We start from the raw sequence: 115,343 nt of genomic DNA on the forward strand, positions 1-115,343 counted from the left end.
GTAAATCCAGTTCAACTGGAGTGTAGCCTGACGTTTCCGCTGTTTCTGGCGCTGTTTGATCGAAACTTCTCTGTATTGCTTTCACGCAAACATTCGCTCCGGACAAGCCTGACTCAGGATACAGCTGCTCAAACTTCCGTAGACCGAGATAGAATTTCCATGCACATCAACCAATCCGCCCAACAACCGCCTGGCGTTGCAATGGAGAGTTTTCGGACAGCTTCCGACGCGTCCCTTGCTTCTAGTTCTGTGCGGTCTGTCAGCACTACCTCGTGCCGCGATCTACAAGCTATTACCGATTATCTGAAACATCACGTGTTCGCTGCGCACAGGTTTTCGGTAATAGGCTCACCGGATGAGCGTGATGCCGCTCTTGCACACAACGAGCAGATCGATGCGTTGGTAAAGACACGCGCCAACCGCCTTTACTCCGAAGGGGAGACCCCCGCAACCATCGCCGAAACATTCGCCAAGGCGGAAAAGTTCGACCGTTTGGCGACGACCGCATCAAGTGCTTTTGAGAACACGCCATTTGCCGCTGCCTCGGTGCTTCAGTACATGCAGCCTGCGATCAACAAGGGCGATTGGCTACCAACGCCGCTCAAGCCGCTGACCCCGCTCATTTCCGGAGCGCTGTCGGGTGCCATGGACCAGGTGGGCACCAAAATGATGGATCGTGCGAGGGGTGATCTGCATTACCTGAGCACTTCGCCGGACAAGTTGCATGATGCGATGGCCGCATCGGTGAAGCGCCACTCGCCTGCGCTTGGTCGACAGGTTGTGGACATGGGGATTGCAGTGCAGACGTTCTCGGCGCTAAATGTGGTGCGTACCGTATTGGCTCCAGCGCTAGCGTCCAGACCGTCGGTGCAGGGTGCTGTTGATTTTGGCGTATCTACGGCGGGTGGCTTGGTTGCGAATGCAGGCTTTGGCGACCGCATGCTCAGTGTGCAATCGCGCGATCACCTGCGTGGCGGGGCATTCGTACTTGGCATGAAAGATAAAGAGCCCAAGGCCGCGTTGAGTGAAGAAACTGATTGGCTTGATGCTTACAAAGCGATCAAGTCGGCCAGCTACTCAGGTGCGGCGCTCAATGCGGGCAAGCGGATGGCCGGCCTGCCACTGGACGTCGCGACCGACGGGCTCAAGGCGGTGAGAAGTCTGGTGTCGGCCACCAGCCTGACAAAAAATGGCCTGGCCCTAGCCGGTGGTTACGCCGGGGTAAGTAAGTTGCAGAAAATGGCGACGAAAAATATCACTGATCCGGCGACCAAGGCTGCGGTTAGTCAGCTGAGCAACCTGGTGGGTTCGGTAGGCGTTTTCGCAGGCTGGACCACCGCTGGACTGGCGACTGACCCTGCGGTTAAGAAAGCCGAGTCGTTTATACAGGATAAGGTGAAATCGACTGCATCCAGTACCACAAGCTATGTTGCCGACCAGACCGTCAAACTGGCGAAAACAGTCAAGGACATGAGCGGGGAGGCGATCTCCAGTACCGGTGCCAGCTTGCGCAGTACTGTCAATAACCTGCGTCATCGCTCCGCTCCGGAAGCTGACATCGAAGAAGGTGGGATTTCGGCGTTTTCTCGAAATGAAACACCGTTTCAGCTCAGGCGTTTGTAAGCGGTCTTTGGGTTGTAACTTGCGTTTTACGTCTTGAAGTGTGAAGTCATTTTTTGCAAGTCGTGCCCCAGGGACGCCAGCTCAATCGTCGCCGTTGCGCTTTGCTCGCTCGCTATCGCGGACTGATCTGCCACATCACGAACACTGAGAATGCTGCGATTGATTTCTTCAGCCACGGCACTTTGTTGCTCTGCGGCAGTTGATATTTGCAGGCTCATTTCCTGAATCGTGCCTATGGAGTGGTTGATTTGGGTGATTGCCTGCTCGGCCTTTTGCGCCAGTTCAACAGTGCCCAATGTGCGTTCGCGGCTGGATACCATCAATGTGGCGGCGGCTTGCGTACCTTGCTGCAAGGCAAGGATCAGCGTTTCGATTTCCTTGGTGGAGTCTTGCGTACGCTGAGCAAGTGAACGCACTTCGTCTGCGACCACCGCAAACCCACGACCCTGCTCGCCTGCACGCGCAGCTTCGATGGCCGCGTTCAACGCCAGCAAGTTGGTTTGCTCGGCAACCGCCTTGATCACGTCAATGACTTTGCCAATCTTCTCACTGTCCTGAGTCAATACACTCATGGCGCCACCCAGTTCTTCGATTGCCTGGGAGAGCTCGCTGATTTGCGTCGTGGCCTGCCTGACCACTGCGCCGCCATGACGGGCCTGCTCTTCGGCCAGGGTTGCAGCAGCTGACGCATCGGTGGTGTTACGCGCCACCTCCTGAACCGTGGATGCCATCTCATGCATCGCGGTGGCCACCTGATCCACTTCGATTTTTTGCTGACGAACGCCTGCGCTAGTCTGCTCGCTCATGGCTGACAGCTTTTCAGCGGACATCGAGATCCGGGTCACACCGCCGCCGATGCCATGCACCAGCGTATTCAGGTTTTGCGCCATGTCCTGCATGGCATTTTGAAGGTCGCCCAGCTCATCGCGACGCGTCGACTTGGCCAGCGCTGTGAGGTCGCCTTTGGCGATACGGCGAGCCAGCTCGACGGTGAGCGCGAGCGGTGAGGTTATCTGGCGGGAGATCACGACAGAGGCAAACAGCCCCACCAACAACGCGACCAGCGTCAAAATAGCCACCTGGATAAAAGCACTGCGCTGATCGGCCCGCGCCAGTTGCTGCTGGGCGTCCATCAAGCCAGTGATGATTTTATCCATGACGTCGCTTTCCTGATCCACTTGCTGTCGCAGATTCTGCTTTTGATCAAATAGGGCCGAGACTTGAACTAGCACGTCGCGGTACTGACGCATGCCGACATACGTGTCTTCCAACTGGGAAGACAGTGCAGCGGGCAAGCTGGTGCGGGCTTTGGTGATGTCGCTCAGGAACGCGTCGGTGGTGTCCAACAGCAACTTTTTGTTGGTAACGTCTGGAACTGCGATGTATCGGCGCAACACAAGACGAAACATCGTCATACCATTTCGCAAGTCGGCCACCGTACGCAGTTCGGCTATGCGCTCGGTCCCAGGTTGCTCAAGCGCACTGGCGGTGGTGGTTTCAAGCAGTTGAGTGAAGGTGCTGACGAATTTGTCGGACAACGCCCCTAACGGTTTCAGCGCACCGCTGGTGGATTTGTCTGTGTCAACGAGACGATTGACCTTTTGATCGTAGGAAGCAGTACTGGCTTGCAACTGCGTCAGCGCTTGCTGATTCTCCTTACTGGTCAGTAACAGCAACGCCTTGGAGATGAACGCTTGCATCGCACTGAGCTGCGTACGGTAAACCTCAAGAGCCGCTTGGTCGGCGGACGCTTCGTACTGTTTCTCTGAAAGGCGCATGTCCTGCGCCGCATCGTTGAGCGTACCGATCAAGCGTGTAGTGTCCAAACGATCAACGAGGATGTTGTTACTGGTGTAACCGACGAAAGCAACGGCCAACACTGCCAGCAACAAAAAGCCAAAGCCGATCCCCAGCTTTCGTGAAACCTTGATATTGCCTAGAAATCTCGCTGCAACTGCCATTTTCAGCCTCTAACGCCACCACGCCATTGATCCGTGAGGCACAAAAATAAATTCTGGCAACCACGGTTGCCTTCAAGGGTCAGGTCTCGTCATCCAAGTCGAGGTTCAGGGTCAGCTCCAACTTAACCTAGCTTAACGAAGCATCTTTGGGGGCTGATGCGCCAAATTGAGCGCGTTCGGTGCACACCGAAACAGAGCTTTGCCTAGGTCATGCGCTGGGGGAGTGAGGTACGATTTAACGTGTCTACCATAGACATCGGCTAGGGACGCCATGAACTTTAATGAAAGTTGTACGTGTTTTATTTCTGTACATTTTTTTGGAGTTTTCGACCAATTTAGGAGACGTTTTGCCAGAACCGCCAGCGACTTTCCTTTGGTCAGCTTCTGAGAATACCTGTTATCGCTGATGCAGAATTGACCCATCTGCCAACTTGGCGTTGCCCCACAAGTATTCAGCCCAAAGTCAGACCTGCTAACGCTTTACGAAGTAGAAGCTTGGGTCAGCGGAATTTCGGCAGCTGCCAATGCTGATACATAGCTACCGGCGGAAAATATGCGAATATATCCGCACGCCTGCTCGCACCGGCTTTTGCATTACAAGGCAAGCGTTTCGGGATCGTCGTAGACGCAATCCGCCCTTGATTGGCATATGCGCCAATCGTCCACTCGTTTCATTTGGGTAAATTCCTGAAGTTTTGCAGCCCTTGAGAGGTGTTTCAAAACCACCTGAAATCTTTCCTGATCGACCAAAAAAAGGCCATTTTGACCCTTATGAAACGAGGTAAGCGCGAGGGGGCAAGTCCAAAGGCTGCGCAGCCCGTAAATTGGAGGTTTCAAAGACAGGGTCGATTTTGAAACAGTTTTCCGTGAAGTTATGGCCGGGAGCGATTGGCCTTGTCGGCTGTTTCGTACCAGTCTGTGCGATAGAGCCTATAGGCCAGGCCGGAAAAGCTGTTTTCCGCGGTAGACAGCTTCTTTTCAGCTTCGGCCAGATCGTTGGTTTGCTCGATGGGAATCCACTCGCCACTGGCCAATTGTTCTTCAACCAACCACAAAGGTTCGGGTATCTCTGGTGGGTTGGCTTGGACAGTGTCCGGAATGACAACCTGCCTAAAGCCCGCCCAAAAATGCTCTTCGCCCAGCCTACGACGCGTCAAGGCATTCACGGCATCAGCCAACCGACCTTCGGCGACGCTAAGCAGCGAGCGTGCGCGCTCGGCGGCATTCACATCCCCACTTCCCTCATGCGTAGCGCATTCATGGCGAAGGCGCCGGTAGGCATTCAGATATTCGAGCGCCAGATCATCCAAAATCTGCGTTACCGGCTCGGTCAATACTGCCGGCGGTGTAGTGCGGTTGTACTGATCGCGGGTAGTCATAAGTCTATTCCTACTTGCTGGCCAACGAACGCCACTGGAGCTTTACCAGCCTGGGTAAGGGCCTGGGCAGATTTATTTCGCCGACCTGACTGATACCAGCTCGATGTACCTGTATTTCTTGCGAGCGATCTTCAACGCATCCATTTCAGCCTGAAGGAGGCTGAGCGTATCGGCCTCGTGGGTGATCAGCTCTGTCTTGCCTTCATACTCATTGCCTACACGCAGCGTGACTATAAGTTTGGGTACAAAATTCTTGGCCGTCTTCCGCCGATCAACTGAATGCTCAGGCCTTCTGACCACAGCATGCGCTTGAGCCTGTGGGGTCGCTGAATGTCCGGCAGACCCGCAAGAGCCGAACAGTGCTTGCCGCATTTCTTCTTCGGTCATATTCATTCCGGCTTCCAGAAATGACTTTCCTACTGTCCGTCAGGGTCAACCGCGACCCACGCTTTCGCGCCGTTGTAGTCATCACCGCCTTCTGCCATGTAGACCAGCCCGGCCATGTCTACGGCGTATGCGCCTGGTCGTTCGCTTTCTGGATCACGCAGTTCGTTTTTCCAGCCATACACTTCGCCTTCCCACACCAGCACAACACCAGCGGGGTGTTCCTGGTTGCTTGCCCGCCACTTTGTGGCGGTTGCGCGTAGCGCCTCGATCAGCTGTTCCATGGGCAATTTTTCCCTGCTATTCAAAGAGTGCTTGGACTCGGGCCAGCACATCGTCAATCACCACCTCGGGAACAGATTCAATACGCTTGGCGCCTCGGGCCTCAAGGTCAACAGTGCGGATCTGGTTACACAGAACAACACCCTGAGTCTCGGTGCCTGAACAGCTCAACGGCACCGCAAAACCCGCATATCGGGCAAAGTCGCCGCCTTGTGTGATCGGTGCAATCACTGCGAGCCCCGAGGCGTTGTACGCCGCTGGCGTGAGAACCAGTGCCGGACGAAAATCGCCCTGCTGCTCACGGCCGGACGTTGGGTTCAGATTCAAGCGGACAATGTCGGCCCGAGCGTACTTCGCTCTCTTCACGCCTCACGCCCCACCGGCTGCATAGCGTTCCAGGCGGCAAGCTCTGCTGGTTCCTGTGCGTTCAGGTCGCACTGAGACATTAGGTCGGCCAGCTTGTAATGTGGTTTGGCTTTCGCAGGTTTCAGCGTCATTGATTCAGGCGTGAAATCGAGGCTCAGCACATACCCAACAGCCAAACTCATTTGCTTGAGCACGTCAGATGGCAAGCGAATCGCAGCGCTGTTGCCCCACTTTTGAATTTTTACTTCCATCATAAGCACCTCTTAATGTAGATCTACTGTAGATATACTCTCAAAAAAAGCAAGCAATATGTTTATACAATGTATCTACAATGCCAGCTCAAAGGCGCGTCGTAAAGTGCCTTGATCTACCGTGAGATACGGCTTCGTGTGACTGAGACAAGCATGGCCGAGGAGCATCTGGACCATCTCCACATCGCCGGTCGCGGCGAGTACCTTCGCTGCTAACGTGCGGCGACCGCTGTGTGACGATCCGCCCTTGATTCCCGCTTGACGATAAAGGCGACTGAAAGTCTGTTGCAGGGTGTCACAGCACCGGTATACCTCCGGACCGCTGTCGAGCATGCGATGTCTGAATGCAAGCTCGAACGCTTCACCCTTATGGCTGAGAATGAGTTTTGAGCTTGGGCGTAGGCCGAGAAAATCGTCAGATCCAGACACCCCCCAGCCACGCTGCAATCGCACATCCAACCAACGCTTTAGGGCATCGATGCACCTGGTATGCGTGAGGTAGAAGTTCCTGGCACGCGACCCTTTTGTGATCGTAGAAGATAGGTGCACTTCAGAGCGCACGGCTCCAGATGGGTATAGCACGCTGGATGTTTCAAGCTGGGCCAGCCCTGTGACGCGCAGGCCGGTTGTGTGAGTGAGCCAAAGCTGTTATCGCAGATGCAGAATTGACCCAGCTGCCGACTTGGCATTGCCCCATTAGTATTCAGCCCAAGTCAGACCTGCTAACGCTTTACGAAGTAGAAGCTTGGGTCAGCTAAATTTCGGCAGCTGGGTCAATTCTGCATCAGCGGCAACATACACCACTTTAGCTGGCCGTGGTAATGGTGATGCCTATGAACAATTCAAGGAGTTGGTTGAGCGGGCGGACGGCTTGGTTACTCAAGACGGCCAAGACCCGGTTGTAGGATGGTTCATTCACACCGGTCCGACTCTGCTCAGCATTGACCAAATTCAGAACGTGGTAGGCCACACGGTGGAAGTGACCCAACTGAACGACTAATCATCATTTAACTCGGTGCTCTGGATCAGTGCTTGCGTTGGTTCAGGTGTTGCCGCTGATGCAGAGTTGACCCAGCTGGACCAACGAACCTTTGATAGCAATTTGCCTATTTGACATGCTGGAGGGGTATGCTGCATCACCACAAGATTGGGGTGCACATATTGTTCAAAGCATTGTTGGAGCTCGTCCTTTCGCTACGCAGTACCTTCATAGAGGTCCATGAGTGGGTCGCGGTAGGAACGGCAGTTACCTGCCGCCCCCCGCACAGATCCGTACGTGCGGAACTACCGCATACGGCTCCTGCCTCGGGTATGTGACGCAAAGCGATCCTCAGGGTAAGGGTGTGCATTTCTAGGTCTCGGGATATAGAGATCGGCAAGGCGTCCGTAACGTGACCATTGAAGCCGATTACGCTGGCTGCGACGCTTAAGGGCTTGCCGCCAGAGACGGCACACCGCCAAACGAAAACCACCAAGACGTATCAGGTTCCCCGGTACCGCGTGGTAATTGAAGTAACCGCTTACCACACGTTTGAGCCATTGCCCTTGAACCCGGACAAAGTCATGACGCCGGCGACTCAACTCCTCGCGGATAGCAAGAAGCGTCGCACGCATACGCTTTTTGACGGTCAGTCGCAGTACTTGGAAGTCACCCCGTCGGCTGACACTACAACAGTGGGTGAAACCCAGGAAATCAAAAGTCTCCGGTTTTCTCAAACCTCGTTTCCTGCGATTCGTCACAGCAAAACGACCAAACTCGATCAGTCGTGTTTTCGAGGCGTTGAGCGATAGGCCGAACCTGGCCAACCGTTCCTGCAACTGCACCAGAAACTGCTGAGCCTGCACTTTCGTCCTGAACCCCACCACACTGTCATCCGCGTAGCGCACGACAATCACATCGCCGCGGGCGTGGCGCTCGCGCCACTGCCTTGCCCATAGATCCAGCACGTAGTGAAGATAGATATTTGCCAGCAGCGGCGATATCACTGCGCCTTGGGGCGTCCCCTTGGTCGCAGCCACCCTACGGCCATCCTCCACAACGCCCGCTTGAAGCCATTTGCAGATAAGCCCGAGCAAGCGCCGGTCTGCAATTCGGTGTCCCAGAAACATCAGCATCCATTCATGGTCGATCTCATCAAAGAACGACGTGATATCCGCATCAAGTATCCAGTTCACCTTTTGGCTTTTCAGCGCGACCGTTAATGCATCCAGCGCATCGTGCTGGCTACGTCCCGGCCGAAACCCATACGAGAATCCAAGAAAGTCTTCTTCATAGATCGCATTCAGAACAGTGACTACTGCTTGTTGTACGATCTTATCCTCCAGAGAGGCAATGCCCAGCGGACGCAGCCTGCCGTCAGCTTTGGGAATATAGACCCGCCGCGATGGCGTTGCTCGAAAAGCTCCTTTGTGAAGCCTTCCGTGCAACTCGGTCACACGCTGGAGAAGACCTTCCTCATAGTCTCGCCACGACAGGCCGTCCACGCCCACCGCAGCATCGCGGCGCAGCGCATAAAAGCTCTGCGCCAATAACTGTGGTGTGATGTGGTGCAGCAATGCCGTGAACTGCATGCCCTTGTTCCTGCGGGCTGCTTCACGTACACCTTCAAGTCCCATCGACGCGCAACTGATCCGGCTCTGTGTCCGGGGCACGGGAGGCCTGTCGGTGTTTCCCTTGGCTACGTCCCTTTCCTCCACTATCTCCGCAGGGCCAGGCCCTTTGTTCGACGGCTTCTCAGGTACTACGGACGTATCCGACTTCTCAGCGGCGTAGGCAGCAGGGTTACGGCTTTTGGCCTTTCCTGCTCCGCCCGGTGCTTGCGCACCGGGCACCGCTGAGATCTCCCAGTTTCTGTGCAAAGGACTTCCCGACGTGCACAGGGTCTCCGACCGCGCGGGATCAGAGCATGACTGGCGTATAACGCCATGCTCCGTATTGCCTTCTGCTTCGCATAACAGCATCGGCATCCCGAATTCCTGATTACGCGGCTCAATGGCTGGCCCATCGGTTTCCCCTGTCAACGCTTCACCCTGCACCTCGCGGTGCAACATGCATGACTCGGGGTCTGGTTGATTCGCCATTTCTTACCAGTATCGAACTTTCATCGACTATCCTCTGCCAGCTTTAACTGGCGCACTATGCGTCCGGCCAAGTCATCTACGCGCGTGCAACAGAGTTGCGCCTGTCGCTTTGACGATACGGTGACGGCTCAGTAGCCATGCACCAGAACTTTCATCCGATTGCAGCAAGGATTGGCGAAAAAATAGGCAAAATGCGGCTTCGCCGCACCGAATACAGCAATGATCCGGGCTAAGGAGCGCTTGGTACGGGCGTCTGATGTCATCCCCAATCAATTGAGCTTATTATATTAACTCTATAATAAAAACATCTTTAGGCTCGTTCAGTAGGTAGGACGCGCTGCAAGGACACCCCTTAGAGCTTGCGGTAGCTAAACTGTAATCATCTGTTTGTAGTCCTGATACCAAAAATTCATCAAATAGGACCTAGACAATCGTGCTTTCTCACTTTAGGATCCGATTCGACATCCCGACTCGGTCTTCATGATTGAGTTGACTTGCAAACTTTTTAGTGCCGCAACGCGTGAGTAAAGGTTCGCGACTAACTGCCTCAAGGAGAGAGAAAAAATGGTTTCGAAGGAAGATTATAGCCTTGCTTCAGTTGCGTTAAAAAAACTGGCTATGAACAAAGCCTGCAGAGACGCGTTCACTGAAGACTCATTGTTTTTCAAGCTATTCTCTCCTGCTGCCCAACGCTATTTTCTCGCCACGAACCGCAAAGCGCTGTTGCCTAAGCTGAACGTACTGGCAAATAAAGGCTACGCGTTGAGCGTAGAGTACGTCGGCGAAGAGAACTCGGATCCTATAGTAGTACAGAGGTTCGTTGAAGAATATTTGAGCTCGATTCAGGCATTTGCTGAAGTAGGACTGAAACCTCAGTTGAGTTTCGACCTCAGCGCAGTGGGACTTGCCCTTTCTCAGGACATTGCTTATAGAAATGCGGCAGCCATCATTTCGAAGGCTGCGAATTACGATGTTCCTGTGATGATTAGTATGGAGCACGCCGCTTCAGTGGATCAAATCCTAGAAGTTTACGGTGAGCTGGCACCTGAGTACGCAAATGTTGGTGTGACTATACAAGCATACTTGCATCGCACCATTGAAGATCTACCAAAAGTCCTTCGTTATGGACGTAAGGTGAGGCTGGTAAAAGGGGTCTACAATGAGCCTGAAACTGTCGCCTTGCCTCGTGGCGAAGCCTTGGATAAACGCTACATGGAGTTGCTGCTAATGCTCCTAAATGCAGGGGGGGGCGTCAGCGCAGCGACTCAGGATCCTGACCTTATCCCTCGTATTTTGAAGCAGTACGGTCAGTTATCAAATCTAGAACTCGAGATGCTTCATGGCGTTCAACCTGGCTTGTTGCGCCAAGTTAGGGACGCCGGACTGCCTTGCCGTATATACGGCGTCTACGGCGATAGCTGGTATTTGCACTTCCTGCATCGCTTAGCTGAGTCCCCAGAAGAAATCCTAGGTGCGCTTGCCGACTTTAGCGATCCATCTCGCGTTGTTTTCGCAGCCGATTACTGAGCAGAATTGCTTCGGTCTTTATTTTCTAGCAGCATAACCACAACCTGAACGTATCACGCGCCGCTGTGTGGAAAATGGCATGTCGTTCATGTTAAAAAAGGGAATAAAATGTTTATTGATCTCAGAAGCGACACGGTAACTAAGCCTACTGATGGGATGCGCAAGGCAATTTATAATGCAGAGGTGGGTGATGACTGTTTTGGCGAGGATCCTAGCGTCAAGGCCCTAGAGGAATACTGCGCGCAGTACTTCCAAAAAGAAGCTGCTTTATTTACGACTGGTGGAACGTTAAGTAATCAGTTAGCTATAAAGGCTATGACTCGCCCCGGTGACGAGATATTTCTAGATGCTTCTTACCATATCAACTTCTACGAAGCCGCCGCAACTTCTGCTTTTTCTGGCGTGAATTTTTCTCTTACCCGTCATGAGGACGGTCTATTCGATGTTTCGGATTTGCAGCAGTTATATGCGTCGAAATGTCGTTGGAATCAGAATTACGCACTGCCACGAGTTGTGGTAGTGGAAAATACCTTAGGGTGCAAAGGCGGAGGGGTTTTCCCTCTGGCGCAGATGAACCAAGTATTCTCCTACGCCAAAGAGATCGGGGCGTACCGTTACTTAGATGGTGCACGGATACTTCATGCCTCCATCGCAACTGGTATTGATGTCACCTCTTATACCCATGATGCTGATCTGCTTTCCATGTGTCTCTCAAAGGGATTGGGAGCACCCGTCGGCTCCATCATGATGGGCTCACACGATCTTATTCAGCAGGCCAAAAAATACCGGAAGTGGTTCGGTGGTGATCAGCACCAGAGCGGTATGATGGCCGCCGCTGGCTTGTATGCCATGCGTAACCACATCGAGCGTCTAATTGAAGATCACGAGCACGCAGCATTACTACATCGCGAGCTCAGCAGCATCGAAGAAACCCGCTCAGGCTACAAAGGCACCAATATGGTCACCTTGGACATATCCGCTCTCGGCCTAACGCCGCTGCACTTCGCAGAACTGCTACGGGAGCGAGGCGTGGGAGTGCTCCCCTACAATGACCGGGAGGTTCGCCTGATCCCTCACATCAACACTGATCGGGCACAGGTTCTTAAGGCGGCCGAACTGATCAAGACGCAAGTAAGTGAACTCATCCATGCCGTGGAGCGCGTCAAATGATCTTCAAGAAAAATGTGGTGCTGGTTGTGGACGCATATTCAATAGGGAGCTTAATCGCCCCTGCGTTTATTTCGCGCGGCTATGAGTGCATACACGTAAGGTCTACGAATAACGTTAACGAGTTCTATGAGTCTTGGTTTCGAAAAAATGATTTCATAGCTGATCTCCACTACCAATCTGACAGCGCACTCGATGAGGCGCTGAGTCAGTACAATGTACAGTTTGTGCTAGCGGGTTGTGAGTTCGGCGTCGAACTGGCTGCTTATCTTGCAGGTCATTTCAACGTGGCACGCCACAACGACCCTGCGAACGCTATTCTCTGGCGAAATAAGTATCAGATGCATGAAGCTCTGAAGAACGCTGGTGTGCGTTCTATACAGCACTTCAAGTCAGCAAACCTCCAAGAAATACAGTCTTGGATTGAACAGCACGATCTCTTTCCTGTCGTATTGAAACCAATCGACAGCGCTGGTTCTGACAACATACATATCTGTACTAAAGCTGACGAGGTTGCGAGTGCATTTGAGACTATCAAAGCCAGTCGTAACATTTTTCTCACGCAGAATAAAGAAGTGCTCGTTCAACAGTATCTAGATAACTCCGATTTTTTATCCGAGTTGAAGTCGGAAAAAGGTGAAGACGTAGATATTGAATACTGCGTGAATACGGTTAGCGTAGATGGCCAACACTTCGTCAGTGAGATCATCCGAGTTTATCGAACCCGCATCGGTGCGGCACCAGTTCACGACTATAACCAGTTGATGTGCCCGATTGATAATCACGATGTCTATCGCAGGCTCTCTGAATATATTTTTTCCGTGCTGGATGCTTTAGGTATTGAGCAGGGTGTTGGCCATAGCGAATTAATGATTGTTGACGATCAGCCTGTTTTGCTAGAGACCGCCGCACGCATGCCAGGTGGTATCGATCTATCAGCGTATACAAGAGCGTTAGGACACAACCAGCTTAATCTATGGGTAGAATCACTACTTAATCCACAAGGTTTCCTGGAGTATCGAGCTAAGCCGAGAAAAAAGCTGTTCTTCCATTCAAGCTGCGTCTTTCTCATTGCCCGATCGAGCGGTACCATTAGGCAGTTTCCTGATATTGGCGTATGGAAACACATTCCTGGACTGCACAGTATTAAGATCCAGCACGCAGGTGTGCTTAGCGAAACCAATTCGCTGGAGAACTCGCCAGGTCATGTTTTCATCTTAGACAAGGATCGCTCAGCCATTAATGACAGCATTCAGCTGCTGCGCGAGGCTGAGTCGACGATCTATCAAGGCATGCTCAAATGAAAAATAATGGTTCTAATCTGACTCTGGCCGAAGGACGCGTTTACACGCCTCCGGTTATACTTTTCTTGGCCACAACTTTCATTCTTACTCTCGCACGTGCAATGTCGCTGCCTTATTTAGTGGTCTATTGTACAGAGCGATTCGGCATGAGTGTTGCTGATGTAGGGGTTGCATTAGGCGGAGCGCTCATAGCGAGCTCCCTCTTCAGCCTGTATGGCGGATTCTTGGTAGACCGGCTTTCCAACTATCAGATCATGCTGACGGCCGGAGGACTGTTCGCGCTGGCCTTTGGCACTGCGTTTAATACCAGTTCCTTGACCGTATTCTTTGCGGCGGTTGTAGTGGTGAACTTAAGCTACGCAGTCATCGATATCGCCGTCAAATCCGGAATCAGTAGCTTAGTGGGCCAACAAAGTCGCGGCGCTGTGTTCTCGGTTAAATATACACTTACCAACATTGGCTTCGCAGTAGGTCCCTTTTTAGGTGTACTCCTGGCCCAGGTTACCCCTGGCATGCCGTTCGCGGCAGCGGGTGCAGTGGGAGTTCTGTTTGTAATTTTTTATGGGCTTCTGGGAGATAAGAGCGCCGCGATCGTTGTCGAGGCTGCGCAACAGACCAGCTTCCTTAAAGTTTTGGGTTATCTAGTCAACGACTATCGCCTGGTGTGCTTCACGCTTGGAGGTTTATTAAGCGCGATCGTCTTCGGCCAATTCTCTGCATACTTATCGCAGTATTTACTAGTGACAAGCAGCCCGGATCGGACCTATCAGATTATCAATTACCTAGTCACCACCAATGCATGTGTAGTGATTTGTTTGCAATATCTAGTTGGCTCTCGCATTAATCAAGCCAATTTGTTTCGCATGCTGTCCGCAGGAATGTTATTTTTCTTAGTTGGTTTGCTAGGCTTCAGCCAAGCTGATCATGTGTGGATGTGGGTTATAGCCATGGTCATCTTCACGATTGGTGAGATCATAATTATCCCTACAGAATACCTTTTCATTGACTTCATTGCCCCTGGGAATCTACGTGGCATTTACTACGGCGCTCAGAATCTCTCAAATCTTGGAGCAGCGCTTGGTCCGGCCCTATGCGGAGTAGCACTTTCACTATATCAGCCGCAATTTATGTTTTACTTTCTGTGCTTGTGCGTAGTGCTGGCACTAGTATTTTATTACATGGGCTATAACGCCAAGAGCGGTGAAAATGATTCACTTTAATACTGCAGGTGCGGGGCTGTTATCACAGCACGCCTTGGGGGTAATGGAGGCCTTCTTGAAGGCCGAGCATACTCAGGGGGCCTACGAGACCGAATTGGCTCACACAGAGGTCCTCGACAATGCGATCTATCAAAATATAGCTCGCCTCATTGGGGCGCAGTCGGCGGACATTGCTTTGTTTGATAGCGCGACGAAAGCATGGGTAACTGCTCTTGATGCTCTAGAATTGAATTCCGGTGACCGCGTACTGATTACGCCTTACGAATATGCAGGCAACCTTATCGCGCTGGATAATCTGCGCCGGCTTCGTGGACTGGTAATAGAGACCATACCTTTACTAGCTAACGGTGATATTGACCTAGCTTGGCTGGCAGTGCATATGAGCGATAATGTCAAGCTAGTCTCTGTGGTGCATGTGCCATCGTGCTGTGGGATCATCAATGACGTAGTGGCCATCGGAAGACTGCTTCGCGATTATCCATGCGCCTACTTCGTCGATGCCTGTCAGTCGGTGGGGATGTTTCCGATCAATGTAATGGAAATCGGTTGCCATGTCCTAACCGCTGCCGGGAGAAAGTTTTTATGTGGCCCTAGAGGTACCGGTTTCGCCTTTCTATCCACTGAATTTCGGGCCTTTGCCAGACCGCGTTTCACCGACTTGCACAGAGCACACTTCAGCTGCTCGGAGGGTGTGACCTTGTATTCACAGGACGCTCGCGCCTTTGAATATGCCGAGCGAAACGGTGCCGCACTGATGGGATTGAACGTGGCAGTCCTCGAAAGGCTCAGAGGCGGATATGCAGATGACTGCGAGGCTTATCGCTTTCTTTCCGAAGCTCTTAAAGAAGATGAGAGCCTTATACTTGTCACGCCAGGTACATTGCAGAGGGGGATTATATCATTTTTCCACAAAGAAATTTCGGCAGTGGAAGCCGTTGATTTCTTTCGCAGCCAAGGAGTCAATTGTTGGGCTGGTCATTCCTCGCATACGCCTTACTATATGACTTATCGGGCACCTGCGCGCTTCATACGTGTTTCGTTGGGTGGCTCTAGTACTATACAGCAGTCTGAGCATTTTCTCCGACTGCTGCGACAAATAAGTCGTTGAACCCAACGACCTATACTCCAGACTTTGATGTGCCCGCCGCACTGGTAGCGGCTTTTTAAAACTGTTCTGACAGTAGTGTGATGATCTTCAACGCTGCTCAATTACATGAGCTTGCTATCGCCTCGATTTAATAATAGGGAGATTCTGATGAACGATGTGAAGAAATTCAAACCGTCTGGCGAAATAAAAACACGTTTGCGTTCGTTGTATGAACAGGACAATTGGCATTGGGCTGTGGGATTTGCACAGGATCTGATAGTTATTGCAGTAGCGATTCTCCTAAGTTTTCAAACCCCATACCTCTATCCATTAACGATACTATTGATCGGGTCGCGCCAGAGGGCAATTGCTTCGTTGTTGCATGAGGCCGCGCACTTGACCTTGATGAGCAACCGACAGTTATCCCGAGTTATTGGCGAGTACTTGCTTGCTTATCCGATCTTCCAGAATTACGAAGCCTATCGCCGCTCTCACGTGAAGATGCATCATCATCATCTGGGTAATCAGCTTACCGATCCCGATCATCGCTATTACATTGACTCGGGGCTGTACGCAGTAAGTGATCGATTTGATTTTTTCCTGCACCATGTGCTCAAGAGCATTACGTTGACTAATACTTCGCGCTATTTTATCTATCTTGTAAAGAATCGTGCAGGAGATATCATCGCCAAACCTATGCAGGGAATTAAACTTCTTCTCGTGCATCTGACAATTTTTGCGATTTTTTGGATATCCGTAGGCCCATTAGGATATCTACTGTTTTGGCTCGTGCCGTATTTTACAGCTTTCCAGGTAATCGGCTGGTTTTCCGAGATTTCTGAGCATTTCGGAATGTTTGGCGTATATGACGACGAGGTAAAGATGACCCGAAATCGTTTCCCGATGCTTATCGAGCGTATTTTTATAGGCATGCACGGTGATAACTACCACCTTACCCATCATCTATTCCCAGGAGTACCTTACTGGAATCTTAGCAAAGCGCATCAGATTTTAATGGATGACCCTAGTTATTCTGAGGCTAACAACGGTTGTGGTGGTATTTTTACCGCAAGGGGCGATGCTCGCTCTAGTCTAGCGCAGATTTTCGAAGCCTATCGCAGTGGAAAAATCAGTGCGGTCGTGGTCGCACAGTGACTCACCTGATAGGAGCGTTCAGCACTGTACGCTCCGCCAGTGAAAAGCCAAAGCATTTGGAATGCGAGCTCGAGAAAATCGTGGCAGTTCTAAGCCGGAGCCTCCCCCTTAAAGCGACGGCGCCAGTTCAGCGTATCTGAATGAAATGTAAGCGGGTATGGATTTGACCAAGAACCTAAGCACCCGGTACGTCGAAGCGCTTAGTCAATTGCCACAATACCTGTAAGTTTTCGAAATAAATGCCACTGGCCGTATGCCCGTAAGCTGCTATGGTTCACCTAGCCAGGAAAAACTAGGCAGCGTTAAGGAGATGCGCGGTCATGGAATGTACCACAACCACGTTCGAGATTTACGGGCAGTACAACGCGAGGCTGGGTGTCCTGGACGCCAAGGGCAACGTCTGGTCTGGAGACATCGCGATATTCCGGATCGTCGACGATCGGGTCTACTCAATGCACGAGCAGTACCTTGGTAGACTCAAGTACGGCATGGCAATGACCGACAGGGGGGGAACTGATCTTTATTGTCAGGTAAGGCGTTGGGTATCTTAATTCCACATAGGATTTGCAACAAAGCGTTGTCCCTTAGGGGCTTCTGTGACAATTGGCCAAAAATGAACCGAACATTGCTGCCAATGTCCCACGTGCACTTCACCACTGATGTGGCCGATCCACATAACGCACGCCAGTACAGACGTAAGCGTATGGCAAACCCGCCTTGACCAGACGACTTTGCGCCGCTGCGATAATTTGTTGCATACCGTCGGGTAATAAATGTAGGTTGTACCAGTCTGCCTAACGTTCACATAAACACGTCGCTTAACAGGACCCCACATGGACGAGCTAAGAGTTTTCAGCAACGCCCACTGGACAGTGGCTCATCGGCGAGACTCACGTTACGACGGCTATTTGATAATTTCATCTGAAGATGACGGCTGCATGTTAGCGATTTGAGCGACGAAGCCATGTCATCTCTCGGTTTGGTGATGAAAACCTCGGAGCGTCTCCTGGTAAAGGTGTATTAACCCTACAAAGTAATGTTCTACAAATTGGGGTTTTCTCTTGGCTTGAACGCACATTTTCATGTCGCTCCAGTCTCCAAAGATTTGCTTGCAGAAATATCAAAACACCCCGGTTACTCCGACAATCCTGACGGTAATGACGCAATTGTTTTTGTGAGTCGAGAATACTGTGAAAGACCTCTTGCCGCTGGTGAAACAGAAAAACAGCTCTCGGCGGTTCATTTGCTCAGTGCCTCTCTGTGACGCGTGGAGCGATTCAGACAGGTCTGCTGTTTTGCGATCAAAACGGAGAGTTGCGCGACGGATATCCTATTCAGGCCGGTATCATCGAAGACCGAGCCTCGATAGAGGAGTAGGCGCGCATCATTGCCTCCGGTGGTGCCCATGTTGCACCTTAAAGCCTTTAAATCTAGGATAGCCGTGCCATCTGTCGCCTATACCGAACAAACCCTCGCTTGACATCCCCGCTGTAACCTGCTTTCAGAAAGACCCGGTGTGCCTCGACCCGGTGCGCCGAACTCATCAGCATGATTTTTGAACAGTCCGCCTCCAGGCAAATTCGCTCCACCGCCGCCAGCATCGCAGAGCCAACGCCCAGCCTCCGAAAGTCCGGGTGCACCACCAGATTTTCCACCAAGGCAAACGGCTGCTGCGCATACATTACGTCAGCGCACAGTTGAACAAGTACTGTACCTGCCACAACCTGATCGATTTCACAAACCAGCAGCGTGGCGCGATGCGTGGTCAATTCAGCTATCCCAGCGCGAGTGACATTGACTGAATCGCCGCCGACCAGTTGGTTGTAGAGTATGCCGATGCCGCAGGCATCAGAAGGTAAAGCAATTCGAATCAGCATATAAGGGAGCGCCAACCTAGGCAGATAAGAGGCGCTGAGGTTATAGCGTCCGACGTTTCAAAATCTAGACTCACAGCACTTTTTGGTAAGCGTCTGGTGAAGTCGTCTGGACAAAGCAAATGGTCTCAATACGATCAGATTTCACGAAAGAGCGACTCGCCAGTTTGCATTTTCGGTTATTGACACAGTGCTCAAATTTCAAGATTATCAATCAATGCCCCCTACAAATCTCGTTAGCATGATGCGCCCCTTGATGACTGCCTTTGGCGGACCATAGGGCGATGCGCGCTTAGAGCAGAAGCATTGACCAGAAGCCCCGCCAGAAATGGAAGGGGCTTTTTCATTCCCCTTCCAAATCATTGATGACAAGGAGAGTGAAGATGCTGTTGATTCGCCCAGCCAAACGTACTGACGCCGAGGCCGCGTTTGATATACGCCTCCAAGCGATCTGAATCGCCCCTAGTTTTATAGACACATCCGAGCGGCTGCTCCTGGCCGATTCTGTTGAAAAAGTAGCTCTCCTGTTTGGCCTGGGGCAAAATCACTCCATCGGCCAGCGGGAGAATACTCAGCATGATGGGACAGTTATCGAGTGGGCAGGAGCGGCTGTTTTACTCGTTCAACATTGAAGATCACATCCCAGCCAATCACCTCCTGCGCAGCATTGATCGATGCCTCGATCTCAGCGATCTGCGCCATTATCTCGCCGATTTTTATAGCCCAATCGGGCGCCCATCGATTGATCCCGAACTGATGATTCGCCTGTTGGTGGTGGGCTACTGCTACGGTATTCGCTCCGAACGTCGGTTGTGCGAAGAGGCTCATTTGAACCTGGCGTATCGCTGGTTCTGCCGCTTAAGCCTCGAAGACGAAGTCCCCAATCACTCTACGTTTTCCAAGAATCGGCATGGTCGCTTTCGTGACAGCTCGCTGTTTCGCTGGCTGTTCAACGAGGTGCTGCGTCGCTGCATGGATGCAGGTCTGGTCAAGGGCGAAGGGTTTGCGGTCGACGCCAGCGTCATCAAGGCAAATGCCGGTCGGCAACGTTGCGTACCTGGCGATGATGAAATCAACTGGCGCGATCCGGCGCTGAGTACTCGCGCCGTGCGTGAGTACCTTGAAGCGCTGGATGAAGAAGCGTTACCCGCGGTATCGTGCTGCTACTGCTGTACCTCGCCATCGATGCAGAAGATGACCGACCTCTGATCATCGACCAGCCGGAAGAAAACCTGGACCCGCAATCAATCTTTAAGGAGCTAGTGCACCGCTTCCGAGAGGCTAAGAAACGTCGCCAGATCATCATCGTGACACACAACGCCAACCTGGTTGTAAACACGGATGCCGACCAGGTGATCGTGGCACAATGCAGCTCACACAGACCAGGCCAGTTGCCGGTTATTTCCTACGTGAGCGGCAGCCTCGAAAACCCCTCCATCAGACAGCACGTCTGCGAAATTCTGGAAGGCGGCGAGCGGGCCTTCAAAGAGCGCGTCAAACGGCTACGGGTCTCAACCGCCCCTGAGCACTGGCGGTAACGAAGTAGCACATGCGAAAGTGGTCGAAACCTATGTCAAGCAGGGCGCTTAATTGGAAGAGCAACCGAGAGCTCCACGTTTGGGGAGGGCGGTCTACTTATGGAGATTCCCGAGTCAATTGCTCGATCCGCCGGTAGGTTTCATAGAGCGAGATCATGTCGCCTTGGCTCATTACTTGAAGTGGAGAGCTACCCTCGAAAAAAGGGTTATCGTTTTTTGAAGCGAGGGAAGCTCTGGACGTTGGCGGGATGATCATGATGACCCACAGGAGCTTTTGGGTGTCGATCATGCGCTCATAGTGGGGAACGACCCAAATGAGCGATTGCACCGAGTTGACCGCTCCACCCCCTCACTTTTCCAAGAATATGCTGGCAGGTTTATTGCGATAGTATGCTTTCCCTCCAAACGCCCCGTGGGAACCTGGCGGCCCCTGCCAGTCCCGTGATACCCCAGTCGACTTGAGCAGGGCCTCTGGTTGTACACCATTTCTGGCGAAACTTTCCAAGTCCCATTCGAAAAAGCTGACAAGCAGGAGAAATGCCGGGTTAGGCACCGTTGAGAACATGTAAAGCTTTCCTGTGTTAATCGGTCGGTTCAGCCGCGTCATTTCGTCCAAAGCAGAAATCACCCTCCTTAGTCGAAAGTGCCAGACAGACTCCACGAGGAGGTCCGCCTGCTCGGAAGCAACGGGAAACCTGCGCTTTCGCGTTGATGGGTCTGGAGGCAACCGGACTGGAAGTAATTTATTCAGGTTGGTGAGATTGACTCGCTTTTGCCCTTTTGAAATCCGATAGAGATCTTCAGCACCTGCTAGGAGCAGCGCTGCGAACGCACTGTCTCGCACATCGCAAGCCTCCTCACCCTCGATAAATTCTTGCTTTGGTTGGCTGAGCTTCGTCGCCAACCACGCATTGTCATTTTCGTTAATCCAACGCGTCGCTTGGTAGGCATGCCTCCAAAGATAGTCCAAGCTAGCATCCGTTCGAGCGGCCAAGATTGTCCCGATTATTTGACGAAACTGCTCCTTTTTATCCGCCTTTGATTTTTCCGGTTTTGAGCGTGTTTTTTTACCGGCAGCACTGTGAAGGATCAACTCTTTCTTCAGGGCGTTCTCAAATTCATCGACATTTCCAAAAAGATGCATCGCAATTATCAAATGCCGTGCAAGAGGCATATCCATTTGGCCGTTGTAGGAAGAGAACCGTATCCACGTGCTATGTTTTCCTGCTTCAAATGCCTTGTCCATGTACGACAGGATGTCATCGCCAAATCTATCTCGAATGCTGTCAAGTAACTTTCCAGTGCCAACAAATTTCCCATGTATGAATTCCCGCTTTCTACATTGCCGAATGTAGCTTGAACATAAGATGCCGCTACTTACAGGCTGTATTTTTCGCTGAAGAAGTTCGTGGGCAAACTGCGAAAAATTCTGTTCGAGCTGTGATCCATTATTAGCTGTCGCGGGCGCGAGGGCACTCCAACCGCAGAAACATGGCTCAGTCAGACTTGGGAGCAAGCGAAGCTTCCGGAAGAACGGGTGGGTGCACTGAGGGCACGCATGTATCAGCGAATCACTGTGCCGCCAACAGACAGTTACACCAGGAATATGGTGCGATCGGTGCCAGTACGCGTAACCCTGCTCAAGTAGGTCCTGCTGTACGCATGTGGGACAAAGCTTGGCCTTATTGTGGACAGATCCCTCTCGGCGGGGAACACGAGCGACCCCTCGCAGGCTGCGGCATGCATAGGCACTCTCCCCACCCTGGTTTACCCCTAGGAAGGGGCTGTACACGGGAAACGTTGTGTTCGTGCAAACCAGCTCCTCAAGATTGCTCTCTGCATCACCAGGCAACCTAGCAGCGAGCACCTCGATCTTCTTTGGCAGCATGCCGACGTTGAACAAATCCGAGCCAAACAAATCGCGGAAGGTCTCTCGCGCCGTTCTGTTACCGGAAAGAAAGTGGTACCGCGTTATACGAGAATGCAGCATCTCGTCCGGCAGCGACATGGGGAAAAAAAGCAGGTCAGACATCAGTTACCGACTTACAGGATAGGGCTAGGAAAGGACGCACATTCAGTGTTCGACATACTTGTAACACACCAAATTCTGTACCGGGGATAGAATTATTTAAAATAGTCTCTTGGACTAAAAATGTTCGTTAACACCAGATTTTCGTGAAAGTGTTATAATTCCAGCAAAATAGTGGGTACCTCCGTAAGGGAATACAGGGGGCAAGGTATGAATTGTCAACGCAAAGAATTTCTTCATTTTCGCGAGACGAGCGTTTGCAGACCCGCTAAAAAGTGAGGCGATCCAAATCCTTAGGCCTGATGCACGCGGTGCGGTACAACGCCGATCTGGTCAGGTTTCTCTGCTCACCTTCTAGCTTCGTCTCAGCCCACTGCAGACGCCGAGCGTGAAACTGCTCGGCCGACTCGCAGACCTGGTCCAGCGCTCTTGTACATAGTGGAAGCTTGGATAGCTGCTTCTCGAATCGCGACAGGGCGTGCAGCTCTCGGCCAATTCTCGTGCGCGAAATTCTGACAGGTTTTCCTGGTAAGGTCCGGAGCCGCTGTGCACAGCAGCTGATCTGCTGGGCAAGTTCCGAGTCGAGAGTGGCGAACTTGCCGGTGCTGTCCGGCCGGCCCGTATGGAAATTGCTGTGATTATCTATGTAGCCTGACAGCCAGGCCCGGTCATGTCGATAAAGCCACGAATAAGCCCGACAACGTCGAGCGTGCATGCACAGATAGTCATCCTCGAAGGATGCCCGTCGGCGCCGGCGCTCGCTTGTGAATCTCGCTTCTTGCCACGCAGCCGGGCCACCTTTGACACTACGAATCCACCGGTAAATGGAAACCTGGGAAACACCCAGCGTGCCAGCGATCTGACGTGCTTCATGGCCAGCAAGCGCCAGATCCCAAATTGCCGCCCGCAGGCCTTCCGATGGCTCAACTAAAGGCTGGACTGACACCGTTTGAGAAGGCCAGGCAGTAGTTGGCGATGGTCGCTCGTCCTCAGGCACCTGCAGCTTGCAGCTACACGAAATGTGGGCCATATCGACATTCAAAGCGTTGGCCAGCACGATATATTTAAGTGGATGGTGGGTACCTCTGGGCCTTCGAAGCAGTTTGGTAACCCAGGTCGCAGGTAACGCTGCAGGGGACTCGCGAAGAACCGAGTACTCCCAAGCATCCGGCAGCGCTTCGAAGAACCTAGTCATGTGTGCCCCCAAGCCACCCAGGTCCAAGCGGTTTTTTGCACCGAAGGCAAGATCTAACCTAATAGCGCCCTTCATAAGGCCAGCGCGCAACGCGCTCGCGGGAAGAGGACGGTGTAGTGGTCTAATGATTCCGGACACTCATTTAGGCGAGAATATCGCCAGATATAGAGGTGTCTGATGACCAAGCAACGCCGTACCTTCTCCGCTGAATTCAAACGTGAGGCCGCAGGCCTCGTGCTCGATCAAGGTTATAGCCATGTCGAAGCTTCTCGCTCGCTTGGAGTGGTCGAGTCTGCGCTGCGTCGCTGGGTTAGCCAGCTCCAGCAGGAGCGCAATGGCGTGACGCCTCAGAGCAAAGCCCTGACGCCCGAGCAGCAGAAAATTCAGGAGCTGGAAGCGCGCATCGCTCGTCTTGAGCGGGAGAAATCCATTTTAAAAAAGGCTACCGCGCTCTTGATGTCGGAAGAACACGAGCGCTTGCGCTGATCGATCAGCTAGGTGCCCATGAGCCGATCGAATTGCTGTGCGAGATGTTCGAGACACCTCGCTCGTGCTACTACGACCATTGCCAGCGGCGTCGGGCTCCAGACACCGAGCGGGTTCGTTTACTCAGTCGAGTCAATGAGCTGTTCGGGCAAAGTCGAAGCGCTGCTGGCAGCCGCAGTATCGTTTCGGTATTGCAGGAAGATGGCGAGCAAATTGGCCGGTTCAAGGTACGTGGCCTGATGCGGGAACTGGGATTAATCAGCAAGCAACCTGGCTCTCATGCTTATAAAAAAGCAACAGTGGAGAGGCCTGACATTCCGAACATTTTGAATCGGCAGTTCGATGTACCCGCGCCCAATCAGGTTTGGTGTGGCGACATCACCTACATCTGGGCGCAAGGAAAATGGCATTACCTGGCGGTGGTTATGGATCTTTATGCGCGTCGGGTGGTGGGCTGGGCGTTTTCAAACAAACCGGACACGGACTTGGTCATCAAGGCGCTGGACATGGCTTATGAGCAACGCGGCAAGCCTCAGGGCCTGCTGTTTCACTCAGATCAGGGCTCCCAATATGGGAGCCGACAGTTTCGCCAGCGGCTTTGGCGATACCGCATGCGCCAGAGCATGAGTCGCCGAGGTAATTGCTACGACAACTCGCCGATGGAGCGTGTATTCCGCAGCTTGAAAACCGAGTGGATACCCGCCGTGGGCTACATGACGGCCCAAGAGGCACAGCGGGATATCAGTCATTATCTGATGCATCGCTACAACTGGGTTCGGCCACACCAGTTCAATAATGGACTGGCACCCGCTCAGTACGAGAAAAAACTTAACGTCGTGTCCGGGATCAGTTGACCACTACAAGACCGCAAGAACTGCCTCCTCAGAGAGGTGATGGGTGGCTGACAGAATCTCTGCAAAGAATTGAGCTTTCTTCAGCTCAAATTGGTCTGCGTTCAACATCACTGAGCTATCTTTAAGCTGCTGTCCCTCACAGGTAGTCCACATCACATTCAGATCATGGCCACCATGGCGGAACGGCTTGTCACAGTATGGGCAGTGTTTGACTAACTCTACATTATGCTCAGCGCAGACTTTCAGCTCACAACAGTGAGCACGTCGCCAAAAGGAAAATCCTAAGCGTTCAATATCTTCGGCAACACAAACGGGACAAAATCCGGCCGCGGTACTATCGGAACCATAGACACTTGAACTACTTATGTATTCGTCTCTAGAGTAGGAAATATCTTGAATGTTTTTAAAAACTTCTCTTAACGGGTACTCAGTATGTTTATGAAGTATTTTGTTGAAACCGTAGCAACCAATCCACCCGTGCATTCCGGCGATTAACAAGATATCCGCGCCAAAGAGGCTGTTTCTGGGAAACTTCCGAAATACATCTTCGGAGGAATTTTTTCCTTTAATTAGAAGAGTTCTCGCCACAAAGGAACGCACCGTCTCCTCAGGCTGAATAGCTAAGATCATTTGCTCGTCAAAACCTTGAAGTGCGTTCCGAGCACGGTGGCCCGGAAAATCGTCACCGGCTCCTCAATCGGGGAATTCGAAGGCGCCAGCGACAGACTTTATTTATTTCCGACAGACTTTATTTCGTAGCTTCAACTGATCCTACGGAATAAAGTCTGTCGGATCGAGCCCAGCAATTTCAGGGGCCAGCCGGCGTACTAATCAGAAATAAAGTCTGTCGCGACACCTAGTTTTAGAGGTTCTGCTGTTCAACCTACTAAATAAAGTCTGTCGAAAACGCGCAACTTACTGATTTTAAATGCTTTTTTCGGTCATAAAACAGCAGGCGCGCCGAGCGCAAATACACTGAGTTTACATCAAGCTCGAAGACTGCGAGCCTTCTGAACTCAGTGGCTCACCATGCAACTTATCTCCTCCGTCACCGCAGCCAACGGAATCGGCCAACCTACTGAGCCTTGCGGTGAGGCTGGTCAGGGGCAAGCCCTCATAAACCGTCGGTATCGCATACAGAGTTTTATATGCTACCTCTAAGCACTAAAGCCCCAATTACACAACAGTAATCTCAGGGGGTCGCTCAAGCTCAGCTTCTAGATTCGTTTAAAGATTGGTACCCATTTAGGATTTTCTCCGGTACACCAGATAATAGGCAATGTATTGTTCGGGCAATTATCTTTAAATACAACTAGTAACTGTGAGTCGGCGTAACCCAATGGATGACGGGACTGGAGCTTTGACCCATATTTGCGTGCCATTACTTGTGCCTTATGCTTATCCCCCTCATCAAATAGCTGTGACACCTGTGAAAATGCTCTGTCCCCTTCGTCAAGGACATCACAAACCTTGAGCTCTACACGAAATGGAAACTCACCAGAGTCTATAACTTGTAAGACTTTTTCTACACCACTTCGAAGTCCGCATATAACCCCGACCACTACTAGGATATCTCTTTGCGAAATCATCTCTCCCGCCGCCTCGCTAAACTCCCGGAGGCAGTCAATCATAGTAGTGCCAGAACCAATTATATCATCGATAAAGACGACTGCTTTAGTTTGCTCGTCGCCGCTCAAAGCCTTCGGTATATCAGCAGAGCTCTTTACACCATTTGAAATAATTCCATTTTCGGAAACATACATTCTCAGATAGGATGAACCGCTTTTAGAAGGTGGACCGAAAGCACTAACAATAATATCGCGCCTGGAACGCTCTCCGCTCTTAACAGAGTAAACAACTTCTCGCCTGACCACATCATGTATTATTTTTAATTTCTCTCTGACTCTAGCCTCTCCATAAAAATTTATATTTTCTAGAATCTTGAATGCTAGACAACGCTCTGCATTACTCTCGAATTGAGCTAGCCACGCTCTAATTTCGCTTGAGCCCACTCTGCGCCCTCTATAGAGTTCCCAACTATCTGCTAATGAAATCAAGCTGGAGTCTGGTATATATGCAGCGCTCTCTCTCGCCTCAAAGGCACTCAGCGCTTCTTCATCAGCAAATGCAGCCCTTAATGTATGAACGCCTTTCTCTACTAACCATCGTTCAAATAGCTTTGGCTTAATTCTCAAACTACCTTCTTCTTCGACGAGAATATTTCGGCTAACGAAACTATCAAGTATTTCCTTTTGCACGCCAAAGTCTGCCCCCCCAAACATCATTTTTTTATCTACAGTGCCATGCTCACGGAGTTTGTCAGCAAAAGATATCAAAAATCTTCTACGTTCCGTCTCTATAAGATCTCGTCGCTCAGGATCCTCTACTCTGATGCCATCACTCCAAAAATGATTTAAATTAATCGCCTCCATTGTTTGTACGCTATCCCTGACGGCATCTTCAATCTCATCCGCAGAAATAAATGAACACCGTCTATCACACATTTTCTTATATAGAACTTTCGCGACAAACTTTGTATAAAATGGGTTACCTTCGGTTGCTTCATAAAGTTTCAAAATTGCCTCATCGCTATACTCCATAACGTCACGCACCGGCGTTACCAGAAGCTCTTTAAAGTCTTCCCAGTATTCTGACTTATTAAAGTAACCGACATTGGACGCATCAAACTTGTTCAATTTATCCGTACTCTGCATGATAACTCCCATATTCTCACCACCTACTAGTATTAGGGAGACTCGTCCTTCACCACTTTCACCGCTGAAGCTTCTCAAATTATGAAAAAAAGAATCACCCTCAATAGTATAAGGATAAAGCTGAGACGGAATTTCATCGAATTCGTCTATTATTAAGACGATTTTAAGATCAGGATGTGCGTGAACAATATCTTCTATACAAGAAACTAGTGGAGATAAAGATGAGTCTACTTTGTAGCTTTCTGGATCAATTGAAACATGCCGAGCTAACGAGCGAATGACCTTATCGCCTAATGATTTTATAAATCGACCCGGTGAAGTCTTATCGAGACTTCCAGTTTCAATAAAGATCGCGATGTGATTGGCTTTAGCCTTAAATCTATTCTGTATCGTCTTAGCCAAAGAAGTCTTACCTACCCGTTTCTGACCGTAAATTATTGAGGACTCGCCCTTTCTCAAAGAAAGTTTAGAGTAGATATTCTCCAGCATATCTTTACGGCCAATCAGCTCGTCTTCGCTGTCGACAGATTCCAAACTGTACGGCTGTAGGTACTTTATTTTCTGCCAATCTAAAGTTCCATTCTGAGGGATGATGAGGAGTTCAAAATCGATCTCAGTTCTTACACCAGAATAGTCTGTCCAAGACATTAAACCCAAAATGCTTGGTGTTCTATAGGCGTCACAATTCGACCTCATGTTTACAATAAACTCATGTATCCCTACATCCAAAGCCCCCAAAGACAGCTCTTGAGATTCAACTTCAATACTGCTGTCCACCTCCAAAATATTTATTTGAACGTTGTATGCAATGCCTGGCCCAACATTGACCAAATTCATTCTATAAGAAAACACCTCACCTGTCGTGTGAAGAGGATATTTCCTGTCCGTTCCGGCTATTACCAATTCGGCAGACTGTTGTGATCCACTAAGCTCAAAGTGCAGCGCAGTCACAGAAAGCACTTCATGTATTATTTTACTAACAAATGTTTCAACGTATATATTCGCCCCGTGCCTACGAATATCCTCGTCATATTTTGTAATTACGTCCTCAAGCCTTGAGAAAGATTTTGATGAATTTACCCTATCAGATTCAATGTAACCATCTAAAGCATTGAATACTTCAGCCACACGCTCAGGCGACACTAAGGATCTATCGTAAATTTGACTCTCGGAAAATATTTTCGTTAGAGGACTACTCAAAAGCTTTTGGTATCTACGACGGACCTCCGAAGCAGTTTCCACGCTAATCATTGATCCAGCTAAATCTTCGAACTGTCTTAATTGAGTTGATTCAACCTCTTCCATTTTCCGAAAAAGATCATGATTAGCGATTTTTCCTGTAAGCTTCAATATCTTATAAATATCTTTAGAATAAACATCATCCCACAAGGTCGAGACTTTTAGCCGTAATGCAGTATCTTCCCAAAGAATCTTAGAATGTTGACTAACAACTCGTAGCAAACAAGAGGCTACCATTTTTTTTATAGCTTCGCCGTTAGCGGTGTCAAAAACTGAAACTAGTGGGTGCCTTTCATCAAGGCCTAAGTAAAGACATATCCTTCGAAAAAAAACATGCAACCCTTCAATTGAGTTAGCTTTCGTGAACTCTGCGAAATCTTTTTCTATTTCGTTACTTCCTACAGGTATACCTTTCATCGATGTCCCTTTCAGATAAATTATGCAGTTATTAAAACCTTAGATTGCGCATGCAATGGCGTAGGCGTAGGCGTAGGCGTATTCAAAATACTGGTAGATGTCTGCATGTCCCAATGATCGTCAGAGATTTCGCCCCACGGGTCATCGCTACATATAAATCCTTCGCATCAAGCGAGTCGGCATGGAGAATGACGGCGTGGTCATACTCAAGTCCCTTGACTAACAACGTCGTTCCAATCAACTTGCGGTGGTTGATCGGCCGACCGGAGTGCCTCATTTCACGCTGATACAGGACACCAGCCTCCACTAGCGTCGCAACTTGGCCATCAATATGGATCTTGATGACGCTGAAGAAACGATAGAGCAAATCACGGCGATAGGCTGAAGTTTCAGGGTTACTCTTTAATGCATGAAAAAAAGCCTTGAGATTGCTGCTGGACGGAACAGTCAGATAGTCATTTGCCGCCTGGAGTACCAGCGGATATTTGGTAGTTTGGCGAAGCTTGGTCACCTCGCCTCGTCTAGTGCCTGCCGTTAACGTGCCAGGTACGCCTGTAAAGCATTTCATCGCAAACGTCACAGCGAGCAGAAAGCCATCCTGAGCGCTCTTTACAGCCCCTAGCTTTTTAAAGAATAAGTGCAGATCTTTCCCTTCGATTTCCTCGATTGACGAAAAGCGTCCGGCCATGGATTTTGCCAAGAGATGCGTTTTGTTCTTGGACTGCTGATCGCCACCGTGCAGGGCGATGACGCTCTCATTATGGTTCAACAGCCCACACAGCGCTGAGTACTGTTCAGCGACTAGATACTCGGGCTGGGTGTGGGCACTGATTACGCTTGGTGGCAGTTTGGCAAGAAGGTCAATCTTTTGGCCGAGCTCAATCTTTCGCCTTGTCTCTTTTAGCCACTCGCCAAGGGCTGGACTCTTCGCGTTGATCCACCGCCAAGGGACCTCCAACTGTCCCAAGCAATAAAATTCGGGATAGATGCTGGCTTCCCAATCAACGGGCTTGCCGTCGTCAAAATCGAATATGGCTTGCAGGGGGTCACCCAAAATCCGGCTCGGGAGGAACTCCGCCAGGCTACACACCAGATCGTGTTGCAGGTCTGAGCAGTCTTGATACTCGTCGACGTAGAGACCTATGTAGCTTGACGACACCGCCTCACGGATGAACCTTTTGCCCAGCAAACGGGTGCAGCACTCGTACAACTTACACCACTGTTTACTGGTCGGGTTTTCAATTTTCCACCCTGATGCCTTCGGATATGCCAAACAGAGGCGAAGTGCCCAACTCGCGATCGTATCGACTTGGTACTGGGAACCGCGAACGCCCAAGTTTGCCATCTTCATTTTTATCGAGTTCACGCCGGCAAAGGTGTGCGTCAGGATAAGCTGCCGGCCGCTGGACGCTCGCACCGCCATTGCGATGAGATGAGTCTTTCCAAACCCCGCTGGCGCGATTACATAGCCCTTGGAGGTACAGTCGTTGAGCTTGATTGCGAGGTCTTCAGACACGCTTGGCCCACTCCCAAAGCCTTCCCAACTCTACGGCGAGATTTGTTTTGCCGAACATGGGATCGTTGAAAGCAGCACTCACCGACTTGAACCACTGATCGCCTCTAGTAGTGTCCTTGAACCACCCCGCACTCTTTGCTGCAGCACCAATTGCAGTCCGCAGCTTGGGGCTATCCCGCCACTCGCTGATGTCAGGGTCGAGCACGTCCTGATACTGCGATCGCACTTGATCGTATACCGAGTAGAAAAGTTCGACTCCGGCAAGCGTCAAACTGGCAAGTACGGAAGCCCAGGGTAGATCTGCAAAAGCCCGTTCCTCAAGCGAAAGTTTGTCGCTCCAGACGTAGGTGGGAATTCCTAACGCCACAAGCCCAGCAGCATCAGCGGCTGAGAACTGCTTCTCGGCATCGCCATCAGCTAGCACCGACACGTCATAGCCAAGTTTTTTGAAAGCAATGGCCATGCCCTTCACTTTGCTGGCTCCCTTGGCGTCCAGCAACGCCACACCGTGATACGACAATGGATCTTGCCCATTCTCGAGTTGGTGATCGTCAAAGCCCCTTATGAAACCTACCTCGGTAGCGCCTTCACATACGACGACCTTTTTGGCCAAGAATGCTTCAGCGCTAGAACGAATCTTCCCCTGAACCTCATGCTCTTCGAGGCCCTTCTCGGCAGCAGAGACGATCGTCACGACCCCGCCCTTGCTGTGGACGATATGAAGGTCCTGCACCGTGAGTTCGCGAAGCACCATGGGCGAATGAGTGGTTAGGAAATACTGCCCACGTTTGTCCTCCCTAATGTGCTTGACGAGACGCGTAATGCGATGGGGCTCGAGGCCGAACTCCAACTCATCGAACAAGGTGATATGGCCTTCCTCCAGACCTGCTTTCTGGATTCCACACTGAAGCATTCGGCGAGATCCCAGACCTAACTGGCGTAACGGGATTTCGCCGTCATGCAGGGAAAGACCGCCAACTTTCAGGTTGATGGACGCCAAGTCGAGATGGGCCTTATAGGCATCAAGTACAGGGATACCCAAGAGCTTCGCAATCTCTTGTGATTTGGTTGCTGCATTGTCGAAGTTTGTCAGGGTGACAGCGCGGTCGACGTCGAGTGAACCTCTCGCGGTCCTCGATGCATTGGCCAATAGCTCGCTCAAGCTCTGCGCCGCGGTCAGCTTGGCAAGAGCAGTTCCGTTTGCCCAGGAAAGCTCTCGTTCACTAAATACTCCGATGAGGCCCACGCCGACCTTGTTTCTGTCTGCCTGCTTGAACTGCACTCCGTCAGGATTGCGATCACACACGACTGTCCACTTCGGCTCCAGGTCCTTTTCGACGGTAAGCCGGGCGGTCACTACGCTTTCAAAATGATCATCTGGCTCGTCATGAAGCTTCTGAGCTGCAGCATCCCAGCCCCTCAGGTGAAGTCCGTACTTATTGAGTGCACAGAAGTCATCTGCCAAATGCCCAATTGTGATCTCAATTACAATGGGATCAGCGATCTTGCATTGGTAAAAATCTGAGTCGCTGAGAGCAAGATTCCACTGGGGATGGAACGTGTAACGGATGGCTTCTAGGATGGTGGACTTTGAGGAGTCGCCCTTGCCTATAAGGCAAAAAATGTCGGCTGTTGGCACGTTCCAATCAAGCGCTTTCACCCCTCGAAAGTTCTTGATCACGATCTTTCTGATTTTCACCGACCGGTATCCTCTGATCGTCATCTATGAGTGAGGCGAAATCCATTAGTAGCGCCTCACCTGGCTCTAAAGGAGAGCTGCGGGAGTGGCCATTCGCCTTACCCATCATAGATGACATCCAGCGAGCCGGGGAACTCGCCGCACGAATCCGTCGAAGATCGCATTATCCCGCAGGCTTGGGGATACTTACTGGAGAGGAATCACAGCGAATGTCGATCACCCTCAGTTTTGTAATCGAACAGCAGTCATATTAGCCCTTTGCTGCTCCCTGACCACAGCCTGCTGATCTATTCGCGTCTGGATTTGAGTGTAGAGTTGAGCCCGCTCGTTGTCGCGGTCGGCCACCGTAACCACCAGTGAATACTGTTCCTTTTTCTACAGCCGAGGGATTCCAGTCACGATCCTGCATGACTACGACCACAACCCACTTCTCGCCGGGTAACGGCGTGGTTGTACTCAAGGTCTTAGGCCCGCAACGTTGCTCCAATCAGCTTGCGATGGTTGATCGATAGCTCCGAATGCCTCATTTCGCGGTGATAGAGATGACCGGCCTCCAGCGTCGCGGCTTGGCCATCAGTATGAATCTCCAGCACGTTGAAGAAGCGATAGAGCAAACCACGGCGGTAGGCTGCTGAGCACCCTAGATTCTGTAATTAAACCGCAGTCATCTTGGCCCCTAGCTGTTCCCTGACTACAGCTTGCTGATCTATTCGCCTCTGGATCTGGGTGGAGATTTGAGCCCGCTCGTTGTCGCGGTCGGCCAAGCGCTCCCCGTGGCTTGTCGCCTTGGGTTGTATATAACTTGAATGGTTTCTAAGCCATGTACTTTGGACTTAAGCGGCTGCAGAGGTTGTCGTGACGTGTGAATGAGTTTGTTGATGTCTTCGGTCAGGATGCTATAGGATCAGATCAGGAGATGGCATTCCTCCTGTAACCGCCTTCGTGCTGATGATGCCTACGTGAACCCTAGACAGGGTGCGTAGGTGCGCTCCCTGTCCCAATCGAGGATAGGACATGATTCCCCATCTCATATCTTTCTGCATACCAAGCCTTCGCGGTTTCTCAGTTCTATCGCAATTTATTGGTAGGGATTGAAGCGATGTTGAAATCACTGTTTGCGATAGCCGTAGGAGCTTCCCTCGGCGCCTGGATACGCTGGGGATTAGGTATGCGACTGAATGCTCTGTTCCCGACAATTCCTCCGGGAACAGTCATAGCCAATCTTGTTGGGGGGTACATCATCGGTCTCGCGCTAGCATTCTTTGCTTCGACTCCTTCGGTCAGCCAAGAGTGGCGCCTCCTGATCATGACTGGCTTTTGCGGCGGTCTTACAACCTTCTCTACGTTTTCCGCAGAAACGCTGACGCTAATTCAAGAAGGTCGAATTGTCTGGGCGTTGGGAGCCATCGGCATCCATGTCACGGGATCGCTGGTTATGACTGCACTCGGACTGCTGACATATCAATATTTGAGCTCAAGCTGAGGTGCTAATCATGAAAGGCTTCCTGGTCGTTTTCTTTACTCAACAAAATCGCCGTTATAAAGGAAAAATGTTGGGGGATTGGGTTGTAGACCTGGCGAAAGATCTGGGGCTTCGGGGGGCCACTCTTTCAACAGGCATTGAAGGCTTCGGCCAAACAGGTAAATTACATTCCGCGTATTTTTTTGAGATGGCTGATGAGCCGGTGGAAATTCAGCTCGCCATCACGGAGGACGAGTGCGACAGTCTTTTTCAGAGATTAGAGGCAGAGCAGATTAGCCTGTTCTACATAAAGTCTCCCATTGAGATGGGCTTTGTCGGTCAGGGCGAGATTGAGTCACACCAACCAAAACCCGCTAAAGATTTGGGGTGAGCTAGCTTGATGCTATTCACGGAAATGCCCGCCGACAGAGCATCTTCCCTGACCAAGCCTGCGGCATCCGTAACAAGATTTTACATTTTCATCGCAGCTCGCTAAGATCGATCCATTGGAGATGGCATTCCTCCATTAACCAACCGCTGCGCCCGTAGCAGCTGATGATGCCTACAGAAACCTGATCAAAACAGGTCTGTAGGCGTTCGCGCTCAGAATCCCACTTTTGGTCAGGCCCACTTACTTTTTGTGGCTGGCCAAATGTCTAAACTTCGACGACCTGAACAACTCGACTTACTGCCCTACATAGCAAAATGGCTTGCGCTTGCAGGTCTCGTGGCTCTGTTGGCGGGTTCTGCCTCTGCGCTATTCCTCTTCTCTTTGGATCACGCCACGCAATGGCGGGAAACTCATCGCTGGGCGATCTGGCTACTTCCTGTTGCTGGCTTCGTCGTGGGGCTCGCCTACCATCTGATGGGTAAACCGGTTGATGCCGGAAACAACCTGATCATTGATGAGATCCACGATCCTAAAAAAATTATTCCTTTGCGCATGGTGCCGATGGTGCTGATCGGAACCGTGGTTTCCCACCTCTTCGGTGCATCTGTTGGACGTGAGGGTACGGCAGTGCAGATGGGCGGCGCTCTTGCCGATCAACTGACGCATGTCTTCAGGCTACGCCGAGAAGATCGTCGGGTGATTCTCATGGCCGGTATCAGTGCAGGCTTTGCCTCCGTTTTCGGCACCCCTCTTGCCGGTGCTTTGTTCGGGCTTGAGGTTTTGGCTATTGGACGCATGCGTTACGACGCGCTCTTCCCTTGTGTGGTTGCGGCCATAGTTGCTGACCAAGTGGGGCAAGCCTGGGGAGTGGTTCACACGCATTACGTCATCGGCGAAGTAGTTCCCGTGCAGCTTTGGAGCGTCATGGCTGTGGTGGCAGCAGGGATTGTCTTTGGCCTCACCGGTCTGCTATTCGCTACAGCGACCCACAAGCTCGGGGCCTTCGTTAAGCGGCTTATCACCTATTCACCATTAAGGCCCTTCGTCGGCGGCCTGCTGATCGCAATCGCTGTGTGGACACTCACTGGCAATCATTACATCGAGGTCGATAAGTACATCGGTTTAGGCATTCCAAGCATCGTCCAATCCTTTCAAATGCCAATGGCTCCTTGGGATTGGTTTGGAAAGATGGTGTTCACCGTCGTATCACTGGGCACTGGTTTCAAAGGCGGCGAAGTTACACCGCTGTTTTACATTGGCGCCACCTTGGGGAACGCGCTAGCGCCCCTGTTACATCTTCCCTTCGGCATGCTGGCTGGTATCGGTTTTGTCGCCGTCTTCGCTGGTGCAGCTAATACGCCGCTGGCAACCATTGTCATGGCAATGGAACTGTTCGGGCCTGAAATCGCCCCCCTCGCGGCCATTGCTTGTATCGCCAGTTACCTCGTATCCGGGCACACCGGGATCTATCACGCACAGCGCGTTGGTCACAGCAAGCATCACCGTCCGCTGCCGGAGGAAATCCGGCTCTCCGATATCAAGCAGTTCCACGCACAAACTAAATCTGAAAACGAGCGGAAAGTGGCTCTGGAGGGGGAAGAGAAATGACCGAGGATCGTCAAGATCGCCTGACAGCTTTGCAACTCTATTTCCCTGGCGCTAGTCGCGCTCGGGTTACCAGCTTCTGGCACCACCTGAGCGCACCTGCGCTAGCCCAGCACCTCCTTAAAGTTGCTCAGAAAGCAAAAATCGAGCAGGTCATGCTCAAGACGATTTCGGCAGGTTATTTGCCGGGGCATCGCATCTCGCATCATCACCCGGAGCTGGGTGATATGCGTCACCCCCAGTGCCTGGAACTGCTGGATACAGAGGACAAGCTGCGCGCCTTCCTGCGCGATCACGCTGACGAATTACGCAAGGTGCGAGCAGTCCTCCTGTTATGCGAGTTACCACTTAGTGACGCGTCGTAATTCAGCTTGAAGAAACAGCTCGTAAATGAAGATGCATGGTCGACCGAAGCATCGGTCGCTCTTGCAACCTAAGAGGATTTTCTATGAAAGGCTTTCAACTGACGTTTTTCACTGAACAGAGTACCAACTACCAGCACCTTCCACTGGGAGAGTGGTTGGTCGAATTCGCCAAGCGAGAGGGCGCGTTGGGTGCGACGTTGGTGAGCGGTACAGAGGGGCTAGATCATTTGGGGCATTTGCATACGGCGCATTTCCTCGGCGGTGCCAACCATCCCGTCACGGTGACTATATCCACTGATGAAATTGGGTGCGACAGGTTGCTGGAGGCATTGGCCAAGGAGTCGTTTTCACTGAGCTATATCAAACTGCCCATCGAATACGGTCGAGTGGGCCAGGCGAAAAACTAAAAAACGCACCTTGTTGGACAACCAATAAAAAGGATAAGCGCCATGTACCGAGTTTATAACCTACGTCCACAGCCAGCCCCTGCTAACTGGGCTCGTGACAACAAGCCGCTTCTCGTAGGACTGGTTTTCTGGTCACTTTTTCTGGCCGGCATCGCAGGCAGTCAACAGGTCTCGAGCGAGGGGTGGTACATCGTCACCTCGCTCGAAGGCGCATTGGTCACGCTGCGTATGCCCAGTGAGAAGTCCTGCAAGGCCGACGTAGCCCAGACCTGCGTACCGGGCTACAAGCTGAGAGCACAGCAACGTTGAGCGCGATGGCGGTTGGCAATCCAAAGATGAGATCGCGAAATGGAGCTCACCGACGTCGGCTCATCAAAATCATTTTAGAGAATTGGGAGACCACATGAGCGCAGTGACGCTGAGCATAGTATTCGGGCTTGTGATGGGCAGGTTTTTCACAGGATCCGTCTATGAGTTCGCCGCGCTTTTCATCGTAAGCGTTGGAGTGTCCTTGCTGACCTTTCATCTGCTAAATCAAAGGCGCGTCAGGCTACAAGCCCAGACGGCGTATTGCTGCTCTGTAATGGTTGCTTCAAACCAAATGATGGAGCTTTTCCAGATGGCAAAAAGAGGGCAGTTCATGCCCTTGGTGGGAGAGATTCCTGAACTAATTATTGGAGGCTTCTTGGTTCCCGCAATTGCGGTGTCGGCAGTGCAGCTGTTCAGGATACTCATGGAGGGCTGACGTCCGACATAGAGGCCTCTCAACGGTTTCACATCGTTAATGACGTTCCCGAATCGTTACTTGGAGAAGATCTATGAAAACGCAAATCCAGGCCATTCATGCACGTGAAATTCTCGATTCACGCGGCAACCCTACCGTTGAAGTCGACGTCACCTTGGAGTGCGGCGCCATGGGCCGGGCTTCAGTACCGTCCGGTGCCTCTACAGGCGCTCACGAAGCAGTTGAGTTGCGTGACAGAGATACACAGCGGTACTCCGGCAAGGGAGTGTTAAAGGCCGTTAGCAATGTGAATACCGAAATACTTGAGTCTCTGAGGGGCATGAATGCGATTGACCAGGAACAAATTGATCATTTGATGATTAAGCTGGATGGAACCTCTGATAAATCCAGGCTTGGAGGAAACGCGATATTGGGCGTGAGCCTCGCCATTGCCAGAGCGGCGGCTTCTGCGCTGAACTTGCCCTTGTTCCAATATCTGGGCGGCGAACAAGTAGCAAGAATGCCCGTCCCGATGTTCAATATTCTCAATGGAGGTGTCCACGCCAACTGGCAAGGCCCTGACTTTCAGGAATTCATGATTGCACCTACAGGGGCTGGCAGTTTCAAGGAAGCCTTGCGATGGGGCGCCGAGGTGTACCACGAGCTGAAAGCGGTGCTTAAGGACGTCGGCTATTCAACAGCGGTCGGAGATGAGGGCGGCTTTGCGCCGGCACTCAAGAAAAACTCAGACGCCATTGAGCTGATCATCAAGGCAATCGAAAGGGCTGGTTACGCCTCTGGATCTCAGATCGAGATCGCTATCGATCCAGCATCCAGCGGCTTCTATGAAAACGGGCTTTACCATCTGCGCTCTGAGGGTCGTAAGGTCGATGCTCAAGAGCTGATTAGTCTCTATTCCTCCTGGGTCGACAAGTATCCGATTGCGGTACTGGAAGATGGCCTCGCGGAAGACGATTGGTCAGGCTGGAAGCTATTGAATGCTGCTCTGGGTGGCCGGATCGAGTTGGTTGGAGATGACCTATTTGTCACCAATGTCGAACGGATTCAGCGAGGCATCACAGAAAACGTCGCCAATGCCGTATTGATCAAACCTAATCAAATCGGAACGCTGACTGAGACCAAAGCCGCCATCGAAATGGCCTATGGGGCAAATTGGGGGGCGATGGTTTCTCATCGTAGCGGGGAGACGGTGGACAGCTCCATCGCTGATCTGACTGTCGCGATGGGGACTGGCCATCTCAAGACAGGAGCTCCATGCCGGGGGGAGCGGGTCGAGAAATACAATCAGTTTCTGCGAATAGAAGAGCATCTTGGCAGCCGTGCGTTTTATGCAGGACATGATGCATTCGTGCGCTGACGGCCTATCGCCGGTAAACCTGTTGGACTGGTTACCGTAAAAAAACGAACCACGTATAGCTGTTGGCAAAAATGTCAGTGGCACTGGCCTTTCCTAGACGCTTGGAGATATGAGCATGAGCTACACGGATATTCCAGCTGGTAACGCGATCCCCGATGACTTCTTCACCGTTATCGAGATTCCTGCAAACCACTCGCCGATCAAGTACGAGGTGGACAAGCCAAGTGGACAGATCTTCGTTGATCGCTTCCTCAGCACGCCGATGTTCTACCCGGCTAACTACGGGTTCATTCCAAATACCTTGAGCGATGACGGCGATCCTTTGGACGTCATCGTGATTTGCCCTTACCCGGTATCACCTGGCGTTGTCATCCGCAGTCGCCCAGTAGGTGTGATGTACATGACGGACGAAGCTGGTGCGGATGCCAAGGTAATCGCAGTGCCTCATGAAAAACTCAGCTCTATGTACAGCAATGTAAAGGAATGCTCTGACCTCCCAGCATTACTCCTCGCACAGATTCAGCACTTCTTCGAAAACTACAAAGCGTTAGAGCCGGGTAAGTGGGTGAAAATGGGCCGCTGGGGGAGCGCAGACGAAGCGCGGGAAGATATTCGTAAATCGGTAGCGGCCTATAACCTGAAGAAGGAGGCTTCCAAGTAGTGTTACTCAATCAGAAGAGCGCAGAGCAGGAAATTTCTCTGAAGGTAAGAGAAGACTTTTTGCTGCTGCCGAAAACTGCTGAATTGACGCGCTGGGTAATGGCCCAGTCCACGGGCGAAAGAACATTACCGTATTTCGATCCACTGGATGGCGGCGTCTTCGCAAGGGTATTGATCTTGTTGGAATCGCCCGCTCGAACGGTCAGTCTTCCACGGTATGTCTCAAGAGACAATCCGGGGCCTGCACAACGCAACCTGAAAGGTTTCATTGAGCAGGTTGGACTGGCACGTCACAAAACCGTCCTTTGGAATTTGTACCCTTGGTTACCAGATCTCGATAAGCCCAAGGGTCCGCTCCGCAGAGCGCAAATTGAGGAAGGTATCGAGATGCTGATCACGCTACTGACGCTTTTCCCTGATCTCGTCACTATCGTGTTTGCCGGACGTGTTGCCCAGAAAGCCATACCGCGTGTTCGGCTCGCCTTCCCTAATTTTTCATTGCTGGAAATGCCACACCCAAGTCCCCTTTCTGTTTGCACTCACCCGAATGTTAGGCAGCGCATTTTGTCCACACTGCGTCACGCCAAACAGTCGATCAAGTAGCCAAAGGCTCAGGTTTTGCTCGCCTTGCTCAGCGAGTGGATACACGGCGAGACGAACAAGTTGCCGCGATAGGCACCAGCCAGGGTTTTAGCCGCGACGATCATCCACATGACAGTCAGCATCAACACCAGCACCACGCCAAAGAAGCTAAAGAACGTGAGGTGCAGCATAGAGCCCAATTTGAGGGTTGTTACAGCGTACACTCCCAGCGGAAAGGTGAAGCCCCACCAGCCGAGGTTGAAGGGAATGCCCTCCCTGAAGTAGCGCCCGGTAATTAGCAGCGCCAATACCATCCACCACAATCCCAGCCCCCAGAACAGCACACCACCGATCAAGCCAATGCCCTCGGCTACGCCGCCGATGCTTGCCATTCCATGAGCAGCAAAGATTGCTGGAGCATCGTTGCCCAGCAGCAACATCCCCAAAGCCCCGGTACCGATCGGCCCTAAAGACAGCCAGCTCGATGCTGCCATGCTTTCATGAGGTAGTTTGTGCAGCGCCATGCGCAGTAACAGGATCACCAGTATGCTCAAGGCGACGGGCACCGAGTAGGCCCACAGCACGTAGCTGGTGATGAGCATGGTGAACTGTGCGCTCGCATCAGCGAGGTGCGGAGCCAATAGACCGCCACTGGCGGCAGCCACCTCAGCCGCAACTACTGGCAGCAGCCATACTGCTGTCATCTGATCAATGCTGTGCTGCTGGCGAGTAAACATCATATACGGGATCAGCACCCCGCAGGCTAATGCCATGGTGACATCGATCCACCACAACACTTCGGCTAAAGCGACTACCCCACCCCCCCAGCGTGGCAAACCATAAAGGAGAAAACCGTTGATGATGGTCGCCAATCCCATGGGGATAGTTCCAAAAAACATCGATACAGTGGAGTGGCCGAAGATCTGTTTGGCCTCATCGAAGAACAATACCCAACGGCTCGCGTACATCAGCGTAAACAGGCAAAACAGCACGATATTAAAAAACCACAAGGCTTCCCCTAACGCTTTGGGCCACTGCGCAACAAAGGGCAGTTGGCCCAGAGCCAGCGCCAGAATCCCGGTGCCCATCGTGGCGGCGAACCAGTTGGGTGTGAACTGCCGGATCGCTTCTCGTGGATTGGACAAAGCCGCCAGTGGATGGCTGCCGCCCATTATAGCTGCGAGTCGTGTCTCACTCATTTTCGCGCTCCCGCTTCAGTGTGCCTTCAATATGACATGGTTGAAGTATAGCTTGATGGACATAGCGGTAAAAACGGATAGTATAGGTTGATATTACCTATTAAGAAGGTAGATTACTTGAAGCTAAGCCTACGTCAGCTACAAATTTTCTGCGCCGTCGCGCAGCACGGTAGCACCACCAGCGCAGCTATTTCGGTGTCATTGTCCCAATCTGCAACCAGCGCCGCACTGAACGAGTTGGAAAGCGCCTTGGATACCAGGCTGTTCGACCGTGTAGGCAAGCGTTTAGTGCTGAACGATAACGGCCATGCCTTACTGCCTCAAGCCAGAAGGATGCTTGAGAATGCACAACAGATAGAGGCCAGTTTCTTACCCGGCCATGCCGGGCTGAAGACACGCTTGCGGGTAGGATGCAGTACCACGATAGGCAATTATGTTCTGCCATTGATTCTCGGTGAGCTACGTCAATCAGCACCACATTTGAGGGTCGATGTCGACATGGCCAACAGCATGGCTATCGCAAGAAGAGTCGCTGATTTCGAGATTGATATGGGCCTGATCGAGGGGCCTTGCCACCTGCCCGAACTCAGTGCCGAGCCTTGGCTTATTGATGAGTTGCTTATTGTCGCAGGCCAACGGCACCCCTTGGCACTAAAGCAGCAGGTCACACTTGATGATCTTCGTACCGCTGAATGGCTACTGCGCGAACCAGGTTCTGGTACCCGTGAAGAAGTCGAACAATTGCTGCTGCGTCATTTGCACGATCTCGCCGAAACGCGCCAGATCGGCAGTTCAGAGGCCATCAAGCATACCCTCGCACAAGGCATCGGCATCAGTTGCCTGTCCCGATGGGTCGTTCGGGATCTACTGGCATCTGAAGTCCTGGTTGAACTGCCGCACGCGTTGCCTGCACTGACCCGACGTTTTTTTCTGATCCGCCACCGGGACAAATACATCTCGCCTGGGCTTGAGCGATTCTGGGAAAACTGCAGTCAATTCGTGATCCAGGAATAGCTAGACCTATTTATAAAACAGGTAAGAGCTACCAAAACAAGTTGTTTCCGGAATTTATCAACGACGCATAAAGTCAACTCATTGCCCTGCAGCGATGAACGAGTTGTATATGCCAAGGCGCGACTGGGTGCCTTGCTTACCCTATGAGGAAACTCTGATGAATGTGATAAAGAAAACCGTCACAGCCCTGACGTTGGGTGTTGCGTTGGCCGCATCGATGAGCGCGTGGGCCGCGCAAGATCGCTGGACGTTTGACGGCGATATTCACAACAACTCGCTGGCCGTCAGCCCTGATGAAACGACGGCGGTGGTCTCTTACAGTCAGCGTCCAGATGTAGTGGTTTATGATTTGAAAACCGGTAAGGTTCGCCAGGTTCTCACCGGCTACGTCACGCCGCGAAATATTGTGTTTTCGCCAACTGGCGATGTGTTCTACCTCTCCGACAGCAGTTTGGGGGTCGTGCGCAAGATTGACACCAAGACTTTAAAAGTGATCGCAGATATTCCGTTGGGTGCAGGTGCTTTTGGTACCACACTCAGCAAGGACGGAAGCCTGCTCTACGTCAACAATGAAGCGGCCAGCACGCTGTCGGTCATTGACCTTGATCACCAGCGGCCAGTAGCTGTGGTACCTGGCTTCTCCCAACCGCGCCAGGGCATCCGAGTAAGCCCTGACGGCAAAACCGTCTATGTCACCAACTTTCTTGGGGACAAAATTACCTTGGTCGACAGCAAGACCAATACGATTGAAGGTGAGATCACTGGCTTCAACAAGTTGCGCGCCATCTCCATATCGGCGGACGGCAATACGCTGTACGCGGCTAACAGCGGCAGTAACAGCATCGCAGTTGTCGACACTCAAAAACGCGCCATCACAACCACCGTCATGGTTGGCAAAGACCCCTACGGCGCAGCCCTCACTCCAGACGGGCTGCACGTCTACTCGGGTAACCTCGGTGACAACAGCCTTTCAGTGATCGACACCAAAACGCTGAAAGTGACCACCACTGTGACCGGTTTGAAGGCACCCCGCCAGGCCATTGTCTTCACCAAAGACAAGTCGAAGGCGTATGTCCTCAATGAGGACTTGAGTATCTCCACAGTCAATCTCGCCAGCAACAAGGTGGTGTCGACGCTCAAGGCCGACTGATTGAACAGCGCAGGCCTTCATGGGGGCCTGCTGATACTCCACGACCAAGTGAATAATAATGAGTGAAAATGATGAGTCCTGGATGATGGATCGCCGTCGCTCATTGAGATGAGCCAATGATGCTTGACCGTGAGCGTCGCTTTGCTCAATTGAGGAAGGCACAGGGTCGGGGGGGGGAGCCCAGCATTCCAGCAAAAAATGATATCGGGACGTTTTTTCTACGGAATCGAATTAACCTGTTTGTGGCTCGTCTATTGTCTGATCGCTTGCCGTTTCAAAAGCAGGTGGGTCTTCTAAAAATTAAAAATGACCAAAGGAAATACATATGTTCAAAAAGATGATTCTCACCGTCGCTGTTGCCGCCAACTGCATGTCGGGTTTGGCGCTCGCCGATGCGCCAGTCAAGCTTGCTGAAACGGACAAGGGAAAAGTACTCGTAGACGCGAAAGGTATGACTCTTTATACCTTCGGTAAGGACACCTCGGGCAAGTCGGTCTGCAATGGGCCATGCGCTTCAAACTGGCCACCTTTACCGGTATCCGCAGACGCGAAAGCGGGTCATGATTACTCTGTCGTCACTCGAGACGATGGCACAAAACAATGGGCATACAAAGGCATGCCACTTTACAGCTGGGTCAAAGATACCAAGCCAGGGGATACAACCGGTGACGGCGTCAACCAAGTCTGGCACGTTGCCAAGCCGTAACGTCAGATAATTAATAGGCTGGCTTACGCCACTGGCTTTGTCAGTGGCGCAAACCAGAAGAATACACACCTGATATTTTCGCCAACATACAGCCGCCGCGCCTCATAAATCTTTGATGGATCATTTCAACGAAAAATGAGGCCGAGGTACGGTACACCTTGGACGTATTCCCGTAACGCCAGCCTGGGGTATGAAGCATCCAGAAACTAAGCCGCATCTACACAACCCACCTGGATCACCTCTGGACTGTTGAACTCCAATAGGGGCTAGCAGCGGGACTGGGATTTATTACGGTTTCAACCCACAGATCTGATTAGGTAGGATGATCCAAGGAGCATAGCAAAAAACTTAATTCCGTTAAGGAAAAATTACTTAAAAAATCTGATTTAGTTGTATTTGACCACCTGCTTGCATTCAACTTGACCAATTGCATTCGTATTCCCCACCTGGATAAGCGTCAGATGCTCTTACGGCCGTTTGCGAATTTTGATTCTTCGCATTGATTCGCCTTTCAGTTCGATGATGTGGGACTTGTGAACGATACGGTATATGCGTCCGGCCAAGTCATCTACCCAGCCCCGAAAAGCCAAGACATGGTGTTCACTTAAATTAAGTGGACACCAGTTCTAGCCTTTTAAGCGGGTATTTCGTGCAACCAACACGCCGTTCCTACTCCAAGTCCTTCAGAGCCCAAGTCATTCAAGAGTGTGCCCAGCCTGGTGCTTCGATTGCCAGCATCGCACTCAGCCATAACCTCGTCCACAAATGGATTCGGCCGCAATCGCAGAAAAGCACAGCGCTGCAACCTGCATTTATTCCATTAGCGATTTCGCCCCCCGGGTTCCAGCGTCTGCAAGGCTCGCTGATTCACTCGACCACTGGGAAAGCTTCCCGAGCTAACCGCATCTATACCGAGGCGAAGGTGTCCAGCACCCAGGCTAGCTAGGATAGGGCCGCATGCCTGAGCAACCAGAAACGGTCGAGTGAGCAACTCCATTCGCAAGTCGTACCCTGCGCACTGAACAACGCAAGAGGCCGCGTGCCACGGGGAGTCTTGAGAATGCCGTTAAAGCTCCGTACAGTGCAATTGTGACGATGTGGCTTCACGCTTTCCCAAATCCTCCATCTACAGCACCACGATAACTCTTGGACTTGCAGCTCAAAATCGAATGCAAACGAGCGGTCAAGTCTGTGCAATGACGCAACTGCCGAGATTGAGTACCCAAGTATTACTGAGTGATGACTTTGAGGGCCTCAAAATGACCATGCCGAATGAACGCACCCAAGCAGTCATCCAAACGGGGGAATTTCTGCTCGAGCTATCCCAAGATTCATCTTTGCCCGAACGGATACGCCGTGACGCCAAATTTCTCCTGCGCCACTATCCAAATCCGTTTCAGATGCTGCTGGCGGGTCGGATCGAAGAAGCGTCAGATCCTGACGTGTCCCCAATGGGTCCGGTTTTCAGCTCTTCTACCGAAAGCAGCTATCACTCCCCGGTCACTTACGCTACAGACGCGAAAGTCCCCAGATGAACGATTGGGATAGAGCTATCGGAGCCCTGGCTGCTGCTCGAAAAGTCGTGTTTTTCACCGGCGCCGGCGTCTCTGCTGCAAGTGGGATTCCAACATTTCGCGACAAGCTCACAGGCTTTTGGGAGAAGCATGCCCCTGAAAAGTTGGAAACAGCACGGGCTTTTCGAGAGAACCCTCAACTGGTCTGGGGATGGTACCTCTGGCGGCGTTCCCAAGCTGGCCAAGCCCAACCAAACGCCGCTCATCTTTCGATTAGCCGACTGGCGAGCACCGGCATACAGGTTTCAGTTATCACTCAGAATATTGATGACCTGCACAAGCGCGCGGGATCTCAAAACGTTGTGCATTTGCACGGCAGCTTGATCAATCCGATCTGCTTTGCCTGCAAGCGTCCGGCTGAACTCACAACTGAACAACTCCAGGTTTCTGCAGAAGGACAATGGGTAGAGCCTCCACGGTGTACCCGGTGCAATGGGAAACTCCGACCCGGAGTTGTGTGGTTTGGAGAGGATCTGCCTTCAGGATGTTGGAAAGCAGCATTGGCTGACGTCAAAAGTTGCGACGTTCTGATCTCCGTCGGGACCTCAGGAATCGTCAGGCCTGCGGCGGATATACCTGAAATCGCGTCGACATCTGGCGCGACGGTCATCCACGTAAACATTGCAGACGTTTGCCTAGGGGCTCCAAACGAGCTGATGCTCATGGGTTCGGCCGAGCAAGTGTTGCCTGCGCTGTTGCTGGCCACACCCTCTTCATAGGACTGACAATGTCTTGGGAGGACAATGGGACCGCTTTCGTAGCGCTTACTTTGTAGGGCCTCTGGGCTTAGGTGGCCCTTTGGACTCTGATAGCAATCGGCTGTACGCATCCTCTAAGCCTTCTCGAGTTTGGGCGGGCAATGCTGGTTTCTTCTCTCGCTTGGGCTTCGAAGGGAGATTGGACGGTGAACCCGGTGGATGGAGCAGCTCGAAAGTCTTGCGCTCCTCGGCTGTAAGGGATGAAACAAAAATCTTCTCGCTCACCCGTAAAGCACGATCGTCCTTGGCAAAGCTCAAGACGTTTGATGGCATCGGCACCGGGAACGGGCAACGAAGGTCAGGCCTGCCCCCGGTTTTGCTCTTATGAACGCTGAGGCGAATTAGCTCCTCGACGTCGTCCCTACTGCTGGAGTAAGCGGCTGAAAGGTATGCCTTGTTGACGTCCTCCAAAGTAATCGTATGGCGACGGGCTGCACGGGCCTCAAGATACGCCACCTTGATCAGTTGAACCGCCAGACGCTTTATACCGAACGTCCAGCGATACAGCTCATGTACCAGGGCACAGGGATCTGCAGATACGCGCCCCCCGCTCACGCGTATGCATTCTAGAACATACTCCTTCCAGGCCTTCGAGTCAGGATGGTCCGGTAGCATCACACGGGGTTCAGAGAGAAGCCGTTGCTTGTCCTCACTGTTCCTTGTCAGCAATTTGTGACCCAGGCTGTAGTTGGCTACATAGATCATCGGAACCCCAAGCCCGGCCATGGTGAGGAGAATATCCGTAACGCGGGCCCCCCCTTGGCCAGTGCTCTGATGCTGCATCTCTTCGAGCATCATTAGTGATACACCATCACGATTAACCCTACGCCGGCACTCCGTCAGTAGCTTTGATGTATTCGCTCTAACTCCTGTCGCGTCGCCACCGAGGAAGTCTTCCAACAGCTGTCTGCCGCCAGCTTTACCCCTCGCGCTGGCGTACCAGTACGAGATTAATATATGAGGTTCGTGGTAATGAGCGGATGCATATGGTGCAGGTCCAGGCATCACCTTCATCAGCGCACTGATAGTTTGGCTCTTCCCAACCCCTGCAAGGCCGGTGAGGCAGATAGGAAAGGCCTCGTTCTCAGGGGGGTGATACAGCCGACGCTGATATTGCTGGTCCGTGGAGAAACTCTCAGCCGAAAAGCTGCGCGCACGATCAACGCTGTCTTTGATGAAGTCCAAAGAAAACTGGTTGGGAAGGAAAATCGTCTTCAGTACCTCTGACAAACGCTCAGCGGCCAATCCAGGACTCAACTCTTCAAGCCCGGTCACCGGATCAGGTTGCACTGTAATCAAACTCCGGATATCAGCCAGCGTGTCCAGCCCGTCAAAGCGCGCAGAAAAGATGTTAGTCATTGCCTTTCCCCATCAACCGCTTCTGGTCGGCGGCATCACGTTCAGACGCTCCTCCCTTCGCAGGACGCCCAAGCTTGCGGGTACCACTGTCCCAGGCTTTGCCTGTAGCGTGAAGAAATTGGGCATTGCGATCCTGAAGGATTGCGGGCTGCTCTTCACGAAGCTGCGCATTGCCACGCAGCCGATTCTCATTGAGCACCTGAAGATCCGACAGCGAAATGTCGACGCTGCTGGGATGGACGCTCGCCGGCTTTACAAAGTCCAACTCGTACAAAACGCCTTCTAATTCGATCCAGATATGTCTAACACACATGGTCATCACATAAGCTGTGACCGGTATCTGGCCATTGAGCGCAATGCGGTCAAAAACCGAGGTATCAATCAGCTTCGATGAATTGTACTTACGACCATAAAAATAAACCCCACTCCTTTTGATGTGCGCCGGATGAGGTGTCAGGAATTCTCTCACGGCGTAGTCAAAAGTTACCTCCGTGCCGGAATCGTAACCAAGATCACTGTAGAACTTGTAAATGTTATGTGGGGTGGGGCTGAAGCCCACATCTAGCATCTCAGGTGTCATCTTCCCTTCAGCATCTGAAGCATGGTTATCGTAAATAGCTTGTAGAATATGCCGCTTGCATATCTCCACAAAGTTGAGCGAGCTATGAAAGTGTGTTGGCTGATCATTGTCGGACTTAGTCCGAGGATGTGACGATTCAACCGTGGCCTTCGACTGACCCGAGTGGGTAGGAGTCAGCTCAAGTCTGGATAACCAACTCATCATTTCGTCACGGGCCACTGCTTCTGAACGAGTCGGTACGCCCATGGTAGAGCCTGGCCCACGGTCGAAGACGATGTTTTGCGGCAGACCGTAAGTAGGCCAGTCTTCTTTTCTGATAGTCAGGCCGAACAACGACGCAAATTTGACCTTGCTTATGGCCATCGAGAACAGGGCCATGCGGTAAGCTTCCATGGTTTCTTTGTTTTCGGAGAAACCCAAGGCGACGACGGCACCAGACTGGCCACACACCCCTCGAACTATACAGGCCGAATCCATAGCGGATCCTTCGAGCAAGCCAGATATCTTGCCTTTGGGGTTGTAGCCGTCAAACTCAACAACTTGGTTTACATTGACCAAGTCATGGGAAAAGCTCCCAACAAACCCGGACTTAGCTCGAGCCCCACTGGTACCTCTACGTGCTTTCCTATACGCCTTCGTACTTATCGCCTGACCAAGGTAGTAATCGTACTGTCCTTTTGTGGGGAAAGGCTTACCTTCGGGATGATAGAACTTCTTATTTCCTGTCGATGTTGTAAAAGGAACACAACCGAATTCACCGACCAGCACTGCACCAAAGATTTCAGCGTCAGATTTAGTTTTATCGTTGTATTTGATGAACCCGTCCAGGATAGAAGCCTGCATTTCGGCCGTAGCAGGGGATCGGGATTTGCGTCCTGACTTTGGCGGCCTTCCCAACATTTGCCCGTCTGCGTTCTGTTCCCTTTTGCCTCTACCGCAGCGGTCGAACTTGGGCATAAGCGCCCACTTCGAGCGGCCGAACACTAGATAGCTAAAAAACCAAAACCTCAACCGGGCTGCATTCTGAGAAGGTGACTGATTGGCAGCATGAGCGTTGATGATCGATTCGGGATTGTCGTTCGAGAGGATCTCTTCAGCATGATCTACCAACTCCGCTATGGCGAGGTAACGCTTGTTAACCATCTCATCGTAGCTTTTCGTTGCCCTTACCCGATCTTTTTCCAATTGATCCACTGAAATGCCCCGGATGGCCATTAACCAAGGAGGTGTGGCGTCACTACCGCATTCCACAAGATCACCATTGGTCAGGGCCAGATCAAATTCAGGCCGGGAAAGCGTTAGCAAACTCGCAGTGGTGCCCTCTTCATCAAAAAATACAAGGCGTGCCCTGTTTGCCCTGCCGTCACCTGCAAGGAAATAGTATTCGACATCCTTCGTCAGCCCTTTGAATCCTTCAGGTGCTCTCAGCTTAGAACCAGTGATCATTCGGGCAGCCCGGCAAAAAGTGAGCTATAGACCCGCAGAACATCCGGCGCATCCGTCACCAATGGATGATCGATAAGTATCGGGTCAAACAAACTGACCGGTAGTTTGCGCTCCCATATGTCTTTGTAGATCTTCGTCAGAAACAGATCACGCCGCCCCCACCGCTGTCCGTACATCAACGCAACGGACGCTACTGGTCTCCCTTGGGTGACACAGTCTTCGATGTCGTGTGAGAAATCCTCGAGAAGATTTGATTCGAGGCTGATCTCGCGATCATGGTAGCCATACAGAAGATCCAAGTTGGCCACTAGGACTGGGTCCAGCAGATCCCTGGAAACCCTCACAGTCCTGATGCCTGCACTGTGGTAGTAAATCTCTTCCAAGGCGTGCCGTAAGCGAGCTTTCTCGCGGTTTTCTTTCTGTTTCGCCAAGCTCTTCAAACTTCCCCGAGCGACCTCATCAAAATCCATCGCATTCAACTTTACTGTCCAGTTCACGGCATAGGGGTCCGAGCCCTGCGGCTGGATATAGAGAAGCAGATCGCCCAAATAGGGGTGGGGAACCCTCTGGCGCTCACCATCATCGTAGGTCACGACAGCTGTAGCGTGTTTGAGACCGATTTCCTCTGCAACCAATGATGTTCCCTTCACTGGCAGAAGTTTCAGCCCAGCAGCTAAGGGGTTTCCTTGAAGTGGATGAACTTGTGGAATGGGGCTGAGCATTTTCTGCTCATGCAACTCGAACACGTCGGGATTATAAAGAGCGAGTTGTGCGAAGATTCTTTCAGGGGTAGAAAGAAGATGCAGTGCTCGTCCAAGCTTCCTGCTATTAAGGCGGCATATACGAGAGCCCTTGGGCGCTTCACCAGGGACCGCATAAATTCCGGATAAGTAAATATCTCCCCATTTGAAACGGCCTTGTCGGCCTATTATGCGGAGTAACGATTTTTTTAGATCCACTTATGTTATCTACCATCCATTCAATCCTTAGCAGGTGACGAATAACAGTCCACCTACATCGGTTGAATAAGCCATCCAATAGCGCGGGCACGGCGATAGCTACACCACGCGCAGTATACTTTTCTGGAGACGAGCGGAGCCGTGCAGGGCTTGACGCCCTACGCGAGGGGATAGACAATGGATTCGTCAGGAGTCGAAAGCTGACTTATCCTCAAAGGCCCAAGGTCACACTTGGGCCTTTGTCTATCTGGCTCCTGGGTTTTCTATCCAGATTCCATGTTGTGGTTCCTCAAGCTTCAGTAATAGGCACTCAAACTATCTCGTTTGAGATAGCTGCACTTTCATAGCAACCTCGACGTTAATTAGGCAGAATTTGCATCGGTCGTTTGTAATGCATCTTCAGATTCAGTACTGCCTTTAGTAAACGTCAATTAATGATGCATGGTACCGCTGAAAAATGTCGGTTGACAACTGGAATAAAACAGCTAAGTTGCGCCTCCGCCGGCGCTTTTTTACTGACTTCCCAGTATTTTCGGTGCTTGTAGCGCCAAAAACCCACATGCATAGATGACCCGGTAATTAAAAAAATCTGGTAAATCCCCCCAGTTATGGGACCTACGATTCGTGAATAATCGCCTACCTGTTTAGGCGAAATTGATCCGTAGCACGAGTAGCTGGCAGCTAAACTCATTTCCTCTGTTTCCGCTCGGAGGCCACATGAGCGTCACTTCAGGTCAGGAATGGGTGAGAGGGCAATTCCCTCGGCTGGACTGGCTACCCGACGAAACACTATTCAGCCTATGCAGTCGACAGCATCTGGTAATGGGTAACCTGGACCCTGCGACTACATCGACTTCCGTGCTGGGCCTATCTGAGAAATTTATAAAGCATGATATTCCTTGCGGCATAGCAGCTTTAGAACAGAATGGATTTCATTATTGGGGAAACGCTGAATCGATTCTCCTACATCACACAATATTCTCAGTATTTATACCGTTCCAAAATAAAACCAAAATTGAAGATGCAATAATAACTATAAAAGGCGATCGAATTGATTCACTTAAATATCGACTTGGCTTGGTATCAAGTGGTTTTGGCGCTGAACATCCGTTGAAAGCATGTCCGTATTGTATGCGCGAGGATGTGTACGCACATGGTATAGCTTACTGGCACCTCACACACCAATATCCAGGTGTGTTGATCTGTCCACGCCACCAAGCTTGGCTCATGGTATCCACCAAAAGTAGGCGGTGGTCAGGTAGGTTTGAATGGTCGCTACCTACCAAGGACTGCTTGATCCAACAGGCCTCCTCACAGAAGCTGTGGTTACGCCCGGCTTTCCTGAACTTGGCAAACAATGTCATCGATCTTGCGGTCATCGGCAGAGTAATGTCCCTCGAGTCCTGCACCGTCGCTGCGACCTATCGAAAAGCTGTGCTCCAAGGGGGTAGATCTGCATCGCTGCTTGATCGCATAGAGCCGCTTCGCCGCTTTCATCTGTTTGAATCATTGCCGGAAGATGAGAAAAGCACTGAGTCATTTATGAACCAGCTTATCCGTACCCCCCGCAGAAGCATTCATCCTTTGAAGCATCTGCTACTGATTGATTGGCTATTTGATGACCTGCGCTCGTTCCTGAAGGCCTACGACGCTGAAGTCGCCAGATTAGTCCAGCGAGTCGCTAGCACTCCATCGCGAAAACCTGATGAGCAAGTCTCGCTTTCAAACGCTGCGGCTCCAACCAAAAACACTCCAAGGCCCAAACGATTAAAAGGCCAGCTTAAAGAGGTTCTGCTCTCAAAACTGGGCAAGGGCATTCCGAAACAGAAGCTTTGTAAAGAGCTTGATATCTCGGTCTCAACGATCAATAGGTTGTTGCGTGCCAATCCAGTTACCAATGCCCTGGCTATTGAAGCTAGGAACAGCCGGGAACTAGCGGAGCACAGAGCGCAGTGGCAATACCTACACAATTTGCATCCTGAACTGGGGGTCCAGGCTTTGAGAAACACCATTCCTTCTATCTATGCCTGGCTTTATAGAAACGACAAAGCATGGTTGATGGCCAAAGAGCAAACCTTCGTCAAACCGGCCAAAGTGGAAAAACACCCCATTGACTGGGAGGCCCGGGATTCTCGGCTGCTCAGCATGATACGAACGGCGTACGAGGCGATTACTGGACTGCAGCGCGGTCCAGTCACTACAACCGAGCTTTACGCCCGGGTTCCCATGCTCTCGTCTTGCTTGGAAAATCGGAACCGATACCCCGCCTCAAGAGCATTCTTATCCACGGTGCTGCATCGCTCCAAGTCGAAGGTCCTTCACGACCACGTGCAATGCGGTAAGGCCAGCGGATTTCGGTAGCCCCTCACGCTAGCTGAAGAAACGAACGAGGTGTAAGGACATGAGTAAGATTTCGATCCTAGGATTGGCCCTTTCGCGCCCGCCAGCATGCTGGAGCTCAACATACCGTGGCTACGAGTTCAGACGGGTACAAGTCTTGATGCAGGCAAGTCACACCTTAGGAAACCGTAAAAGCGCCGATAGGTGGCTCGGTTCACCAGTACTTGCGCTCAACCGACGCAGCCCTTGCGAGATGCTGACCAAACCTAGCGGGTATCCCGAGGTTCGAGACGTATTGCTCAGAATTGAACACGGAGTCTATATGTGACCTGTTCTGGCTCCCTAGCGGCCTGAGAGAGGAAAAGCGGTGCTCACCGCCAGGGATTGAGCTGTTGATCCTATAGTATGACGGGGATATCGATACTCATGGGAATCACTTTATTGGAGGTTAGTCCTCGTAGCGTACATTTAGAGCGGAAACCTATTTCCGTCTGTAAACACCCGGCGGCGCTTTCTTGACTAGCTCGGGTCGAGGTTGAGGACCTTTTCTTTTTGGTCGCTCAAAACTACAGCAGGGATAATACACTGGCCGCCAATCCCACATCCGTAAAAAGTCCCTAGCAGGGAACGGACAACACCAGACACCAACACCTTGGTCATAGTTTTCTTCAACGAAATGTGTTGACTCTTGATGTCCTGCTATATAAGTAGACCATAATGTCTCCACTGGGCGAACTTCGTCCCCATACGACTTCACGTCAATGACAAAGTCAGCAAATCTTTCATAGACTCCCAATATAGCCTGAATAATAAAATCAGTAGTTTCTCCATGTGGCAGCCTGTTCCTAGACCTGGCCTCTTGGACAATCTCTAGCCGCCGTTTAATTGTATATCCTAGAGGCTGGTTGTATCTGGAGTTCCAAATTTTAAGCTTTAGTTTGTCATTTTGATGGACTTTCTCATCCAAGGCTGCAAGAACTGCCTCCTCAGAGAGGTGATGGGTGGCTGACAGGATCTCTGCAAAGAATTGAGCTTTCTTCAGCTCAAATTGGTCTGCGTTCAACATCACTGAGCTATCTTTAAACTGCTGTCCCTCACAGTTAGCCCACATCACATTCAGATCATGGCCACCATGGCGGAACGGCTTGTCACAGTATGGGCAGCGTTTGACTAACTCTACATTGTGCTCAGCACAGACTTTCAGCTCACAACAGTGAGCACGTCGCCAAAAGGAGAACCCTAAGCGTTCAACATCTTCGGCAACACAAACTGGGCAAAATCCGGCCTGGGTACTATCGGAACTATAGAGATTCGGACGACCTATATATTCGTCCCTAGAGTAGGAAATATCTTGAATATTTTTAAAAATCTCTTTTAACGGATAATCAGTATGCTTATGAAGAATTTTGTTAAAGCCGTAGCAACCAATCCATCCCTGCGTTCCGGCGATTGACAAAATATCCGTGCTTAAGATGCAGTTTTTGGGAAACTTCCGAAAAACCTCCTCGGAAGAATGTTTCCCTTTAATAAAAAGAGTTCTTGCCACAAAGGAACGCACCGTCTCCTCAGGCTGAATAGCTAAGATCATTTGCTCGTCTAAACCTTGAAGTGCGTCCCGAGCACGGTGGCCCGGACAAAGCGTCACCGGCTCCTCAATCGCGGGGGATCGAAGGCGCCAGCGACAGACTTTATTTATTTCCGACAGACTTTATTTCGTAGCTTCACAACATTTCAGCCCTGTGGATAACTCACTCCACCGTCACCGACTTCGCCAGATTGCGTGGCTGATCAACGTCTGTCCCCTTCAGCACTGCCACGTAATACGAAAGCAACTGCAACGGGATTGTGTAGAGAATCGGTGCCAGTGCATCGATGATGTGCGGCATCGCGATGACGTGGGTGCCTTCACCGTTCTTCAAACCGGCCTGTTCATCGGCGAATACGATCAGCTCGCCGCCGCGTGCGCGGACTTCCTGCAGGTTGGATTTGAGTTTTTCCAGCAGTTCGTTGTTCGGCGCGACGGTGACGACCGGCATGTCGGCATCGACCAGCGCCAGCGGGCCGTGCTTGAGTTCGCCGGCCGGGTAGGCTTCGGCGTGGATGTAGGAGATTTCCTTGAGCTTGAGTGCGCCCTCCATCGCCACCGGGAATTGCGCGCCACGCCCCAGGAACAGGGTGTGGTGTTTTTCGGCGAACAGCTCGGCAACTTTCTCGATGGTGCCGTCCATTGCCAGGGCTTCGCCCAAACGGGTCGGCAGGCGGCGCAGTTCTTCGACCAGTTGTGCTTCGACGCCCTCCTCCAGCGAACCTTTGACCTGGCCCAGTGACAAGGTCAGCAGCAGCAAGGCAACCAGTTGGGTGGTGAACGCCTTGGTCGATGCCACACCGATTTCCGGTCCGGCCTGGGTGAGCAGGGTCAGGTCGGATTCACGAACCAGTGAGCTGATGCCGACGTTGCAGATCGCCAGGCTGGCCAGGAAGCCCAGTTCTTTGGCATTGCGCAACGCCGCCAGGGTGTCTGCTGTTTCGCCCGACTGCGAGATCGAAACGAACAGGGTATCCGGCTGGACCACGACCTTGCGGTAACGGAATTCGCTGGCCACTTCTACCTGGCACGGGATGCCTGCCAGGCCTTCAAGCCAGTAACGCGCGACCATGCCGGCGTGGTAGCTGGTGCCGCACGCGACAATCTGAACATTACGTACCTTGGCAAACAGCTCGGCTGCCTGTGGACCAAAGGCGTGAACCAGAACCTGTTGCTGACCCAGACGACCTTCGAGGGTGCGTTGCACAACCTTGGGCTGTTCGTGGATTTCCTTGAGCATGAAGTGGCGATATTCGCCCTTGTCGGCAGCTTCGGCGCCTTCATGGTATTGCACCACTTCACGTTCGACCGGCAGACCGTCGACGTTCCAGATCTGCACGCTGTCACGACGGATCTCGGCGATATCGCCCTCTTCCAGGTACATGAAGCGGTCGGTTACCTGACGCAGCGCCAGTTGGTCGGAAGCAAGGAAGTTTTCACCCAGGCCCATACCGATCACCAAGGGGCTGCCACTGCGGGCGGCCAGCAGACGATCTGGTTGAGCAGCACTGATAACGGCCAGACCGTAGGCACCGTGAAGTTCTTTAACGGCAGCCTTCAGTGCGATTGCCAGGTCAGGCGTGTCCTTGAGCCTGTGGTGCAGCAGGTGAACGATGACTTCAGTGTCGGTATCGGAGACGAATGCATAACCCAAGGCCTTGAGCTGTTCGCGCAGGGCTTCGTGGTTCTCGATGATGCCGTTGTGGACAACTGCCAGCTTGTCAGCCGAAAAATGAGGGTGAGCATTGCGCTCGCACGGCGCACCGTGGGTGGCCCAGCGGGTGTGAGCAATGCCCAGACGCCCCGTCAACGGCTCGCCTGCCAGCGCCTGGTCCAGTTCACTGACCTTACCGGAACGACGACGGCGCTCCAGGGTGCCTTCGTTGGTGAAAACAGCCACGCCTGCGCTGTCATAACCTCGGTACTCGAGACGTTTGAGGCCTTCGAGCAAGATAGCGGTGATGTTACGTTCAGCGACGGCGCCGACTATTCCACACATGGTTTTCTCCTAGCTGACAGCGGCACAAATCAATGTAATGCCGCGGGCTTGTATCTGTTCGCGCGCCTCGAGGGGCAGGCGATCATCTGTGATAAGGGTATGGACGCTGCTCCAGGGCAGCTCCAGGTTGGGGATCTTGCGACCGACCTTGTCGGCTTCGACCATGACCACAACTTCCCGGGCGACTTCGGCCATGACCCGACTCAAGCCCAACAGCTCGTTGAAGGTCGTGGTGCCGCGCGCCAGATCGATGCCGTCGGCACCGATGAACAGTTGATCAAAGTCGTAGGACCGCAGCACCTGTTCGGCGACCTGTCCTTGAAAGGATTCGGAATGCGGGTCCCATGTTCCGCCAGTCATCAGCAGCACAGGCTCGTGTTCCAGATCAGTGAGGGCACGCGCGACATGCAGGGAATTAGTCATGACGACCAGACCAGGCTGTCGACCCAATTCAGGAATCAATGCGGCAGTGGTACTGCCGCTGTCGACGATGATTCTGGCGTGTTCACGAATTCTTGCGACCGCAGCACGAGCGATAGCCTGTTTATAACGGGATACCGGCTGGCTGCTTTCACCGATCAATTCTTGAGGAAGAGGCACTGCACCGCCGTAGCGGCGAAGCAAAAGACCGTTGGATTCGAGTGCAGCGAGATCCTTTCGAATCGTAACTTCGGAAGTTTCAAAACGTCTGGCCAGATCATCGACACTCACCTCGCCCTGCTCATTGAGCAAGGAAAGTATGTTGTGACGGCGTTGTGGTGTATTGCGCTTCGACATGACAGCCTTAAGTTTCGATTCGAAAGATAACGAAGGCAATCAAAACCTATTTTGTTGGTTTGGTCAAGGTTTGGGAATGGAGTGGCGCAATTTCTATCGGATACTCGTGATACCGGCTTTTGAACATGGTGATGCGCAGCTATGTGACGGGGAGCGTGAGGAACGGGAGGTGTCTGTGCGCACGCTGATCGTACCCATGCTCTGCGTGGGGATGCAGTTCTGGACGTTCTGCGTCCTGTCTCGAGTGTCGGATGCGGAGCGTTATGGACGCGTGCCAATGCCGAGCATTGGCACGTGAGTTATCAGCAGCTGTGGATAACTCAGTCCTTCTTGATCTTCACCGGACGTTTCCAGCCTTCGATATTGCGCTGGCGGGCGCGAGCCACGCCAAGCTGTTCGGCTGGCACGTTCTGAGTAATGGTCGAACCCGCTGCAGTGGTGGCCCCGTCAAAGATATCCACAGGGGCAACCAGCGAATTGTTCGAGCCGATGAATACGTCAGCACCCAATGTCGTCTTGTGCTTGTTCGCACCATCGTAGTTGCAGGTAATGGTGCCTGCGCCTACGTTGGTGCGCGCACCGACCTCAGCGTCACCCAGATAAGTCAGGTGCCCGACCTTCGCGCCCTCGCCCAGGTTCGCATTCTTGAGCTCGACAAAGTTACCCACATGGGCCTTGGCGCCCAACACACTGCCAGGCCGCAAGCGTGCAAACGGGCCTGCATCACTGCCCTCGCCCAGTACTGCGCCATCAATATGACTATTGGCTTTGACGACAACGCCCTTGCGCAGGGTACTGTCCTTGATGACGCAGTTAGGCCCGATCACCACGTTATCTTCAATGATCACCTTGCCTTCAAGGATAACGTTGATGTCGATCAACACGTCCCGACCGACGCTGACTTCGCCGCGCACATCGAACCGTGAAGGGTCACGCAGCGTGACACCCGCCGCCATCAGACGACGTGCCTCACGCAACTGATAATGACGCTCCAGCTCCGAGAGCTGTTTGCGGTCGTTGGCGCCCTGCACTTCCATTGCGTCGTACGGCTGTTCGGTGGCAACCACCAGGCCGTCGTTCACTGCCATGGCAATCACGTCGGTCAGGTAATACTCGCCCTGCGCGTTGTTGTTGGAAAGACGGCCAAGCCAGTCTTCAAGATGGATGGCAGGGACCGCAAGAATGCCGGTATTACCCTCGTTGATAGCCTTCTGCGCGTCAGTAGCGTCCTTATGCTCGACGATGGCACATACCTGCTGCTGATCGTCGCGAACAATACGGCCATAGCCAGCAGGATCGTCCAGCGTCACGGTCAGCAGGCCGAGTTGCCGCGGCGTGACAAGCTTGAGCAGACGCTGCAGGGTTTCTACCTCGATCAACGGCACGTCACCATAAAGGATCAGTACGGTTTCAGCCGTCAGCGCGGGCAATGCCTGGGCCACAGCGTGTCCAGTGCCCAATTGCTTGTCCTGCATCACGAAATTCAGGTCATCGGCGGCCAGACGATCACGTACGACATCAGCGCCGTGACCGATCACTACATGTATTCCAACTGGGGATAACTGACGAGCACTGTGGATAACATGACCGAGCATGGAATTGCCCGCGACAGGATGCAGGACCTTCGGCAGGGCGGAACGCATCCGGGTCCCCTGACCAGCAGCAAGAATAACGATATCGAGAGACATGATAGGACTACCAACTGAGCGGCAACCGGGCCAAGGGCAGGCTGTCTTGAAAGAGGAAATCTGAAAAAAGAAAAAGGGTAGCCGAAGCTACCCTTTTTCTCAATCGCGCACAGGAGCCAGCGGGGTTAGCCGCCGAACTTCTTGCGAATTTGCTGAACAGTGCGCAGCTGAGCTGCAGCCTCGGCCAGACGAGCAGTTGCAGATCCGTAATCGAAATCTGCGCCTTTTTCGTTCAGGGCCTTCTCGGCAGCCAATACAGCAGCCTGAGCAGAAGCTTCGTCCAGGTCGGCAGCACGTTGCACAGTGTCGGCAAGCACCTTGACCATGTTCGGCTGAACCTCAAGGAAACCACCGGAGATGTAAAACACCTCGGCTTCCCCACCCTGCTTGATCAAGCGGATCGGGCCTGGCTTCAGATCGGTGATCAGCGGCGCGTGGCCTGGAGCGATACCGATATCACCCAGGTTGCCGTGCGCAATCACCATCTCGACCAGACCGGAGAAGATTTCCCCTTCCGCGCTGACGATGTCGCAATGGACTGTCATAGCCATTTGCTTGCCTCAACCTAATTAGCGCCCGTTGCCGGGCGCCGGGATTACAGTTTCTTGGCTTTCTCGATCGCTTCTTCGATGCCGCCGACCATGTAGAACGCTTGTTCTGGCAGGTGGTCGTAGTCACCGTTGAGGATGCCTTTGAAGCCAGCAATGGTGTCTTTCAGGGAAACGTATTTACCCGAAGCACCGGTGAAGACTTCTGCCACGAAGAAAGGCTGGGACAGGAAGCGCTGGATCTTACGAGCACGGTTGACCAACTGCTTGTCGGTCTCCGAAAGCTCGTCCATACCCAGGATCGCGATGATGTCTTTCAGCTCTTTGTAACGCTGCAACACGTACTGAACGCCGCGAGCGGTGTCGTAGTGTTCCTGGCCGATGACGTTCGGGTCCAGCTGGCGCGAAGTCGAATCCAGTGGGTCTACCGCCGGGTAGATACCCAGGGAAGCGATGTCACGGGAAAGAACGACAGTGGCGTCCAAGTGGGCAAACGTGGTCGCTGGCGAAGGGTCAGTCAAGTCGTCCGCTGGTACGTATACGGCCTGGATCGAAGTGATCGAACCGTTCTTGGTCGAAGTGATGCGCTCTTGCAGCGTGCCCATCTCTTCAGCCAGAGTCGGCTGATAACCTACTGCGGAAGGCATACGGCCCAGCAGTGCGGATACTTCAGTACCGGCCAGGGTGTAACGATAGATGTTGTCGACGAACAGCAGAACGTCGTTACCTTCGTCACGGAACTTCTCGGCCATGGTCAGGCCGGTCAGTGCTACGCGCAGACGGTTACCCGGCGGCTCGTTCATCTGACCGTAGACCAGTGCCACTTTGTCCAGAACGTTGGAGTCCTTCATCTCGTGGTAGAAGTCGTTACCCTCACGAGTACGCTCACCCACACCGGCGAACACGGAATAACCGCTGTGCTCGATGGCGATGTTACGGATCAGTTCCATCATGTTTACGGTCTTGCCGACACCGGCACCACCGAACAGACCGACTTTACCGCCTTTGGCGAACGGGCAGACCAGGTCAATAACCTTGATGCCGGTTTCCAGAAGGTCGTTGCCGCCAGCTTGTTCAGCGAAGGACGGTGCAGGACGGTGAATGCCCCAGCGCTCTTCGGTGGCAATCGGGCCAGCTTCGTCGATCGGGTTGCCCAGCACGTCCATGATCCGGCCCAGAGTCGCTTTACCGACCGGTACGGAGATGGCTGCGCCAGAGTCTGTTACTTCCAGACCACGCTTCAAGCCCTCGGTGGAGCCCATCGCAATGGTACGAACCACACCGTCGCCCAGCTGCTGCTGAACTTCCAGGGTGGTTCCTGCCGCGCTTTGAACTTCCAGCGCGTTGTAGATGCTCGGTACGCTATCGCGTGGGAATTCCACGTCGATCACGGCGCCGATGATTTGAACGATACGTCCGCTACTCATTAGCTGGTTCCTCTAATATTTGAACCGTTAAACCGCGGCAGCGCCGCCGACGATTTCCGAGATCTCTTGGGTGATCGCTGCCTGACGCGCCTTGTTGTAGATCAGCTGCAAATCGCTGATCAAATCACCGGCGTTGTCTGTGGCGTTCTTCATCGCGATCATCCGCGCTGCTTGTTCAGCTGCGTTGTTCTCGACCACCGCCTGGTACACCTGCGATTCCACGTAGCGAACCATCAGGCCGTCTAGCAGCTCTTTGGCGTCGGGTTCGTAGAGATAGTCCCAGTGGTGCTTGAGCCCTTGATCCGGGGTTGCCACCAGCGGAATCAATTGTTCCACTGTTGGTTTCTGGGTCATGGTGTTGATGAACTTGTTGGATACCACGGACAGGCGATCAATACGGCCATCCAGGTAGGCATCCAGCATCACCTTGACGCTGCCGATCAGGTCATTGATCGACGGCTCTTCGCCCAGGTGGCTGATCGCAGCGACGACGTTACCGCCGAAGTTGCGGAAAAATGCCGCACCTTTGCTGCCGACCACGCACAGATCGATCTCTACACCGTTTTCACGGTTCACCGCCATGTCCTTGACCAGAGTCTTGAACAGGTTGGTATTCAAGCCACCACACAGACCACGGTCACTGCTCACTACGACATAACCGACGCGCTTCAAAGGGCGCTCGATCATGAACGGGTGGCGGTACTCCGGGTTGGCGTTTGCCAGGTGACCAATCACCTGACGAATGCGCTCCGCGTAAGGACGGCTAGCAGCCATGCGCATTTGAGCCTTGCGCATTTTGCTGACCGCCACTTTTTCCATGGCGCTGGTGATCTTTTGCGTGCTTTTGATGCTCGCAATCTTGCTGCGAATCTCTTTTGCGCCTGCCATGTAACACCTATCAGGTTAGCAAGCGGGAGCCTCGCGGCCCCCGCTGCGGCTTACCAGGTTTGGGTGGCCTTGAACTTCTCGATACCGGCTTTCATGCCAGCGTCGATTTCGTCATTGAAGTCACCCTTCACGTTGATCTTCGCCATCAAATCGGCGTGATCGCGGTTGAAGTAAGCAATCAGCGCTTGTTCAAAGCTGCCGATCTTGGCGATTTCGACGTCAGTCAGGAACCCACGCTCAGCGGCATACAGCGACAGCGCCATGTCAGCGATCGACATTGGTGCGTATTGCTTCTGCTTCATCAGCTCGGTAACGCGCTGACCATGCTCAAGTTGCTTGCGGGTCGCCTCGTCCAGGTCAGAAGCGAACTGGGCGAATGCTGCCAGTTCACGGTACTGAGCCAGAGCGGTACGGATACCACCGGAAAGCTTCTTGATGATCTTGGTCTGAGCGGCACCACCCACACGGGATACCGAAACACCGGCGTTCACAGCCGGACGGATGCCGGAGTTGAACATGGCCGATTCCAGGAAGATCTGACCGTCGGTGATGGAAATCACGTTGGTCGGAACGAACGCAGAAACGTCGCCAGCCTGGGTTTCGATGATCGGCAGTGCGGTCAGGGAGCCGGTTTTGCCGGTCACTGCGCCATTGGTGAACTTCTCTACGTACTCTTCGGAAACACGCGAAGCGCGCTCCAGCAGACGGGAGTGGAGATAGAACACGTCGCCTGGGTAAGCTTCACGGCCTGGTGGACGGCGCAGCAGCAGGGAAATCTGGCGGTAAGCCACTGCTTGCTTGGACAGATCGTCATAAACGATCAGCGCGTCTTCACCGCGGTCGCGGAAGAATTCACCCATGGTGCAACCCGAGTACGGTGCAAGGAATTGCAGCGCAGCGGATTCGGAAGCACTTGCAGCCACGACGATGGTGTTAGCCAGTGCGCCGTTTTCTTCGAGCTTGCGAACAACGTTGGCGATGGTCGATTGCTTCTGACCGATTGCTACGTAGACGCAGAAGATGCCGCTGTTCTTCTGGTTGATGATTGCGTCGATGGCCAGAGCGGTTTTACCGATCTGACGGTCACCAATGATCAGCTCACGCTGGCCACGGCCGACAGGAATCATGGCATCGACAGCCTTGTAGCCAGTCTGTACAGGCTGGTCTACCGACTTACGCCAGATCACACCTGGAGCAACTTTCTCGACCGCATCGGTCTCGGTGTTGTTCAGCGGACCTTTGCCGTCAACTGGGTTACCCAGTGCGTCGACCACGCGACCCAGCAGTTCCTTACCAACAGGAACTTCAAGGATGCGGCCAGTGCACTTGGCGCTCATGCCTTCAGCCAGAGTCGTGTAAGCGCCCAGTACAACGGCACCTACGGAGTCTTGCTCAAGGTTCAGCGCCATACCGTAGACGCCGCCCGGAAACTCGATCATCTCGCCGTACATTACGTCGGCCAGACCGTGAATCCGCACGATACCGTCAGACACGCTGACGACTGTGCCTTCGTTACGGGCTTGGGAGGTTACATCGAGCTTGTCGATGCGACCCTTGATGATTTCACTTATTTCGGAAGGATTGAGTTGCTGCATTGCTCTGCTGCCCCTTCAAACTCAAGATTTCAATGCTTCGGCTAGTTTCGCGATCTTGCCACGAACTGAGCCATCGATAACCAGGTCGCCGGCGCGGATGACGACACCCCCAATAAGAGAGGCATCCTCCGCAGCATGCAGGCGCACTTCCCGGCCGAGCCGTGCACTGAGAACCTTGGCGAGTTTGTCTTGCTGTTCTTGGTTCAATGCAAAAGCACTGGTGACATCCACATCGACCGATTTTTCCTGCTCGGCCTTGTACAGGTCGAACAGTTCGGCGATCTCCGGCAAAAGCGGGAGGCGGTCGTTTTCAGCAACGACGTGAATGAAATTCTGTGCCTTGGCATCGAACTTTTCGCCACACACTTCGATAAAAGTGGTGGCCTTTTGTGCGCTCGTCAGTCGCGGGGCCTTGAGCATGCGCTGCATGGTGTCGTCTTGCGACACCGCAGCAGCCAGGCCGAGCATGGCTGACCAATTGGCCAGCTGCTGATGGGCCTGTGCGTGCTCGAAGGCCGCCTTCGCGTAAGGTCGGGCCAACGTGGTCAGTTCTGCCATGATCGCCCTCGCTTAAATTTCAGCAGCCAGTTTGTTAACCAGCTCCGCGTGCGCGTTTTGATCGATTGTGGCACCCAGAATCTTCTCTGCGCCATTGACTGCCAGGCTACCCAATTGGGCGCGCAAGGCGTCTTTGACACCGTTCAGTTCCTGCTCGATCTCGGCCAGAGCCTGAGCCTTCACACGGTCAGCTTCAACGCGTGCCGTTTCACGGGCCTCGTCGACAATCTGAGTACCGCGTTTCTTGGCTTGCTCAATGATCTCGGCTGCTTGAGCTTTAGCTTCGCGCAGTTGTTGACCCGCTTTTTCTTGGGCCAGCTCCAGGTCGCGAGCTGCTCGGGAAGCAGCGTCCAGTCCATCCGCGATCTTCTTCTGACGTTCGTGCAAAGCCGCGATGACCGGAGGCCACACGAACTTCATGCAGAAAATCACAAAAATGAAGAACGCAACGGACTGGCCAATCAGGGTTGCATTAATGTTCACGCCAACACCTCGCTCGTTCGTTGTCCATCACACCAATCAACTCGAAAATTCGAGTGATCAGCCAGCGAGTTGACCAACGAAGGGGTTCGCAAAGGTGAAGAACAGAGCGATACCGACACCGATCATGGTCACGGCGTCGAGCAGGCCCGCAACGATGAACATTTTAACTTGCAGCATTGGAACCATTTCCGGTTGACGCGCAGCGCCTTCCAGGAATTTGCCGCCCAACAGGCCGAAACCGATTGCAGTACCCAGTGCGCCCAGGCCGATCAACAGTGCAACAGCGATAGCGGTTAGACCAACTACAGTTTCCATCTTTCCTCCCGACTTTTACGTCGTATTGGTTAGGTTTTATTAATTGAAGCGGTAAAACAAAATCATTTTTACATCAGCCCTTGCGGGCACCGCCCCGCCAATGGCGGAACGGTCATCAGATACGTCCTGAGACGAATCTCAATGGTTATCTTCGTGAGCCATCGACAAGTAGACGATGGTCAGCATCATGAAGATGAACGCTTGCAGGGTGATGATCAGGATGTGGAACACAGCCCACGCCCACTGCAGCACGACACCCAGACCGCTGAGCCACAACAGACCGCTGCCGAACATCACGGCGATCAGAATGAAGACCAGCTCGCCAGCATACATGTTGCCGAAAAGACGCAGGGCAAGAGAAATAGGCTTGGCGATCAGCGTCACGAATTCCAGCAGGAAGTTGACCGGGATCAACAGCGCCTGCACGAGGATGTTCTTGCTCGCGAACGGGTGAAGGGTCAGCTCGCCGATGAAGCCGCCGATACCTTTGACCTTGATGCTGTAGAAAATGATCAACGCAAATACCGAAAGGGCCATGCCCAGGGTAGCGTTCGGGTCAGTGGTCGGTACGGCGCGGAACGGGATGTGCTCGTCGCCAGAGATCAGCATCGCCAGTTGTGGAATCCAGTCAACCGGCACCAGGTCGACCGCGTTCATCAGGAATACCCAGACGAAAATGGTCAGCGCCAGCGGCGCGATAACCGCGCTGCGACCGTGGAAACTGTCTTTCACGCTGCCGTCGACGAACTCGACCAGGACTTCTACGAAGTTCTGCAGAGCGCCTGGCTGACCGGAAGTTGCCTTCTTGGCCGCCATGCGGAAGATCAGAACGAAGATCAGACCCAACGCAACCGACCAGCCGAGAGTATCGACGTGGAAAGCCCAGAAACCCATTTCTTTGGCTTCTGCTGCGGTGTGGGCAAAGCCCCATTCGCCATTGGGCAGGTGCCCGAATGTCAGGTTCTGCAAGTGGTGCTGGATATAGCCCGAAGCTGTTTGCTCTGCCATGGTTGCCTCAAACGCCCTAAGGTCTCGAAAGTCTTGTTCTCGTAAGCAGGGGAGCGAACCAGTTGACCACCTGGATCAACATGAACGCGCCGAATACAGCCAGCGGCGCCAATGGCTTCACACCTGCGAACGTCAATGCAAAAAGCACTGCCGTGAAAATCAGTTTGCCTGCCTCGCCGGCGTAGAACGACCGGACAATGGCTTGCGCTGCTCTGGCCCCGGAAAACCGGAATGCCTTGTGAGCAAAGTATAAATTGGGTAGCCAGGCGATCAGGCCTCCGCAGAGTCCCGAATATCCCGCCACGACTCCCTGCCACTGCCACAGCACCAAAGCGGCGATGAGCAGGACGATCAATTGAGCCAGCAATAACGGAAAAACCGCCAGGCGATAGAACGGCAAGCGGTCTGGCATGCGGGATTCCATCGCAACTGCTCCTTTGATGTCGGTCGCCATAATCAATAACTTGGCATAATTTGTGCCGACAAAATGCGCGCAGAGTATAGGGGCGGTTCAGCCCCTATTCAACAGTCGGGTAGTGATTTCCGACTATACGCTACAGAGCAATTGTTTCAGCGGATGTGGGCAAGCACCCCTTGGAGCTCGTCCAGCGAGTTATAACGGATCACCAGTTGCCCTTTGCCCTTCTGTCCGTGACGAATTTGCACCGCAGAGCCCAAACGCTCGGCCAGACGCTGTTCGAGTCGGCTGATATCCGGATCGGTCTTGGCCGGTTCTGCTGCCTCCGGCTTGCCACTCAGCCACTGCCTGACCAACGCTTCGGTCTGGCGTACAGTCAGCCCTCGTGCGACAACGTGTCGCGCCCCTTCTACCTGCCTGTCTTCGCCCAGACCGAGCAACGCACGGGCATGGCCCATCTCGAGGTCGCCGTGGGACAGCATGGTCTTGATGACTTCAGGCAAGGCAATCAGGCGTAGCAGGTTGGCCACGCTGACACGCGACTTGCCCACGGCATCTGCCACCTGCTGCTGGGTCAGCTGAAACTCCTGCTGCAAGCGCTGCAGCGCCATGGCTTCTTCGATCGGATTCAGGTCTTCGCGCTGAATATTCTCGATCAACGCCATCGCAATCGCGGTTTCGTCCGGTACATCACGAACCATCGCCGGGATCGTTTCGACACCCGCCTGCTGACTTGCGCGCCAGCGACGTTCACCGGCAATGATCTCGAAGCGGTTATCGCCGATAGGACGAACCACAATCGGCTGCATCACGCCCTGCGATTTGATCGATTGCGCGAGTTCTTCAAGCGCTTGCGGGTCCATATCGCGGCGCGGCTGGTATTTGCCACGCTGGATCAGGTCGAGCGGCACATGCTGCAACTCACTTGGAGGGGCCTTGACGGCTTGTTCTTCCAGCGAACTGACGGTTGGACTGCTCAGAAGTGCGTCCAACCCACGTCCGAGACCTCGTTTCTTGACGGCCATGGGAATTCCTTAGGTTGGCTGAGCGGTTTTTGCGCCGCGACGTTGACGACGAACCAGTTCACTTGCCAGGGCCAGGTAGGCTAGCGCTCCTCGAGACGATTTGTCATACGCCAGCACCGGCATACCGAAACTCGGCGCCTCGGCCAGCCTGATGTTTCTCGGGATAACCGTGTCGTACAGCTGCTCGCCGAAGTGTTCCTTGAGCTGCGCCGATACATCGTTGATCAGGCTCAGGCGCGGATCATACATCGTGCGCAGCAGGCCTTCGATCTTCAACTGCGGGTTCAGCAACTCGCCGATGCGCTTGATGTTATCCACAAGGTCGCTGAGACCTTCGAGCGCGAAGTACTCGCACTGCATGGGGATAATTACACCATCTGCCGCAACCAGCGCGTTCAACGTCAGCATCGACAGCGACGGCGGACAGTCGATCAGGATGTAATCGTAATTCTCGCGAATAGGCGCCAGCGCATTGCGCAAGCGGCTTTCCTTCATCTGCATTTCGAGCAGGACCACTTCGCCCGCCGTCAGATCGCGGTTAGCCGGGAGCAGTTGATAACCACCGTGCTCTGAAAACTGCATGGCCTCGCCCAGATCGCATTCGCCGATCAACAGGTCATAGACCGAGTTCTCAAGGTTGTGTTTATCCACACCGCTGCCCATGGTCGCATTGCCCTGGGGATCGAGATCGATCAACAGCACACGGCGCTTGGTCGCGACCAGCGACGCGGCGAGGTTGATACATGTGGTGGTCTTGCCGACCCCACCTTTCTGGTTCGCTATCGCGAATACCTTAGCCATTCTTGCTTGTGTTCCCAGTCATGCCGTGCGGCGCAGTATCAGCAGATGGCGTTGGCCTTGGCAACCCGGAACGGTCAAGGCTTGTGCGCTATCGAGGTGAAAATCCGAGGGCAATGCTACCAGTTCGTCGACAGGATGCAGACCTTTCATCGCCAGCCAGCGTGTATTGACGTCGCCCATGTGACGCGTCCAGCCAGCGAAGTCTTCAAGGCTGCTGAATGCACGGGAGATGATCCCGTCGAACGGCGCATCAGGCTGATAATTTTCTGCACGGCTGTGGATAACTTCAAGATTATTCAGTTTCAGCTCCAGTTTGACCTGTGTCTGAAACCGGGTTTTCTTGCCATTGCTGTCCAGCAACGAAACTTTTCGCTCCGGAAACAGGATGGCCATGGGAATGCCAGGCATCCCACCGCCGCTGCCGACATCCATCCAGCGCGTCCCCTCGATGAAGGGCACCACGCTGAGGCTGTCGAGCAGATGTCTGGATACCATTTCGTCAGGATCGCGCACTGCGGTCAGGTTGTAGGCCTTGTTCCATTTGATCAACAGGGCCAGATACGCCAGCAATTGCTCGTGTTGAGACTGGGTCAGTTCGATCCCCAGCTTTTTGGCACCGGTGGATAACTCTTCGGCATGCTGCGGGGTGACCATAGAACTCAAGCGCTTTGCTCCAACTGACGGCCCGCGCCGCGTTTTTTCAAATGGATCATCAACAGGGAAATTGCGGCTGGTGTGACACCTGGGATGCGCGATGCCTGCCCCAGTGTTTCCGGACGAGTTATCCCCAGCTTGCTCTGAATTTCTTTTGACAGGCCGGATATGCCGGCGTAATCGATGTCTTCTGGCAATCGGGTGTCCTCACTGGCGCGAAGCCGGGCGATTTCATCCTGCTGGCGGTCAATGTAACCGGCGTATTTTGTCTTGATTTCGACCTGCTCGGCCACTTGCGGATCGATACAGCCTTGGCCTGTGATGTTGATCAGGCTGGCGTAGTCGATTTCCGGACGAGTGAGCAAATTGAGCAAGTTGTATTCGTGAGTCAGCGGCGTACCAAAGTGCGCGGCAATCGCATCGCCCTGTTCGGTACCGGGACGAACCCATGTACTTTTCAGGCGCTGCTCTTCCTGCTCGATACTCTCGCGCTTGGTGCAAAACGCCGCCCAGCGAGCGTCGTCGACGAGACCCAGCTCACGACCTTTTTCGGTCAGGCGAAGGTCTGCGTTGTCCTCACGCAGAATCAGCCGGTATTCGGCACGGGATGTGAACATCCGGTAAGGCTCTTGCGTTCCGAGGGTAATCAGATCGTCGACCAGCACGCCGATGTAAGCTTCATCGCGACGCGGGCACCAGCTGTCCCGGCCCTGCGCACGCAATGCGGCGTTGGCTCCGGCGAGCAGGCCTTGTGCTCCGGCTTCTTCGTAACCGGTGGTGCCGTTGATCTGTCCTGCAAAGAACAAACCGCCAATAACCTTGGTTTCGAGGCTGTATTTCAGATCACGCGGGTCGAAATAGTCGTATTCGATGGCGTATCCGGGGCGAACAATGTGTGCGTTTTCCATCCCGCGAATCGATTGCACGATCTGCAGCTGAACGTCGAACGGCAACGACGTGGATATACCGTTGGGGTACAGCTCGTGGGTGGTCAGGCCTTCCGGTTCGATGAAGACCTGATGGCTTTCCTTGTCGGCAAAGCGATGGATCTTGTCTTCGATCGACGGGCAATAGCGCGGGCCAATGCCTTCGATCACACCGGAATACATCGGTGAACGATCCAGATTGGACGCGATAATTTCGTGAGTGCGTGCGTTGGTGTGGGTAATCCAGCAACTGACCTGCTTTGGGTGTTGCTCCTTGGAGCCCAGGAACGACATCACCGGGATTGGCGTATCACCCGGTTGCTCGGTCATGACCGAGAAATCCACAGAACGGCCGTCAATGCGCGGCGGGGTTCCGGTTTTCAATCGGCCTACACGCAGAGGTAATTCACGCAAGCGATGAGCAAGTGCGATCGAAGGCGGATCGCCTGCCCGACCGCCTGAATAATTCTGCATACCGATGTGGATAAGTCCACCAAGGAACGTACCGGTCGTCAAAACCACCGAGTCGGCGAAGATGCGCATGCCCATCTGGGTCACCACACCACGAACCTGATCCTGTTCGACGATCAAGTCATCACAGGCCTGCTGAAATATCCACAGGTTGGGCTGGTTCTCGAGGGTTTCGCGAATAGCGGCCTTGTACAACACACGGTCTGCCTGAGCACGAGTGGCTCGTACTGCCGGGCCTTTGCGGCTGTTGAGCACGCGAAACTGGATGCCGCCCTTGTCGGTAGCCATTGCCATGGCGCCGCCAAGCGCGTCGATTTCCTTGACCAAGTGGCTTTTACCGATGCCACCAATGGCAGGGTTGCAGCTCATCTGGCCGAGCGTTTCCACGTTGTGCGTCAACAGCAGGGTTTTGACACCCATGCGTGCCGACGCCAGTGCGGCCTCGGTACCGGCATGACCGCCACCGATGACGATCACTTCAAAACGGGAAGGGAAATCCACCACGCACCTCGTGCCTGTTGTCGATGAGAAATTGGGATAGCTGACAAGTATAGGGACTTACCTCACCTGAATGAAACCCGTTGGACAAAATTTAACCAGCTGTGGAAAACTCGCGAATAAAGAAAATAAAAAGGAAAGAAAGTTTATAAAGCCTTGTTTTTATGTTTATTCTTACTGAGCACCTTTTCTGTGGATAGAACGCTAAAAGCCTTTATTTACTTTGTGTACAGAGATTCAAAAGTCTGTGTTCAGGTGCCACTGAGGGGTTGGGATAACCGTCCGGAGCCTGTTGATAAGATAGCCACTTGTCCACAGGGCTATTTATCATCAGGTTTACACCCCGCTTACCCACCGAGCTGAAGGGCGGTTATTCACAGGGTTTAATCCACAGAAAACCTGGTGATTGCTAAAAAAAGACGTAAAAAGTCTTTCCGATGCCGAGTTCTGTCCGGCTGAATCGGTGGATAATGTCTGGCGGGAGGAAACGGTGGTTATTTGCCGATGCAGAAGCTGGAGAAGATCCTGCCTAGCAGGTCATCGGAACTGAATGCACCGGTGATTTCGCCGAGTGCCTGCTGAGCCTGGCGCAGATCTTCTGCCAGCAGCTCACCGGCACCTGCCAGCGTCAGCTGAGCCCTGCCGTGCTCGAGTGAGTCACTTGCATGGCGCAGCGCTTCAAGGTGGCGTCGGCGAGCGCTGAAGCTGCTTTCGGAAGTCTGCTCATAGCCCATACAGGACTTGAGGTGCTCACGTAACAGTTCAAGCCCTTCACCACCAGACCTTGCACTCAAGCTGATCGTGACATGGCCATCTTCACTTGTTTGCAGACCTACGCTGTCACCGCTCAAGTCCGCCTTGTTACTAATCAGCGTAACCTTCGATGGGTCCGGACGCTGCTCAAGGAATTCCGGCCACAGGGCAAACGGATCCATGGCCTCAGGCGCGGTGGCGTCTACTACCAGCAGAATTCTGTCGGCCTCGCCTATCGCTTTGAGAGCTCGCTGTACGCCAATCATCTCAACCTGGTCCTGCGTATCACGCAGACCGGCGGTATCGACGACGTGCAACGGCATGCCGTCGATGTGGATATGTTCGCGCAGTACATCGCGAGTCGTGCCGGCAATCTCAGTCACAATCGCCGCTTCCCTACCTGCTAGCGCATTGAGCAGGCTTGATTTGCCGGCGTTAGGACGCCCTGCTATCACCACGGTCATGCCATCGCGCAACAATGCTCCCTGCCCTGCTTCACGCAATACTGTGGATAACTCAAGGCGCACGTCATCCAGCATGCCAAGAACATGGCCATCGGCGAGAAAGTCTATTTCCTCCTCGGGAAAGTCGATAGCCGCCTCGACGTAGATACGCAAACTGATCAATTTCTCGGTCAAGTTATCCACACGTTGGGAAAAAGCCCCCTGCAGCGAGCGCAATGCGTTGCGCGCTGCCTGTGCAGAACTTGCCTCGATCAGGTCCGCGATGGCTTCGGCCTGAGCCAGATCGAGCTTGTCATTCAAAAATGCCCGCTCGCTGAATTCACCCGGACGCGCCAGTCGACTGCCCAATTGCAGGCAACGTTGCAAAAGCATGTCCAGAACGATCGGGCCGCCGTGGCCCTGAAGCTCCAGTACGTCCTCGCCGGTAAACGAGTTGGGCCCCGGGAAATACAGTGCGATCCCTTCGTCCAGCACTTGGCCCGTACCGTCGGAAAAAGGCCCGTAATGGGCATACCTCGGTTTGAGTGTACGACCGGCGATGGCGTATGCGGTCTTGCTGGCCAGAGGTCCTGACACACGCACGATACCCACACCTCCTCGTCCTTGGGCGGTGGCAATGGCAGCAATGGTTTCACGAGGAACGTTCATTCCGGCTCCGGGACAAATGACAGATAGCAAAACGCCCCACTAGGGGGCGTCTTGTACAACGTGTTCACAGGTTAGATCAGGCAGCAGCTTTCTTGGTAGCCGCTTCTATCTTGCGAGTGATGTATGCCTGCTGTGCGATCGAAAGGGTGTTGTTCACAACCCAGTACAGGACCAGACCAGCAGGGAACCACAGGAAGAAGAACGTGAAAATGATTGGCATCAGTTTCATGACCTTGGCCTGCATCGGGTCCGGCGGAGTCGGGTTAAGACGCTGCTGGATAAACATGGTTGCGCCCATGATGATCGGCAGGATAAAGAACGGGTCCTTGATGGACAGGTCGGTTATCCACAGGATCCACGGTGCCTGGCGCATCTCGACGCTTTCCAGAAGTACCCAGTAAAGCGAAAGGAAAACCGGCATCTGCACAAGAATCGGCAAGCAACCACCCAGCGGGTTGATCTTTTCCTTCTTGTACAACTCCATCATCGCCTGGGACATCTTCTGACGATCATCGCCATGTTGTTCCTTGAGCACTGCCAGCTTCGGAGCAACGGCACGCATACGCGCCATCGACTTGTAGCTTGCAGCAGACAGTGGGAAGAACAGGCCTTTGATCAGCATGGTCAGAACGATGATCGACCAGCCCCAGTTGCCGAGAATTGCGTGGATATGTTGCAGCAACCAAAAGATCGGCTGGGCAATGAACCACAGAAATCCGTAATCGACTGTCAGCTCCAAGCCTGGGGATAACTCTTTGAGTACCGCCTGGCTTTTCGGACCTGCGTACAGCGTGGCGCTGGTTTCACCTTGCGCACCAGGCGCGACCGTCAGAGTCGGGCTGGTAAAGCCAATGATGTAATTGCCTTGGCTGTCTTTACGGGTCTGAACACTGTTGGTGGCATTGTGATCAGGAATCCACGCGGTCACGAAGTAGTGTTGCAGCCAGGCAACCCATCCGCCCTGCACGGTTTCTTTGATCTGACCCTTGTCGATATCTTTCATCGACACTTTTTTGTACGGTTCAGCTGCAGTCCAGAGTGCTGCACCCAGGTAGGTTGCGGTACCGGTAGCAGTGGTGGACGAAGGATCGGAGCTAGCATCACGCTTCAATTGTGCGAACAGGTTACCTGCCCACGGTTGCGCGCTCTGGTTATCCACAACATAAGTCATGACCAGATCGTACAAACCACGCTTGAACGTAAAGCGCTTGATGTAATTGACGCCGTTTTCCGAGAATTTCAGCTCCACGACCATCGAATCCTGGCCATCAGCCAGTTGATAAGTCTTTTGCGCGGAGGAGTAAACCGGACGACCGGCTGCTCTGGCATCAGGGCCGTTCGTACCTGTCAGGCCGCTTTGTGCCAGAAAAGTACGTTCGCCGCCATTATCGAACAGCTGGAAAGGCACGTCAGGACGATCCTGACGACGTGGATACAGAGGCAGACGAAGCTGAACGACGTCACCACCTACCGGATCGATCGCCAGATCCAGCACGTCAGTCTTGACGTGGATAAGGTCTTTGCTGGCTACGGCCGGAGTTTCAAGAGGCGCTGCAGCCGTGGTATTGGCAGTTGCGCTTGGAACATCGGCACTTGCAGAACCATTGGTTCCAGCAGCCGTATCCGGTATGCCCGGTGCGGGGGTGCTGGCTGCAACATTCTGGGTAGGCATGGCAGCCTGACCGTAGTCCTGGTTCCATTTCAGGACCCCGACATAGGTCACGATTGCCAGGGCGACGATCAGGATCGTACGTTTAATATCCATGATTACTCGGCCATCGAAGAAGAACGGGAGGTGGGGACAGCTGGAACCGGGTCATAACCACCGGGATTCCAAGGATGACAGCGACCCAGGCGACGAATTGACAGCCAGCCGCCGCGTAAAAGGCCATGATTTTCAATGGCTTCATACGCGTAGCAGGAGCAACTGGGGTAGAAACGACAGTGGCTGGCCATCAGCGGGCTAATGGCATAGCGATAGAACTGGATCGGAACGAGTGCCAGTTTACGCATCTGGACTGTCTACCCCTGCAGGTTCGGGTTTGGTTTCTGGAGCAGGTCGGCTACGCGCCAGACGTTTCCAGAGCTTGCCGAAATGCTGAATCAGTTCCGGGTTTTCTACGTCACCCAAACCTTTGCGCGCGACGATAACGATATCCCAACCGACCAAACTGTCTTGGTGTTGGCGAAACGATTCGCGCATCAGGCGTTTCAAACGATTGCGCTCGACGGAGAGCTTCACGCTCTTTTTACCTATCACCAGCCCCAGACGGGGATGATCAAGGTCGTTGTTGCGCGCAAGGAGCAGGAGATTTTTCCCCGGAACCTTGCCGGTAGGGGAGTCAAAGACTGCCTTGAAATGGCGGGGGGTCAGCAAACGCTTTTCCCGACTGAAGTCTCGACTCACCTCCTGTGCCGATTTATCAAACTGCCAGACGCTTACGGCCTTTGGCACGACGACGCGAAAGGACTGCGCGGCCGTTTTTGGTGGCCATGCGTGCACGGAAACCGTGGGTGCGGGCGCGCTTGATAGTGCTGGGTTGGAAAGTACGTTTCATGGCGTGTTACCTGGTTCGTCCACTACGGGCCGGAATGGCCCCCGTTTTAAGAGACCGGGGATTCTAGAGAAAGCAGGCCCGCAGGTCAATTTCCAACCAGCTTTTCTTCATATATGCCTTTTTACCGACAAAACCCTCTGCAGCCGTCTCCTGAGAAGGCCAAGGCAAGTCAGTTATAGAAATAAAAAGAAAGAGAGTATTTAAAGCTTCTTTATAAAGCTTATAACTCTTACGTCGCGGATATCTGTGGATAACATTCTGCAGACCACGATATACGGTCTGTACAGCGTTTCAAAAGGTTGTCGAGAAACAGTGCTCTACCTGTGCCGCGACCTCGGAAAAGCTGTGCATGAAACGCTATCTTATCCACAGGTGAGTTATGCACAGACTTTAGCCCTCACTTATGCAACGGGCTGAATGCGGGTTATCCACAGAGCTCAGGTCCTGACCGTCTGTCGCCTGCCCTCTGCATAAATCATTGATTTATAGCCCTCTGTCAGCAACCTACATGTGGATAAGTCGCCTTCGGGTCGTTACAATGGCTGCTGTTTTTGCCTCACCGGCTTTCAACTCAGGGGATATCCGTGTCAGTGGAACTTTGGCAGCAGTGCGTGGAGCTTTTGCGCGATGAGCTGCCTGCCCAGCAATTCAACACTTGGATCCGTCCACTACAGGTCGAAGCCGAAGGCGACGAGTTGCGTGTCTATGCACCGAATCGTTTTGTTCTAGATTGGGTCAATGAAAAATACCTCGGTCGCTTGCTCGAACTTCTGGGCGAGCATGGTCAAGGCATGGCTCCTTCTCTTTCCTTATTAATAGGAAGCAAGCGCAGTTCGGCGCCGCGTGCTGCGCCCAATGCGCCATTAGCTGCTGCTGCATCCCAGGCGCTGTCGGCCAACTCGGTCAGCAGTGTTTCGGCTTCAGCTCCGGTTACGTCTGCGCCGGCTCCCGCTATGTCGACGCCTGCGCCTGTCAATAACGTTGCCAGTCACGACGAGCCTTCACGTGACAGTTTCGACCCAATGGCCGGTGCCAGCTCTCAACAGGCTCCCGCACGTGCCGAGCAGCGCACCGTGCAGGTCGAGGGCGCGCTCAAGCACACCAGTTACCTGAACCGCACGTTTACCTTCGAGAATTTTGTCGAAGGCAAGTCCAACCAACTGGCACGCGCTGCGGCCTGGCAGGTCGCCGATAACCCCAAGCATGGCTATAACCCGCTGTTTCTGTATGGCGGTGTAGGTCTGGGTAAAACGCACTTGATGCACGCGGTGGGTAACCACCTGCTAAAGAAGAACCCGAACGCCAAGGTTGTCTACCTGCACTCGGAGCGCTTTGTAGCGGACATGGTCAAGGCCCTGCAGCTCAACGCAATCAACGAGTTCAAACGCTTTTATCGTTCGGTCGATGCGCTGCTGATCGATGACATTCAGTTTTTTGCTCGCAAAGAGCGTTCGCAGGAAGAGTTCTTCCACACGTTCAATGCGTTGCTGGAAGGCGGTCAGCAGGTCATTCTGACCAGCGATCGTTATCCCAAAGAAATCGAAGGCCTGGAAGAGCGACTAAAATCGCGTTTCGGCTGGGGACTGACCGTTGCTGTCGAACCGCCGGAGCTGGAAACGCGCGTAGCCATTCTCATGAAGAAGGCAGATCAGGCTAAAGTCGATCTGCCCCATGATGCGGCGTTTTTCATCGCGCAGCGCATTCGCTCCAACGTTCGTGAGCTCGAGGGCGCGCTCAAGCGAGTCATTGCGCACTCTCACTTCATGGGTCGCGACATCACCATCGAGCTGATTCGCGAGTCGCTGAAAGACTTGCTGGCGTTGCAGGACAAGCTGGTCAGTGTGGATAACATTCAGCGCACTGTGGCCGAGTACTACAAGATCAAGATTTCCGATCTGCTGTCCAAGCGCCGCTCCCGTTCGGTAGCGCGGCCACGCCAGGTGGCCATGGCGCTTTCCAAGGAGCTCACCAACCACAGCTTGCCGGAAATCGGTGACGTGTTCGGTGGCCGGGACCATACAACTGTTTTGCACGCGTGCCGAAAGATCAACGAACTCAAGGAATCCGATGCGGATATCCGTGAGGACTACAAGAACCTGCTGCGCACTCTGACCACGTGATGACGCCAGTGCAGCTTATTAAGGCAAGGGACTAGACCATGCATTTCACCATTCAACGCGAAGCCCTGTTGAAACCCCTGCAATTGGTCGCCGGCGTGGTAGAACGCCGCCAGACCTTGCCGGTTCTTTCCAATGTGCTTCTGGTCGTACAAGGTCAGCAACTCTCCCTGACCGGTACTGACCTGGAAGTAGAGCTGGTTGGCCGTGTACAACTGGAAGAGCCAGCGGAGCCTGGGGAAATCACAGTTCCGGCCCGCAAGCTGATGGACATTTGTAAAAGCCTGTCCAACGATGCGCTGATCGATATCAAACTTGATGATTCCAAGCTCATCGTCAAGGCAGGCCGTAGCCGTTTCACGTTGTCCACCTTGCCTGCCAACGACTTTCCTACCGTCGAAGAAGGCCCTGGTTCCCTGACCTTCAATCTGGTGCAAAGCAAACTGCGTCGTTTGATCGAGCGCACCAGCTTCGCGATGGCTCAGCAGGACGTTCGCTATTACCTGAACGGCATGCTGCTGGAAGTCAGCGCAGGCATTCTGCGAGCTGTCGCTACCGATGGTCACCGCCTGGCAATGTGCTCGATGTCTGCTGATATCGAACACGCCGACCGTCATCAGGTCATCGTGCCGCGCAAGGGTATCCTCGAGATGGCGCGCTTGCTGACCGAGCAGGACGGTACAGTCAGTATTGTTCTGGGTCAGCACCACATCCGTGCGACCACTGGCGAATTCACCTTTACCTCTAAACTGGTAGACGGCAAATTCCCGGACTATGAGCGTGTTCTGCCAAAAGGCGGAGACAAGCTGGTACTGGGTGATCGGCAGGCTTTGCGTGAAGCGTTCAGCCGTACCGCGATTCTTTCCAACGAGAAGTACCGCGGCATCCGTCTGCAGCTGGCCAGCGGCCAATTGAAGATTCAGGCCAATAACCCTGAGCAGGAAGAAGCAGAAGAAGAAATCAGCGTCGAGTACAGCGGCGACTCGCTGGAAATCGGCTTCAACGTTAGCTACCTGCTCGACGTACTGGGTGTCATGACTACCGAGCAGGTACGCCTGATTCTGTCCGATTCGAACAGCAGTGCTCTCGTGCAGGAGTCGGATAACGACGATTCCGCCTACGTCGTCATGCCGATGCGTCTGTAACATCATGTCCAGCGCAACCTAGATGTCTCTTAGTCGCGTATCGGTCACCGGTGTGCGCAATCTGCACCCGGTGACCCTCTCCCCCTCCCCGCGTATCAATATCCTCTACGGTGCCAACGGCAGCGGCAAAACCAGCGTGCTGGAAGCTATCCACTTGTTGGGGATTGCCCGATCGTTTCGCAGCAGTCGGCTGTTACCTGTTATCCAGTACGAGCAGCCCTCTTGCACGGTTTTTGGACAAGTCGACCTTGCACAGGGCGGCCACAGCAATCTTGGCGTGGCTCGTGACAGGCAAGGCGATTTTCAGATCCGTATCGATGGTCAAAATGCACGAAGCGCGGCGCAGCTTGCCGAGATCTTGCCGTTACAGCTGATCAATCCAGACAGCTTTCGTTTACTCGAAGGTGCTCCCAAGATCCGCAGGCAGTTTCTGGATTGGGGAGTGTTCCACGTGGAACCTCGTTTCATGGCGACCTGGCAACGCCTTCAGAAGGCCCTCAAGCAGCGAAACTCGTGGCTGCGGCATGGTACACTTGACGCCGCTTCGCAGGCGGCGTGGGACCGAGAGCTGTGTCAGGCAAGCGATGAGATCGATGAGTTTCGTCGAGCGTATATCAAGGCCTTGAAGCCGGTATTCGAGCAGACGTTAAGTGAGCTTGTCGAGCTTGAAGGTCTGACCCTGAGTTACTACCGAGGCTGGGACAAGGAAAAAGAGCTGAGCACTGTGCTCGCCTCCTCCCTGCATCGGGATCAACAAATGGGCCATACCCAGGCCGGACCACAACGTGCGGATTTACGCCTTAGATTAGGCGCGCACAATGCGGCAGATATCCTGTCTCGTGGTCAGCAAAAACTGGTGGTCTGTGCATTGCGTATTGCACAGGGCCATTTAGTCAGCCAGGTCCGCCGCGGCCAGTGCATCTATCTGGTGGATGATTTGCCTTCCGAGCTGGATGAGCATCATCGTCAGGCACTTTGCCGCTTGCTGGAAGAATTACGCTGCCAGGTATTTATAACCTGTGTAGATCAAGAATTTTTGAGGGAAGGCTGGCAGACGGATACGCCAGTTGCTTTGTTCCACGTGGAACATGGCCGTATCACCCAGACCCAAGACCATCGGGAGTGATTGCATGAGCGAAAACCAAACGTACGACTCGTCCAGCATTAAAGTGCTGAAAGGACTTGATGCCGTACGCAAGCGTCCCGGAATGTACATCGGTGATACAGACGATGGCAGCGGTCTGCACCACATGGTGTTCGAGGTGGTTGATAACTCGATTGACGAAGCTTTGGCAGGCCATTGCGACGACATCAGTATCATCATCCATCCAGACGAATCTATTACCGTGCGCGACAACGGCCGCGGTATTCCGGTAGATGTGCATAAAGAAGAAGGCGTGTCGGCAGCCGAGGTCATCATGACCGTGCTCCACGCAGGTGGTAAGTTCGATGACAACTCCTACAAAGTATCCGGCGGTTTGCACGGTGTAGGTGTGTCGGTTGTTAACGCATTGTCGGAGCTTTTGCTGCTGACAGTTCGTCGCAGCGGCAAGATCTGGGAACAGACATACATTCACGGTGTTCCTCAGGAACCGATGAAAATCGTCGGCGAGAGCGACAGTACCGGTACTCAGATCCACTTCAAACCGTCTGCTGACACGTTCAAGAACATCCACTTTAGCTGGGACATCCTGGCCAAGCGTATTCGTGAACTCTCGTTTCTGAACTCCGGTGTCGGGATCGTTCTCAAGGATGAGCGCAGCGGCAAAGAAGAGCTGTTCAAATATGAAGGTGGTCTGCGTGCTTTCGTGGAATACCTGAACACCAACAAGACGCCGGTCAACGAAGTGTTCCACTTCAATATCCAGCGCGATGACGGTATCGGTGTTGAGATTGCCTTGCAGTGGAACGACAGCTTCAACGAGAACCTGTTGTGCTTCACCAACAACATTCCGCAGCGCGATGGTGGTACTCACCTGGTGGGTTTCCGTTCTGCATTGACACGTAACCTGAACAACTACATCGAACAGGAAGGTCTGGCCAAGAAGCACAAGGTCGCGACCACCGGTGACGATGCGCGTGAAGGTCTGACGGCAATTATCTCGGTTAAAGTGCCTGATCCCAAGTTCAGCTCGCAGACCAAAGACAAGCTGGTTTCGTCTGAAGTCAAAACCGCTGTTGAACAGGAAATGGGCAAATACTTCTCCGATTTCCTCCTGGAAAACCCGAACGAAGCCAAAGCGGTTGTCGGCAAAATGATCGACGCGGCTCGCGCTCGTGAAGCTGCACGCAAGGCTCGTGAGATGACCCGTCGCAAGGGTGCGCTGGACATTGCCGGTCTGCCGGGCAAACTGGCCGACTGCCAAGAGAAAGACCCTGCCCTCTCCGAACTGTATTTAGTGGAAGGGGACTCTGCTGGTGGATCAGCCAAGCAGGGGCGTAACCGTAGAACCCAAGCCATCCTGCCGCTCAAGGGCAAGATCCTGAACGTTGAAAAAGCGCGTTTCGACAAGATGATCTCTTCTCAGGAAGTAGGCACTTTGATCACCGCGCTGGGCTGTGGCATTGGCCGTGAAGAGTACAACATCGACAAGTTGCGTTATCACAACATCATCATCATGACCGATGCTGACGTCGACGGCTCTCACATCCGTACCCTGCTGCTGACCTTCTTCTTCCGTCAGTTGCCTGAGCTGATCGAGCGTGGCTACATCTACATCGCTCAGCCACCGCTTTATAAGGTCAAGAAAGGCAAGCAAGAGCAGTACATCAAGGACGACGAGGCCATGGAAGAGTACATGACCCAGTCGGCTCTCGAAGACGCCAGCCTGCACCTCAGCGAATCGGCACCGGGCATTTCCGGACCGGCGCTGGAGAAGCTGGTCAATGACTTCCGCATGGTCATGAAGACCCTCAAGCGTTTGTCACGTCTGTACCCTCAGGAACTGACCGAGCACTTTGTCTATCTGCCGCCGATCACTCTCGAGCAGCTGTCCGACCATGAAGGCATGCAAGCCTGGCTGGCACTGTTTGACGCGCGTCTGCGTACCGGTGAGAAGTCGGGTCTGGTCTACAAGGCCAGCCTGCGCGAAGACCGTGAACGTAATGTCTGGCTGCCCGAGGTCGAACTGATCTCCCACGGCCTGTCGAACTACGTCACCTTCAACCGCGACTTCTTCGGCAGCAACGACTACAAAACCGTTACAGCTCTGGGGCTACAGATCAGCACGCTTCTGGAAGAAGGCGCCTACGTGCAACGTGGCGAGCGCAAGAAGCCTGTCAACGAGTTCAAGGAAGCCCTCGCCTGGCTGATGGCTGAAAGTACCAAGCGCCATACCATCCAGCGCTATAAAGGGCTGGGTGAAATGAACCCGGATCAACTGTGGGAAACTACCATGGACCCAAGCGTGCGCCGCATGCTGAAGGTCACTATCGAAGACGCCATCGGCGCTGACCAGATCTTCAACACCCTGATGGGTGATGCGGTCGAACCACGCCGTGACTTCATCGAGAGTAATGCGTTGGCGGTGTCTAACCTGGACTTCTGATAGCTGTCGACGGGCAAGTTAATTGTCATGTTCGCTCAGGTTATTGTCATGACGAAAAGCGTCACTACCCCGGCTTAGCGCCGGGGTTTTTCCTATTTGGTTGAAGGCCTTAGATATAGCTAGGCAGCATTTATGGCTTTGCTTTTTGTAGCGCAGCTACAAGGGTGTATCGGAAAATTTGGCTTTAACTAACGTAAAAACCAGAAGGCCTGACAGACGGCCTAATACGAGACCATTTCCGACAGTCAAGGAAGCACCGCCCATCAGCCGCTCAAATTGCTGCTGATGGGAGGGTTGGTGGAACACGGTTGGGGCTTCATTAAAACGAATGGCATTCTGAGCACCCAGGCACCCAGGCACCCAGGCGTAGGTGGTCTAGGTGGGCAAAGTTATTTGCCATTCCGGTCAAAGTTAAACGGTTTGGCTAAAGTTAATTGCCACCTAAGATAAAAACAAAACCCCCAGCAGATGCAGATCTGTTGGGGGTTTTGCGTATTCAGCTGTGGTGTTTTGCATAAAATCTAGGCAAAAAGCTAGCAGAGTAACAGCACATTGCGGCTTCGCTACTTTGTTACAATCAGCCCATCACACTCCGCTTTAAGGGTGCGAGTGACATTTTCAATCGCAGGTCAGCACCTGTGCTTTCATCATGGCGAATTCGAAACAAGGCACGCAGTTGAATATGGATTATCAGGAACTCCAGCAGCTAGAATCCGACCTTTGGGAGGCCGCTGATCAGCTACGGGCGAACTCCAAGCTCACCGCTAGCGAATACTCGATGCCCGTGTTGGGGCTGATTTTTCTACGGCATGCCACAACTCGTTTTTATGCTTTGCTCGAAGAAGTGGAAAGTAGGATTCCAGCTCGGGCTGTTGGTCAGCTGCGTGAAGACCGCATCAAATTGGGTTTTCAGGGTAAAGCGGCAATCTACCTGCCGGAAATCGCCCGCTACGAATACCTAGCTGGTTTGCCCGCCAGTGAAAACATCGCAGCAGCTATCCATGAAGCTATGCAGGCGATTGAAGACAGTGTCACCGATCAGGACGGCAACAAGCTGCTGGCGGGTGCTCTGCCCAAAAACTATCACGGGCTAGAGCGCGACCTACTACCTGACCTGATCAAGATTTTTAACCGCCCTGCTCTGCAAAATACCAGTGGTGACGTGTTCGGGCGGATCTATGAATACTTCCTAAACGAGTTCGCCAAAAGCGGTGCTCAGGAAGGTGGTGAGTTTTTCACGCCACCAAGCTTGGTGCGGATGATAGTCAAAGTGATCGAGCCTGATCACGGCACCGTGCTTGATCCTGCATGTGGCTCGGCGGGCATGTTTGTGCAGACTGGCCACTTCATGGAGGACGTCCGCCACAAGCTTACCCATGATGCAGACATCACCTTCTACGGTCAGGAAAAGGCTGAGGTCAACAGCAAACTGGCTCGGTTGAACCTCGCGGTACACGGCCTGGAAGGTAAGATCCTGCTGGGTAATACCTTCTATGAAGACCAGCATCAGCTGGTTGGCGGGTGTGACTTTGTCATGGCCAACCCACCATTCAATGTCGATGGTGTACAGGTTGCCAAGATCAAAAGTCAGGTTGGTACTCTCGAAGACAACCCACCCAAGCGTTTGCCTTTTGGTTTGCCTGGCACCGCAGGCAAAAGTAGAGGCAAGGACGCCACTGAAACTATTTCGAATGGCAACAGCCTGTGGATTCAGTATTTTTACAGCTACCTAAATGCCACTGGCCGGGCCGGATTCGTCATGGCAGCCAGTGCCTCGGATGCAGGTAATAAAGATAGAGACATTCGCCAGCAACTGGTTGAGACCGGCCATGTGGACGTGATGATGTCCATCGGGCCAAAGTTTTTCTATACCCGTAGTCTCCCCTGCACTCTGTGGTTTTATGACAAGAGTAAGCCGAAAGAACGCTTGGACGGCGTGCTGATGATTGATGCTCGCAATGTCTACACCGTGGTCTCGGCGCGTTCCCATGTGTTCACTGAAGAACAGCTGAGCAACCTGTCGGCTATTACGTGGCTATACCGTGGTCAGTCTGAACGTTTTGTTGAGTTACTGGGGCACTACCAACAGCAGCTGGCTGGGCATCTGCAACAGTTGCCCGAGCGGATTAATGCGGATAATCAGCAGATCAGCTTGTTAGACAAAGCACTAAGCGATCTTGCCGATGCGACCTTACAAGATACGGCTGTTGCCATTGCCCGTACTAAATTGGGTGAAGGCCATGGGCTAACGGATGAGCTGTTGGCCAGCTTTCGCGATGAGTTGAAGCAGGTGCAGACGGAAAGCCATGTATGGCAACAGCTCATAGATAAGGCGCTGGTTGGGGCTAAGTCGTTGCTGGGCGAGTTGTCTACCCCTGGCAACTTAACCGCTCGCAAAACAGCGCAGGGCAAGGCGGATGAAGGTAACGCCATCCTCAAGGCGGGCCTTGCCGCACTTGATACCCGTCACAAGGCTTGGCTGAAGCTGCTGGATATGGCAGACAAGCAACTGCGTAGCCGCCAATGGGCTTCTGCGGGCTACACCTTTGCTTACGAAGTTTGCCGTGAGGTAAAAAAAGCCCTACACCACCGCGATGTGTGTAGTGGTCTAATGATTCCGGACACTCATTTAGGCGAGAATATCGCCAGATATAGAGGTGTCTGATGACCAAGCAACGCCGTACCTTCTCCGCTGAATTCAAACGTGAGGCCGCAGGCCTCGTGCTCGATCAAGGTTATAGCCATGTCGAAGCTTCTCGCTCGCTTGGAGTGGTCGAGTCTGCGCTGCGTCGCTGGGTTAGCCAGCTCCAGCAGGAGCGCAATGGCGTGACGCCTCAGAGCAAAGCCCTGACGCCCGAGCAGCAGAAAATTCAGGAGCTGGAAGCGCGCATCGCTCGTCTTGAGCGGGAGAAATCCATTTTAAAAAAGGCTACCGCGCTCTTGATGTCGGAAGAACACGAGCGCTTGCGCTGATCGATCAGCTAGGTGCCCATGAGCCGATCGAATTGCTGTGCGAGATGTTCGAGACACCTCGCTCGTGCTACTACGACCATTGCCAGCGGCGTCGGGCTCCAGACACCGAGCGGGTTCGTTTACTCAGTCGAGTCAATGAGCTGTTCGGGCAAAGTCGAAGCGCTGCTGGCAGCCGCAGTATCGTTTCGGTATTGCAGGAAGATGGCGAGCAAATTGGCCGGTTCAAGGTACGTGGCCTGATGCGGGAACTGGGATTAATCAGCAAGCAACCTGGCTCTCATGCTTATAAAAAAGCAACAGTGGAGAGGCCTGACATTCCGAACATTTTGAATCGGCAGTTCGATGTACCCGCGCCCAATCAGGTTTGGTGTGGCGACATCACCTACATCTGGGCGCAAGGAAAATGGCATTACCTGGCGGTGGTTATGGATCTTTATGCGCGTCGGGTGGTGGGCTGGGCGTTTTCAAACAAACCGGACACGGACTTGGTCATCAAGGCGCTGGACATGGCTTATGAGCAACGCGGCAAGCCTCAGGGCCTGCTGTTTCACTCAGATCAGGGCTCCCAATATGGGAGCCGACAGTTTCGCCAGCGGCTTTGGCGATACCGCATGCGCCAGAGCATGAGTCGCCGAGGTAATTGCTACGACAACTCGCCGATGGAGCGTGTATTCCGCAGCTTGAAAACCGAGTGGATACCCGCCGTGGGCTACATGACGGCCCAAGAGGCACAGCGGGATATCAGTCATTATCTGATGCATCGCTACAACTGGGTTCGGCCACACCAGTTCAATAATGGACTGGCACCCGCTCAGTACGAGAAAAAACTTAACGTCGTGTCCGGGATCAGTTGACCACTACATTTGTTCGATATTCCCTCTATCGCGCTAAGTCAGGCAACCACCAAGAATATGCCCATCGCCTGGGAAGTCGCAGCCCGATATGGTCCAGGCGTCATTACCCAGCTGATGGACATGAGTTGGCCAGGCGATGTCTGCCTGAACGTCAATTTCCCGGATCATCCATTGAACGCCGTGCGCCCTTTGAAGCTGACATGCCAGGGTGCGGGTCGCATGGACGGCGTGGCCGTCAGTTCAGCGCGTGACCCCAGGGGCATTGAATACTATTGGCTGAGTCTGGAACGACACCGAACGTGTGACCAGCAAGGTACTGAAAGAGCCGGGCTGGCGGCTGGGCACATCACTGCAACCCCCTTGAAGTTTGAACGCACACATGACGACGCGCTTGCAGAAATGAAAAGACGTATTGCCTGATCACCAGCTTTATCGCTATCTGGAGTTTGCCAATGAGCATTTCGTTATTACGTGAACAGTTGACCCGGCTGAGCAAACGTCTTCGTCAAGAGGCACAGAATCACCCGGAAAGCTGGTCACAAATGTTGGTCCTGAGCGCCATTGACCGCATGAACGGCACTGCAACGCCCTCAAAAATCGCCGAAGCCGAGAACATGCAATCGTCGAATCTGGCCTCCCTACTGAGAGAACTGGACGCTCGCGAGCTGATCACACGCAGCCCGGACACGCAGGACAAACGCCGTACATGGATTGGTCTTTCAGAAAAAGGCAAAGCGATTTTGCAGACCAGCCGAGACCAGCGCGATCAGTGGCTTGGCGAAGCCATTGAAGCTTGCCTGACCGACGAGGAGCGCCAGCAATTGGAAGCTGCCGGAGCGATCATGGAAAAACTCAGTGCCTATCGGCAGTCGCCTGATAACTGAACGTCACCGGGATGGTTTGCACCGATTACATCAACTGAAATCGATTGTGGACGGGTATGTCATTGAAAATATCATGCAGTATCAAGCTGAAAAAACAGTCACGTTCGAGCGGTCTGTTACTGGGCGTTCTGCTGTCTGTCGCTGCGCACTGCAGTGCAGCGCAAATGGATACCCAGCCGTTCATACACCCGGGTTTGCTGCACTCGAAGTCCGACCTGGAGCGCGTGCGAACCAAGGTCGCTCAAAATGACCAACCCTGGCGTGCCGGCTGGCAAAAGCTTATCGAGAACCGTCATGCGTCACTCGGCTGGAAGCCGAACCCTCAGGCTGTGGTTTATCGGGGAATGGACCACCAGCACAAGGAAAACTACAGCGCGTTATTCAATGATGTCGCAGCCGCCTACGCGCTAGCCTTGCGCTGGAGGATCTCGCATGACGATGCCTACGGAGCCAAGGCAGTCGACATCCTGAATCAATGGTCTTCGACTCTGACATCGATCGAAGGCTCGGGCGACCGTTATCTTGCCTCTGGTCTGTATGGTTATCAGTTGGCAAATGCGGCAGAAATTCTGCGTGATTATCCTCATTGGGCACCGGCGGATTTTCGGCGTTTCCAGAGCATGATGCTGACGAAGTTCTATCCGATGAACCACGATTTTCTGGTATATCACGATAACGCTCTGGTCGACCATCACTGGGCCAACTGGGACCTCGCGAACATGAACGCCATGCTGGCGATCGGCGTTTTGACGGATCGGCGCGACATTTACGATGAGGCTGTCAATTATTTCAAGACGGGTGCTGGCAATGGCTCCATCGGTCATGCCGTCTGGCACCTCTATAACCCTTTACTCGGTCAGGTGCAGGAAAGTGGCAGGGACCAGGCCCACACTATGCTGGACATCGCGTTGCTCGGGTCATTTTGCCAGATGGCCTGGAATCAAGGAGACGACCTGTTTGGCTATGACAATAATCGTGTGCTGGCAGGCGCTGAATACGTGGCCCGTTATAACCTTGACCATGACGTACCCTTCACGCCGTATACCAACAGCATAGGCACGCAAAACGTTATCTCCGAGAAATTTCGAGGCGATGAGCGTCCGATCTGGGAGTTGCTTTACAACCATTATGTTGTGTTGAAACGCATCAAGGCGCCCAACGTTGAGGCGTTTGCCAGTCGTGTCAGGGTCGAGGGTGGCGGCGGTGACTACAGCCCCAACAGCGGAGGTTACGATCAGCTCGGATACGGCACACTGATGTTCTCATTGACGCGGTGACGTCGTATGAGGCGTGTTTGCAGGCATGCAGTCATGAGCGGATTGTGCCTGGGACGTAGCCTCAACCCACAAAAAAACCGACCTGTTCTGGTCGGTTTCTGGTACATCACTAAAACTTATGCACGTTTTTCCGGTTTTTATAGCTTGAAAAAATATGCATATAAATTAGCGAGTTAGACGGTTATTTCACGTGTTTTCAAAAAAACGGTACACAGGTTATCCACAAAATCACGCAGGCACCTTTTCTGTGTTCGTCGCGGGTGTGACGGGCGAGCCCATTGCTCGTTGTGTGTCTTCGTTCCAGGCCTGCACACGGTCATTCAAGGCTGCTATCGCGCGTGGGCCGGTACCTTCTGCGTACATCGGTTCGCCGATAACCACCTGGATGGTGCCGGGCTTCTTTGCCCAGCCGTCCCGAGGCCAGTATTTGCCTGCATTGTGGGCAACTGGCAGAACCGGCAGATCTGCATTGACCGCCAATGCCGTGCCGCCGCGCGAGAATTTGCCGACCTGGCCATAAGGGACACGTGTGCCTTCGGGGAAGATCAGTACCCATACGCCGTCCTTGAGCAGTTCGTCACCCTTCTTGGCTATTTCCCTGAGTGCAGCCTTCGGGTTGTCGCGGTCAATAGCAATGGGGCGCAGCATCGCCATTGCCCAGCCGAAGAAAGGTACATAGAGAAGTTCTCGCTTGAGGACCTGGCTCAGCGGCTCGAAATACGCCGACAGAAAGAAGGTTTCCCATGTGCTCTGATGGTTGGAAATGATCACGCAGGGTTTCTTCGGTACGTTTTCTGCTCCGGTCACTTCAACCTTGATGTTCAGAAATACGCGGGTCAGCCAGAGCGCGCAGCGGCACCAGTAGACGTTGATGAACCGATAGCGGGCTTTGAACGGCAGAAAAGGCGCAATGACAAAGCTCAATGTGCACCACAGTAGCGAGCTGGTGCCCAGCAACAGGTAAAAGAAGAAAGTCCTGATTGCCTGCATGATCGACATAGTTACGTTTACCGTACGGGCAGGTGCCCGCTCATTGAGCGTCCTGAACCTGACAGGTCAGCTGTTCAGTGAAGCGCTGGTGTGGATAAGTTCTGCGGCAACCGCCGCCAGATCGTCAAAAATCAGCGTGCCTTCAGGCACGTCGCCGTCCATCGTTCTATGGCCTTTGCCGGTCTTGACCAACACAGGCTGAGAATCGACGGCCAGTGCGGCCTGCAGGTCACCTTTGCTGTCGCCCACAAACCACAGGCCCTTGAGGTCTGCTGCGTAATGGCGAGCAATGGTCTTCAGCATGCCGGGCTTGGGTTTGCGGCATTCACAGCCCTCGTCCGGCCCGTGCGGGCAGTAGACGATCAGACCTACCTCGCCCCCCTGCTCGGCCACCAGTTCGCGCAAGCGCGCGTGCATGGCGTCGAGGGTGGCCAGGTCGTAATAACCTCGGGCAATGCCGGACTGGTTGGTGGCGACTGCCACTGTCCAGCCGGCTTTGCTCAGATCTGCGATAGCCTTGATCGAACCCGGAATCGGCAACCACTCCTCCACCGACTTTATGTAAGCGTCGGAATCGTGATTGATCACACCGTCCCGGTCGAGTATCAGCAGCTTCAACGTCGACCCCTTGTTCAGCCCAGCAGCGAGATATCGGCAACGCCGAGGAACAACCCGCGCAGACGCGACAGCAAGGCATAACGGTTAGCGCGCACTTTGGCGTCTTCCGCGTTGACCATCACTGCTTCAAAGAACGCATCGACCGGCTCACGCAGCATGGCCAGACGCGCCAGCGATTCGCTGTACTGACGCTCTGCTGCCATTGGTTGAACCGCATGGTCTGCCTGCTGAATTGCCGAGTACAGCGAGAACTCGTTGGCGTTGTCGAAGTACTTGGGCTCGACGGTCTGGGCAATGTTGCCCTCGGCCTTGCTCAGCAGGTTCGAGACGCGCTTGTTCACAGCGGCCAGCGCAGCAGCTTGCGGCAGTTTGCGGAACGCCTGAACCGCCTGGACACGCTGATCGAAATCCAGCGCCGAGGCAGGTTGCAGGGCACGCACCGAGAGGTACACCGCCACATCGACGCCTTCGTCTTCGTAACGCGCACGCAGGCGGTCGAAGATGAAGTCGAGTACCTGTTCCGCTAATCCTGCTGGCTTGATCTTCGTACCGAATTGCGTGACCGCGAATTTCACGGTGTCGACCAGGTTCAGGTCGAGCTTCTTCTCGATCAGGATACGCAGGATGCCCAGTGCCGCGCGACGCAGTGCATACGGGTCCTTGCTGCCGGTGGGTAGCATGCCGATACCGAAAATACCGACCAGCGTATCCAGTTTGTCGGCGATGGCGACGGCAGCGCCGGTCAGCGTAGTCGGCAGTTCGGCACCTGCACCGCGAGGCATGTACTGCTCGTTGAGCGCCAGCGCGACGTCTTCCGGTTCGCCATCGGCTTTGGCGTAGTAGAAACCGGCAATGCCCTGCATTTCCGGGAACTCGCCGACCATCTCACTCGACAGGTCGCACTTGGACAACAGGCCAGCCCGCGCTGCGCGCTGCGCATCGCCGCCAATGCGTGGTGCGATGTAAGCCGCCAGCTTCGAAACGCGCTCGGCCTTGTCGTAGACGCTGCCCAGTTGGGCCTGAAACACGACGTTTTTCAGGCGATCGTTGAAGGTTTCCAGCTTCTGCTTCTTGTCCTGCTTGAAGAAGAACTCGGCATCGGTCAGGCGTGGACGAACCACCTTCTCGTTACCGGCGATGATCTGCGCAGGGTCCTTGCTCTCGATGTTGGCAACCGTAATGAAGCGCGGCAGCAGCTTGCCATCGACATCCAGCAGGCAGAAGTACTTCTGGTTGTCCTGCATGGTGGTAATCAGGGCTTCCTGCGGCACTTCGAGGAAGCGCTCTTCGAACGAACACACCAGCGGCACTGGCCACTCGACCAGACCGGCCACTTCATCCAGCAGGCTTGGCGGCACGATGGCGGTGCCTTCCTGTTGGGTTGCCAGTTCTTCGATGCGCTTGCTGATAATCTGGCGACGTTCGTTGAAGTCGGCCAGTACATGAGCGGCGCGCAGGTCACTGAGGTAGCCGGCAGGCGAGGAAATCCGTACGTCTTCCGGGTGGTGGAAGCGATGGCCGCGAGAATGACGCCCGGCGCTCTGGGCGAGGATCGTGCAATCAACGACCTGATCGCCGAACAGCATCACCAGCCATTGGGTCGGCCGCACGAACTCTTCCTTGCGAGCGCCCCAGCGCATGCGCTTGGCAATCGGCAGGTCGTTCAGCGAATCTTCGACAATGGTCGGCAGCAGAGACATCGTCGGCTTGCCGAGGATGGTCTGGCTATAACGCAGTTTCGGGCCGCTTTGATCGATTTCGCTCAGGTCGACGCCACACTTCTTGGCAAAGCCCAGGGCTGCCTGAGTCGGGTTGCCGTCGGCGTCGAACGCTGCCTGACGTGGTGGACCGTCGAGGTTGACGCTGCGGTCCGGTTGTTGCGTGGACAGCGCGGTGATCAGCACCGCCAGGCGACGCGGTGCGGCGTAGACCTGTTTGGCGCTGTACGTCAGGCCTGCGCCCTGCAAGCCTTTTTCAATGCCGGCCAGAAACGCCTCAGCCAGGGAAACCAGGGTCTTGGGTGGCAGTTCTTCAGTGCCCAGTTCGACCAGAAAATCTTGAGCACTCATTGCGCTGCCTCCAGCTTGGCCAACACTTCATCGCGTAGATCGGGCGGCGCCATCGGGAAGCCGAGACGGGCCCGGGCTTGCAGGTAGGCCTGAGCCACCGAGCGAGCCAGCGTGCGTACGCGCAGAATGTATTGCTGACGCGCGGTCACGGAAATAGCGCGACGGGCATCCAGCAGGTTGAAGGTGTGCGAAGCCTTGAGCACCATTTCGTAGCCCGGCAACGGCAGCTCCAGCTCGATCAGGCGCGCGGCTTCGCTTTCGTAGAAATCGAACAGCTCGAACAGTTTGTCGACGTTGGCGTGTTCGAAGTTATAGGTCGACTGTTCCACTTCGTTTTGGTGGAACACGTCGCCGTAGGTCACTTTGCCGAACGGGCCGTCAGCCCAGACCAGGTCGTAAACCGAATCCACGCCTTGCTGGTACATCGCCAGACGTTCGAGGCCGTAGGTGATTTCGCCGGTAACCGGGTAGCACTCGATGCCGCCGACCTGCTGGAAGTAGGTGAACTGCGAGACTTCCATGCCGTTGAGCCAGATTTCCCAGCCCAGACCCCAGGCGCCCAGCGTCGGCGATTCCCAGTTGTCTTCGACGAAACGCACGTCATGCACCAGCGGGTCGAGGCCGATGTGCTTGAGCGAGCCCAGGTACAGCTCCTGAAAGTTGTCCGGGTTCGGCTTGAGAATCACCTGAAACTGATAGTAATGCTGCAGGCGGTTCGGGTTTTCGCCATAGCGGCCGTCAGTCGGGCGACGGCTTGGCTGTACGTAAGCGGCATTCCAGGTTTCCGGGCCTACGGCGCGCAGAAACGTGGCAGTGTGGAACGTGCCGGCGCCTACTTCCATATCGTAGGGCTGAAGTACCACGCAACCTTGTTCTGCCCAGTATTGCTGGAGGGCGAGGATCAAGTCTTGGAAGGTACGCACGGCTGGCGTAGGCTGGCTCACAAATTTCACCTGTGCTGGGCTGCGATTCAAAGAGCGGGAGTATACCCGATTCGGCCGCACGTCCACTCCTGGGAGCCCTATGACACGCTGCTTTTGGTGCAACGAAGACCCCCTGTACATCGCTTATCACGATCAGGAGTGGGGAGTGCCGCTGCGCGATGCGCAGAAGCTCTTCGAGTTGCTTTTGCTCGAAGGGTTCCAGGCGGGTCTGTCGTGGATCACGATTCTCAAGCGTCGGGCTCGTTATCGCGAGGTCTTGCATGGCTTCGATGTAGAACGGCTGGCGCAGTTGAGCGACGCTGAAATCGAAGCGTTGATGCTTGATCCGAGCATCATTCGCAACCGCCTCAAGCTCAAGGCCGTGCGCACCAATGCGCGCGCCTGGCTGGCGCTCGAAGACCCGGTCGGCCTGCTTTGGTCGTTTGTCGGTGGCGCGCCGAAGATCAATCATTTCAAGGACCGCAGCGAAGTACCGGCGATTACCGTCGAAGCCGAAGCAATGAGCAAGGCCCTGAAAAAATCCGGCTTCACGTTTGTCGGCCCGACCATCTGTTATGCCTACATGCAGGCCAGCGGCATGGTCATGGACCACACGGTCGATTGTGATCGATACGCGATATTGAGCCGCTGACGTTACACTACCCGCCTCGAGAATCTGGGAGTCATCTGTGGATAAGTTCAAAGGCGCCGTAATGGTCGGGGCGTTGCGATTGTTTGCGCTGTTGCCTTGGCGAGCCGTGCAATGGGTCGGCACTGCCATCGGCTGGCTGATGTGGAAACTGCCCAACCGCTCGCGGGAAGTGGCGCGGATCAATCTGTCCAAGTGTTTCCCCGAGCTGAGCGAGCCCGAGCTGGAAAAGCTCGTCGGCCGCAGCCTGATGGACATCGGCAAGACGCTCACTGAAAGCGCCTGCGCGTGGATCTGGCCTGCGCAGAAATCGATCAACCTGGTGCGTGAAGTCGAAGGGCTCGACGTGCTCAAGGACGCGCTGGCGTCTGGTAAAGGCGTGGTTGGCATCACCAGCCACCTGGGCAACTGGGAAGTGCTCAACCACTTCTATTGCAGCCAGTGCAAGCCGATCATTTTCTATCGCCCACCGAAGTTGAAGGCTGTGGATGATCTGTTGCGCAAGCAACGCGTACAGCTAGGCAACCGCGTGGCTGCGTCGACCAAGGAAGGCATTCTCAGCGTCATCAAGGAAGTACGCAAAGGTGGTTCGGTAGGCATCCCGGCCGATCCTGAGCCGGCAGAATCGGCCGGTATCTTCGTACCCTTCTGCGGCACTATGGCCCTGACCAGCAAGTTTGTGCCGAACATGCTGGCCGGTGGCAAGGCTGTTGGCGTATTCCTCCACGCCATGCGCCTGCCGGACGGTTCCGGTTACAAGGTAGTGCTCGAAGCGGCTCCCGAGGCCATGTACAGCACCGACACCGAAACCTCCGCAGCGGCGATGAGCAAAGTGGTCGAGAAATATGTGCGGGCGTACCCCAGCCAGTACATGTGGACCATGAAACGCTTCAAGAAACGCCCGGCAGGCGAAGCGCGCTGGTATTAGGAAGACAGGGACGCAGGGCATGGGCGCGATAGTGCCTTCCTTGCGGCCTTAACTGGCCGCCGCAATCAATCCGCGTCGTTCCAGCGCAATCTGAGTGCTTTCCGGGTTCATCCGCACCAGGTTTACCGGGATGGATTTGGCTGCGGGTGTATTGCCGTGTCTGTCCCGATTCGCCAGCGGCAGCAGGCCATTGGTTTCGGGGTAGTACGCCGCGCAGCAACCCTGCGGCACATCGTACGGGATGACCTTGAAGCCAGCTGCACTGCGTGGCGTGATCGGGTCGAGGGCGGTCTGGAATTCGACATAATCCCCTGCCTTGAGGCCAAGGCGCTCGATGTCCTGTGGATTGAGCATCACCACCATGCGGTCGCCGTATATATCCCGGTAACGATCATCGTTGGAATACACCGTGGTATTGAACTGGTCATGGCTGCGGATCGTCATCAACTGCAGATGATCAGCGCCCGGTGGTGTGTCGTCCTCATCGTAAACTCCTTCAGGAAAGAGGAAGTTAGCCCTGCCTGACTCGGTGTTCCACTTGCGCTCGCTGGCGTCATTGGGCAAGCGGAAGCCGCCGGGCTCGAGGATGCGCTGGTTGAAGTCATAAAACTGCTCGGGCAGCACTTCTTCGATCTTGTCGCGAATACGGGCGTAATCGTTCACATAGCTGTCCCAATCCACCTTGGGGTTGGGTGCAAGCGTCGCCTTGGCAATACCCGCGATGATCGCCACTTCGGAAATCAGGTCTTTCGAGGCAGGTTCCAGCATGCCGGTCGAGCCGTGCACCATCGACATCGAGTCTTCGACCGTAATGGTTTGCGCCACGCCGCTCTGCATGTCCAGTTCCGAGCGGGCTACGCACGGCAGCAGAAACGCTTTGCGGCCATGTATCGTTGCACTGCGGTTGAGTTTGGTGTTGACCAGCACGGTCATTTTCAAGCGGCTGACGGTCGGGCAGATGACATCGGTGTCCGGAATGGCACGGAAGAAGTTGCCGCCCATGGAAATGAACGCTTCCACTTCGCCACGCAACAAGGCCTCGCAGGTATCGGCCACAGCGTGCCCTTTTTTTCGGGATGCTTCGAAACCGAATACCTTGCTCATGCTGGCCAGAAAAGGTTCGCCGGCTTTTTCGAAGATGCCCATGGTCCGGTCGCCCTGCACATTGGAGTGGCCGCGAATGGGACAAGCGCCTGCGCCCAGCTTGCCGATGTTGCCGCGTAACAGCAGCAAATTGATGATCTGTTGCATCGCGTCGCCACCGCGCTTGTGCTGAGTGATGCCCATGCCCCAGCAACAGATTACCCGCTCCGAACGCATGTAGACCGCCGCCACATCCTCCAGGGCCTGACGCGTCAGGCCCGAATGACGCTCGATGATTTCCCACGGCAGCTGTCGGCAGTAATCGGCGAAATGCTCAAGGCCGTGGGTGTGTTCTTCAATGAAAGCTACATCAAGCACACGTGGCAGCCCTTTACGCTGAGCCGCATCGTCCGCTTCGATAACCAATTTGCAGACGCCCTGCAGGGCAATCATGTCGCCGCCGATTCTGACCTGATGGTATTGAGAGCTGATCTTCACTCCGCCGCGACTGAGCATGTCGCGCGGGTCCTGTGGTGCTGCAAAACGCACCAGGGCTTTTTCGCGCAAGGGGTTGAACGAGATGATGCTCGCGCCACGGCGTGCGGCGGCGTGCAGCTCGGACATCATGCGCGGGCTGTTGGTCCCGGGGTTCTGACCAATGATGAAAATGGCGTCGGCGCTCTCGAAGTCTTCCAGCGTTGTGGTGCCTTTGCCAACTCCGATCGATTCGGGCAGCGCCGACGTGGTGGTCTCATGGCACATGTTCGAGCAGTCAGGGAAATTGGCCATGCCATACAGGCGGCCAAACAGCTGATAGAGAAATGCGGCTTCATTCGACGTGCGTCCCGAGGTGTACAGCTCCAATTTCCACGGGTCGCTCAGATGGCGCAGCTCTTCGCCGATCTCGGCGAACGCTTCGTCCCAACTGACAGGCAGATATTTGTCACTGGCGGCGTCGTAGCGCATCGGCTGAGCAATACGGCCTTGTTTCTCCAGGTCGTGGTCGCTCCATGTGGCCAGTTCGCTAACCGTATGCAGAGCGAAAAAGTCTGGTGTGACACGTTTTTTGGTCGATTCCCAGGCCAGTGCCTTGGCACCGTTTTCACAGTATTCAAACGTGTGCGGTTTCTTCGGATCCGGCCAGGAACAGCTGGGGCAATCGAAGCCGCCGGGTTTGTTCATGGACAGCAGCGTTCGGTTGCCCTTGAGCAAAACATGTTGATGCAACAGATGTTTGTTGACTGCACTGAGCGCAGGCCAGCCGCCAGCGGCAGAGCTGTCGGTCTGTGAGCCTTGAAGCGGGGCCTGGGAATCTTCGGATTGAGACATTGAGCGTGTTTTCTCCCTGATGAAGGCCAGTGAAGGCATTTGTGCGCGTGTGTCTGTGATGCACGCGCCCAGAGAGAATTCGCCTTGATCGACGAGCGTCACCGACCAGACGCATCGGCAGGAGGTTCAGTCAGGATGGCAAGCTGTTCAGAAAAAACTCAGGCCCACCTGGAACAGCCGCTCTACATCACGAATGCACTTTTTATCCACAAGAAACATGATGACGTGGTCGCCTGACTCGATCACGGTGACATCGTGAGCGATCAACACCTGATCATCGCGGATGACTGCACCGATTGCAGTACCGGTCGGCAGGTTGATGTCCCTGATGGCGCGACCGACCACCTTGCTGGAACTGGTATCGCCATGCGCGACAATCTCGATGGCCTCTGCCGCGCCGCGGCGCAGCGAGTGGACGCTGACGATATCGCCGCGTCGCACGTGGGCCAGCAGCGTGCCGATGGTTGCCAGTTGCGGGCTGATCGCAACGTCGATCTCGCCGCCTTGTACCAGGTCGACATAAGCGGCGTTGTTGATCAGCGTCATTACTTTGCGCGCGCCCATTCGCTTGGCCAGCAGCGACGACATGATGTTGGCTTCATCGTCGTTGGTCAGGGCCAGGAACAGATCGGTGTTGGCGATGTTTTCTTCCAGCAGCAAGTCGCGATCCGAGGAACTGCCCTGTAGCACCACAGTGCTGTCGAGGTTCTCCGACAGGTAGCGACAACGCGCCGGGTTCACTTCGATGATCTTGACCTGGTAGCGGCTTTCAATGGCTTCGGCCAGACGCTCGCCGATATTGCCGCCGCCTGCGATGACAATGCGTTTGTAGTTTTCGTCGAGGCGCCGCAATTCGCCCATTACGGCACGAATATGAGCTTTGGCGGCGATGAAAAACACTTCGTCGTCGGCTTCGATGACCGTATCGCCTCTAGGCAGAATGGCACGATCACGTCGGTAAATAGCGGCGATCCGTGTATCGACGTCAGGCATATGCGCCCGCAATTGGCGCAGTTGCTGCCCGACCAGTGGCCCGCCGTAATAGGCTTTGACCGCTACCAGCTGCGCTTTGCCGCCGGCAAAGTCGATGACCTGCAGCGCACTGGGGTATTCGATCAGGCGTTTGATGTAGTTGGTAACCACTTGTTCCGGACTGATCAGCACGTCGACCGGAATCGCCTTTTTATCGAACAGGTCGGCACGCGTCAGGTAAGCCGCTTCGCGGATTCGGGCGATCTTGGTCGGCGTTTGAAACAGTGTGTGGGCCACCTGACAGGCGATCATGTTGGCTTCGTCGCTGCTGGTCACCGCGACCAGCATGTCGGCGTCATCCGCACCGGCCTGGCGCAGCACTGCGGGATACGAGCCTTTGCCCTGCACCGTGCGGATGTCCAGGCGGTCGCCCAGCGCGCGCAACCGGTCGCCGTCGATGTCGACCACGGTGATGTCGTTGGCTTCGCCCGCCAGGTGCTCGGCCAGCGTACCGCCTACCTGACCTGCACCCAGAATGATGATTTTCAACTGTTCACTCCCGCGACGCTGCGATCTTGATCAGTTTGGCGTAATAGAAACCGTCATGACCACCCTGTTGGGCCAGCAACTGGCGACCGTGCGGTTGCTTGATGCCGGCAGGCGGCTGCCCAGCCTGCCCCGCGATGTCGAGTTCCCTGGCCCCGGATGTACGGGCCAGAAACGCCTCGATGACCTCGGTGTTTTCAGTCGGCAGCGTCGAGCAGGTCGCGTATACCAACATGCCGCCTACCTGCAGCGTAGGCCACAACGCGTCGAGCAGTTCGCCCTGCAAGGAGGCGAGCGCGGCGATATCGTCGAGTTGCCGAGTGAGTTTGATGTCCGGGTGGCGGCGGATAACGCCGGTGGCCGAACAAGGGGCGTCGAGCAGAATGCGCTGGAACGGTTTGCCATCCCACCAGGTTGCAGTGTCACGGGCGTCGGCAGCGATCAGTTCGGCGTTCAGGCCCAGGCGGTCGAGGTTTTCACGCACGCGCACCAGACGCTTGCCCTCAAGGTCCACTGCCACCACGCCGCCCAGTTGCGGCTGCGCTTCAAGCAAGTGACAGGTCTTGCCGCCGGGCGCGCAGCAAGCGTCGAGCACCCGTTGGCCGGGTGCCAGCTCCAGCAAGTCGGCAGCCAGTTGCGCGGCTTCATCCTGAACACTGATCCAGCCTTCGGCAAAACCTGGCAGTGAGCGCACGTCACATGGCTCTGCCAGCACAATGCCGTCCTGGCTGAACGTACACGCGCTCGCTTCCAGGCCGGCTGTCCTCAGCCGCTCGAGGTAGTGGTCCCTACTGTCATGGCGGCGGTTGACCCTCAGGATCATCGGCGGATGGGCGTTGTTGGCCGCGCAAATGGCTTCCCACTGTTCCGGCCATGCCGCTTTCAAGGCTTTTTGCAGCCAGCGCGGGTGAGCGGTGCGCACCACCGGGTCGTGTTCCAGCTCTATCAGCAGTGCTTCGCCATCACGTTGAGCATTGCGCAGTACGGCATTGAGCAGGCCTTTGGCCCAAGGCTTTTTCAATTTGTCTGCGCAGCCCACGGTTTCGCCAATGGCGGCATGGGGCGGGATGCGGCTGTAGAACAGCTGATAAAGGCCGACCAGCAATAACGCCTCAACGTCGGCGTCGGCTGCCTTGAACGGCTTTTGCAACAATTTGGCTGCCAGTGCCGACAGGCGCGGTTGCCAGCGCGCTGTACCGAACGCCAGATCCTGGGTCAGGCCGCGATCACGCAGTTCGACCTTGTCTAGTTGGGTCGGCAGCGAGCTGTTCAGCGACGCCTTGCCGCTGAGTACGGCAGCCAGGGCCTTGGCGGCGGCCAGACGCGGATTCATTGGCCGAGTACCGTACCGATGGCGAACTTCTCGCGGCGGCTATTGAACAGATCAGTGAAGTTCAGAGGCTTGCCACCCGGCAGTTGCAGACGAGTGAGGCGCAGAGCGTTCTGGCCGCAGGCGACGATCAGGCCGTCCTTGCTGGCGCTGAGAATGGTCCCCGGTGCGCCCTGCCCTTCTGCCAGATCAGCCGCCAGTACTTTCAGGGTTTCTTCGTTCAGGGTGCTGTGGCAGATCGGCCAAGGGTTGAAGGCTCGCACCAGACGTTCCAGTTCATCGGCTGGACGGCTCCAGTCGATACGGGCTTCGTCCTTGTTCAACTTATGAGCATAGTTGGCCAGGCTGTTGTCCTGAACCTCCCCGATCAGCGAACCTTCCGCCAAGCCGGAAATAGCCTGCAATACAGCTGGCGGGCCCAGTTCGGCCAGGCGGTCATGCAACGTGCCGCCGGTGTCCTGTGCAGTGATTGGCGTCACTGCCTTGAGCAGCATTGGCCCGGTGTCCAGGCCAGCTTCCATGCGCATCACGGTCACGCCACTCTCGGCATCACCAGCCTGCACGGCGCGCTGGATCGGCGCGGCGCCGCGCCAGCGTGGCAGCAGCGACGCATGGCTGTTGATGCAACCCAGACGCGGAATATCCAGCACCACCTGCGGCAGGATCAAACCGTAGGCGACCACCACCATCAGGTCAGGGCTGAGCGCTGCCAGCTCGGCCTGTGCTGCAGGATCGCGCAGGGTAGGCGGTTGCATCACGGGGATGTCATGTTGCAGCGCCAGTTGCTTGACCGGGCTTGGCATCAGCTTTTGTCCGCGACCGGCCGGGCGATCAGGCTGGGTGTACACGGCCACGATCTGGTGAGCGCTGTCGAGCAGGGCCTTGAGGTGTTCGGCGGCAAATTCCGGAGTGCCGGCGAAGACGATGCGCAGTGGCTCAGTCATGGAGTTCTCGTTCTTGAAAACAAAAAGGCCTCTACAGGCCTTTTAGGGGTAACAACGGATCAAGCGTTGAGCTTGTGCTGTTTTTCGAGCTTTTTCTTGATCCGGTCACGCTTGAGGTTGGAGAGGTAATCGACGAACAGCTTGCCGTTCAGGTGATCACACTCGTGCTGGATACAGATGGCAAGCAGGCCTTCAGCAACCATTTCATAAGGCTTGCCGTCGCGGTCAAGGGCCTTGACGCGGACTTTCTGCGGACGGTCGACGTTTTCGTAGAAACCTGGCACTGACAGGCAGCCTTCCTGATACTGATCCATTTCGTCGGTCAGTTTTTCGATTTCAGGGTTGATGAAGACCATCGGTTCGCTGCGGTCTTCACTCAGGTCCATCACAACCACACGTTTGTGAACGTTGACCTGCGTGGCCGCGAGGCCGATGCCAGGCGCTTCGTACATGGTTTCAAACATGTCGTCGACCAACTGGCGAATGCCTTCGTCTACCATCGCTACAGGTTTGGCGAGGGTGCGCAGGCGCGAATCGGGAAATTCGAGGATGTTTAGGATGGCCATATACGTAAGAGCTGCACTGTTAAGGTAAAGTCGATGTCGGGTGCCAGGCTCGGGAATTCAAGGCGGGCAGCCCAGGACAGGACTCTAGGGTTCGCGTGAGGCAACATGATAAAGGGATTCACCGCATGAGGAAATCACTACTCGCCCTGCTGCTGCTGACCGCCAGCGGTCTTGCGCAGGCGCAAGTGCAACTCAGGGAAGGCTATCCGCAGAGCTACACTGTCGTGGCCGGGGACACGCTTTGGGATATTTCCGGCAAGTTCTTGCGCCAACCGTGGCAATGGCGCGAGATCTGGCGGGCCAACCCACAGGTTCGCGATCCTGACCTTATCTACCCAGGCGATACCCTGGCACTGACCTGGGTGGACGGTCAGCCACGGGTAACGCTCAATCGCGGCGAGTCGCGCGGTACTATCAAATTGTCACCGCATGTACGCAGCACGCCGATGGTCCAGGCCATTCCGAGCATACCCCTGGGCGCGATCAACGCATTTTTGATCAGCAACCGCATCGTCGACAGTGCCGAGCAGTTCGATAAGGCACCCTACATCGTCGCAGGCAATGCCGAGCGCGTGCTCAGCGGCGCCGGTGATCGAGCGTATGCGCGCGGCTGGCTGGACCCGTCGCATAGCGTTTATGGCATCTTTCGGCAGGGCAAGATCTACACCGACCCGCAGACCAAGGAAGTGCTGGGGATCAACGCCGACGACGTCGGCAGCGCCGAAGTAGTTGCCACTGAAGGCGACATCTCGACCCTGACCTTGCAGCGTTCCACTCAGGAAGTGCGTCTGGGTGACCGCCTGTTTGCCAGTGAAGAACGTTCGATCAACTCGACGTTTCTGCCCAGCGCCCCGCAGACCCCCATAGATGGTTTGATTCTGGATGTGCCGCGCGGCGTGACCCAGGTCGGCGTGCTGGATGTCGTCACCCTCAACAAAGGCAAACGTGACGGCCTGACTGAAGGCAACGTACTTGCGATCTACAAGACCAGCGAAACGGTACGCGACCGAATCACAGGCGATCTTGTGAAAATCCCCGACGAACGGGCGGGCTTGCTGATGGTTTTCCGCACGTACGACAAGCTTAGTTACGCCTTGGTCCTGCAAGCCAATCGATCTTTGGCCATCATGGACAAGGTTCGCAACCCCTAAAGCCGTGTTCAGTATCGACACGTATTTGCCTGACGAACCAGGTACTTATCAAATTGTTGTCAACAGAGTTATCCACAGGTTTGTGCATCATCTGAGATGCACAATGGATCAGGGACGATCTCATGCCATTGTTCGAAAACGCCCTCTCTTCGCCCGCAGAGCTGGAAGCCCGTTTGCGTATACACCGCCTGCCTGAGGTGGGGCCGAAGCGCTTTTCCAGGCTCATCGATGCATTCGGCTCGGCCTCCTCGGCCTTGAGCGCGCCCGCCAGCGCGTGGCGGGCTTTGGGTATACCGAGCGCGTGTGCCGAAGCCCGTCGTGATGCCACGGTGCGTGACGGCGCCAGTGCAGCTTTGGCCTGGCTAGAGCGTCCGGGCCAGCATTTACTGATGTGGGACGACCCTTGCTACCCCGCCTTACTGGCCGAGATCGCCGACCCGCCGCCATTGATCTTCGTCGCCGGCGACCCTTCGATCCTGGAGCGCCCGCAGCTGGGCATGGTCGGCAGTCGCCGCGCATCGCGGCCCGGACTGGACACCGCCACAGCTTTTGCACGCAGCCTCGCTGGCGCCGGTTTTGTGATCACCAGCGGTCTGGCTCGCGGCATTGACGGCGCCGCGCATCAGGGCGCGCTGGATGTCGGTGGGCTTACAATCGGTGTGCTCGGCACAGGGCTCGAGAAACTTTATCCACAGCAGCATCGTGCGCTTGCAGACCGGATGGCAGCGCAGGGCGGCGCAGTGATTTCCGAGTTCCCGCTGGACGCCCAACCGCAGGCCAGCAACTTCCCGCGGCGCAACCGGATCATCAGCGGCCTGTCGCTCGGCGTGCTGGTAGTCGAGGCCAGCCTAGCCAGCGGTTCGTTGATTACCGCACGACTGGCAGCCGAGCATGGCCGAGAGGTTTATGCGATTCCGGGCTCGATCCACCATCCGGGCGCGAAGGGTTGCCATCAATTGATACGCGATGGCGCAACGCTGGTCGAGACTGTCGACCACATACTTGAAGGCTTGCAACACTGGAGGAGCATGGCGCCCAGTGTTGCCCCCGAGCCTGCTAGAGCAGCGCCCTGCAACCATCCATTGCTGGCCCTGCTGCATGCCGCGCCACACACCAGCGAAGGGCTGTCGGTGTCCAGCGGCTGGCCGTTGCCCAAGGTCTTGGCGGGCCTGACCGAACTGGAACTGGACGGAAGGATAAGCAGTGAAGCGGGACGATGGTTCGCCAGAGCGCCCTGAGGTTAAACTGCTGCCAGGATCTAGCGGAGAGACAAACAATGGTCAGCAGTTGGCGCGTGCAACAAGCCGCTCAGGATATTCGAGCCGGTGCCGTGATTGCCTACCCGACCGAAGCAGTCTGGGGGCTGGGGTGTGATCCCTGGGATGAGGAAGCGGTTTATCGTCTGTTGGCGATCAAGTCGCGGCCTGTGGAAAAGGGCCTGATCCTGATTGCGGACAACATTCGTCAGTTCGACTTTCTGTTCGAAGACTTTCCCGAACTGTGGCTCGACCGCATGGCCAGTACCTGGCCGGGGCCCAATACATGGCTGGTGCCGCATCAGAACCTGCTACCCGAGTGGATTACCGGCATTCACGAAACCGTGGCGCTGCGTGTCACCGATCACCCGACCGTGCGCGAGTTGTGTGCGTTGGTCGGTCCACTGATTTCCACATCGGCCAACCCGGCAGGTCGCCCGGCTGCGCGTTCGCGGTTGCGCGTCGAGCAGTACTTTCGCGGGCAGATCGACGGCGTACTCGGCGGCAGCCTGGGCGGCCGCCGAAACCCCAGCGTGATCCGTGATATCGCAACCGGCCAGGTGATGCGCGCTGGCTGACGCTCGTTCAAGGAATCAGGATGGTCGAGCCAGTGGTGCGCCGCGCCGAGAGCTCGGTCTGTGCCTTGGCGGCATCCTTCAACGCATACTGCTGAATGTCATCGACCTTGAGCTTGCCGCTGGCGAGCATGTCGAACAGCTCGTCAGCCATGGTCTGCAGGTTCTGCGCATTGTTGGCGTAGGTGGCCAATGTAGGGCGGGTCACGTACACCGAGCCCTTCTGCGCCAGAATGCCCAGATTCACGCCGGATACCGGCCCTGATGCATTGCCGAAACTCACCACCAGGCCTCGCGGTGCCACGCTGTCGAGCGACGTCAGCCAAGTGTCCTGCCCCACGCCGTCGTAGACCACCGGGCATTTCTTGCCGTCGGTCAGCTCCAGCACGCGCTTGGCGACATCTTCATGGCTGTAATCGATAGTCGCCCAGGCACCGAGCGCCTTGGCGTGTGCAGCCTTCTCCGGCGAACTGACCGTGCCGATCAGCTTGGCGCCCAACGCCTTGGCCCATTGGCAGGCCAGCGAGCCGACTCCGCCTGCGGCGGCATGAAACAGAATGATCTCGCCCGGCTTCACCTGATACGTCTGGCGCAACAGGTATTGCACGGTCAGGCCCTTGAGCATCAGCGCAGCGGCCTGCTCGAAACTCACCGAGTCGGCCAGCTTGACCAGATTCGCCTCGGGCAGCACATGCACTTCGCTGTACGCGCCCAGAGGGCCGGTGCCATAGGCAACCCGGTCACCGGCTTTGAAGCGCGTTACCTCATCGCCCACTGCCTCGACCACCCCGGCCCCTTCGGCACCAAGACCGGATGGCAGAAACGGCGCCGGATAAAGCCCGCTGCGGTAATAGGTATCGATAAAATTCAGGCCAATCGCCTTGTTGCGCACAACGACCGCCTGTGGCCCCGGAGCCTCCGGCTCGAAATCGACATATTCAAGAACCTCGGGTCCTCCGACCGTGCTGAACTGGATACGCTTTGCCATGTGCTCTCTCCTTGATGGTTAAAAGGCTGCCAAGGCACCCATCGGACTCTTTCCCCCGGCCTTCGTCAACTGCCAGCCCGCTCTGCCGATGGTATGCTACGCGCCAATTTGCCTGCGCCCCTTCTGTTCCGGGGCCAGCCGTTTGACGTCAGCCGTAAGGGATCCTCATGAGTACCCGTACCGAGGCCGTAAAAGCCTACCTGCTCGACCTGCAAGACCGTATCTGCACCGCGCTTGAACAGGAAGATGGCAATGCACACTTTGTAGAAGATGCCTGGACACGTCCGGCAGGCGGCGGTGGTCGCACGCGAGTGATCGAGAATGGCGCGGTCATCGAGAAAGGCGGCGTCAACTTTTCCCATGTATTTGGCAGCAACCTGCCGCCGTCTGCAAGTGCGCATCGGCCGGAGCTGGCCGGGCGTGGTTTCGAGGCACTGGGCGTGTCGCTGGTGATCCATCCGCATAACCCGCATGTGCCCACCTCTCACGCCAACGTGCGGTTTTTCATTGCCGAGAAAGAAGGTGAAGAGGCCGTTTGGTGGTTCGGTGGCGGTTTCGACCTGACGCCTTACTACGGCGTCGAGGAAGATTGCGTGCATTGGCACCGGGTTGCCGAGCGTGCCTGTGCGCCCTTCGGCGATGATGTCTACCCGCGCTACAAAGCATGGTGCGACAGCTACTTCCACCTCAAGCATCGCGACGAGCCAAGGGGTATTGGCGGTCTGTTTTTCGATGACGTGAACCAGTGGGATTTCGACACCAGCTTCGCGTTCATTCGCGCCATCGGTGATGCATTTATCAATGCCTACCTGCCGATTGTGCGGCGTCGCAAGGCTGCGGCTTATACCGTGCAGCAACGAGAGTTTCAGGAGTTCCGTCGCGGGCGCTACGTCGAGTTCAACCTGGTGTATGACCGCGGCACGTTGTTCGGTCTGCAATCGGGTGGCCGTACCGAATCGATCCTGATGTCTCTGCCGCCGCAGGTTCGCTGGGGCTATGACTGGAAAGCCGCGCCGGGCAGCGAAGAGGCGCGCCTGACCGAGTATTTCCTGACTGATCGCGACTGGTTGGCAGAAAACTGATGGACCAGTACGTCGTCTTCGGTCATCCAATCGGTCACAGCAAGTCGCCTTTGATCCACCGTTTGTTTGCCGAGCAAACCGGACAATCGCTGGATTACCGCGCTTCGCTGGCGCCGCTGGATGATTTCACCGTGTTCGCCAAGGCGTTTTTCCAGATCGGGCGCGGCGCCAATGTGACGGTGCCGTTCAAGGAAGAGGCGTATCGTCTGGCCGACAGCCTGACCGAGCGAGGCCAGCGTGCGGGAGCGGTCAATACGCTGAGCAAACTCGATGACGGCACGCTGCTGGGTGACAACACCGACGGCGCCGGGTTGGTGCGTGATCTGACAGTAAATTATGGAGTTGAGCTGCACGGTCGGCGCGTTCTGTTGCTTGGCGCTGGCGGCGCCGTTCGTGGCGCGCTGGAGCCGTTGCTGGCGGAACAGCCCGCTGTGCTGGTGGTCGCCAATCGTACCGTCGAGAAAGCCGAGCGACTGGCTGAGGAGTTTGCTGATCTCGGTCCGGTGTTTGCCAGCAGCTTTGACTGGCTGGAAGAGCCGGTGGACCTGATTATCAACGCTACGTCCGCCAGCCTGGTCGGGGAGCTGCCGCCTGTTTCCCCGAGCCTTGTCCAGCCCGGCGCGACCTTTTGCTACGACATGATGTATGGCAAAGAGCCTACCGCTTTCTGTCGCTGGGCTAGCGAACATGGCGCAGCGCAGTCGGTTGATGGGCTGGGGATGCTGGTTGAGCAGGCGGCAGAAGCCTTCTTGTTGTGGCGTGGCGTGCGGCCGGATTCGGCGCCGGTGCTGGCGGAGTTGCGCAGGTTGCTGGCGCAATGACTGTCGTGCCAATGCTCTGCGTTATACGCAAGCCCTGATAAGCCCGTAGATTTGGCTTCTGCCCGGAGGCCGTGGAAGCGGACCGGGCGACGCTTCGCTCCCACGTCCTTCGGCCAGAATCAAAAGCGGACTTGCGTATAACACTGAACGCAGAGCGTCGCGACGATGAGTTACAACTCACTCCTCAAACAGGATCGGGCAGTTCTCTGCTCCTTCCAGCTTGCGCAGTTCCTCTATCACTTGTGGTCTGGCATTGCGCAGTACCAGTACTCGCCCCTGTTGACCCAGGCGTCGTGCTTCCTGATGGAGCATTTCCACGCCCGAGTAATCAATGAAGTTGATCTGCTGCGCATCGATGACCACACGCAGCCCTTCAGTGCGTTGCAGTCGGGTTTGCAGATAATGGCTGGCGCCGAAGAAGATCGACCCGCCGACCCGCAGCACATCCTCGTCTCCTTCGCGCCATTGCTGCACGCGCGGTTGTGAGGTGCGCTTGAGGTAGAAGAATAGTGAGGCCAGCACGCCTGCATAAATCGCAGTTTGCAGCTCAAGCAGCAGCGTGGCCAGGCAGGTCAGCGCCATCACGAAAAACTCGGCGCGGCTGACGCGGAACAGTGCGCGAATGCCGCGACGATCCACCAGGCCCCAGCAGATCAGCAGGATTGAAGCCGCCATGGCCGGGATCGGAATATGCGAGATCAACGAGGCTCCGGCGACGGCGAACAGTGCCACCCACAGCGCTGAAAACACCCCGGCCAACGGCGAGCGAGCGCCCGCCTCGTAACTCAGCGCCGCACGGGTGAACGAGCCCGCTGATAGATAGCCGGAAAACAGTGAGCCGACCATGTTCGACAGGCCTTGGGCACGCACTTCCTGATTGGCGTTGAGCATCTGCTGCGAACGAGCTGACAGCGAGCGGGCAATCGACAGGCTGTTGACCAGCCCGAGCATGCCCACCGCCACTGCGGTCGGCAGTAGTTTGAGGATCAGCTCGAGGTCCATCGGCAGCGGGCTGAAAGGCGGAAGATGCCCGAGGAAGGTGCTGACCACCCGCACTTGACCGAACATCGCCGGCCATAGCCACACCAACAGACTGCTCGCCACCAATGTGATCAGCAGTGTCGGCCAGCGCGGCACCAGAGCTTTCAGGCCGATACCCAGTGCCAAGGTCAGCAATCCGAGTATCAGTGAAGGCATGTCGACGTCGCCGCGATGCTCGAGTATCGCGTTCAGGCTATTGAGGGCAGTGGTTTGGCTCGGCAGATCGAGGCCCAGCAGGTTTGGCATCTGTCCAAGGGCGATCACGATGGCGGCGCCCAACGTGAAGCCGAGCACCACCGAGTGCGAAACGAAATTTACCAGCGCGCCGAAACGCATCATCCCCAGCAACAGCTGGAAGGCTCCGGCGATGAATGTCAGCAGCAGGATCAGCATTATGTAGTCCTGACTGGCTGGCATGGCAAGCGGACTGACACTGGCATACAGAACGATGGAAATAGCCGCCGTCGGCCCGCAGATCAGGTGCCAGGACGAGCCCCACAGACAGGCGATGATGACGGGAACAATGGCGGCGTACAGGCCGTACTCCGGCGGCAACCCGGCGATGAGTGCGTAAGCGATGGACTGCGGCAGCGCCAGAATGGCCCCGCTCAAACCTACCAGCGCATCCCGCCCGATGCTGTTGCGAGTCTGCTGGGGCAACCAGGCGAGGAACGGTAGAAATTTATGGCGATTGAGCCAGCGCATCGGTCCCTCGGGTGAATTGAACGTAGAGGACGCAGAGCGTCCCGGAACTGCATGCCCACGCAGAGCATGGGCACGATAGTTATAGAACTATCGTTCCTCACGCTCCGCGTGGGAATGCCCTGGGTGACGCTCCGCGTCACAAATCTGCGCCACGCTGCGTACTCGGAATCTTACGCCTACAACTTCGCTTTCACCGCCGCCAGGCCGTCTTTGCCATCGACGGTTTTCACCCCATCCAGCCACTTGTCCAGTACCGCCGGGTTGGCCTTGATCCAGGCTTTTGCTGCTTCACTGTTGCTGACCTTCTTGTTGGTCACCTCGGCCATGATGCTGTTTTCCATGTCCAGGGTGAAGCTCAGGTTGGTCAGCAGCTTGCCCACATTCGGGCAGGCTTCAGCGTAACCCTTGCGGGTCAGGGTGAAGACCGAGCCCGTGTCACCAAAATATTTTTCGCCACCCTTGAGGTAGTGCATGCCCTTGATCTGCACGTTCATGGGGTGTGGCGTCCAGCCAAGGAAGACCACGAACGCCTTCTTCTTCACGTTGCGATTAACCTCGGCGAGCATCGCCTGCTCGCTCGACTCAACCAGCTTCCACTTGCCCAGGTCGAACTCGTTCTTCTTGATGATCTCCTGTAGCGACAGGTTGGCCGGTGCGCCAGAGCCAATGCCGTAGATCTTCTTGTCGAACTTGTCGGCGAACTTGCTCAGGTCGGCGAAATCATGCACGCCAGCGTCCCAGACGTAATCCGGCACGGCCAGCGTGAATTCTGTGCCCTCAAGGTTCCTGGCCAGTTGCGTCACATCGCCGGTCGCCACGAACTTGTCGTAAAAGCCCTGTTGCGCCGGCATCCAGTTACCCAGAAACACATCCAGCTTGCCGTCTTTCAAGCCGCCATAGGCGATTGGCACCGCCAGCGTGTCAACCTTGGGCTTGTAGCCCAGGCCCTCGAGCACTGTGCTGGTAATTGCGTTGGTGGCCGCGATGTCGCTCCAGCCCGGGTCGGCCATCTTCACGGTGCTGCAACTCGCGTCCTCGGCCTGCGCCGCAAGGCTGGTGAGCGTCATGACCGTGACCGCTGCGGCTGTGGTTAACTTCATCATTGATGTACCCCTTTTGATTTTTTTGGTGTGGGCAGGGTCAAGGTTGCGGAAAACGTGCCTTGCGCTCCAGATCGTCCAGATCAATATGGTTGCGCATGTACTGCTGACTGGCGTCGACCAGTGGCTGGTGATCCCAACTCTTCAGCTTGCCGGTTGCCAGCGATTTAGCGACGAAGCGCCTTCTGCGCTGGCTGGCGAGCACCTGTTGGTGTATCGCCGGAATGTCCCATTTGGCCCGAGCTTCGGCCAGGAAGTCATTGAACAGCTTTTCATGGGCTGACGACTGGCTCAGGTCCTTCTGCTCTTTCGGGTCGTTCTTCACATCGAACAACAGGCACGGGTCCTGTTCCGAATAGATGAATTTGTAAGCGCCGCGACGGATCATCATCAATGGGCTGGTGGTGCCTTCGGCCATGTACTCGCCAAACACCTCGTCATGACCGCCTTTGCGTTTCAGGTGCGGTATCAACGAGCGCCCGTCCAGCGGCATGCCTTTGTCGAGTTTGCCGTTGGCCATTTCGACAAAAGTCGGCAGCAGATCGGCAGTCGATACCGAGGCACTCACGCGCCCCGGCTCGAACTGCCCCTGTGAGTAAACCACCAGCGGTACGCGAGCAGCCATTTCGAACCAGTGCATTTTGTACCAGAGACCCTTCTCGCCCAGCATGTCGCCGTGATCACCGGAGAACACCACGATGGTGTCGTCCGCCAGACCCACTTCATCAAGCGTCTGCATCAGCTTGCCGACGTTCAGGTCGATATAGCTGCAGGCGCCGAAGTAGGCACGCCGTGCATCACGAATCTTGTCTGTTGGCATCGGCTTGTCCCACAGGTCATACACCTTGAGCAGCCGTTGTGAGTGCGGGTCCAGCGCGGCCTGATTGGCGTGCGGCGGCGGCATCGGAATTTCTTCGTCGGCGTACAGGTCCCAGAACGGCTTGGGGATGGTGTACGGGTCGTGAGGGTGAGTCATGGAAACGGTCAGGCAGAACGGCGCATCACCGTCCTGGCGTACGTGGTCATAGAGGTACTGTTGAGACTTGAACAGCACTTCTTCGTCGAAATCCAGCTGGTTGGTACGAATGCACGGGCCGGCCTGCAATACCGACGACATGTTGTGATACCAGCTCGGGCGCACATCCGGCTCGTCCCAGTTGACCGACCAGCCGTAGTCGGCCGGGTAGATGTCACTGGTCAGGCGCTCTTCGTAACCGTGCAGTTGATCCGGCCCGCAGAAATGCATCTTGCCTGCCAGAGCGGTCTTGTAGCCGAGCGCGCGCAGATAGTGAGCGTAGGTCGGGATATCCGCCGGGAAATCAGCTGCGTTGTCGTACGCGCCGATCTTGCTCGGCAACTGACCGCTGACCAGGGTGAAACGCGATGGCGCGCACAGAGGGCTGTTGCAATACGCTGAATCGAACACCACACCGTTGGCAGCAATGCGGCTCAGGTTCGGCATCAGAATTGGCGATTGGGCGTAGAACGGCAACATTGGCGCGGCCATTTGATCGGCCATGATGAACAGAATATTTTTGCGCTTCATGTAATCGCTGCATCCCATTGTGAAAAGTTATGCGAAATTGCTAAGTACGAGGATGATACCCTAGTGTTTTATGGTAAAGCCCATGCCAGGCAATGCCTAGGATAAGCCCAGCTAATGTTTAAATCGTTTGGCGACATGTCCCTCGACCTGCTGCGTGCTTTTGAAGTCGCGGCCCGCCTGCGCAGCTTTACCGCTGCGGCTATCGAACTGGGCACCACCCAGCCTGCTGTCAGTCAGCAGATAAAGCGCCTTGAAGAGAAATTGGTAACCCGCCTGTTCGACCGCATCTATCGCGGTATCGAGCTTACCGAGGCCGGTGAAATATTGTTCAGCCATGTTCAGGCAGGCTTGCAGTCCATCGACAGCGGGCTGATAGCGATCACCGAACAGCGCCAGCATGAAGTTTTACAGGTTGCGACCGACTTTGCCTTCGCCGCCTACTGGCTGATGCCGCGCCTGCACCGATTCCACAAGGTCAACCCCGACGTGGACGTCAGCCTGGTCACCAGTGAGCGTACCCACAGCATGCTCCGCGCCGATATCGACGTCGCTGTGCTATTCGGTGACGGGCGCTTCAAACAGGGCGAAAGCCACTGGCTGTTCAACGAAGAAGTCTTTCCGGTGTGCAGCCCGCAACTGATTGGCGGTCGCCAGACACCGCTGCCCAATGAGGCACTGCGCGACTTCCCGCTGTTGCACCTGCGCGGCGAAAGCATCAACAACTGGTTCGACTGGGCGGGTGTATTCCGTGCCCTCGACATTCCCCAAGCCCCCGCCCCCGGCCAGTTGCGCTTCGATAACTACACCCTGCTGATCCAGGCCGCCATCGGCGGACAAGGCATCGCCATCGGCTGGAAACACCTGGTCGACGACCTCCTCGACCAGGGCCTGCTCTGCCGGCCCATCGCTGGCTCAGCAATCTCTGGCCACGGTTATTACGTAGTGTTACCCCAGCGCAAACGGCGCGTGCAGATCGTCCAGCAATTCATGGATTGGCTGGCGAGTGAGCAGGCGTTGAGCGGCGTGTCGCTGGCTGGCAGGCCGTTACCTTCGATTGCGGTGTAATATTGCCTGGCTGAAAAATGACCGCTCGGTCCGTTGCGGCGCGAACTTCAACAAAAGGGTCATGCATACGCTTCAAAATAATAAGTAGCCTGCCACGGGCGCTTGAACTGAATGCTGAAAGACCAGAACACAGGATCATCAGAAATGCCGAATCTACTCATCGATGGCAAGGCTCTTCACTACTCGGACCAAGGCACCGGTCCGGTTGTCCTGCTGGGTCACAGTTATCTCTGGGACAAAGGCATGTGGAGCGCGCAGCTTGATACCCTGGCCAGTCAGTATCGGGTGATTGTGCCGGACCTTTGGGGGCATGGTGAGTCTGATGGCTTTCCGGAAGGCACTCGTAATCTCGATGATCTGACCCGTCATGCGCTGGCGTTGCTGGATCATTTGAATATCGAACGTTGCAGTATCGTAGGGTTGTCGGTAGGCGGTATGTGGGGTGCCATTGCTGCGCTGTTGGCACCTGAGCGCATCACCGGGCTGGTGTTGATGGATACTTACCTGGGCAAGGAAACCGAAGCCACGAAGGCCTATTACTTCTCGTTGATAAACAAACTGGAAGAAACCGGTGCTTTTCCTGCGCCGTTGCTGGATATCGTGGTGCCGATTTTTTTCCGTCCTGGTATTGATCCGCAGTCGCCTTTGTATCAGGCCTTTCGGGCGGCGCTGGCAGGCATGAATGCAGAGCAGTTGCGCCAGACCATTGCGCCATTGGGGCGAATGATCTTTGGTCGTGACGACCGACTGGGGTTGATCGAACAACTGAATGCCGACACCACGCTGGTGATGTGTGGCGACGCGGACATCCCGCGCCCGCCTGAGGAAACCCGTGAGATGGCCGGGCTGATTGGCTGCCCTTATGTGCTGGTACCCGAGGCGGGTCATATCGCTAATCTGGAAAACCCTGATTTTGTGTCAGGGGCATTGATGACATTTTTGGCGCGGGTTAATCAAAAGCAGGATTGAGCCTGGCCAGGCTCTGCGTCGCGCCTCGACCTCAGGTAGAGAGGGGCTTTCTGTGGGAACGGACTTGTCCGCGAAGAGGGCGGTATATCCTCGGAAACTCGTCGCTTTGGCATTTCATGGGGGCGGAATTCGGCTTTGTCCGATGCAGCAAAAAAGGGGTTCATGACTTGGTCATGAACCCCTTTTATTCAACGGCAGAAACTTTAGCCCCGGTTGACCCGTGCGTTACGCACGCCTTCGGCCAGTGCGGCGCACAACGTCAGCACGTCATCGATTGCCTGCTCCGGCGACTCGGCATTGGCGATCTTGTCGACGAACGCCGAGCCCACCACCACGCCTTCCGCCAGACGAGCAATGGCGGCTGCCTGCTCGGGAGTGCGGATACCGAAGCCCACGCTGATCGGCAGGCTTGTGTGACGACGCAGACGCGCAATGGCTTCAGTGACGTGCTCGGTGGTTGCCGAGCCAGCGCCGGTCACACCGGCAACCGAAACGTAGTAGACGAAACCGGAACTGCGCTCCAGTACGCGCGGCAGGCGCGCGTCGTCGGTAGTTGGCGTGGTCAGACGGATGAAGTCGATACCGGACGCTTGTGCCGGGGTTGCCAGCTCGGCATCGTGTTCAGGCGGCAGGTCAACGATGATCAGACCATCAACGCCCGCTTCCTTGGCCTGCGCCACGAATGCTTCAACGCCAAAACGGTGGATCGGGTTGTAGTAGCCCATCAACACGATCGGTGTGGTCTGATCGTCGACCCGAAACTCGCTAACCATCTGCAAAGTCTTCTGAAGGGTCTGGCCCGCGTCCAGCGAACGCAGCGTCGCCAGCTGAATGGCCACACCATCGGCCATCGGATCAGTGAACGGCATGCCCAGTTCGATCACATCAGCGCCCGCAGCAGGCAGCCCTTTCAGGACTTTCAATGAAGTGTCGTAGCCAGGATCGCCGGCAGTAATGAAGGTGACCAGCGCAGCACGGCCCTCAGTTTTCAGCTGGTCGAAACGTTGCTCTAGACGGCTCATACCAGCATCTCCTTGGTTTGTTCGGCGGCTGCCATGTGGGTCATGACGGTTTGCATGTCTTTGTCACCGCGCCCGGACAGGCACACGACCATCAAGTGATCGTCACGCAGGTTGGTCGCACGCTTCATGGCCTCGGCCAAGGCGTGAGCGGTTTCCAGTGCCGGAATGATGCCTTCGAGCAGGCAGCACTGGTGGAAAGCGTCCAGCGCTTCGTCGTCGGTGATGCTGACGTATTCGACGCGCTTCACTTCGTGCAGGAAGGCGTGCTCCGGGCCGATGCCCGGGTAGTCCAGACCGGCAGAAATCGAATGCGCGTCAGTGATTTGCCCGTCGCCATCCTGCAGCAAGTACGTGCGGTTGCCGTGCAGTACGCCCGGAACGCCGCCGTTCAGGCTGGCTGCATGTTTGTCGGTACTCACGCCGTGACCACCAGCCTCGACGCCAATGATTTCAACGCTGGCGTCATTGAGGAACGGATGGAACAGGCCCATGGCGTTGGAGCCACCGCCAACGCAGGCAATCAGGCTGTCGGGCAGGCGGCCTTCCTTCTCCTGCATCTGCTCTCGGGTTTCTCTGCCGATGATGGCCTGGAAGTCACGGACCATCGCTGGGTATGGGTGCGGGCCTGCCACCGTACCGATCAGGTAGAAGGTGTCGTCGACGTTGGTCACCCAGTCACGCAGGGCTTCGTTCATCGCGTCTTTCAGGGTGCCGGTGCCGGAAGTGACCGGGACGATTTCAGCGCCCAGCAGCTTCATGCGGAACACGTTGGCCTGTTGGCGCTCGATGTCGGTGGCGCCCATGTAGATCACGCAGGGCAGGCCGAAACGTGCTGCAACAGTCGCAGTGGCCACACCGTGCATGCCGGCACCGGTTTCCGCGATCAGGCGTTTTTTGCCCATGCGCTTGGCCAACAGCACCTGACCGATGCAGTTGTTGATCTTGTGCGCGCCAGTGTGATTGAGCTCTTCACGTTTGAAATAGATTTTTGCGCCGCCACAGAACTCTGTCAGGCGTTCGGCGAAGTACAGCGGGTTCGGGCGGCCCACGTAATCGCGCTGGAAATAAGCCATCTCTTTGGCGAATTCCGGGTCTGCCTTGGCCGCTTCGTACTCGCGGTTGAGGTCAAGCACCAGCGGCATGAGGGTTTCTGCCACGTAGCGGCCGCCGAATGAGCCGAACA

At 54.6% G+C, this 115,343-nt stretch carries 102 protein-coding genes, 7 pseudogenes and 2 riboswitches (1 of these 111 only partly in view); of the genes and pseudogenes, 51 read left to right on the forward strand and 58 right to left on the reverse strand.

Annotated elements, in window-relative coordinates; genetic code table 11:
• Nucleotides 1–249 precede the first annotated feature (249 nt).
• Nucleotides 250–1,623, forward strand: a complete 1,374-nt coding sequence (locus tag I9H09_RS25180; RefSeq protein ID WP_183142473.1) for a type III effector — start codon at nucleotides 250–252, stop codon at nucleotides 1,621–1,623.
• A 26-nt stretch (nucleotides 1,624–1,649) separates the two neighbouring features.
• Here I9H09_RS25180 and I9H09_RS27295 read toward each other — a convergent pair whose 3' ends face one another.
• From I9H09_RS27295 to I9H09_RS25215, 8 genes and pseudogenes are all read right to left on the reverse strand, one after another.
• On the reverse strand, nucleotides 1,650–2,522 hold the full coding sequence (locus I9H09_RS27295) for a methyl-accepting chemotaxis protein (protein WP_412458895.1): 873 nt from the start codon (nucleotides 2,520–2,522) through the stop codon (nucleotides 1,650–1,652).
• Nucleotides 2,508–3,584 (reverse strand): annotated as a pseudogene (locus tag I9H09_RS27300) (methyl-accepting chemotaxis protein); the annotation flags it as partial. The gene I9H09_RS27295 and the pseudogene I9H09_RS27300, both read right to left, overlap by 15 nt.
• Before the next feature lie 872 nt (nucleotides 3,585–4,456).
• Nucleotides 4,457–4,963, reverse strand: coding sequence for a hypothetical protein (locus I9H09_RS25190; RefSeq protein WP_024690830.1), 507 nt, complete (start codon nucleotides 4,961–4,963; stop codon nucleotides 4,457–4,459).
• A gap of 72 nt (nucleotides 4,964–5,035) precedes the next feature.
• Nucleotides 5,036–5,350 (reverse strand): hypothetical protein, encoded by a 315-nt coding sequence (locus I9H09_RS25195; RefSeq protein WP_024690829.1) that lies wholly within the window; start codon nucleotides 5,348–5,350, stop codon nucleotides 5,036–5,038.
• A gap of 29 nt (nucleotides 5,351–5,379) precedes the next feature.
• The gene (locus I9H09_RS25200; protein ID WP_024690828.1) at nucleotides 5,380–5,631 is read right to left on the reverse strand and encodes an antirestriction protein ArdR; all 252 of its coding nucleotides are present in this window, start codon (nucleotides 5,629–5,631) and stop codon (nucleotides 5,380–5,382) included.
• A 16-nt stretch (nucleotides 5,632–5,647) separates the two neighbouring features.
• On the reverse strand, nucleotides 5,648–5,995 hold the full coding sequence (locus I9H09_RS25205; protein WP_024690827.1) for a type II toxin-antitoxin system ChpB family toxin: 348 nt from the start codon (nucleotides 5,993–5,995) through the stop codon (nucleotides 5,648–5,650).
• On the reverse strand, nucleotides 5,992–6,246 hold the full coding sequence (locus tag I9H09_RS25210) for an AbrB/MazE/SpoVT family DNA-binding domain-containing protein (RefSeq protein ID WP_024690826.1): 255 nt from the start codon (nucleotides 6,244–6,246) through the stop codon (nucleotides 5,992–5,994). The genes I9H09_RS25205 and I9H09_RS25210 overlap by 4 nt, the downstream gene beginning before the upstream one ends.
• 75 nt (nucleotides 6,247–6,321) lie before the next feature.
• Nucleotides 6,322–6,870, reverse strand: a pseudogene (locus tag I9H09_RS25215) (tyrosine-type recombinase/integrase); the annotation flags it as partial.
• A 121-nt stretch (nucleotides 6,871–6,991) separates the two neighbouring features.
• Here I9H09_RS25215 and I9H09_RS25220 point away from each other — a divergent pair.
• Nucleotides 6,992–7,246: a hypothetical protein gene (locus I9H09_RS25220; protein WP_122323458.1), complete on the forward strand. Its 255-nt coding sequence runs from the start codon at nucleotides 6,992–6,994 to the stop codon at nucleotides 7,244–7,246.
• Between the two features lie 284 nt (nucleotides 7,247–7,530).
• On the opposite strand, the gene ltrA is transcribed toward I9H09_RS25220, so the two are convergent.
• Nucleotides 7,531–8,817, reverse strand: a complete 1,287-nt coding sequence (ltrA, locus tag I9H09_RS25225) for a group II intron reverse transcriptase/maturase (protein ID WP_024670769.1) — start codon at nucleotides 8,815–8,817, stop codon at nucleotides 7,531–7,533.
• Nucleotides 8,818–9,891: 1,074 nt separating this feature from the next.
• On the opposite strand from ltrA, the gene I9H09_RS25230 reads away from it, so the two are divergent.
• The 8 genes and pseudogenes from I9H09_RS25230 to I9H09_RS25260 all read left to right on the forward strand — a co-directional run bounded on the left by I9H09_RS25230 (nucleotide 9,892) and on the right by I9H09_RS25260 (nucleotide 18,051).
• Nucleotides 9,892–10,854, forward strand: coding sequence for a proline dehydrogenase family protein (locus I9H09_RS25230; RefSeq protein WP_057434072.1), 963 nt, complete (start codon nucleotides 9,892–9,894; stop codon nucleotides 10,852–10,854).
• 108 nt (nucleotides 10,855–10,962) lie between these two features.
• The gene (locus I9H09_RS25235) at nucleotides 10,963–12,024 is read left to right on the forward strand and encodes a threonine aldolase family protein (protein WP_044322427.1); all 1,062 of its coding nucleotides are present in this window, start codon (nucleotides 10,963–10,965) and stop codon (nucleotides 12,022–12,024) included.
• The gene (locus I9H09_RS25240; RefSeq protein WP_110783506.1) at nucleotides 12,021–13,325 is read left to right on the forward strand and encodes an ATP-grasp domain-containing protein; all 1,305 of its coding nucleotides are present in this window, start codon (nucleotides 12,021–12,023) and stop codon (nucleotides 13,323–13,325) included. The genes I9H09_RS25235 and I9H09_RS25240 overlap by 4 nt, the downstream gene beginning before the upstream one ends.
• Nucleotides 13,322–14,545, forward strand: coding sequence for an MFS transporter (locus I9H09_RS25245; RefSeq protein WP_110783508.1), 1,224 nt, complete (start codon nucleotides 13,322–13,324; stop codon nucleotides 14,543–14,545). The genes I9H09_RS25240 and I9H09_RS25245 overlap by 4 nt, the downstream gene beginning before the upstream one ends.
• A complete protein-coding gene (locus I9H09_RS25250) occupies nucleotides 14,532–15,653 on the forward strand; it encodes an aminotransferase class V-fold PLP-dependent enzyme (RefSeq protein ID WP_110783509.1) in 1,122 nt (373 codons plus the stop codon). The genes I9H09_RS25245 and I9H09_RS25250 overlap by 14 nt, the downstream gene beginning before the upstream one ends.
• Before the next feature lie 147 nt (nucleotides 15,654–15,800).
• Complete coding sequence (gene gntB / locus I9H09_RS25255) at nucleotides 15,801–16,787, forward strand: guanitoxin biosynthesis L-arginine gamma (S) hydroxylase (protein ID WP_110783511.1); 987 nt, start codon at nucleotides 15,801–15,803, stop codon at nucleotides 16,785–16,787.
• A gap of 320 nt (nucleotides 16,788–17,107) precedes the next feature.
• A pseudogene (locus I9H09_RS26990) lies at nucleotides 17,108–17,321 on the forward strand (hypothetical protein).
• Nucleotides 17,322–17,823: 502 nt separating this feature from the next.
• On the forward strand, nucleotides 17,824–18,051 hold the full coding sequence (locus I9H09_RS25260) for a hypothetical protein (RefSeq protein ID WP_235662964.1): 228 nt from the start codon (nucleotides 17,824–17,826) through the stop codon (nucleotides 18,049–18,051).
• Nucleotides 18,052–18,217: 166 nt separating this feature from the next.
• On the opposite strand, the gene I9H09_RS25265 is transcribed toward I9H09_RS25260, so the two are convergent.
• A complete protein-coding gene (locus I9H09_RS25265) occupies nucleotides 18,218–18,664 on the reverse strand; it encodes a GNAT family N-acetyltransferase (protein WP_110783515.1) in 447 nt (148 codons plus the stop codon).
• A 380-nt stretch (nucleotides 18,665–19,044) separates the two neighbouring features.
• Here I9H09_RS25265 and I9H09_RS27305 point away from each other — a divergent pair.
• The 3 pseudogenes from I9H09_RS27305 to I9H09_RS25275 form a co-directional block, all read left to right on the forward strand.
• A pseudogene (locus I9H09_RS27305) lies at nucleotides 19,045–19,113 on the forward strand (GNAT family N-acetyltransferase); the annotation flags it as partial.
• A gap of 124 nt (nucleotides 19,114–19,237) precedes the next feature.
• Nucleotides 19,238–19,807 (forward strand): annotated as a pseudogene (locus tag I9H09_RS25270) (transposase); the annotation flags it as partial.
• Nucleotides 19,807–20,199, forward strand: a pseudogene (locus I9H09_RS25275) (AAA family ATPase); the annotation flags it as partial. The pseudogenes I9H09_RS25270 and I9H09_RS25275, both read left to right, overlap by 1 nt.
• Nucleotides 20,200–20,548: 349 nt before the next feature.
• On the opposite strand, the gene I9H09_RS25280 reads toward I9H09_RS25275, so the two are convergent.
• The 3 genes and pseudogenes from I9H09_RS25280 to I9H09_RS25290 form a co-directional block, all read right to left on the reverse strand.
• Nucleotides 20,549–21,445 (reverse strand): hypothetical protein, encoded by an 897-nt coding sequence (locus tag I9H09_RS25280; RefSeq protein ID WP_044322351.1) that lies wholly within the window; start codon nucleotides 21,443–21,445, stop codon nucleotides 20,549–20,551.
• Nucleotides 21,446–21,784: 339 nt separating this feature from the next.
• A pseudogene (locus I9H09_RS25285) lies at nucleotides 21,785–22,231 on the reverse strand (TniQ family protein); the annotation flags it as partial.
• Between the two features lie 265 nt (nucleotides 22,232–22,496).
• Nucleotides 22,497–23,498 (reverse strand): TnsD family Tn7-like transposition protein, encoded by a 1,002-nt coding sequence (locus I9H09_RS25290; RefSeq protein WP_329610894.1) that lies wholly within the window; start codon nucleotides 23,496–23,498, stop codon nucleotides 22,497–22,499.
• 102 nt (nucleotides 23,499–23,600) lie between these two features.
• Here I9H09_RS25290 and I9H09_RS25295 point away from each other — a divergent pair.
• Nucleotides 23,601–24,763, forward strand: a protein-coding gene (locus I9H09_RS25295; protein WP_122346372.1) for an IS3 family transposase whose coding sequence is annotated in 2 segments (ribosomal slippage) — nucleotides 23,601–23,856 and nucleotides 23,856–24,763 — 1,164 coding nt in all. Because the reading frame shifts where the segments join, the coding sequence is not laid out codon by codon here.
• Between the two features lie 3 nt (nucleotides 24,764–24,766).
• Here I9H09_RS25295 and I9H09_RS25300 read toward each other — a convergent pair.
• The 4 genes from I9H09_RS25300 to I9H09_RS25315 all read right to left on the reverse strand — a co-directional run bounded on the left by I9H09_RS25300 (nucleotide 24,767) and on the right by I9H09_RS25315 (nucleotide 32,348).
• Entirely contained in the window at nucleotides 24,767–25,393 is a 627-nt protein-coding gene (locus I9H09_RS25300; RefSeq protein ID WP_236502397.1) for a TniQ family protein, read from the reverse strand.
• 587 nt (nucleotides 25,394–25,980) lie between these two features.
• Entirely contained in the window at nucleotides 25,981–29,133 is a 3,153-nt protein-coding gene (locus I9H09_RS25305) for a phosphoribosyltransferase-like protein (protein WP_082638314.1), read from the reverse strand.
• A gap of 82 nt (nucleotides 29,134–29,215) precedes the next feature.
• Nucleotides 29,216–30,649: a UvrD-helicase domain-containing protein gene (locus I9H09_RS25310; protein ID WP_053481446.1), complete on the reverse strand. Its 1,434-nt coding sequence runs from the start codon at nucleotides 30,647–30,649 to the stop codon at nucleotides 29,216–29,218.
• The gene (locus I9H09_RS25315) at nucleotides 30,642–32,348 is read right to left on the reverse strand and encodes an ATP-dependent nuclease (RefSeq protein WP_057006708.1); all 1,707 of its coding nucleotides are present in this window, start codon (nucleotides 32,346–32,348) and stop codon (nucleotides 30,642–30,644) included. Before I9H09_RS25315 ends, I9H09_RS25310 begins: the two co-directional genes overlap by 8 nt.
• Before the next feature lie 903 nt (nucleotides 32,349–33,251).
• A riboswitch (Fluoride riboswitch) is annotated at nucleotides 33,252–33,313 on the forward strand.
• 134 nt (nucleotides 33,314–33,447) lie between these two features.
• Between I9H09_RS25315 and crcB the strand changes: the two genes are divergently transcribed.
• From crcB to I9H09_RS25365, 10 genes are all read left to right on the forward strand, one after another.
• Entirely contained in the window at nucleotides 33,448–33,831 is a 384-nt protein-coding gene (gene crcB / locus I9H09_RS25320) for a fluoride efflux transporter CrcB (RefSeq protein WP_057006259.1), read from the forward strand.
• Between the two features lie 10 nt (nucleotides 33,832–33,841).
• Complete coding sequence (locus I9H09_RS25325; protein ID WP_057006707.1) at nucleotides 33,842–34,201, forward strand: DUF190 domain-containing protein; 360 nt, start codon at nucleotides 33,842–33,844, stop codon at nucleotides 34,199–34,201.
• Between the two features lie 108 nt (nucleotides 34,202–34,309).
• Nucleotides 34,310–34,382: riboswitch (Fluoride riboswitch) on the forward strand.
• 80 nt (nucleotides 34,383–34,462) lie between these two features.
• On the forward strand, nucleotides 34,463–35,809 hold the full coding sequence (locus tag I9H09_RS25330; RefSeq protein WP_053481450.1) for a voltage-gated chloride channel family protein: 1,347 nt from the start codon (nucleotides 34,463–34,465) through the stop codon (nucleotides 35,807–35,809).
• Nucleotides 35,806–36,171: a hypothetical protein gene (locus I9H09_RS25335; protein WP_053481451.1), complete on the forward strand. Its 366-nt coding sequence runs from the start codon at nucleotides 35,806–35,808 to the stop codon at nucleotides 36,169–36,171. The genes I9H09_RS25330 and I9H09_RS25335 overlap by 4 nt, the downstream gene beginning before the upstream one ends.
• Nucleotides 36,172–36,254: 83 nt before the next feature.
• Nucleotides 36,255–36,578, forward strand: coding sequence for a DUF190 domain-containing protein (locus tag I9H09_RS25340; RefSeq protein WP_236502396.1), 324 nt, complete (start codon nucleotides 36,255–36,257; stop codon nucleotides 36,576–36,578).
• A 42-nt stretch (nucleotides 36,579–36,620) separates the two neighbouring features.
• Nucleotides 36,621–36,887 carry a hypothetical protein gene (locus I9H09_RS25345; protein WP_057006255.1) on the forward strand — a complete coding sequence of 89 codons (267 nt, stop codon included), beginning with the start codon at nucleotides 36,621–36,623 and terminating at the stop codon, nucleotides 36,885–36,887.
• 94 nt (nucleotides 36,888–36,981) lie between these two features.
• On the forward strand, nucleotides 36,982–37,323 hold the full coding sequence (locus I9H09_RS25350) for a hypothetical protein (RefSeq protein ID WP_057006254.1): 342 nt from the start codon (nucleotides 36,982–36,984) through the stop codon (nucleotides 37,321–37,323).
• Between the two features lie 73 nt (nucleotides 37,324–37,396).
• Complete coding sequence (gene eno, locus I9H09_RS25355; RefSeq protein WP_057006253.1) at nucleotides 37,397–38,680, forward strand: phosphopyruvate hydratase; 1,284 nt, start codon at nucleotides 37,397–37,399, stop codon at nucleotides 38,678–38,680.
• 115 nt (nucleotides 38,681–38,795) lie between these two features.
• The gene (gene ppa, locus I9H09_RS25360) at nucleotides 38,796–39,341 is read left to right on the forward strand and encodes an inorganic diphosphatase (protein ID WP_057006252.1); all 546 of its coding nucleotides are present in this window, start codon (nucleotides 38,796–38,798) and stop codon (nucleotides 39,339–39,341) included.
• Nucleotides 39,341–39,943, forward strand: a complete 603-nt coding sequence (locus tag I9H09_RS25365) for a uracil-DNA glycosylase (protein ID WP_003317532.1) — start codon at nucleotides 39,341–39,343, stop codon at nucleotides 39,941–39,943. Before ppa ends, I9H09_RS25365 begins: the two co-directional genes overlap by 1 nt.
• An 8-nt stretch (nucleotides 39,944–39,951) precedes the next feature.
• Here I9H09_RS25365 and I9H09_RS25370 read toward each other — a convergent pair whose 3' ends face one another.
• Nucleotides 39,952–41,121: a TDT family transporter gene (locus I9H09_RS25370; RefSeq protein ID WP_010428856.1), complete on the reverse strand. Its 1,170-nt coding sequence runs from the start codon at nucleotides 41,119–41,121 to the stop codon at nucleotides 39,952–39,954.
• A gap of 117 nt (nucleotides 41,122–41,238) precedes the next feature.
• Between I9H09_RS25370 and I9H09_RS25375 the strand changes: the two genes are divergently transcribed.
• The 6 genes from I9H09_RS25375 (at nucleotide 41,239) to I9H09_RS25405 (ending at nucleotide 46,284) form a co-directional block, all read left to right on the forward strand.
• Nucleotides 41,239–42,135 carry a LysR family transcriptional regulator gene (locus I9H09_RS25375; RefSeq protein WP_236422910.1) on the forward strand — a complete coding sequence of 299 codons (897 nt, stop codon included), beginning with the start codon at nucleotides 41,239–41,241 and terminating at the stop codon, nucleotides 42,133–42,135.
• A gap of 157 nt (nucleotides 42,136–42,292) precedes the next feature.
• The gene (locus I9H09_RS25380; RefSeq protein WP_057006251.1) at nucleotides 42,293–43,285 is read left to right on the forward strand and encodes a YncE family protein; all 993 of its coding nucleotides are present in this window, start codon (nucleotides 42,293–42,295) and stop codon (nucleotides 43,283–43,285) included.
• Between the two features lie 325 nt (nucleotides 43,286–43,610).
• Nucleotides 43,611–43,991 (forward strand): COG4315 family predicted lipoprotein, encoded by a 381-nt coding sequence (locus tag I9H09_RS25385; RefSeq protein ID WP_053481456.1) that lies wholly within the window; start codon nucleotides 43,611–43,613, stop codon nucleotides 43,989–43,991.
• A gap of 649 nt (nucleotides 43,992–44,640) precedes the next feature.
• A complete protein-coding gene (locus I9H09_RS27310) occupies nucleotides 44,641–44,937 on the forward strand; it encodes a transposase (RefSeq protein WP_408004592.1) in 297 nt (98 codons plus the stop codon).
• A gap of 250 nt (nucleotides 44,938–45,187) precedes the next feature.
• The gene (locus tag I9H09_RS25400) at nucleotides 45,188–45,526 is read left to right on the forward strand and encodes a BPSL0761 family protein (RefSeq protein ID WP_282955812.1); all 339 of its coding nucleotides are present in this window, start codon (nucleotides 45,188–45,190) and stop codon (nucleotides 45,524–45,526) included.
• Nucleotides 45,523–46,284: an SIR2 family NAD-dependent protein deacylase gene (locus I9H09_RS25405; RefSeq protein ID WP_082638307.1), complete on the forward strand. Its 762-nt coding sequence runs from the start codon at nucleotides 45,523–45,525 to the stop codon at nucleotides 46,282–46,284. The genes I9H09_RS25400 and I9H09_RS25405 overlap by 4 nt, the downstream gene beginning before the upstream one ends.
• A 45-nt stretch (nucleotides 46,285–46,329) precedes the next feature.
• Here I9H09_RS25405 and I9H09_RS25410 read toward each other — a convergent pair whose 3' ends face one another.
• From I9H09_RS25410 to I9H09_RS25420, 3 genes are read right to left on the reverse strand one after another with little or no spacing between them, the layout of a single operon-like run.
• Nucleotides 46,330–47,682, reverse strand: coding sequence for a hypothetical protein (locus I9H09_RS25410; RefSeq protein ID WP_057006250.1), 1,353 nt, complete (start codon nucleotides 47,680–47,682; stop codon nucleotides 46,330–46,332).
• Complete coding sequence (locus tag I9H09_RS25415; RefSeq protein ID WP_057006249.1) at nucleotides 47,675–49,708, reverse strand: hypothetical protein; 2,034 nt, start codon at nucleotides 49,706–49,708, stop codon at nucleotides 47,675–47,677. The genes I9H09_RS25410 and I9H09_RS25415 overlap by 8 nt, the downstream gene beginning before the upstream one ends.
• A complete protein-coding gene (locus tag I9H09_RS25420; RefSeq protein WP_224791158.1) occupies nucleotides 49,705–50,430 on the reverse strand; it encodes a PDDEXK family nuclease in 726 nt (241 codons plus the stop codon). Before I9H09_RS25420 ends, I9H09_RS25415 begins: the two co-directional genes overlap by 4 nt.
• 954 nt (nucleotides 50,431–51,384) lie before the next feature.
• On the opposite strand from I9H09_RS25420, the gene I9H09_RS25425 reads away from it, so the two are divergent.
• Nucleotides 51,385–53,028: a TnsD family Tn7-like transposition protein gene (locus tag I9H09_RS25425; RefSeq protein WP_082638305.1), complete on the forward strand. Its 1,644-nt coding sequence runs from the start codon at nucleotides 51,385–51,387 to the stop codon at nucleotides 53,026–53,028.
• 139 nt (nucleotides 53,029–53,167) lie between these two features.
• Nucleotides 53,168–53,335, forward strand: coding sequence for an antitoxin Xre/MbcA/ParS toxin-binding domain-containing protein (locus I9H09_RS25430; RefSeq protein ID WP_228394574.1), 168 nt, complete (start codon nucleotides 53,168–53,170; stop codon nucleotides 53,333–53,335).
• Nucleotides 53,336–53,488: 153 nt separating this feature from the next.
• Here I9H09_RS25430 and I9H09_RS25435 read toward each other — a convergent pair whose 3' ends face one another.
• The 3 genes from I9H09_RS25435 to I9H09_RS25445 form a co-directional block, all read right to left on the reverse strand.
• Nucleotides 53,489–54,595 carry a TniQ family protein gene (locus tag I9H09_RS25435; RefSeq protein ID WP_053481462.1) on the reverse strand — a complete coding sequence of 369 codons (1,107 nt, stop codon included), beginning with the start codon at nucleotides 54,593–54,595 and terminating at the stop codon, nucleotides 53,489–53,491.
• Between the two features lie 160 nt (nucleotides 54,596–54,755).
• A complete protein-coding gene (glmS, locus tag I9H09_RS25440; protein WP_122346630.1) occupies nucleotides 54,756–56,591 on the reverse strand; it encodes a glutamine--fructose-6-phosphate transaminase (isomerizing) in 1,836 nt (611 codons plus the stop codon).
• Nucleotides 56,592–56,600: 9 nt separating this feature from the next.
• On the reverse strand, nucleotides 56,601–57,368 hold the full coding sequence (locus I9H09_RS25445; protein ID WP_053479952.1) for a DeoR/GlpR family DNA-binding transcription regulator: 768 nt from the start codon (nucleotides 57,366–57,368) through the stop codon (nucleotides 56,601–56,603).
• Between I9H09_RS25445 and I9H09_RS25450 the strand changes: the two genes are divergently transcribed.
• Nucleotides 57,367–57,666 carry a hypothetical protein gene (locus I9H09_RS25450; protein ID WP_122312980.1) on the forward strand — a complete coding sequence of 100 codons (300 nt, stop codon included), beginning with the start codon at nucleotides 57,367–57,369 and terminating at the stop codon, nucleotides 57,664–57,666. The genes I9H09_RS25445 and I9H09_RS25450 overlap by 2 nt on opposite strands.
• A 22-nt stretch (nucleotides 57,667–57,688) precedes the next feature.
• On the opposite strand, the gene glmU is transcribed toward I9H09_RS25450, so the two are convergent.
• The 19 genes from glmU to rpmH form a co-directional block, all read right to left on the reverse strand.
• Nucleotides 57,689–59,056 (reverse strand): bifunctional UDP-N-acetylglucosamine diphosphorylase/glucosamine-1-phosphate N-acetyltransferase GlmU, encoded by a 1,368-nt coding sequence (gene glmU, locus I9H09_RS25455; protein ID WP_005894845.1) that lies wholly within the window; start codon nucleotides 59,054–59,056, stop codon nucleotides 57,689–57,691.
• 125 nt (nucleotides 59,057–59,181) lie between these two features.
• The gene (locus tag I9H09_RS25460; protein ID WP_003413751.1) at nucleotides 59,182–59,607 is read right to left on the reverse strand and encodes a F0F1 ATP synthase subunit epsilon; all 426 of its coding nucleotides are present in this window, start codon (nucleotides 59,605–59,607) and stop codon (nucleotides 59,182–59,184) included.
• Nucleotides 59,608–59,651: 44 nt separating this feature from the next.
• The gene (gene atpD, locus I9H09_RS25465; protein WP_002555982.1) at nucleotides 59,652–61,031 is read right to left on the reverse strand and encodes a F0F1 ATP synthase subunit beta; all 1,380 of its coding nucleotides are present in this window, start codon (nucleotides 61,029–61,031) and stop codon (nucleotides 59,652–59,654) included.
• 27 nt (nucleotides 61,032–61,058) lie between these two features.
• On the reverse strand, nucleotides 61,059–61,919 hold the full coding sequence (gene atpG / locus I9H09_RS25470) for a F0F1 ATP synthase subunit gamma (protein ID WP_005894840.1): 861 nt from the start codon (nucleotides 61,917–61,919) through the stop codon (nucleotides 61,059–61,061).
• Between the two features lie 50 nt (nucleotides 61,920–61,969).
• Nucleotides 61,970–63,514 (reverse strand): F0F1 ATP synthase subunit alpha, encoded by a 1,545-nt coding sequence (gene atpA, locus I9H09_RS25475; protein WP_003377895.1) that lies wholly within the window; start codon nucleotides 63,512–63,514, stop codon nucleotides 61,970–61,972.
• A 21-nt stretch (nucleotides 63,515–63,535) separates the two neighbouring features.
• Nucleotides 63,536–64,072 (reverse strand): F0F1 ATP synthase subunit delta, encoded by a 537-nt coding sequence (locus tag I9H09_RS25480; RefSeq protein WP_003315956.1) that lies wholly within the window; start codon nucleotides 64,070–64,072, stop codon nucleotides 63,536–63,538.
• A 12-nt stretch (nucleotides 64,073–64,084) separates the two neighbouring features.
• Nucleotides 64,085–64,555, reverse strand: coding sequence for a F0F1 ATP synthase subunit B (locus I9H09_RS25485; RefSeq protein ID WP_005894836.1), 471 nt, complete (start codon nucleotides 64,553–64,555; stop codon nucleotides 64,085–64,087).
• A 57-nt stretch (nucleotides 64,556–64,612) separates the two neighbouring features.
• On the reverse strand, nucleotides 64,613–64,870 hold the full coding sequence (gene atpE, locus I9H09_RS25490; protein ID WP_002555987.1) for a F0F1 ATP synthase subunit C: 258 nt from the start codon (nucleotides 64,868–64,870) through the stop codon (nucleotides 64,613–64,615).
• A gap of 138 nt (nucleotides 64,871–65,008) precedes the next feature.
• Nucleotides 65,009–65,878 (reverse strand): F0F1 ATP synthase subunit A, encoded by an 870-nt coding sequence (gene atpB / locus I9H09_RS25495; protein WP_005894832.1) that lies wholly within the window; start codon nucleotides 65,876–65,878, stop codon nucleotides 65,009–65,011.
• A gap of 16 nt (nucleotides 65,879–65,894) precedes the next feature.
• Nucleotides 65,895–66,302 (reverse strand): F0F1 ATP synthase subunit I, encoded by a 408-nt coding sequence (locus tag I9H09_RS25500; RefSeq protein WP_053931727.1) that lies wholly within the window; start codon nucleotides 66,300–66,302, stop codon nucleotides 65,895–65,897.
• A gap of 146 nt (nucleotides 66,303–66,448) precedes the next feature.
• Nucleotides 66,449–67,321, reverse strand: coding sequence for a ParB/RepB/Spo0J family partition protein (locus I9H09_RS25505; RefSeq protein WP_024669692.1), 873 nt, complete (start codon nucleotides 67,319–67,321; stop codon nucleotides 66,449–66,451).
• Between the two features lie 9 nt (nucleotides 67,322–67,330).
• Nucleotides 67,331–68,122, reverse strand: a complete 792-nt coding sequence (locus I9H09_RS25510) for a ParA family protein (protein ID WP_005894826.1) — start codon at nucleotides 68,120–68,122, stop codon at nucleotides 67,331–67,333.
• 18 nt (nucleotides 68,123–68,140) lie between these two features.
• Nucleotides 68,141–68,785: a 16S rRNA (guanine(527)-N(7))-methyltransferase RsmG gene (gene rsmG, locus I9H09_RS25515; protein WP_236502395.1), complete on the reverse strand. Its 645-nt coding sequence runs from the start codon at nucleotides 68,783–68,785 to the stop codon at nucleotides 68,141–68,143.
• A complete protein-coding gene (gene mnmG / locus I9H09_RS25520) occupies nucleotides 68,782–70,674 on the reverse strand; it encodes a tRNA uridine-5-carboxymethylaminomethyl(34) synthesis enzyme MnmG (RefSeq protein ID WP_024669690.1) in 1,893 nt (630 codons plus the stop codon). The genes rsmG and mnmG overlap by 4 nt, the downstream gene beginning before the upstream one ends.
• A 491-nt stretch (nucleotides 70,675–71,165) precedes the next feature.
• Nucleotides 71,166–72,536 (reverse strand): tRNA uridine-5-carboxymethylaminomethyl(34) synthesis GTPase MnmE, encoded by a 1,371-nt coding sequence (mnmE, locus tag I9H09_RS25525; RefSeq protein ID WP_122346629.1) that lies wholly within the window; start codon nucleotides 72,534–72,536, stop codon nucleotides 71,166–71,168.
• 76 nt (nucleotides 72,537–72,612) lie between these two features.
• Nucleotides 72,613–74,301, reverse strand: a complete 1,689-nt coding sequence (gene yidC, locus I9H09_RS25530; RefSeq protein ID WP_005894814.1) for a membrane protein insertase YidC — start codon at nucleotides 74,299–74,301, stop codon at nucleotides 72,613–72,615.
• A gap of 2 nt (nucleotides 74,302–74,303) precedes the next feature.
• Nucleotides 74,304–74,549 carry a membrane protein insertion efficiency factor YidD gene (gene yidD / locus I9H09_RS25535; protein WP_002551313.1) on the reverse strand — a complete coding sequence of 82 codons (246 nt, stop codon included), beginning with the start codon at nucleotides 74,547–74,549 and terminating at the stop codon, nucleotides 74,304–74,306.
• Entirely contained in the window at nucleotides 74,542–74,943 is a 402-nt protein-coding gene (rnpA, locus tag I9H09_RS25540) for a ribonuclease P protein component (protein ID WP_005894811.1), read from the reverse strand. Before rnpA ends, yidD begins: the two co-directional genes overlap by 8 nt.
• 16 nt (nucleotides 74,944–74,959) lie before the next feature.
• Nucleotides 74,960–75,094, reverse strand: coding sequence for a 50S ribosomal protein L34 (rpmH, locus tag I9H09_RS25545; RefSeq protein ID WP_002551315.1), 135 nt, complete (start codon nucleotides 75,092–75,094; stop codon nucleotides 74,960–74,962).
• 584 nt (nucleotides 75,095–75,678) lie between these two features.
• On the opposite strand from rpmH, the gene dnaA reads away from it, so the two are divergent.
• The 9 genes from dnaA (at nucleotide 75,679) to I9H09_RS25590 (ending at nucleotide 87,892) form a co-directional block, all read left to right on the forward strand.
• On the forward strand, nucleotides 75,679–77,214 hold the full coding sequence (gene dnaA / locus I9H09_RS25550) for a chromosomal replication initiator protein DnaA (protein ID WP_005894806.1): 1,536 nt from the start codon (nucleotides 75,679–75,681) through the stop codon (nucleotides 77,212–77,214).
• A 38-nt stretch (nucleotides 77,215–77,252) separates the two neighbouring features.
• Nucleotides 77,253–78,356, forward strand: coding sequence for a DNA polymerase III subunit beta (gene dnaN, locus I9H09_RS25555; protein WP_024690562.1), 1,104 nt, complete (start codon nucleotides 77,253–77,255; stop codon nucleotides 78,354–78,356).
• Between the two features lie 22 nt (nucleotides 78,357–78,378).
• A complete protein-coding gene (recF, locus tag I9H09_RS25560) occupies nucleotides 78,379–79,482 on the forward strand; it encodes a DNA replication/repair protein RecF (protein ID WP_053931722.1) in 1,104 nt (367 codons plus the stop codon).
• Between the two features lie 4 nt (nucleotides 79,483–79,486).
• Nucleotides 79,487–81,904: a DNA topoisomerase (ATP-hydrolyzing) subunit B gene (gene gyrB / locus I9H09_RS25565; RefSeq protein ID WP_005894799.1), complete on the forward strand. Its 2,418-nt coding sequence runs from the start codon at nucleotides 79,487–79,489 to the stop codon at nucleotides 81,902–81,904.
• Between the two features lie 649 nt (nucleotides 81,905–82,553).
• Complete coding sequence (locus I9H09_RS25570) at nucleotides 82,554–84,569, forward strand: type I restriction-modification system subunit M (RefSeq protein ID WP_236502394.1); 2,016 nt, start codon at nucleotides 82,554–82,556, stop codon at nucleotides 84,567–84,569.
• Nucleotides 84,569–85,731, forward strand: a protein-coding gene (locus I9H09_RS25575) for an IS3 family transposase (RefSeq protein ID WP_122346372.1) whose coding sequence is annotated in 2 segments (ribosomal slippage) — nucleotides 84,569–84,824 and nucleotides 84,824–85,731 — 1,164 coding nt in all. Because the reading frame shifts where the segments join, the coding sequence is not laid out codon by codon here. The genes I9H09_RS25570 and I9H09_RS25575 overlap by 1 nt, the downstream gene beginning before the upstream one ends.
• A 9-nt stretch (nucleotides 85,732–85,740) precedes the next feature.
• A complete protein-coding gene (locus tag I9H09_RS25580; protein ID WP_236502494.1) occupies nucleotides 85,741–86,151 on the forward strand; it encodes a 5'/3'-nucleotidase SurE in 411 nt (136 codons plus the stop codon).
• Nucleotides 86,152–86,183: 32 nt separating this feature from the next.
• Nucleotides 86,184–86,615 carry a MarR family winged helix-turn-helix transcriptional regulator gene (locus I9H09_RS25585; protein ID WP_005894790.1) on the forward strand — a complete coding sequence of 144 codons (432 nt, stop codon included), beginning with the start codon at nucleotides 86,184–86,186 and terminating at the stop codon, nucleotides 86,613–86,615.
• A 56-nt stretch (nucleotides 86,616–86,671) separates the two neighbouring features.
• Entirely contained in the window at nucleotides 86,672–87,892 is a 1,221-nt protein-coding gene (locus I9H09_RS25590; protein WP_053931720.1) for an alginate lyase family protein, read from the forward strand.
• 228 nt (nucleotides 87,893–88,120) lie between these two features.
• On the opposite strand, the gene I9H09_RS25595 is transcribed toward I9H09_RS25590, so the two are convergent.
• The 4 genes from I9H09_RS25595 to glyQ are packed head-to-tail and all read right to left on the reverse strand — an operon-like array spanning nucleotide 88,121 to nucleotide 92,513.
• Nucleotides 88,121–88,891 carry a lysophospholipid acyltransferase family protein gene (locus I9H09_RS25595; RefSeq protein WP_122323526.1) on the reverse strand — a complete coding sequence of 257 codons (771 nt, stop codon included), beginning with the start codon at nucleotides 88,889–88,891 and terminating at the stop codon, nucleotides 88,121–88,123.
• Between the two features lie 57 nt (nucleotides 88,892–88,948).
• Entirely contained in the window at nucleotides 88,949–89,500 is a 552-nt protein-coding gene (gene gmhB / locus I9H09_RS25600; RefSeq protein WP_005894783.1) for a D-glycero-beta-D-manno-heptose 1,7-bisphosphate 7-phosphatase, read from the reverse strand.
• Nucleotides 89,501–89,514: 14 nt separating this feature from the next.
• Nucleotides 89,515–91,569 (reverse strand): glycine--tRNA ligase subunit beta, encoded by a 2,055-nt coding sequence (glyS, locus tag I9H09_RS25605; protein WP_122323527.1) that lies wholly within the window; start codon nucleotides 91,567–91,569, stop codon nucleotides 89,515–89,517.
• A complete protein-coding gene (gene glyQ, locus I9H09_RS25610) occupies nucleotides 91,566–92,513 on the reverse strand; it encodes a glycine--tRNA ligase subunit alpha (protein ID WP_003379468.1) in 948 nt (315 codons plus the stop codon). Before glyQ ends, glyS begins: the two co-directional genes overlap by 4 nt.
• A gap of 79 nt (nucleotides 92,514–92,592) precedes the next feature.
• Between glyQ and I9H09_RS25615 the strand changes: the two genes are divergently transcribed.
• Nucleotides 92,593–93,144 carry a DNA-3-methyladenine glycosylase I gene (locus tag I9H09_RS25615; RefSeq protein ID WP_005894779.1) on the forward strand — a complete coding sequence of 184 codons (552 nt, stop codon included), beginning with the start codon at nucleotides 92,593–92,595 and terminating at the stop codon, nucleotides 93,142–93,144.
• Nucleotides 93,145–93,181: 37 nt separating this feature from the next.
• The gene (locus tag I9H09_RS25620; protein ID WP_024669987.1) at nucleotides 93,182–94,069 is read left to right on the forward strand and encodes a lysophospholipid acyltransferase; all 888 of its coding nucleotides are present in this window, start codon (nucleotides 93,182–93,184) and stop codon (nucleotides 94,067–94,069) included.
• A gap of 48 nt (nucleotides 94,070–94,117) precedes the next feature.
• On the opposite strand, the gene I9H09_RS25625 is transcribed toward I9H09_RS25620, so the two are convergent.
• From I9H09_RS25625 to def, 5 genes are all read right to left on the reverse strand, one after another.
• A complete protein-coding gene (locus tag I9H09_RS25625; protein ID WP_236502495.1) occupies nucleotides 94,118–96,481 on the reverse strand; it encodes an FdhF/YdeP family oxidoreductase in 2,364 nt (787 codons plus the stop codon).
• A gap of 147 nt (nucleotides 96,482–96,628) precedes the next feature.
• Nucleotides 96,629–98,002, reverse strand: coding sequence for a Trk system potassium transporter TrkA (gene trkA / locus I9H09_RS25630; RefSeq protein ID WP_005894773.1), 1,374 nt, complete (start codon nucleotides 98,000–98,002; stop codon nucleotides 96,629–96,631).
• A gap of 4 nt (nucleotides 98,003–98,006) precedes the next feature.
• A complete protein-coding gene (rsmB, locus tag I9H09_RS25635; protein ID WP_122346353.1) occupies nucleotides 98,007–99,332 on the reverse strand; it encodes a 16S rRNA (cytosine(967)-C(5))-methyltransferase RsmB in 1,326 nt (441 codons plus the stop codon).
• Nucleotides 99,329–100,273 carry a methionyl-tRNA formyltransferase gene (gene fmt, locus I9H09_RS25640; protein WP_122312380.1) on the reverse strand — a complete coding sequence of 315 codons (945 nt, stop codon included), beginning with the start codon at nucleotides 100,271–100,273 and terminating at the stop codon, nucleotides 99,329–99,331. Before fmt ends, rsmB begins: the two co-directional genes overlap by 4 nt.
• Nucleotides 100,274–100,332: 59 nt before the next feature.
• Entirely contained in the window at nucleotides 100,333–100,839 is a 507-nt protein-coding gene (gene def / locus I9H09_RS25645; RefSeq protein WP_005894766.1) for a peptide deformylase, read from the reverse strand.
• A gap of 125 nt (nucleotides 100,840–100,964) precedes the next feature.
• Between def and I9H09_RS25650 the strand changes: the two genes are divergently transcribed.
• From I9H09_RS25650 to tsaC, 3 genes are all read left to right on the forward strand, one after another.
• Nucleotides 100,965–101,990 carry a LysM peptidoglycan-binding domain-containing protein gene (locus I9H09_RS25650; RefSeq protein WP_024669990.1) on the forward strand — a complete coding sequence of 342 codons (1,026 nt, stop codon included), beginning with the start codon at nucleotides 100,965–100,967 and terminating at the stop codon, nucleotides 101,988–101,990.
• A gap of 122 nt (nucleotides 101,991–102,112) precedes the next feature.
• Complete coding sequence (gene dprA / locus I9H09_RS25655) at nucleotides 102,113–103,228, forward strand: DNA-processing protein DprA (RefSeq protein ID WP_122324353.1); 1,116 nt, start codon at nucleotides 102,113–102,115, stop codon at nucleotides 103,226–103,228.
• Nucleotides 103,229–103,266: 38 nt separating this feature from the next.
• Nucleotides 103,267–103,824, forward strand: coding sequence for an L-threonylcarbamoyladenylate synthase type 1 TsaC (gene tsaC, locus I9H09_RS25660; protein ID WP_005894760.1), 558 nt, complete (start codon nucleotides 103,267–103,269; stop codon nucleotides 103,822–103,824).
• Nucleotides 103,825–103,831: 7 nt separating this feature from the next.
• Here the strand turns inward: tsaC and I9H09_RS25665 are convergent, their stop codons facing one another.
• The gene (locus I9H09_RS25665; protein ID WP_005894758.1) at nucleotides 103,832–104,809 is read right to left on the reverse strand and encodes an NADPH:quinone reductase; all 978 of its coding nucleotides are present in this window, start codon (nucleotides 104,807–104,809) and stop codon (nucleotides 103,832–103,834) included.
• Between the two features lie 167 nt (nucleotides 104,810–104,976).
• Between I9H09_RS25665 and hemF the strand changes: the two genes are divergently transcribed.
• Both hemF and aroE read left to right on the forward strand, forming a co-directional pair.
• Nucleotides 104,977–105,891, forward strand: coding sequence for an oxygen-dependent coproporphyrinogen oxidase (hemF, locus tag I9H09_RS25670; protein WP_005894756.1), 915 nt, complete (start codon nucleotides 104,977–104,979; stop codon nucleotides 105,889–105,891).
• Nucleotides 105,891–106,712, forward strand: a complete 822-nt coding sequence (gene aroE, locus I9H09_RS25675) for a shikimate dehydrogenase (protein ID WP_122312379.1) — start codon at nucleotides 105,891–105,893, stop codon at nucleotides 106,710–106,712. The genes hemF and aroE overlap by 1 nt, the downstream gene beginning before the upstream one ends.
• 177 nt (nucleotides 106,713–106,889) lie before the next feature.
• On the opposite strand, the gene I9H09_RS25680 is transcribed toward aroE, so the two are convergent.
• From I9H09_RS25680 to betC, 3 genes are all read right to left on the reverse strand, one after another.
• The gene (locus tag I9H09_RS25680; RefSeq protein ID WP_122324355.1) at nucleotides 106,890–108,458 is read right to left on the reverse strand and encodes a SulP family inorganic anion transporter; all 1,569 of its coding nucleotides are present in this window, start codon (nucleotides 108,456–108,458) and stop codon (nucleotides 106,890–106,892) included.
• Nucleotides 108,459–108,634: 176 nt separating this feature from the next.
• Nucleotides 108,635–109,561 carry a choline ABC transporter substrate-binding protein gene (locus tag I9H09_RS25685; RefSeq protein ID WP_122312377.1) on the reverse strand — a complete coding sequence of 309 codons (927 nt, stop codon included), beginning with the start codon at nucleotides 109,559–109,561 and terminating at the stop codon, nucleotides 108,635–108,637.
• Nucleotides 109,562–109,598: 37 nt separating this feature from the next.
• The gene (gene betC / locus I9H09_RS25690; protein ID WP_122347430.1) at nucleotides 109,599–111,104 is read right to left on the reverse strand and encodes a choline-sulfatase; all 1,506 of its coding nucleotides are present in this window, start codon (nucleotides 111,102–111,104) and stop codon (nucleotides 109,599–109,601) included.
• Between the two features lie 114 nt (nucleotides 111,105–111,218).
• Here betC and I9H09_RS25695 point away from each other — a divergent pair, with 114 nt between their 5' ends.
• Nucleotides 111,219–112,169 carry a choline sulfate utilization transcriptional regulator gene (locus tag I9H09_RS25695; protein WP_122347429.1) on the forward strand — a complete coding sequence of 317 codons (951 nt, stop codon included), beginning with the start codon at nucleotides 111,219–111,221 and terminating at the stop codon, nucleotides 112,167–112,169.
• A gap of 144 nt (nucleotides 112,170–112,313) precedes the next feature.
• The gene (locus I9H09_RS25700; protein ID WP_236502496.1) at nucleotides 112,314–113,138 is read left to right on the forward strand and encodes an alpha/beta fold hydrolase; all 825 of its coding nucleotides are present in this window, start codon (nucleotides 112,314–112,316) and stop codon (nucleotides 113,136–113,138) included.
• Nucleotides 113,139–113,341: 203 nt separating this feature from the next.
• Here the strand turns inward: I9H09_RS25700 and trpA are convergent, their stop codons facing one another.
• Together trpA and trpB are read right to left on the reverse strand one after the other, a co-directional pair.
• Nucleotides 113,342–114,160: a tryptophan synthase subunit alpha gene (gene trpA, locus I9H09_RS25705; RefSeq protein ID WP_236502497.1), complete on the reverse strand. Its 819-nt coding sequence runs from the start codon at nucleotides 114,158–114,160 to the stop codon at nucleotides 113,342–113,344.
• Nucleotides 114,157–115,343 carry the 3' portion of a tryptophan synthase subunit beta gene (trpB, locus tag I9H09_RS25710; protein WP_024669997.1) on the reverse strand. Its footprint extends 43 nt past the window's final position, so the window shows 1,187 of its 1,230 coding nt (coding positions 44–1,230); the start codon falls outside the window, past its right edge — the gene reads right to left on this strand; it ends in the stop codon at nucleotides 114,157–114,159. The genes trpA and trpB overlap by 4 nt, the downstream gene beginning before the upstream one ends.

This window comes from Pseudomonas tremae, assembly GCF_023278125.1.
Lineage (GTDB): Bacteria > Pseudomonadota > Gammaproteobacteria > Pseudomonadales > Pseudomonadaceae > Aquipseudomonas > Aquipseudomonas tremae.

Excerpts from the sequence above, each read along its gene's own strand:
- I9H09_RS25590 (WP_053931720.1), top strand. The coding sequence starts at position 86,672 with ATGTCATTGAAAATATCATGCAGTATCAAGCTGAAAAAACAGTCACGT.
- I9H09_RS25585 (WP_005894790.1), top strand. The coding sequence starts at position 86,184 with ATGAGCATTTCGTTATTACGTGAACAGTTGACCCGGCTGAGCAAACGT.
- def (WP_005894766.1), bottom strand. The coding sequence starts at position 100,839 with ATGGCCATCCTAAACATCCTCGAATTTCCCGATTCGCGCCTGCGCACC.
- I9H09_RS25500 (WP_053931727.1), bottom strand. The coding sequence starts at position 66,302 with ATGGAATCCCGCATGCCAGACCGCTTGCCGTTCTATCGCCTGGCGGTT.
- eno (WP_057006253.1), top strand. The coding sequence starts at position 37,397 with ATGAAAACGCAAATCCAGGCCATTCATGCACGTGAAATTCTCGATTCA.
- I9H09_RS25305 (WP_082638314.1), bottom strand. The coding sequence starts at position 29,133 with ATGAAAGGTATACCTGTAGGAAGTAACGAAATAGAAAAAGATTTCGCA.
- glyS (WP_122323527.1), bottom strand. The coding sequence starts at position 91,569 with ATGAGTGCTCAAGATTTTCTGGTCGAACTGGGCACTGAAGAACTGCCA.
- I9H09_RS25335 (WP_053481451.1), top strand. The coding sequence starts at position 35,806 with ATGACCGAGGATCGTCAAGATCGCCTGACAGCTTTGCAACTCTATTTC.
- I9H09_RS25400 (WP_282955812.1), top strand. The coding sequence starts at position 45,188 with ATGACGCAACTGCCGAGATTGAGTACCCAAGTATTACTGAGTGATGAC.
- I9H09_RS25700 (WP_236502496.1), top strand. The coding sequence starts at position 112,314 with ATGCCGAATCTACTCATCGATGGCAAGGCTCTTCACTACTCGGACCAA.
- yidD (WP_002551313.1), bottom strand. The coding sequence starts at position 74,549 with ATGCGTAAACTGGCACTCGTTCCGATCCAGTTCTATCGCTATGCCATT.
- I9H09_RS25680 (WP_122324355.1), bottom strand. The coding sequence starts at position 108,458 with ATGCGCTGGCTCAATCGCCATAAATTTCTACCGTTCCTCGCCTGGTTG.
- I9H09_RS25210 (WP_024690826.1), bottom strand. The coding sequence starts at position 6,246 with ATGGAAGTAAAAATTCAAAAGTGGGGCAACAGCGCTGCGATTCGCTTG.
- I9H09_RS25595 (WP_122323526.1), bottom strand. The coding sequence starts at position 88,891 with ATGTCGATCATGCAGGCAATCAGGACTTTCTTCTTTTACCTGTTGCTG.
- I9H09_RS25460 (WP_003413751.1), bottom strand. The coding sequence starts at position 59,607 with ATGGCTATGACAGTCCATTGCGACATCGTCAGCGCGGAAGGGGAAATC.
- atpD (WP_002555982.1), bottom strand. The coding sequence starts at position 61,031 with ATGAGTAGCGGACGTATCGTTCAAATCATCGGCGCCGTGATCGACGTG.
- I9H09_RS25615 (WP_005894779.1), top strand. The coding sequence starts at position 92,593 with ATGACACGCTGCTTTTGGTGCAACGAAGACCCCCTGTACATCGCTTAT.
- I9H09_RS25385 (WP_053481456.1), top strand. The coding sequence starts at position 43,611 with ATGTTCAAAAAGATGATTCTCACCGTCGCTGTTGCCGCCAACTGCATG.
- I9H09_RS25430 (WP_228394574.1), top strand. The coding sequence starts at position 53,168 with ATGCAGGCAAGTCACACCTTAGGAAACCGTAAAAGCGCCGATAGGTGG.
- atpE (WP_002555987.1), bottom strand. The coding sequence starts at position 64,870 with ATGGAAACTGTAGTTGGTCTAACCGCTATCGCTGTTGCACTGTTGATC.
- I9H09_RS25260 (WP_235662964.1), top strand. The coding sequence starts at position 17,824 with ATGTTCTACAAATTGGGGTTTTCTCTTGGCTTGAACGCACATTTTCAT.
- glmS (WP_122346630.1), bottom strand. The coding sequence starts at position 56,591 with ATGTGTGGAATAGTCGGCGCCGTCGCTGAACGTAACATCACCGCTATC.
- fmt (WP_122312380.1), bottom strand. The coding sequence starts at position 100,273 with ATGACTGAGCCACTGCGCATCGTCTTCGCCGGCACTCCGGAATTTGCC.
- ltrA (WP_024670769.1), bottom strand. The coding sequence starts at position 8,817 with ATGCAGTTCACGGCATTGCTGCACCACATCACACCACAGTTATTGGCG.
- I9H09_RS25650 (WP_024669990.1), top strand. The coding sequence starts at position 100,965 with ATGAGGAAATCACTACTCGCCCTGCTGCTGCTGACCGCCAGCGGTCTT.
- I9H09_RS25245 (WP_110783508.1), top strand. The coding sequence starts at position 13,322 with ATGAAAAATAATGGTTCTAATCTGACTCTGGCCGAAGGACGCGTTTAC.
- hemF (WP_005894756.1), top strand. The coding sequence starts at position 104,977 with ATGAGTACCCGTACCGAGGCCGTAAAAGCCTACCTGCTCGACCTGCAA.
- ppa (WP_057006252.1), top strand. The coding sequence starts at position 38,796 with ATGAGCTACACGGATATTCCAGCTGGTAACGCGATCCCCGATGACTTC.
- I9H09_RS25420 (WP_224791158.1), bottom strand. The coding sequence starts at position 50,430 with ATGCTCAGCCCCATTCCACAAGTTCATCCACTTCAAGGAAACCCCTTA.
- glmU (WP_005894845.1), bottom strand. The coding sequence starts at position 59,056 with ATGTCTCTCGATATCGTTATTCTTGCTGCTGGTCAGGGGACCCGGATG.
- I9H09_RS25370 (WP_010428856.1), bottom strand. The coding sequence starts at position 41,121 with ATGAGTGAGACACGACTCGCAGCTATAATGGGCGGCAGCCATCCACTG.
- atpB (WP_005894832.1), bottom strand. The coding sequence starts at position 65,878 with ATGGCAGAGCAAACAGCTTCGGGCTATATCCAGCACCACTTGCAGAAC.
- I9H09_RS25340 (WP_236502396.1), top strand. The coding sequence starts at position 36,255 with ATGAAAGGCTTTCAACTGACGTTTTTCACTGAACAGAGTACCAACTAC.
- I9H09_RS25450 (WP_122312980.1), top strand. The coding sequence starts at position 57,367 with ATGACAGCCTTAAGTTTCGATTCGAAAGATAACGAAGGCAATCAAAAC.
- atpA (WP_003377895.1), bottom strand. The coding sequence starts at position 63,514 with ATGCAGCAACTCAATCCTTCCGAAATAAGTGAAATCATCAAGGGTCGC.
- I9H09_RS25200 (WP_024690828.1), bottom strand. The coding sequence starts at position 5,631 with ATGGAACAGCTGATCGAGGCGCTACGCGCAACCGCCACAAAGTGGCGG.
- rsmB (WP_122346353.1), bottom strand. The coding sequence starts at position 99,332 with ATGAATCCGCGTCTGGCCGCCGCCAAGGCCCTGGCTGCCGTACTCAGC.
- atpG (WP_005894840.1), bottom strand. The coding sequence starts at position 61,919 with ATGGCAGGCGCAAAAGAGATTCGCAGCAAGATTGCGAGCATCAAAAGC.
- rpmH (WP_002551315.1), bottom strand. The coding sequence starts at position 75,094 with ATGAAACGTACTTTCCAACCCAGCACTATCAAGCGCGCCCGCACCCAC.
- I9H09_RS25195 (WP_024690829.1), bottom strand. The coding sequence starts at position 5,350 with ATGACCGAAGAAGAAATGCGGCAAGCACTGTTCGGCTCTTGCGGGTCT.
- recF (WP_053931722.1), top strand. The coding sequence starts at position 78,379 with ATGTCTCTTAGTCGCGTATCGGTCACCGGTGTGCGCAATCTGCACCCG.
- I9H09_RS25300 (WP_236502397.1), bottom strand. The coding sequence starts at position 25,393 with ATGATCTTAGCTATTCAGCCTGAGGAGACGGTGCGTTCCTTTGTGGCG.
- I9H09_RS25380 (WP_057006251.1), top strand. The coding sequence starts at position 42,293 with ATGAATGTGATAAAGAAAACCGTCACAGCCCTGACGTTGGGTGTTGCG.
- I9H09_RS25250 (WP_110783509.1), top strand. The coding sequence starts at position 14,532 with ATGATTCACTTTAATACTGCAGGTGCGGGGCTGTTATCACAGCACGCC.
- I9H09_RS25330 (WP_053481450.1), top strand. The coding sequence starts at position 34,463 with ATGTCTAAACTTCGACGACCTGAACAACTCGACTTACTGCCCTACATA.
- tsaC (WP_005894760.1), top strand. The coding sequence starts at position 103,267 with ATGGTCAGCAGTTGGCGCGTGCAACAAGCCGCTCAGGATATTCGAGCC.
- dprA (WP_122324353.1), top strand. The coding sequence starts at position 102,113 with ATGCCATTGTTCGAAAACGCCCTCTCTTCGCCCGCAGAGCTGGAAGCC.
- I9H09_RS25405 (WP_082638307.1), top strand. The coding sequence starts at position 45,523 with ATGAACGATTGGGATAGAGCTATCGGAGCCCTGGCTGCTGCTCGAAAA.
- I9H09_RS25415 (WP_057006249.1), bottom strand. The coding sequence starts at position 49,708 with ATGATCACTGGTTCTAAGCTGAGAGCACCTGAAGGATTCAAAGGGCTG.
- I9H09_RS25190 (WP_024690830.1), bottom strand. The coding sequence starts at position 4,963 with ATGACTACCCGCGATCAGTACAACCGCACTACACCGCCGGCAGTATTG.
- I9H09_RS25290 (WP_329610894.1), bottom strand. The coding sequence starts at position 23,498 with ATGAAGGGCGCTATTAGGTTAGATCTTGCCTTCGGTGCAAAAAACCGC.
- I9H09_RS25435 (WP_053481462.1), bottom strand. The coding sequence starts at position 54,595 with ATGATCTTAGCTATTCAGCCTGAGGAGACGGTGCGTTCCTTTGTGGCA.
- I9H09_RS25505 (WP_024669692.1), bottom strand. The coding sequence starts at position 67,321 with ATGGCCGTCAAGAAACGAGGTCTCGGACGTGGGTTGGACGCACTTCTG.
- I9H09_RS25570 (WP_236502394.1), top strand. The coding sequence starts at position 82,554 with ATGGCGAATTCGAAACAAGGCACGCAGTTGAATATGGATTATCAGGAA.
- I9H09_RS25350 (WP_057006254.1), top strand. The coding sequence starts at position 36,982 with ATGAGCGCAGTGACGCTGAGCATAGTATTCGGGCTTGTGATGGGCAGG.
- I9H09_RS25510 (WP_005894826.1), bottom strand. The coding sequence starts at position 68,122 with ATGGCTAAGGTATTCGCGATAGCGAACCAGAAAGGTGGGGTCGGCAAG.
- I9H09_RS25625 (WP_236502495.1), bottom strand. The coding sequence starts at position 96,481 with ATGTCTCAATCCGAAGATTCCCAGGCCCCGCTTCAAGGCTCACAGACC.
- I9H09_RS25325 (WP_057006707.1), top strand. The coding sequence starts at position 33,842 with ATGAAAGGCTTCCTGGTCGTTTTCTTTACTCAACAAAATCGCCGTTAT.
- I9H09_RS27295 (WP_412458895.1), bottom strand. The coding sequence starts at position 2,522 with ATGCAGGACATGGCGCAAAACCTGAATACGCTGGTGCATGGCATCGGC.
- I9H09_RS25480 (WP_003315956.1), bottom strand. The coding sequence starts at position 64,072 with ATGGCAGAACTGACCACGTTGGCCCGACCTTACGCGAAGGCGGCCTTC.
- I9H09_RS25280 (WP_044322351.1), bottom strand. The coding sequence starts at position 21,445 with ATGGACAAGGCATTTGAAGCAGGAAAACATAGCACGTGGATACGGTTC.
- aroE (WP_122312379.1), top strand. The coding sequence starts at position 105,891 with ATGGACCAGTACGTCGTCTTCGGTCATCCAATCGGTCACAGCAAGTCG.
- yidC (WP_005894814.1), bottom strand. The coding sequence starts at position 74,301 with ATGGATATTAAACGTACGATCCTGATCGTCGCCCTGGCAATCGTGACC.
- I9H09_RS25445 (WP_053479952.1), bottom strand. The coding sequence starts at position 57,368 with ATGTCGAAGCGCAATACACCACAACGCCGTCACAACATACTTTCCTTG.
- I9H09_RS25685 (WP_122312377.1), bottom strand. The coding sequence starts at position 109,561 with ATGATGAAGTTAACCACAGCCGCAGCGGTCACGGTCATGACGCTCACC.
- dnaN (WP_024690562.1), top strand. The coding sequence starts at position 77,253 with ATGCATTTCACCATTCAACGCGAAGCCCTGTTGAAACCCCTGCAATTG.
- I9H09_RS25695 (WP_122347429.1), top strand. The coding sequence starts at position 111,219 with ATGTTTAAATCGTTTGGCGACATGTCCCTCGACCTGCTGCGTGCTTTT.
- I9H09_RS25345 (WP_057006255.1), top strand. The coding sequence starts at position 36,621 with ATGTACCGAGTTTATAACCTACGTCCACAGCCAGCCCCTGCTAACTGG.
- gyrB (WP_005894799.1), top strand. The coding sequence starts at position 79,487 with ATGAGCGAAAACCAAACGTACGACTCGTCCAGCATTAAAGTGCTGAAA.
- I9H09_RS25425 (WP_082638305.1), top strand. The coding sequence starts at position 51,385 with ATGAGCGTCACTTCAGGTCAGGAATGGGTGAGAGGGCAATTCCCTCGG.
- I9H09_RS25665 (WP_005894758.1), bottom strand. The coding sequence starts at position 104,809 with ATGGCAAAGCGTATCCAGTTCAGCACGGTCGGAGGACCCGAGGTTCTT.
- mnmE (WP_122346629.1), bottom strand. The coding sequence starts at position 72,536 with ATGAACGTTCCTCGTGAAACCATTGCTGCCATTGCCACCGCCCAAGGA.
- trpA (WP_236502497.1), bottom strand. The coding sequence starts at position 114,160 with ATGAGCCGTCTAGAGCAACGTTTCGACCAGCTGAAAACTGAGGGCCGT.
- I9H09_RS25240 (WP_110783506.1), top strand. The coding sequence starts at position 12,021 with ATGATCTTCAAGAAAAATGTGGTGCTGGTTGTGGACGCATATTCAATA.
- betC (WP_122347430.1), bottom strand. The coding sequence starts at position 111,104 with ATGAAGCGCAAAAATATTCTGTTCATCATGGCCGATCAAATGGCCGCG.
- I9H09_RS25230 (WP_057434072.1), top strand. The coding sequence starts at position 9,892 with ATGGTTTCGAAGGAAGATTATAGCCTTGCTTCAGTTGCGTTAAAAAAA.
- crcB (WP_057006259.1), top strand. The coding sequence starts at position 33,448 with ATGTTGAAATCACTGTTTGCGATAGCCGTAGGAGCTTCCCTCGGCGCC.
- gntB (WP_110783511.1), top strand. The coding sequence starts at position 15,801 with ATGAACGATGTGAAGAAATTCAAACCGTCTGGCGAAATAAAAACACGT.
- I9H09_RS25265 (WP_110783515.1), bottom strand. The coding sequence starts at position 18,664 with ATGCTGATTCGAATTGCTTTACCTTCTGATGCCTGCGGCATCGGCATA.
- I9H09_RS25235 (WP_044322427.1), top strand. The coding sequence starts at position 10,963 with ATGTTTATTGATCTCAGAAGCGACACGGTAACTAAGCCTACTGATGGG.
- I9H09_RS25410 (WP_057006250.1), bottom strand. The coding sequence starts at position 47,682 with ATGACTAACATCTTTTCTGCGCGCTTTGACGGGCTGGACACGCTGGCT.